Annotated in this window: 117 protein-coding genes, 1 riboswitch and 1 other annotated feature (2 of these 119 only partly in view); of the genes, 84 read left to right on the top strand and 33 right to left on the bottom strand. The window is 42.9% G+C overall.

Annotated elements, in window-relative coordinates:
• On the top strand, positions 1-261 hold the end of the coding sequence (gene helD / locus MHH49_RS28415) for an RNA polymerase recycling motor HelD (RefSeq protein WP_036686255.1). 2091 nt of this gene lie to the left of the window's left edge; 261 of the gene's 2352 nt are visible here — the last part of the coding sequence; its start codon lies off the left edge, out of view; the stop codon is at positions 259-261.
• 132 nt (positions 262-393) lie between these two features.
• Complete coding sequence (locus MHH49_RS28410) at positions 394-1707, top strand: MFS transporter (protein WP_081390134.1); 1314 nt, start codon at positions 394-396, stop codon at positions 1705-1707.
• Positions 1708-1763: 56 nt separating this feature from the next.
• Here MHH49_RS28410 and fsa read toward each other — a convergent pair whose 3' ends face one another.
• Complete coding sequence (gene fsa, locus MHH49_RS28405) at positions 1764-2411, bottom strand: fructose-6-phosphate aldolase (protein ID WP_036686257.1); 648 nt, start codon at positions 2409-2411, stop codon at positions 1764-1766.
• 231 nt (positions 2412-2642) lie between these two features.
• On the opposite strand from fsa, the gene MHH49_RS28400 reads away from it, so the two are divergent.
• On the top strand, positions 2643-3098 hold the full coding sequence (locus MHH49_RS28400) for a hypothetical protein (RefSeq protein ID WP_036686259.1): 456 nt from the start codon (positions 2643-2645) through the stop codon (positions 3096-3098).
• A 152-nt stretch (positions 3099-3250) separates the two neighbouring features.
• Here MHH49_RS28400 and MHH49_RS28395 read toward each other — a convergent pair whose 3' ends face one another.
• A complete protein-coding gene (locus MHH49_RS28395; RefSeq protein ID WP_036686261.1) occupies positions 3251-3448 on the bottom strand; it encodes a hypothetical protein in 198 nt (65 codons plus the stop codon).
• A gap of 81 nt (positions 3449-3529) precedes the next feature.
• Here MHH49_RS28395 and rpiA point away from each other — a divergent pair, with 81 nt between their 5' ends.
• From rpiA to MHH49_RS28370, 5 genes are all read left to right on the top strand, one after another.
• The gene (gene rpiA / locus MHH49_RS28390; protein WP_141118500.1) at positions 3530-4210 is read left to right on the top strand and encodes a ribose-5-phosphate isomerase RpiA; all 681 of its coding nucleotides are present in this window, start codon (positions 3530-3532) and stop codon (positions 4208-4210) included.
• A gap of 47 nt (positions 4211-4257) precedes the next feature.
• A complete protein-coding gene (locus MHH49_RS28385; protein WP_051491448.1) occupies positions 4258-4683 on the top strand; it encodes a VanZ family protein in 426 nt (141 codons plus the stop codon).
• A 3-nt stretch (positions 4684-4686) separates the two neighbouring features.
• Entirely contained in the window at positions 4687-5127 is a 441-nt protein-coding gene (locus tag MHH49_RS28380; protein ID WP_036686264.1) for a GNAT family N-acetyltransferase, read from the top strand.
• 171 nt (positions 5128-5298) lie between these two features.
• Positions 5299-5754, top strand: coding sequence for a MarR family winged helix-turn-helix transcriptional regulator (locus tag MHH49_RS28375; RefSeq protein WP_036686266.1), 456 nt, complete (start codon positions 5299-5301; stop codon positions 5752-5754).
• Positions 5751-8912 carry an MMPL family transporter gene (locus MHH49_RS28370; protein WP_036686268.1) on the top strand — a complete coding sequence of 1054 codons (3162 nt, stop codon included), beginning with the start codon at positions 5751-5753 and terminating at the stop codon, positions 8910-8912. Before MHH49_RS28375 ends, MHH49_RS28370 begins: the two co-directional genes overlap by 4 nt.
• A gap of 85 nt (positions 8913-8997) precedes the next feature.
• Here MHH49_RS28370 and MHH49_RS28365 read toward each other — a convergent pair whose 3' ends face one another.
• The gene (locus MHH49_RS28365) at positions 8998-9669 is read right to left on the bottom strand and encodes a tetratricopeptide repeat protein (RefSeq protein WP_036686269.1); all 672 of its coding nucleotides are present in this window, start codon (positions 9667-9669) and stop codon (positions 8998-9000) included.
• Positions 9670-9863: 194 nt separating this feature from the next.
• On the opposite strand from MHH49_RS28365, the gene MHH49_RS28360 reads away from it, so the two are divergent.
• The 3 genes from MHH49_RS28360 to MHH49_RS28350 all read left to right on the top strand — a co-directional run bounded on the left by MHH49_RS28360 (position 9864) and on the right by MHH49_RS28350 (position 12439).
• Entirely contained in the window at positions 9864-11423 is a 1560-nt protein-coding gene (locus MHH49_RS28360; RefSeq protein ID WP_341138702.1) for an RCC1 domain-containing protein, read from the top strand.
• An 89-nt stretch (positions 11424-11512) separates the two neighbouring features.
• Entirely contained in the window at positions 11513-12106 is a 594-nt protein-coding gene (locus MHH49_RS28355; RefSeq protein WP_036686273.1) for an LOG family protein, read from the top strand.
• 171 nt (positions 12107-12277) lie between these two features.
• Entirely contained in the window at positions 12278-12439 is a 162-nt protein-coding gene (locus tag MHH49_RS28350; protein WP_169744764.1) for a hypothetical protein, read from the top strand.
• 78 nt (positions 12440-12517) lie between these two features.
• On the opposite strand, the gene MHH49_RS28345 is transcribed toward MHH49_RS28350, so the two are convergent.
• Entirely contained in the window at positions 12518-12730 is a 213-nt protein-coding gene (locus tag MHH49_RS28345) for a hypothetical protein (protein WP_036686275.1), read from the bottom strand.
• A 292-nt stretch (positions 12731-13022) separates the two neighbouring features.
• Here MHH49_RS28345 and MHH49_RS28340 point away from each other — a divergent pair, with 292 nt between their 5' ends.
• From MHH49_RS28340 to MHH49_RS28275, 14 genes are all read left to right on the top strand, one after another.
• Positions 13023-14381, top strand: a complete 1359-nt coding sequence (locus MHH49_RS28340) for an ABC transporter substrate-binding protein (protein WP_036686277.1) — start codon at positions 13023-13025, stop codon at positions 14379-14381.
• A gap of 103 nt (positions 14382-14484) precedes the next feature.
• On the top strand, positions 14485-15438 hold the full coding sequence (locus MHH49_RS28335) for a carbohydrate ABC transporter permease (protein WP_036686279.1): 954 nt from the start codon (positions 14485-14487) through the stop codon (positions 15436-15438).
• Positions 15435-16298 (top strand): carbohydrate ABC transporter permease, encoded by an 864-nt coding sequence (locus MHH49_RS28330; protein WP_036686280.1) that lies wholly within the window; start codon positions 15435-15437, stop codon positions 16296-16298. The genes MHH49_RS28335 and MHH49_RS28330 overlap by 4 nt, the downstream gene beginning before the upstream one ends.
• A gap of 82 nt (positions 16299-16380) precedes the next feature.
• On the top strand, positions 16381-18105 hold the full coding sequence (locus MHH49_RS28325) for a cache domain-containing sensor histidine kinase (protein ID WP_036686283.1): 1725 nt from the start codon (positions 16381-16383) through the stop codon (positions 18103-18105).
• Between the two features lie 61 nt (positions 18106-18166).
• The gene (locus MHH49_RS28320) at positions 18167-19486 is read left to right on the top strand and encodes an ABC transporter substrate-binding protein (protein ID WP_036686593.1); all 1320 of its coding nucleotides are present in this window, start codon (positions 18167-18169) and stop codon (positions 19484-19486) included.
• A 17-nt stretch (positions 19487-19503) separates the two neighbouring features.
• Positions 19504-21102 carry a response regulator gene (locus tag MHH49_RS28315; protein WP_036686284.1) on the top strand — a complete coding sequence of 533 codons (1599 nt, stop codon included), beginning with the start codon at positions 19504-19506 and terminating at the stop codon, positions 21100-21102.
• A gap of 14 nt (positions 21103-21116) precedes the next feature.
• Positions 21117-22313, top strand: a complete 1197-nt coding sequence (locus tag MHH49_RS28310; RefSeq protein ID WP_036686286.1) for a hypothetical protein — start codon at positions 21117-21119, stop codon at positions 22311-22313.
• Positions 22314-22455: 142 nt separating this feature from the next.
• Positions 22456-23520, top strand: a complete 1065-nt coding sequence (locus MHH49_RS28305; protein ID WP_036686288.1) for a fatty acid desaturase — start codon at positions 22456-22458, stop codon at positions 23518-23520.
• 159 nt (positions 23521-23679) lie between these two features.
• On the top strand, positions 23680-24816 hold the full coding sequence (locus MHH49_RS28300; protein WP_036686290.1) for a sensor histidine kinase: 1137 nt from the start codon (positions 23680-23682) through the stop codon (positions 24814-24816).
• Positions 24816-25418, top strand: coding sequence for a response regulator transcription factor (locus MHH49_RS28295; protein WP_036686291.1), 603 nt, complete (start codon positions 24816-24818; stop codon positions 25416-25418). The genes MHH49_RS28300 and MHH49_RS28295 overlap by 1 nt, the downstream gene beginning before the upstream one ends.
• A gap of 556 nt (positions 25419-25974) precedes the next feature.
• Positions 25975-27060 carry an aspartate-semialdehyde dehydrogenase gene (asd, locus tag MHH49_RS28290; protein WP_036686293.1) on the top strand — a complete coding sequence of 362 codons (1086 nt, stop codon included), beginning with the start codon at positions 25975-25977 and terminating at the stop codon, positions 27058-27060.
• Positions 27061-27181: 121 nt separating this feature from the next.
• The gene (locus MHH49_RS28285) at positions 27182-27580 is read left to right on the top strand and encodes a hypothetical protein (RefSeq protein ID WP_036686294.1); all 399 of its coding nucleotides are present in this window, start codon (positions 27182-27184) and stop codon (positions 27578-27580) included.
• 116 nt (positions 27581-27696) lie between these two features.
• Entirely contained in the window at positions 27697-27879 is a 183-nt protein-coding gene (locus tag MHH49_RS28280) for a DUF3934 family protein (protein ID WP_036686296.1), read from the top strand.
• A 109-nt stretch (positions 27880-27988) separates the two neighbouring features.
• Positions 27989-28681 carry a pseudouridine synthase gene (locus MHH49_RS28275; RefSeq protein WP_036686298.1) on the top strand — a complete coding sequence of 231 codons (693 nt, stop codon included), beginning with the start codon at positions 27989-27991 and terminating at the stop codon, positions 28679-28681.
• Here MHH49_RS28275 and thiE read toward each other — a convergent pair.
• The 6 genes from thiE to MHH49_RS28245 are packed head-to-tail and all read right to left on the bottom strand — an operon-like array spanning position 28662 to position 33473.
• A complete protein-coding gene (thiE, locus tag MHH49_RS28270; protein ID WP_036686300.1) occupies positions 28662-29318 on the bottom strand; it encodes a thiamine phosphate synthase in 657 nt (218 codons plus the stop codon). The genes MHH49_RS28275 and thiE overlap by 20 nt on opposite strands.
• Positions 29308-30138: a bifunctional hydroxymethylpyrimidine kinase/phosphomethylpyrimidine kinase gene (gene thiD, locus MHH49_RS28265; RefSeq protein WP_179087077.1), complete on the bottom strand. Its 831-nt coding sequence runs from the start codon at positions 30136-30138 to the stop codon at positions 29308-29310. The genes thiE and thiD overlap by 11 nt, the downstream gene beginning before the upstream one ends.
• 23 nt (positions 30139-30161) lie before the next feature.
• Entirely contained in the window at positions 30162-30956 is a 795-nt protein-coding gene (thiM, locus tag MHH49_RS28260) for a hydroxyethylthiazole kinase (protein WP_036686302.1), read from the bottom strand.
• Positions 30957-30986: 30 nt separating this feature from the next.
• Positions 30987-32024 carry an ABC transporter substrate-binding protein gene (locus MHH49_RS28255; RefSeq protein WP_036686304.1) on the bottom strand — a complete coding sequence of 346 codons (1038 nt, stop codon included), beginning with the start codon at positions 32022-32024 and terminating at the stop codon, positions 30987-30989.
• The gene (locus tag MHH49_RS28250; protein ID WP_081382643.1) at positions 32021-32797 is read right to left on the bottom strand and encodes an ABC transporter permease; all 777 of its coding nucleotides are present in this window, start codon (positions 32795-32797) and stop codon (positions 32021-32023) included. The genes MHH49_RS28255 and MHH49_RS28250 overlap by 4 nt, the downstream gene beginning before the upstream one ends.
• Positions 32778-33473, bottom strand: coding sequence for an ABC transporter ATP-binding protein (locus MHH49_RS28245; RefSeq protein WP_169744765.1), 696 nt, complete (start codon positions 33471-33473; stop codon positions 32778-32780). The genes MHH49_RS28250 and MHH49_RS28245 overlap by 20 nt, the downstream gene beginning before the upstream one ends.
• A 198-nt stretch (positions 33474-33671) precedes the next feature.
• Positions 33672-33775, bottom strand: a riboswitch (TPP riboswitch).
• A 222-nt stretch (positions 33776-33997) separates the two neighbouring features.
• Here MHH49_RS28245 and MHH49_RS28240 point away from each other — a divergent pair.
• The 3 genes from MHH49_RS28240 to MHH49_RS28230 are packed head-to-tail and all read left to right on the top strand — an operon-like array spanning position 33998 to position 36322.
• A complete protein-coding gene (locus MHH49_RS28240) occupies positions 33998-34834 on the top strand; it encodes an amino acid ABC transporter substrate-binding protein (protein ID WP_076101692.1) in 837 nt (278 codons plus the stop codon).
• 53 nt (positions 34835-34887) lie between these two features.
• On the top strand, positions 34888-35556 hold the full coding sequence (locus MHH49_RS28235; protein ID WP_076101693.1) for an amino acid ABC transporter permease: 669 nt from the start codon (positions 34888-34890) through the stop codon (positions 35554-35556).
• 13 nt (positions 35557-35569) lie between these two features.
• Positions 35570-36322: an amino acid ABC transporter ATP-binding protein gene (locus MHH49_RS28230; protein ID WP_036686311.1), complete on the top strand. Its 753-nt coding sequence runs from the start codon at positions 35570-35572 to the stop codon at positions 36320-36322.
• 95 nt (positions 36323-36417) lie between these two features.
• On the opposite strand, the gene MHH49_RS28225 is transcribed toward MHH49_RS28230, so the two are convergent.
• Complete coding sequence (locus MHH49_RS28225; protein ID WP_038570438.1) at positions 36418-37074, bottom strand: S-layer homology domain-containing protein; 657 nt, start codon at positions 37072-37074, stop codon at positions 36418-36420.
• A 318-nt stretch (positions 37075-37392) separates the two neighbouring features.
• On the opposite strand from MHH49_RS28225, the gene MHH49_RS28220 reads away from it, so the two are divergent.
• Positions 37393-37872, top strand: coding sequence for a Fur family transcriptional regulator (locus tag MHH49_RS28220; protein WP_036686314.1), 480 nt, complete (start codon positions 37393-37395; stop codon positions 37870-37872).
• A gap of 69 nt (positions 37873-37941) precedes the next feature.
• Here the strand turns inward: MHH49_RS28220 and MHH49_RS28215 are convergent, their stop codons facing one another.
• Positions 37942-38622 (bottom strand): TIGR00266 family protein, encoded by a 681-nt coding sequence (locus MHH49_RS28215; RefSeq protein WP_036686316.1) that lies wholly within the window; start codon positions 38620-38622, stop codon positions 37942-37944.
• A 162-nt stretch (positions 38623-38784) separates the two neighbouring features.
• Here MHH49_RS28215 and MHH49_RS28210 point away from each other — a divergent pair, with 162 nt between their 5' ends.
• Entirely contained in the window at positions 38785-38991 is a 207-nt protein-coding gene (locus MHH49_RS28210; protein WP_036686317.1) for a hypothetical protein, read from the top strand.
• Positions 38992-39052: 61 nt separating this feature from the next.
• Positions 39053-39784 carry a class I SAM-dependent methyltransferase gene (locus MHH49_RS28205; protein WP_038570441.1) on the top strand — a complete coding sequence of 244 codons (732 nt, stop codon included), beginning with the start codon at positions 39053-39055 and terminating at the stop codon, positions 39782-39784.
• A 22-nt stretch (positions 39785-39806) separates the two neighbouring features.
• On the opposite strand, the gene MHH49_RS28200 is transcribed toward MHH49_RS28205, so the two are convergent.
• Positions 39807-40625 (bottom strand): AraC family transcriptional regulator, encoded by an 819-nt coding sequence (locus MHH49_RS28200; RefSeq protein ID WP_036686319.1) that lies wholly within the window; start codon positions 40623-40625, stop codon positions 39807-39809.
• A 277-nt stretch (positions 40626-40902) separates the two neighbouring features.
• On the opposite strand from MHH49_RS28200, the gene MHH49_RS28195 reads away from it, so the two are divergent.
• The 6 genes from MHH49_RS28195 (at position 40903) to MHH49_RS28170 (ending at position 46163) form a co-directional block, all read left to right on the top strand.
• Entirely contained in the window at positions 40903-41670 is a 768-nt protein-coding gene (locus MHH49_RS28195; protein WP_036686321.1) for a sugar phosphate isomerase/epimerase family protein, read from the top strand.
• On the top strand, positions 41663-42760 hold the full coding sequence (locus MHH49_RS28190) for a Gfo/Idh/MocA family protein (protein WP_036686323.1): 1098 nt from the start codon (positions 41663-41665) through the stop codon (positions 42758-42760). Before MHH49_RS28195 ends, MHH49_RS28190 begins: the two co-directional genes overlap by 8 nt.
• 22 nt (positions 42761-42782) lie before the next feature.
• Complete coding sequence (locus MHH49_RS28185) at positions 42783-43853, top strand: Gfo/Idh/MocA family protein (protein WP_038570443.1); 1071 nt, start codon at positions 42783-42785, stop codon at positions 43851-43853.
• A 34-nt stretch (positions 43854-43887) separates the two neighbouring features.
• Positions 43888-44856, top strand: coding sequence for a sugar phosphate isomerase/epimerase family protein (locus MHH49_RS28180; protein WP_076101695.1), 969 nt, complete (start codon positions 43888-43890; stop codon positions 44854-44856).
• The gene (locus MHH49_RS28175; RefSeq protein ID WP_249267716.1) at positions 44844-45833 is read left to right on the top strand and encodes a phosphotransferase family protein; all 990 of its coding nucleotides are present in this window, start codon (positions 44844-44846) and stop codon (positions 45831-45833) included. The genes MHH49_RS28180 and MHH49_RS28175 overlap by 13 nt, the downstream gene beginning before the upstream one ends.
• A gap of 72 nt (positions 45834-45905) precedes the next feature.
• Positions 45906-46163, top strand: a complete 258-nt coding sequence (locus tag MHH49_RS28170) for a DUF2164 domain-containing protein (RefSeq protein WP_076101696.1) — start codon at positions 45906-45908, stop codon at positions 46161-46163.
• 19 nt (positions 46164-46182) lie between these two features.
• Here MHH49_RS28170 and fabV read toward each other — a convergent pair whose 3' ends face one another.
• Positions 46183-47373 (bottom strand): enoyl-ACP reductase FabV, encoded by a 1191-nt coding sequence (gene fabV / locus MHH49_RS28165; protein WP_036686328.1) that lies wholly within the window; start codon positions 47371-47373, stop codon positions 46183-46185.
• Positions 47374-47551: 178 nt separating this feature from the next.
• Between fabV and MHH49_RS28160 the strand changes: the two genes are divergently transcribed.
• The 4 genes from MHH49_RS28160 to MHH49_RS28145 all read left to right on the top strand — a co-directional run bounded on the left by MHH49_RS28160 (position 47552) and on the right by MHH49_RS28145 (position 51984).
• Positions 47552-48514, top strand: coding sequence for a phosphotransferase family protein (locus tag MHH49_RS28160; RefSeq protein WP_052096993.1), 963 nt, complete (start codon positions 47552-47554; stop codon positions 48512-48514).
• Between the two features lie 67 nt (positions 48515-48581).
• A complete protein-coding gene (locus MHH49_RS28155; RefSeq protein WP_076101698.1) occupies positions 48582-49121 on the top strand; it encodes an HXXEE domain-containing protein in 540 nt (179 codons plus the stop codon).
• 139 nt (positions 49122-49260) lie between these two features.
• The gene (locus MHH49_RS28150; RefSeq protein WP_036686331.1) at positions 49261-50328 is read left to right on the top strand and encodes an ABC transporter ATP-binding protein; all 1068 of its coding nucleotides are present in this window, start codon (positions 49261-49263) and stop codon (positions 50326-50328) included.
• A 183-nt stretch (positions 50329-50511) separates the two neighbouring features.
• Entirely contained in the window at positions 50512-51984 is a 1473-nt protein-coding gene (locus MHH49_RS28145) for a family 43 glycosylhydrolase (RefSeq protein WP_370510598.1), read from the top strand.
• Between the two features lie 84 nt (positions 51985-52068).
• Here the strand turns inward: MHH49_RS28145 and fabF are convergent, their stop codons facing one another.
• Positions 52069-53307, bottom strand: a complete 1239-nt coding sequence (fabF, locus tag MHH49_RS28140; protein WP_036686335.1) for a beta-ketoacyl-ACP synthase II — start codon at positions 53305-53307, stop codon at positions 52069-52071.
• Positions 53308-53434: 127 nt separating this feature from the next.
• On the opposite strand from fabF, the gene MHH49_RS28135 reads away from it, so the two are divergent.
• Positions 53435-54295 (top strand): helix-turn-helix transcriptional regulator, encoded by an 861-nt coding sequence (locus MHH49_RS28135; protein ID WP_076125982.1) that lies wholly within the window; start codon positions 53435-53437, stop codon positions 54293-54295.
• Positions 54296-54355: 60 nt separating this feature from the next.
• Here the strand turns inward: MHH49_RS28135 and MHH49_RS28130 are convergent, their stop codons facing one another.
• The gene (locus tag MHH49_RS28130; protein ID WP_036686338.1) at positions 54356-54643 is read right to left on the bottom strand and encodes a hypothetical protein; all 288 of its coding nucleotides are present in this window, start codon (positions 54641-54643) and stop codon (positions 54356-54358) included.
• A gap of 162 nt (positions 54644-54805) precedes the next feature.
• Entirely contained in the window at positions 54806-55951 is a 1146-nt protein-coding gene (locus MHH49_RS28125) for an MFS transporter (RefSeq protein ID WP_076179028.1), read from the bottom strand.
• A 191-nt stretch (positions 55952-56142) separates the two neighbouring features.
• Here MHH49_RS28125 and MHH49_RS28120 point away from each other — a divergent pair, with 191 nt between their 5' ends.
• A complete protein-coding gene (locus tag MHH49_RS28120) occupies positions 56143-56907 on the top strand; it encodes an exodeoxyribonuclease III (protein ID WP_036686601.1) in 765 nt (254 codons plus the stop codon).
• A gap of 67 nt (positions 56908-56974) precedes the next feature.
• Here MHH49_RS28120 and MHH49_RS28115 read toward each other — a convergent pair whose 3' ends face one another.
• Positions 56975-58414, bottom strand: a complete 1440-nt coding sequence (locus MHH49_RS28115) for a serine hydrolase domain-containing protein (RefSeq protein ID WP_076101701.1) — start codon at positions 58412-58414, stop codon at positions 56975-56977.
• A gap of 87 nt (positions 58415-58501) precedes the next feature.
• Entirely contained in the window at positions 58502-59638 is a 1137-nt protein-coding gene (locus MHH49_RS28110) for a VanZ family protein (RefSeq protein ID WP_076101703.1), read from the bottom strand.
• 152 nt (positions 59639-59790) lie between these two features.
• Here MHH49_RS28110 and MHH49_RS28105 point away from each other — a divergent pair, with 152 nt between their 5' ends.
• The 3 genes from MHH49_RS28105 to MHH49_RS28095 all read left to right on the top strand — a co-directional run bounded on the left by MHH49_RS28105 (position 59791) and on the right by MHH49_RS28095 (position 62037).
• The gene (locus MHH49_RS28105) at positions 59791-60138 is read left to right on the top strand and encodes a hypothetical protein (RefSeq protein ID WP_038570468.1); all 348 of its coding nucleotides are present in this window, start codon (positions 59791-59793) and stop codon (positions 60136-60138) included.
• A gap of 103 nt (positions 60139-60241) precedes the next feature.
• Positions 60242-60700, top strand: coding sequence for a hypothetical protein (locus MHH49_RS28100; protein WP_076101705.1), 459 nt, complete (start codon positions 60242-60244; stop codon positions 60698-60700).
• 104 nt (positions 60701-60804) lie between these two features.
• A complete protein-coding gene (locus tag MHH49_RS28095; RefSeq protein ID WP_036686346.1) occupies positions 60805-62037 on the top strand; it encodes an aminopeptidase in 1233 nt (410 codons plus the stop codon).
• A 69-nt stretch (positions 62038-62106) separates the two neighbouring features.
• On the opposite strand, the gene trpS is transcribed toward MHH49_RS28095, so the two are convergent.
• On the bottom strand, positions 62107-63102 hold the full coding sequence (trpS, locus tag MHH49_RS28090) for a tryptophan--tRNA ligase (RefSeq protein ID WP_076275538.1): 996 nt from the start codon (positions 63100-63102) through the stop codon (positions 62107-62109).
• Positions 63103-63204: 102 nt separating this feature from the next.
• Positions 63205-63487: a binding site (T-box leader), on the bottom strand.
• A 197-nt stretch (positions 63488-63684) separates the two neighbouring features.
• On the opposite strand from trpS, the gene MHH49_RS28085 reads away from it, so the two are divergent.
• Complete coding sequence (locus tag MHH49_RS28085) at positions 63685-64110, top strand: hypothetical protein (protein WP_036686349.1); 426 nt, start codon at positions 63685-63687, stop codon at positions 64108-64110.
• Positions 64111-64260: 150 nt separating this feature from the next.
• Here the strand turns inward: MHH49_RS28085 and MHH49_RS28080 are convergent, their stop codons facing one another.
• A complete protein-coding gene (locus tag MHH49_RS28080) occupies positions 64261-64644 on the bottom strand; it encodes a winged helix-turn-helix transcriptional regulator (RefSeq protein ID WP_036686351.1) in 384 nt (127 codons plus the stop codon).
• Positions 64645-64867: 223 nt separating this feature from the next.
• Here MHH49_RS28080 and MHH49_RS28075 point away from each other — a divergent pair, with 223 nt between their 5' ends.
• Together MHH49_RS28075 and MHH49_RS28070 are read left to right on the top strand one after the other, a co-directional pair.
• Complete coding sequence (locus tag MHH49_RS28075; RefSeq protein ID WP_036686352.1) at positions 64868-65404, top strand: sigma-70 family RNA polymerase sigma factor; 537 nt, start codon at positions 64868-64870, stop codon at positions 65402-65404.
• Complete coding sequence (locus tag MHH49_RS28070) at positions 65397-66518, top strand: DUF4179 domain-containing protein (RefSeq protein ID WP_076101707.1); 1122 nt, start codon at positions 65397-65399, stop codon at positions 66516-66518. Before MHH49_RS28075 ends, MHH49_RS28070 begins: the two co-directional genes overlap by 8 nt.
• A gap of 828 nt (positions 66519-67346) precedes the next feature.
• Here MHH49_RS28070 and MHH49_RS28065 read toward each other — a convergent pair.
• Positions 67347-69560, bottom strand: a complete 2214-nt coding sequence (locus MHH49_RS28065) for a pectate lyase family protein (RefSeq protein WP_256715452.1) — start codon at positions 69558-69560, stop codon at positions 67347-67349.
• A gap of 167 nt (positions 69561-69727) precedes the next feature.
• On the opposite strand from MHH49_RS28065, the gene MHH49_RS28060 reads away from it, so the two are divergent.
• Positions 69728-71299, top strand: a complete 1572-nt coding sequence (locus MHH49_RS28060; protein WP_076104302.1) for an ABC-F family ATP-binding cassette domain-containing protein — start codon at positions 69728-69730, stop codon at positions 71297-71299.
• 2 nt (positions 71300-71301) lie between these two features.
• Here the strand turns inward: MHH49_RS28060 and MHH49_RS28055 are convergent, their stop codons facing one another.
• Positions 71302-73107 (bottom strand): cache domain-containing sensor histidine kinase, encoded by a 1806-nt coding sequence (locus MHH49_RS28055; RefSeq protein ID WP_339826014.1) that lies wholly within the window; start codon positions 73105-73107, stop codon positions 71302-71304.
• Between the two features lie 5 nt (positions 73108-73112).
• A complete protein-coding gene (locus MHH49_RS28050; protein WP_076104300.1) occupies positions 73113-74741 on the bottom strand; it encodes a response regulator transcription factor in 1629 nt (542 codons plus the stop codon).
• A gap of 262 nt (positions 74742-75003) precedes the next feature.
• On the opposite strand from MHH49_RS28050, the gene MHH49_RS28045 reads away from it, so the two are divergent.
• The 11 genes from MHH49_RS28045 to MHH49_RS27995 all read left to right on the top strand — a co-directional run bounded on the left by MHH49_RS28045 (position 75004) and on the right by MHH49_RS27995 (position 85405).
• Positions 75004-76395, top strand: coding sequence for an ABC transporter substrate-binding protein (locus tag MHH49_RS28045; protein WP_076104299.1), 1392 nt, complete (start codon positions 75004-75006; stop codon positions 76393-76395).
• 81 nt (positions 76396-76476) lie between these two features.
• Positions 76477-77373, top strand: coding sequence for a carbohydrate ABC transporter permease (locus tag MHH49_RS28040; RefSeq protein WP_428323518.1), 897 nt, complete (start codon positions 76477-76479; stop codon positions 77371-77373).
• Positions 77374-77385: 12 nt separating this feature from the next.
• On the top strand, positions 77386-78273 hold the full coding sequence (locus MHH49_RS28035) for a carbohydrate ABC transporter permease (RefSeq protein WP_076101717.1): 888 nt from the start codon (positions 77386-77388) through the stop codon (positions 78271-78273).
• 57 nt (positions 78274-78330) lie between these two features.
• Positions 78331-79248, top strand: coding sequence for a dihydrodipicolinate synthase family protein (locus tag MHH49_RS28030; protein ID WP_076144032.1), 918 nt, complete (start codon positions 78331-78333; stop codon positions 79246-79248).
• A gap of 8 nt (positions 79249-79256) precedes the next feature.
• Positions 79257-79943 (top strand): N-acetylmannosamine-6-phosphate 2-epimerase, encoded by a 687-nt coding sequence (locus MHH49_RS28025; protein WP_036686363.1) that lies wholly within the window; start codon positions 79257-79259, stop codon positions 79941-79943.
• Positions 79936-80943, top strand: a complete 1008-nt coding sequence (locus MHH49_RS28020; protein ID WP_076101721.1) for an ROK family protein — start codon at positions 79936-79938, stop codon at positions 80941-80943. The genes MHH49_RS28025 and MHH49_RS28020 overlap by 8 nt, the downstream gene beginning before the upstream one ends.
• Before the next feature lie 697 nt (positions 80944-81640).
• Positions 81641-81928 carry a hypothetical protein gene (locus tag MHH49_RS28015; RefSeq protein ID WP_076104298.1) on the top strand — a complete coding sequence of 96 codons (288 nt, stop codon included), beginning with the start codon at positions 81641-81643 and terminating at the stop codon, positions 81926-81928.
• Positions 81873-82331, top strand: coding sequence for an outer membrane protein assembly factor BamB family protein (locus MHH49_RS28010; protein ID WP_305953727.1), 459 nt, complete (start codon positions 81873-81875; stop codon positions 82329-82331). Before MHH49_RS28015 ends, MHH49_RS28010 begins: the two co-directional genes overlap by 56 nt.
• A 24-nt stretch (positions 82332-82355) precedes the next feature.
• Complete coding sequence (locus MHH49_RS28005) at positions 82356-82883, top strand: hypothetical protein (RefSeq protein ID WP_076144030.1); 528 nt, start codon at positions 82356-82358, stop codon at positions 82881-82883.
• 283 nt (positions 82884-83166) lie between these two features.
• On the top strand, positions 83167-83895 hold the full coding sequence (locus MHH49_RS28000; protein ID WP_076104294.1) for a DUF4163 domain-containing protein: 729 nt from the start codon (positions 83167-83169) through the stop codon (positions 83893-83895).
• 103 nt (positions 83896-83998) lie between these two features.
• Complete coding sequence (locus tag MHH49_RS27995; protein WP_341138701.1) at positions 83999-85405, top strand: GNAT family N-acetyltransferase; 1407 nt, start codon at positions 83999-84001, stop codon at positions 85403-85405.
• A 55-nt stretch (positions 85406-85460) separates the two neighbouring features.
• Here the strand turns inward: MHH49_RS27995 and thyX are convergent, their stop codons facing one another.
• Positions 85461-86177, bottom strand: coding sequence for an FAD-dependent thymidylate synthase (gene thyX / locus MHH49_RS27990; protein ID WP_038570515.1), 717 nt, complete (start codon positions 86175-86177; stop codon positions 85461-85463).
• A complete protein-coding gene (locus MHH49_RS27985; RefSeq protein ID WP_339173743.1) occupies positions 86174-86710 on the bottom strand; it encodes a GNAT family N-acetyltransferase in 537 nt (178 codons plus the stop codon). Before MHH49_RS27985 ends, thyX begins: the two co-directional genes overlap by 4 nt.
• A gap of 167 nt (positions 86711-86877) precedes the next feature.
• On the opposite strand from MHH49_RS27985, the gene MHH49_RS27980 reads away from it, so the two are divergent.
• The gene (locus MHH49_RS27980) at positions 86878-88119 is read left to right on the top strand and encodes a stalk domain-containing protein (protein WP_036686374.1); all 1242 of its coding nucleotides are present in this window, start codon (positions 86878-86880) and stop codon (positions 88117-88119) included.
• 119 nt (positions 88120-88238) lie between these two features.
• Positions 88239-88427 (top strand): hypothetical protein, encoded by a 189-nt coding sequence (locus MHH49_RS27975; protein WP_036686376.1) that lies wholly within the window; start codon positions 88239-88241, stop codon positions 88425-88427.
• Between the two features lie 143 nt (positions 88428-88570).
• Here MHH49_RS27975 and MHH49_RS27970 read toward each other — a convergent pair whose 3' ends face one another.
• The gene (locus MHH49_RS27970; protein WP_341138700.1) at positions 88571-89860 is read right to left on the bottom strand and encodes an adenylosuccinate synthase; all 1290 of its coding nucleotides are present in this window, start codon (positions 89858-89860) and stop codon (positions 88571-88573) included.
• Positions 89861-89975: 115 nt separating this feature from the next.
• Here MHH49_RS27970 and MHH49_RS27965 point away from each other — a divergent pair, with 115 nt between their 5' ends.
• The 7 genes from MHH49_RS27965 to MHH49_RS27935 all read left to right on the top strand — a co-directional run bounded on the left by MHH49_RS27965 (position 89976) and on the right by MHH49_RS27935 (position 99021).
• Positions 89976-90854, top strand: coding sequence for a LysR family transcriptional regulator (locus tag MHH49_RS27965; protein ID WP_036686616.1), 879 nt, complete (start codon positions 89976-89978; stop codon positions 90852-90854).
• A 51-nt stretch (positions 90855-90905) separates the two neighbouring features.
• Positions 90906-92147, top strand: coding sequence for a molybdopterin-dependent oxidoreductase (locus MHH49_RS27960; RefSeq protein WP_076104290.1), 1242 nt, complete (start codon positions 90906-90908; stop codon positions 92145-92147).
• 151 nt (positions 92148-92298) lie between these two features.
• Complete coding sequence (locus tag MHH49_RS27955; RefSeq protein ID WP_036686382.1) at positions 92299-93042, top strand: hypothetical protein; 744 nt, start codon at positions 92299-92301, stop codon at positions 93040-93042.
• A gap of 13 nt (positions 93043-93055) precedes the next feature.
• The gene (locus MHH49_RS27950) at positions 93056-94744 is read left to right on the top strand and encodes a VWA domain-containing protein (RefSeq protein ID WP_341138699.1); all 1689 of its coding nucleotides are present in this window, start codon (positions 93056-93058) and stop codon (positions 94742-94744) included.
• A 24-nt stretch (positions 94745-94768) separates the two neighbouring features.
• Complete coding sequence (locus MHH49_RS27945; RefSeq protein ID WP_036686385.1) at positions 94769-95908, top strand: toxic anion resistance protein; 1140 nt, start codon at positions 94769-94771, stop codon at positions 95906-95908.
• Between the two features lie 155 nt (positions 95909-96063).
• Positions 96064-96786 (top strand): sensor domain-containing protein, encoded by a 723-nt coding sequence (locus MHH49_RS27940; protein WP_051491455.1) that lies wholly within the window; start codon positions 96064-96066, stop codon positions 96784-96786.
• Between the two features lie 843 nt (positions 96787-97629).
• Positions 97630-99021, top strand: coding sequence for an alpha/beta hydrolase (locus MHH49_RS27935; protein WP_038570535.1), 1392 nt, complete (start codon positions 97630-97632; stop codon positions 99019-99021).
• Between the two features lie 172 nt (positions 99022-99193).
• Here the strand turns inward: MHH49_RS27935 and MHH49_RS27930 are convergent, their stop codons facing one another.
• Positions 99194-99922, bottom strand: a complete 729-nt coding sequence (locus MHH49_RS27930) for an SDR family oxidoreductase (RefSeq protein WP_076213054.1) — start codon at positions 99920-99922, stop codon at positions 99194-99196.
• A gap of 165 nt (positions 99923-100087) precedes the next feature.
• On the opposite strand from MHH49_RS27930, the gene MHH49_RS27925 reads away from it, so the two are divergent.
• The 7 genes from MHH49_RS27925 (at position 100088) to MHH49_RS27895 (ending at position 105784) form a co-directional block, all read left to right on the top strand.
• Positions 100088-100426, top strand: a complete 339-nt coding sequence (locus MHH49_RS27925; RefSeq protein ID WP_036686390.1) for a winged helix-turn-helix transcriptional regulator — start codon at positions 100088-100090, stop codon at positions 100424-100426.
• 75 nt (positions 100427-100501) lie between these two features.
• The gene (locus MHH49_RS27920; RefSeq protein WP_143763122.1) at positions 100502-100906 is read left to right on the top strand and encodes a hypothetical protein; all 405 of its coding nucleotides are present in this window, start codon (positions 100502-100504) and stop codon (positions 100904-100906) included.
• A gap of 217 nt (positions 100907-101123) precedes the next feature.
• On the top strand, positions 101124-102140 hold the full coding sequence (locus MHH49_RS27915) for an ABC transporter substrate-binding protein (RefSeq protein ID WP_076213058.1): 1017 nt from the start codon (positions 101124-101126) through the stop codon (positions 102138-102140).
• Positions 102141-102153: 13 nt separating this feature from the next.
• Positions 102154-103170 carry a FecCD family ABC transporter permease gene (locus MHH49_RS27910; RefSeq protein WP_036686394.1) on the top strand — a complete coding sequence of 339 codons (1017 nt, stop codon included), beginning with the start codon at positions 102154-102156 and terminating at the stop codon, positions 103168-103170.
• A 25-nt stretch (positions 103171-103195) separates the two neighbouring features.
• The gene (locus MHH49_RS27905; RefSeq protein ID WP_076104305.1) at positions 103196-104200 is read left to right on the top strand and encodes a FecCD family ABC transporter permease; all 1005 of its coding nucleotides are present in this window, start codon (positions 103196-103198) and stop codon (positions 104198-104200) included.
• A 19-nt stretch (positions 104201-104219) separates the two neighbouring features.
• Positions 104220-105020, top strand: coding sequence for an alpha/beta hydrolase (locus MHH49_RS27900; protein ID WP_076104284.1), 801 nt, complete (start codon positions 104220-104222; stop codon positions 105018-105020).
• 11 nt (positions 105021-105031) lie between these two features.
• On the top strand, positions 105032-105784 hold the full coding sequence (locus tag MHH49_RS27895; protein ID WP_076104283.1) for an alpha/beta hydrolase: 753 nt from the start codon (positions 105032-105034) through the stop codon (positions 105782-105784).
• Between the two features lie 82 nt (positions 105785-105866).
• On the opposite strand, the gene MHH49_RS27890 is transcribed toward MHH49_RS27895, so the two are convergent.
• Both MHH49_RS27890 and MHH49_RS27885 read right to left on the bottom strand, forming a co-directional pair.
• Positions 105867-106403, bottom strand: coding sequence for an SRPBCC domain-containing protein (locus MHH49_RS27890; RefSeq protein ID WP_036686397.1), 537 nt, complete (start codon positions 106401-106403; stop codon positions 105867-105869).
• A gap of 51 nt (positions 106404-106454) precedes the next feature.
• Positions 106455-106787 (bottom strand): ArsR/SmtB family transcription factor, encoded by a 333-nt coding sequence (locus MHH49_RS27885; protein WP_036686399.1) that lies wholly within the window; start codon positions 106785-106787, stop codon positions 106455-106457.
• A 349-nt stretch (positions 106788-107136) separates the two neighbouring features.
• Here MHH49_RS27885 and MHH49_RS27880 point away from each other — a divergent pair, with 349 nt between their 5' ends.
• The 7 genes from MHH49_RS27880 (at position 107137) to mnhG (ending at position 113721) form a co-directional block, all read left to right on the top strand.
• Positions 107137-107775: a universal stress protein gene (locus tag MHH49_RS27880; protein WP_232061321.1), complete on the top strand. Its 639-nt coding sequence runs from the start codon at positions 107137-107139 to the stop codon at positions 107773-107775.
• Between the two features lie 127 nt (positions 107776-107902).
• Positions 107903-110767: a Na+/H+ antiporter subunit A gene (locus MHH49_RS27875; protein ID WP_341138811.1), complete on the top strand. Its 2865-nt coding sequence runs from the start codon at positions 107903-107905 to the stop codon at positions 110765-110767.
• Entirely contained in the window at positions 110767-111102 is a 336-nt protein-coding gene (locus MHH49_RS27870; protein WP_036686402.1) for a Na(+)/H(+) antiporter subunit C, read from the top strand. Before MHH49_RS27875 ends, MHH49_RS27870 begins: the two co-directional genes overlap by 1 nt.
• Positions 111099-112577, top strand: a complete 1479-nt coding sequence (locus MHH49_RS27865; RefSeq protein ID WP_076189930.1) for a Na+/H+ antiporter subunit D — start codon at positions 111099-111101, stop codon at positions 112575-112577. Before MHH49_RS27870 ends, MHH49_RS27865 begins: the two co-directional genes overlap by 4 nt.
• Before the next feature lie 4 nt (positions 112578-112581).
• On the top strand, positions 112582-113055 hold the full coding sequence (locus MHH49_RS27860) for a Na+/H+ antiporter subunit E (protein ID WP_076126047.1): 474 nt from the start codon (positions 112582-112584) through the stop codon (positions 113053-113055).
• Positions 113055-113348 carry a Na(+)/H(+) antiporter subunit F1 gene (locus MHH49_RS27855; protein ID WP_076135632.1) on the top strand — a complete coding sequence of 98 codons (294 nt, stop codon included), beginning with the start codon at positions 113055-113057 and terminating at the stop codon, positions 113346-113348. Before MHH49_RS27860 ends, MHH49_RS27855 begins: the two co-directional genes overlap by 1 nt.
• On the top strand, positions 113323-113721 hold the full coding sequence (gene mnhG, locus MHH49_RS27850) for a monovalent cation/H(+) antiporter subunit G (protein WP_036686408.1): 399 nt from the start codon (positions 113323-113325) through the stop codon (positions 113719-113721). The genes MHH49_RS27855 and mnhG overlap by 26 nt, the downstream gene beginning before the upstream one ends.
• Positions 113722-113854: 133 nt before the next feature.
• Here the strand turns inward: mnhG and MHH49_RS27845 are convergent, their stop codons facing one another.
• The 3 genes from MHH49_RS27845 to MHH49_RS27835 all read right to left on the bottom strand — a co-directional run.
• Positions 113855-114232, bottom strand: a complete 378-nt coding sequence (locus MHH49_RS27845) for a PilZ domain-containing protein (protein ID WP_076126051.1) — start codon at positions 114230-114232, stop codon at positions 113855-113857.
• Between the two features lie 79 nt (positions 114233-114311).
• Positions 114312-115124: a hypothetical protein gene (locus MHH49_RS27840; RefSeq protein WP_341138698.1), complete on the bottom strand. Its 813-nt coding sequence runs from the start codon at positions 115122-115124 to the stop codon at positions 114312-114314.
• Between the two features lie 75 nt (positions 115125-115199).
• A protein-coding gene (locus MHH49_RS27835; RefSeq protein WP_341138697.1) for a sensor histidine kinase crosses the window boundary here: on the bottom strand, positions 115200-115343 show its 3' end. It continues 1215 nt past the right edge of the window; 144 of the gene's 1359 nt are visible here — the last part of the coding sequence; its start codon lies beyond the right edge, outside the window — the gene reads right to left on this strand; its stop codon occupies positions 115200-115202.

Below are 115343 nucleotides of genomic sequence, written 5' to 3'. Positions count from 1 at the left end.
GTAAGACTTGTTACAAAGGAAACGCCGAATTTTCAGAAGGGGACACTGGTTCTGCCTGCTTATTTAGCAAAAGGTGTGGAGTTTGATGCGGTCGTCATCTTTGATGGCTCGGCTGAACAATATGGCAGAGAAAGTGAACGCAAATTGTTTTATACGGCTTGCACTCGGGCTATGCACTTACTGCATATTTTTAGCCTGGGTGAACCTAGTCATTTTATTCCGTCCGCTAATGTGGCATCTTTAAGCGCCGGATCGCTGTAACCATAGATCTCTTCATTTTAAGATCGTCCTTTTCGCAGCAGCGGAGGGACGGTTTTTTTGTTTTCATGAATAAAGAAGGGCGAACAAACCACAATAAAGAATGTTGTACACAATGACAAAGGTGGTCAGTTCATGAAGGAAAGAAAATGGGATCTGCTTGCCTTAGCATCAATCCCACTAATAATGACCCTCGGTAACTCCATGCTGCTGCCTATTCTGCCGCAGATCTCCAAAGAACTAGGCATTAGTGCTTTTCAAGTCAGTATGCTGATTACCGTGTATGGATTGATGGCAATTGTAATGATCCCTATTGCAGGTTATCTGTCAGACCGTTTTGGGCGAAAGAAGGTTATTCTTCCTAGTTTAATCATTGCCGCAATTGGTGGTGCCGTCTGCGTGGTAGCTGCTTGGTTTATGAAGGGGGTTAGCGCTTATTGGGTGATCTTAGCGGGGCGTCTGTTGCAAGGAATTGGTGCAGCGGGTGCTTTTCCAATTGTAATACCCTTTGTAGGCGATTTGTTCAAGGAAGAAGAGGATGTGAGCAAAAGTCTGGGAATCATTGAGACCTCCAATACGTTTGGTAAAGTTCTCAGTCCAATTCTTGGTGCCTATCTTGGGATATGGCTCTGGTTTGCTCCTTTTATTGCAATTCCCATTCTATGTCTAATTTCATTTTTGTTAGTTTTATTTCTCGTCCGAAAGCCCGAAGCGAAGGATGAACCTGAGAAACAGGAAATCCGAGCGTTTTTATCTGGAATTGTGAGTGTTTTACGTAAAAAAGGGCGTTGGCTGTATGCTATTTTTGCCATAGGCGGCATTTGTATGTTTGTGACCTTTGGTGTCCAATTCTATTTATCAGAAATGCTGGAAACTAAATATAAAATGCACGGGGCGACGAAGGGGTTTGTGCTGGCGATACCGCTTGCCCTCTTATGTCTGTCCTCCTATGGCACAGGAAAGATCATTGGTCAGAATAAAACGCTAATGAAATGGCTGGGCTTTGGAGGCATGGTGTTACTGACTGCGGCGATGATTTGTGCGGGATTCAACAAAGGCATTTATTTTTTAGTAGGGTTTATGGGTTTAGGCTGTGTTGGAATCGGGATTGTACTTCCTTGTATGGACGCTTTAATCACGGAGGGGATTGAGAAGGAGAACAGCGGCACGATAACCGCTCTTTATAGTAGTATGAGGTTTATAGGGGTAGCGTTGGGACCGCCGGTGGTATCGCTGCTGTTAAGCAGTGGGCATTGGGTATTGTTCGCGTTGATGGCTACAGTAGGGGCAATTGGTGGATTGCTGACCTTATTTGCGGTAACTCCGAGTAAGGGGGAAAAGGGAGAACCAGGCGTTAAAGATACAGAGAAGATAATTCCTCCGATCTGGCCGAAACGTGTTCGCCAAACCTCTGCAATGTCTCTGGATGGAAAAAAGGGCTATCCCTAAGCTGCGTTGCCGCAGCTTGTGGGATAGCCCTCTTGATAAAAGAATAAAAGTTATTTCTATGCTTGTGGAACGGATTCCCAATCCTTCAAGAAACGTTCAATACCGTTATCTGTCAGCGGGTGCTTCCAGAGGGTTGGCAGAAGTGAGCCTGGGATTGTAGCGATGTGAGCACCAGCAATAGCTGCTTGCTCAACATGTGCAATGTTGCGGATACTTGCTGCAATGATCTCGGATTTCAAGTTGTAGTTAGTCAGGATAGTCTTCAGATCCTTGATCAGCTTCATTCCATCAACACCGATATCATCCAGACGACCTACGAAAGGAGAGATATAAGTTGCGCCTGCTTTAGCAGCCATCAAACCTTGAGCCGCGGAGAATACTAGTGTAACGTTAGTTTTGATGCCTTTTTTAGTAAGCTCATAACAAGCTTCCAAGCCATCTTCAGTCATAGGGAGTTTAATTACAACATTTGGAGCCCATTCAGCAATTTCGTATGCTTCTTTGAGCATTTCTTCTGCTGTAAGTCCGATTACTTCTGCGCTTACAGGTCCTGGAACGATTGCAACGATTTCTTTGATAACATCCTTGAACAATCTTCCTTCTTTAGCGATCAGCGAAGGGTTAGTCGTTACTCCATCCACTAGTCCCAGGCGAGTAATACGTTTGATTTCTTCAATGTTTCCGGTATCCAAGAAAAACTTCATTTTAAATTTCCTCCCTTGATTTCCATATGGATTGACAAGCAACATTCATATTTACATTATGAGACATGCAAATCAAAGTTTCAACTGTTATTTTGAATATTTCAAAATAACTTTATAGAACCAGTATTACCTGTATGCGCTGAATTTCAGATAATATAAGATTGGCTTAGGCCTCCCTCCATGATAATATATAACCGGAATTGTTATTTTGGAGTGGGGGGTGGGGATGGGATGATGTATGCGATATTGGTTATTTTACTTGTGCTTGTGCTGGCAGCAGCGGGATTCCTTGCCTACCAGAACAGCAAGTTGGTGTCTAATCAGAAGAAACTCGGTACTGCATCAAGTGATCCTTCCCTTATGTATTCTATCTTTGACCAATCTAGTGCAGCTAGTGTTGAAGAACCTGAGGCCATTCCGTTATTTCAATACACTGTATTTGCGCGGTCGAATGGAGCGGTTGTTGTGAACAAGCCTGTAGCTATGATTATTCTGTGCAGAGTTGCTGCGGGTAAAGGGGATTACTTACTGGCCGATGTCGAGCGTAATATGCTTGACAAGATTAGTAGGCCAATGCCTTTGAATGCGTATTCTGAGCATAAAGCCTACTTACACAGGACGGCTAATCACACAGAAAAAGAGATGGTTCTCAATCTAGAGGATGCAGTGAATTTACAATATACATAGAGTAGGGTGAAAGATATTGATTTTTTGCTCTGCGCAAAGCATAATACAAATTTGGATATAAAAAAGAATCAAACAGCCGGAAGCAATCGCGTTTTATGTTAAACACAGCTACCGGCACATTGATTGGTAAAATAATGGATGCCAGTCAGCACTTAGGCATGATATCTCCCTACGGGTGCATTAAGCACCCATTCCAGCATCATGATCATATCTTCTACTCTAGTGAGCTGAGTTTGTAGGTTATCTTGCTGTGGACTGTCTTCTGTTAATGAAGCTAATCTTGATTCCAGAGATCTGCGCTGCAGTGTCAATTCGTTGATTTTAGATTGAATTTGGTTTTCGGTTCTCATCCGGAATCCTCCTGAACAATAGGTGATTTCAACATCATCATAGATCATTATAACGGATAACATGGGGGTAATAAAATGAGTATCAATGTTAAACAATTAGCCGCGGAAAAAGCAGTGGAATTTGTAAAAGATGGCATGAAGATCGGCCTTGGCACTGGCTCTACTGCCTATTGGGCGATCAACAGACTTGGTGAGCGCGTCAGTGAAGGTCTAAAGATTACCGCTGTAGCAACCTCCCGTGCTTCCGAAGAACAGGCGCGTGAACTGGGAATTCCAATCGTAGCTTTTGGGGATATTGATAGTCTGGACCTGACCATTGACGGAGCGGACGAGCTGGACAGCAATCTGCAGCTTATTAAAGGCGGCGGCGGCGCGCTGCTTCGGGAGAAGATTGTTGCGAGTAACAGTACTCGTATGATCGTTATCGCCGATGAGAGTAAAGTGGTAAATACACTCGGCAAATTCCCGCTGCCTGTAGAAATTGTTCCTTTTGCATGGGAATGGACTGTGGCTGAACTTGCGAAGCTGGGTTGCAATCCTGAATTGCGTCGTAGCGGAGAAGAGCTGTACAAAACAGATAACGGCAATTACATCGCAGACTGCCGGTTCGAAGCGATTGAGTCCGCACCGAAGCTGGCACTGGCCATCCAAAGTATTCCGGGAGTTGTAGAACACGGCCTATTTATCGAAATTGCAGCTATGGCTATTGTGGGTAAAAAAGATGGAAGCATTGAAATTATAGAAGTTAAACCGGGCAATTGATCGTTCGTAGATCTAGAGAATCTAGCAGTTTACGGAAGCTGAGAGCATTGACACGGATAGGGCTGACTCTGTATAGTGCTACTGTTATCTATTGGATGTTCATCGGTTTTGGGCGTGAGATTCATACAGGTGGCCCGCTTCAGTACAATTTGATCCCATTACGTACGGTGTCACTTTATTTCGACATGAATAACGGGTTATCGCTGATCAGCCGGTTTGTGAATCTGCTTGGAAATGTTGTTGTGTTTATTCCATTTGGTATACTAATTCCACTTGCAAAGACACGGCCAATTTCTTGGATAAGAATCTCTTTATATGCTGTTCCTTGCATCCTGCTTTTGGAGTCTCTGCAAATGCTGCTGCATGTGGGAAGCTTTGATATTGATGATTTATTGTTAAACATGTTAGGGATATGGACAGGTTACGGTATGTTTCGAATCGGGTACAGAAGCAACAGAGAAGGAGGAATGTGAACAATGTTGGTAGAACTTAAATCCCTTATTGGTTCGCCTGAGGTGAACGAGCTGTTGACGTATGCGGTCATTGATGACCCCAACGCTTTGGAGCAGACTTCGTCTGAGTACAACGAACAAGCCGGGCTGCAGTTATATGGCTGGGAAGAAGAAGAACTCCTGCTTGGTCTTGTAGGCTTCGAAGAAACCGAAGACGGTTCTTTGGACATTCGGCATATTGCCGTCTTGCCAGAGAATAGAGGGAAAGGTTATGCACGGGGGATGATTCTGGAGCTGCTCGCTTCTCGTCAGCCGCGTTATCTGGTAGCTGAGACTGAGGATGAAATCGCCGCAGATTTTTATCGCAGTCTAGGTTTTATGGTGTACAGCTTAGGAGAGAATGCAGCCGGAATTGAAATGTTAAGATGTGTATACGAAGTTGAAGAGACCGAGGATGAGGACTAAAAAGTCTTTGGAGGTCATAAAATGGCAGGTCGAGAGAAATCTCGGCCTGTTTTTTTGTGCATTTCGCCTTTAAATGCCCGAAAAAACCCAATTGACTTTTATAAAGGCAGGTATTATAGTTTGACAATGAAACTGTTCGACAGTTGAACTATATTTTGGAGGTAGGAAGCTTTGGATAACGAAGTGCAACATTGGATCAATCGCTACATGGATGCTTATTTGATTGTGACCAGACAAGTAGCAGCAAGAATTAAAGATAGTATTGCTGCGGAGACAACAAATGATCAGTATCAAATTCTTCGGTTGATTAATGCTCAGGAACAATGTACGTCTACATATCTTGCTGAATCTTTTTGCGTGGGTAAAAGCTCCATTACAGCAATCATCAACAGATTGGTGCATGCGGGTATTATCGAGCGAACTCGTGACGAGAATGATCGCCGCCAGGTGTATTTATCGATGTCTGAGCACGGGAAAAGAGTTTTTGAAGCAGCGGAGACGCAGGTACATGAAGTGATTTCCCCGTATTTGTTTCATTTTGAAGAGAAGGATATTGAAATGTTCGTCATGATGTTCGAGAAACTGGCGAATTTAATTCAGAATGATGATGGAGGGAAGAATCCATGAAGACGATTCTAAAAGCAAGATGGGCGGTTATCGCAATCTGGCTCGCTGTGGCCGTAGTTTTGGTCATGACGGCCCCTTCGTTCTCTGATCTTGTACGTGAGAAGGGGCAGGTTACTGTACCTGATGGCTATTCCTCTTCTAGAGCGGCAGAGATCTTAAAGGAAGCGGCGAATGACAAGGGCGGAGAGACACTGCATCAGGTAGCTCTTGTATTCAATAATCCTGAGGGAACTGGAGCCGATGAAACAGCCAGTATCCAGCAGGGTGTTGAGAAATTGGCTGCGAATAAGGAGACGCTGCAGATTGATTCCATCACCGATCCTTTTTCACAAAGTGAACTTAAGGATACGTTGATTGCCAAGGATGGCAAGACGATTATGGTGGCTTTGTCTATCAAAGGCGGAAGAGAGTCTGTCACCGCACTTCCTGATAAAGTGGATGAATTACTCTCAGATGTTAAGGCGGATCATTATTTAACCAGTGAGGGTCTGATTACTGAGGATATGATTGCTAGCTCGGAAGCCGGGCTTAAGAAATCGGAATATATTACGGTAGTATTTATTTTACTTATCCTGTTCGTGGTGTTCCGTTCGTTCGTGGCACCGTTTGTTCCGCTACTGACCGTAGGACTCAGCTATATTGTTTCTCAGTCTGTTGTGGCTTTTTTAGTAGACCGTTATGATTTTCCATTATCTACGTTTACTCAAATCTTTATGGTTGCGGTCATGTTCGGGATTGGTACGGATTATTGTATCCTGTTGATCAGTCGTTTTAAAGAAGAAATGATGACAGCAGAAGATACCAAAAGTGCTATTATTGCAACCTATCGTAAGGCTGGTGGGACGGTGTTCTATTCCGGACTTGCGGTATTCGTAGGTTTTGTAGCGATTGGATTATCCAAATTCATTCTGTATCGCTCGGCGGTAGCCGTTGCCGTGGGGATTGCGGTTATGCTGCTGGCGCTTGTAACCATTGTTCCATTCTTTATGGCGGTACTTGGCAAAAAGCTCTTCTGGCCTTCACGCGGCAAGCTGGAGCACAGTGAGAGCCGTATTTGGGGAGCAGCAGGTTCTTTTTCCTTAAAAAGACCATGGGCCGCGCTGCTAATTGTTGCAGTAATCGTAGCTCCGTTCCTTGTTACCTATAGCGGAAAGCTGTCCTTCAACAGCTTGGAGGAAATTGGCTCAGAATATGCCTCGGTAAAAGGATTTAACATCATTTCGGATAGCTTCGGGCCGGGTGAATCCATGCCTGGCAAGATCGTAATCAAAAATGATGACCGGATGGATACTTCAGAATATCTTGGACTTGCAGAAAAAATCAGCCGCGAGCTGGAAAAAGTGGACAGCGTAAAATCGGTGCGCAGCATGTCTCGTCCAACGGGAGAGCTGATCAGTGATTTCTTAATCCCGAATCAGGTGGGGACTTTATCTGACGGTCTGGATCAGACCAGTGAGGGACTGACCAAGATTCAAACGGGATTGTCTGAAGCAAGTAAACAGCTGAGTGAAAATGCACCTAAGCTTACGGAGGCTGCTCAAGGCAGCGCTAAGCTGACGGAAGGCACAGCAGAGCTGAAAGATGGTATCGTCGCGTTAGGCGATGGGCTGGCACGTATTGAGAACGGAATAAAAACCGGCTCAGCAGGTGCAGGAGAGATCAAAGCAGGACTTCAACAGGCAGCTGCTAGTGCTAAGCAGCTTGCGGATGCCAATACGAAGCTGCTGGAGGGATATAAAAAAATCGGCAGCGGTTTAACTGCGTTGGATCAAGGGCTGGGGCAGCTTCCGCAGCAGCTGCAAGGTGTGGCAGAAGCATTGAAGGGACTGGATGGTTCTTTTACGGGTCTTGAGAGCAGTTATCCGGAAATTCTGCAGGATGTTAATTACCTGACGATTAAAGGCACCGTAACGCAGAGTGGTACTGGGGCAGCGCAGCTGGCGGCGGGTCTCGGGCAGATCTCAGAGCAGCTTAAAGGAGCAGCAGCAGGCTTAAACGAGGCGAATGCTGGCTATGCCAAAGCTTCGGCTGGGCAAACTGCACTCGCACAAGGTTTAGCTAAGCTCGTTGCGGGAATCGGTCAGCTGCAATCTGGGCTGGAGCAGGCCGCAGCAGGCCAAGGACAGATCGTAGATAAAATTCCATCCATTACTAGTGGCTTAGATCAATTGCAAGGCGGACAGCAGCAGCTTGCAGATGGTTTTGGTCAATTAACAGGGCAGATAGGAGCCTTAACTACTGGGTTAAGCGACAGTGCAAACGGCTTGAAACAAATTACCAGTGGGTTGGGTTCCGCACAAGATTATTTGAATCAGATTCAAGCGGCTAAGGATGATGAGCTGAGTGGATTCTTTGTACCGGCTGAGGCTCTTGAAGCTGAAGGCATAGAGCAGGTATTCGATACCTACTTGTCTGATGACCGTAAGGTGATGACGCTGGATGTGGTATTCACTGAGAATCCATATAGTTCAGAAGCTATCGACAGTGTTGATGATATTCAAGCAGCAGTAGATCGTGCAGTGAAAGGAACGAAGCTGGAAAATGCGGAGTCTGCAATCAGCGGGGTTACAAGCAGTCAGAACGATTTGCGTAATATTTCCAACGAAGACTACACACGTACAGTAATCTTAATGCTGGGTGGGATCTTCATCATCTTGGTGTTGCTGCTTCGTTCAATCGTAATGCCGATTTACCTTATTATTTCTCTTTTGATTACTTATTTTTCGGCATTGGGTGTTACAGAGGCTATATTCGTTCACCTTCTGCACTTTGAAGGGATTACCTGGACAACGCCATTCTTCAGCTTTGTTATGCTGATTGCACTTGGTGTAGATTATAGTATTTTCTTAATGGCCCGCTTTAACGAATATAAAACTTGGGATGTACGGGAAGCGATCCTGCATGCTATGCGCAATATGGGAACAGTCATTCTTTCAGCGGTAGTTATTTTGGGCGGCACCTTCGCATCGATGTATCCTTCAGGCGTATTGTCGATGATGCAGATTGCAACAGTGGTGCTCGTAGGGTTGGCCTTGTATGCGCTAATCTTCTTGCCATTTTTTGTCCCTGTTATGGTACGGATCTTCGGCCGTGGGAACTGGTGGCCATTTGCGGTCAAACAAAGTGGAGAACCCACTAAACAAGATTTAAACATGTAATCACTCTATACAGCAAAAAACCTCTAGTGTTCGCCTAAATAAATAGGCGGCTAGAGGTTTTTTGGTTGAAATATAAGTGCAAAGGTTATTTCATCTTGGCAAAAAAACTGCGTAACGCCCAGCCGCGTTCTTGCCGTTTTTTATATTTGGGTAGCGAACGGTAGATGGCGGCCGATTCGTCGAAAGCACGTTTAGCATCCTCAGTTCTGCCCAGTGCTTTGTACATGGAGCCGGCTAAATAATAGGCTTCACTAGAGGAAGACTGAATCTCTTGAAATTGAGTAACGTAATGCAACGCTTTATCGTGATCTGTATGGCGAAAGGTTTCCGCTAACCGAAGATATGGCTGACCATATTGGGCCTTTCGGTTGATTTCTAGACCACGAAGCATCTGATCTTCGCCTTCTTCCAAAGCGCCCAGCTTAAGATTCACATGACCCAGCTCTACCCAATATTCGGCAGACTGTTCGTAACGGTCTTCGATCTGTAGCAGAATATCTTTGGCTTCCTTATACTTTTTACGTTCTGACAGATTCCGGGCTAAATCAAATTTAGCAGAAACATCATTTGGATTCAAAGATACCGTTGTGCGCAGCTTGGAGATTTGCCGCACTCGTTTGAAGGGCTTCGTAATACTAGGGAAGATCCCCACGTATCGCCGATCTAAGAAATACAAGATAACAAGCAGGATGAATAAAGCCAGAAAAGGGTTGCCCACTAATCTGAAAAGCATCATAATACCTATAAATTTAAGCATGATTTCCCTCCATGATCATTTGGTTCCGGTATTGCGGTTGAATAAGAGCAGATCTAAGGCAGCGTAATTATATCATAATTCAAACCAATCTGAATCCCGGGATTTAAGATAAACTACAACTTTTGTCAGCTTTATAGCGTCTTAGTGTAATAGAAGTAATAATTACAATAATATCATAAGAAGGGAAAATCAAGATGCACTTATTTGCAAGGAAGCTAAGGCTGCTTAGTTTGTTGGTTTGTTCAACTCTGGTGACTGCATTGTCTGTCCCTCAAGTTATAAGTGCAGCTCCATCACCTGCGAAGTTGAGTGGGATTAAGGAGATTGTTGCTTCGCCTGGTTTCTGGGGTGGAAGCTCCTTCGCAGTGAGAACTGATGGAACTGTTTGGTCATGGGGGAGTAATGTTTTTGGTCAATTTGCTAATGGTACCGCCGGGCCTGAGGGTTGGACGATTACTCCCCATAAAATAGCTGGGCTTGAACATACGAAACAGCTGGCGATCGGCGAAGCGTACTATGTAGCGCTGAACGAAGACGGCACGGTTAAGGCTTGGGGAGATTATCGGGTTAAGGGTGTTGCAGAAGCTGGCAACGGGGCAAGTGCTAAACAACACAAGGTTCTGCTTCCTCAAGGGATCTCTGGAATGACAGATGTGGTTAGTATAACGTCAGGATTGTATAGTGCATTAGCTTTGAGAAACGATGGAAGCCTTCTCCAGTGGAATCCTCCAGAAGCTTCAGATGTGGGCTATACAGAGCTGCCTGCTGCCACTAAGGTACAGGGTTTAAGCGAAGTGAAGTGGATCGGAAGCAGTATTTATCATGCCGCCATTCGAACTAACGGTACCCTGTGGATTTGGAGTGCTATCCCGCAAACAGAGAACACGAACGTGATGAAGAAACCGACCCCAGTTAAGGATTTATACCATGTGAAGTCTGTTTCCATGAGCGATCGCAGTATACTGGCTTTAACCGAGAGCGGGAGCGTCTGGGGAACAATTGACAGCAATAATTATAACGAAGTCACGATGAGCAAGATGCCAGGTCTTACGGATATTGTATCTGTCCAGACGAAAAACGGGTTCAACCTTGTTGCCAATAAAAAAGGAGAATACTGGGTATGGAAAGCTGGTACCTCACTACAAGGTCTGCAAAAGATTACAGCCGTAAAATCGATCTCGAAACTTACGCTGGATTTAGGCAACTTTGTAGCTGTTAAAAAAGATGGCACCGTGTGGACTTGGAGTACCCAACCTACAACCGACAACCGTTTGGTTTTTACGCAGCCTAAGTTAATAAAAGGACTAAGTGATCCTGTTTCTTTTGCCAAGGGTGAGAATAGTAAGTATGCAGTCCTGAAGGATGGTACAGCTGTGGCTTGGGGAACGAATATGTTTGGTCAACTCGGAATTAGTGCTGTTGATTCACGTCCTTTTGCTATATCTCCTATTTTAAAACCTGTTACTGTAATTGTAGATGGTCAAAAAATTGACTCCGTACAGTCCGCTATTTTTAAGGATGGTAGTGTAAAAGTACCGATTAGGGATGTAACAGAAAGTCTGGGATATACCCTCTCTTTGGAGGGGGAACTGACGTTGACGAAAGCTGGAAAGAAAATTTCATTACCGTCAGCAGAATCCATTAAAGTAAGCTATACTTCGCTAGTTCCAGCAGCAGCTTTGGCTAAAGCTCTAGGTCTTTCTGCGGAGTGGAATAGTACGCTGTACCAATTAACATTACAGACAAAAAGATGATTTTCATTTAACACTTATATTAATATTCTGAGGTACAATAAGTGAATTAATCTCAATTGCACCATAATAACCAGTCTGGAGTGATAGGAATGGCTTTTACAATATGTGTGTTTGCCGGATCGAATCCAGGTCTTAACTCTGAATATACGGAAATGGCTAGGGAATTAGGTTATCATATAGCGGCACAAGGCTGTAGGTTGGTCTATGGAGGTTCGCGGAATGGCCTTATGGGACAGGTTGCGGACGGGGTACTTGCGAATGGCGGCGAAGCTGTAGGAATTATGCCAGTGGATCTTTTTCAAGATGAAATCAGACACTCCGGATTGACGAATTTGATTGAGGTCTCCAGTATGCATGAACGTAAGGCGGTAATGAGCGGTATGGCGGATGCTTTTATTGCTTTGCCGGGAGGTCTTGGAACCTTTGATGAGCTGTTTGAAATTCTGTGCTGGATGCAGATTGGTATTCATCAGAAGCCTATAGGGCTGCTGAATGTTCGAGGTTATTTTAATCCACTGCAAGCCTTGATTTCACATAGTGTGGCTGAAGGTTTTGCACCAAAAACTGCACTCCAAATGCTGCATACGAACTCAGATCCCGAATATTTGCTTGAACTGATGCGCGGTCGGATTGATCATAGTAATGAAACGAAGGGGAAAGCAAGGTTCCCGTCTCAGCGCTAAAACAATAAGGAATATGAACAACCTCCAGCTGTTTTATATGGCTTGGAGGTTTTTTTTGACATTAGGGGGAGATAAAACTGTTTGAATTTTGGCGAAGCTGGGTAAATAAGCCGTAAGTAATTAAGCAGAAATGCAAAATTCAGGAACATCACGGAAGGAGGTTGAAATCCAATGAATGTGATCGTACATAATCTTATGGCTTACAATCATCAGTTTTTTAGACCTCAACCCGTGGTCAATCCCAAGCAAGGGAAAGCAGACAAGAAGAGAATGAGTTTCCAGGAAGTTCTGAATGAGAAAATGAAAGTGTACAGCACCTACAACAAAAATTAAGTATGAAAGCTATAACCTATGTTTGTTAAAGAAAGCCGGAACGCGATGATCCTAGAGATCATTGCATTCCGGCTTTCTTTAGGGTCTGACCTCAAAAAATTCGCAGCTCTTGCGAGAGTAGTAAGTCAGATCACTAACTCTAGATTGAATAACAACATCGAAATCAGTGAAGCGGACAACGGTAGCTCCTGAATTTACTAAATGATCGTCCTGAAATACACGAACAGGTAATTTGCGGTCAACGGCTTCTTGGAAATCGCTGTCGGTTAGCAGCGGGCGATTAATTGGCATGGGGAATAACTCCTTTGATCATGTAATGAAGTAAGAAATAAAAATAGTATACCTGCGGAAGCACAAGAAATCCAATTTAAGATGAAGTACATGTATCCTGTGAGGAACATAATAGGACAAAATTCTATACTCCCTCCTTATCAGGTATAGGCCTGTACGAAATATTTGTTTGAGCTTTTCCGCGTTTCGTAATTATTTCCACCATAAATCGGAAGTTTACCTCCTCAAAAAAAGAATTTAAACCCTGTACACTAATTCTTGTAAGAGAAACCTTTGAAAGGGGTACAGGGGAATGAATAAAGTAAAACACTTGGCGCTATCGTTAGTCGCTATCATGCTCGTAGGTTCACTGGCAGCATGCGGAGGCAACAACGCCGAGAACAACAACACATCGAACAAAAATACAGGTAACAACGCAGCAAGCACTAGTGAACCCACTAAAGATGAGGGAACAGAACCGGCTGAGAAAATCGAACTTTCTTTCTGGACGCTGGGCAACGTGAACTACGAGGATTTAGCGAAGGAGTACACTAAGGAACATCCAAACATTACGATCAAAGTGCAAAATACCGGTGACCAAACCGCTCACCATAATAATTTGACCACTGCTTTGTCGGCAGGATCGGGTGCACCTGATATTTTCCAACTTGAAATCGGTTTCATGGAACGTTTCATCAACGCTCAGGACAAGTTCTATAACCTGAATGATCTGGGTGCCAAAGATATTCAAGCCAACTATCTGGATTGGAAATGGAAACAAGCATCTTCCGTAGATGGCAGCTTCCAGCTGGGTCTTCCAACAGATATCGGCCCAACGGTCGTATATTACCGCACAGATTTGGCTGAAGAGGCTGGACTGCCAAGTGATTCCGAAGGATTCGGCGCTGCTATTGATACTTGGGATAAGTTCGCAGCTGTTGCCAAAGCTTTCAAAGAAAAAACAGGCAAACCATTTGTAGACCTTACGGATCTTACCTTTAATGCTTTGCGTGACCAATCTGCTGATGAAATCTATTTCAGCAAAGCTGATGGCAGCTTTATTGGAGATACCAATCCGCAAGTCAAAAAAGCTTATGATTTCACGGTTAAAGGTATTCAAGAAGGCTGGATCAGCAATGTTATGCTCTGGTCTCCTGAATGGGGTCAAGGCATGAACGACGGTTCATTTGCAGTAGTTATGGGACCAGCTTGGATGGCAGGAAATGTTAAGAGTAATGCTCCAGACTCCTCTGGGAAATGGAAAATTGCTCAGCTCCCTGAAGGTGCTGGTAACTGGGGTGGTTCGTTCCTGACGCTGCCAAAAGAAGGCAAACACTCGAAAGAAGCTTATGACTTTATCGCATGGATGGATAACAAGGAAAACCAACTGGAATCGTTCAAAACTAAAGGACTTATGCCTTCCATTCCTGCACTGTATGAAGATCCTGCATTCGTAGATTTCAAAGATGATTTCTTCGGTGGACAACAAACCGCTGTAGAATTCGGTAAAGCAGCAAACCGGGTAAAACCTGTATACTACGGTCCGCTTCATGACCAAACCGATACTTTCTTCAAAAACGCATTGAAAAATGTGTTGGAGAAAAAAGCAGATCCGACCAAAGAATGGAACGAAGCAGTAAAACAAGCGAAAACATTGGCTGAACGCAGCTAAGATTTCAAGCTTTTGAAATTAAATTTCTAGAAGGTCCGGATTCATAGAGTGAAACATTCTCTGTGAATTCGGATTTACACGTTAGATTACCTGGAGGTGTGACATGGCACAACCTGTTATTTCAAGTCCGCATGCCGAGAGCAAGCGCCGCTTTTTAACTGAACAAAGAAGGAGCCGCATCACTGCGTACACATTTATTTCGCCCTTTTTTATTCTGTTCTCGATATTTGGACTATATCCGATCTTTTTCACGATCTATCTCTCGTTCTTTAAATGGGATGCCCTGAATCCTATGAAATTTGTAGGGTGGAAAAACTATGATCTGGTCACAAGTGATCCGACTTTCTGGATTTCTTTTAGCAACACTTTAATTATGGGCCTTATGGGTACTGTTCCACAGATATTACTAGCTCTATTGATTGCTGTTTTGCTGAATTCAGCGATGACTCGCTTTAAGAAGACTTTCCGGGTTTTATTTTTTATGCCTAATATTACGTCTATCGTTGCGGTTACGCTCGTGTTCAGTACACTGTTTGGCAACAACGGAATGATCAACTGGATTCTAAACGGCTTGGGATTAGATAGTATGGCCTTCAACTCTGGTTGGTGGGGCGTTAAAATCGCGATTTCTACGATGGTTATGTGGCGCTGGACGGGGTATAATGCCATTATTTTTCTATCAGGCTTGCAAAGTATCCCTACGGATCTATATGAAGCGGCACGTATTGACGGTGCGAACAGAAGACAACAGCTAACCTTTATAACGTTACCGCTATTGAAGCCATTCATTGTATTTGTTACCTTGCTTTCAACTATAGGTGCCTTGCAGCTGTTCACTGAGCCTTATGTATTTTTGGGCCAAGCGGGAACTGGATCTACACGTCAGGAAGGAATCACTATGGTTACTTATTTGTATAGCGAAGCATTCCGCAACGGATTTTTTGGTACGGCAGCAGCTACGGCAGTCTTGCTGTTCCTGGTCACGATTATTTTCTCTGTCCTCAATATGCTGGTCTCAAATCGCATGGGTGGAGATACGGGAGGGGGTAAAGCGTGAGTACGCTGCGTGTATTTAAAAAAGATCCGGATGATCTAGGGATCATCGGCAAGTTAGGATTTTATCTGCTGCTGATTGTTGGTGCGCTCGTGTCCATCTTTCCTTTTTATTGGATGTTTGTAGTTGGCACTAATGACAGAGGCGCAGTATTCCATGTGCCACCTTTACTTACGGTTGGAGACCAGTTTTTTGAGAATTTCCAGCGGGTACTGGACAAAACGGACTTCTTTCAAGCCTTGGGCAACTCTTTATTTGTCTCTTCTATGGTTACAATATCGGTCGTGTTTTTCTGTACACTGGCAGGTTATGCCTTTGCCAAATATGAATTTCCGTTTAAAAATGTTCTGTTCTACTTTGTAATTGCTACATTATTTGTGCCTCAGCAGCTTGGTGTATTACCTACTTACGTAATTATGGCCAAGCTCCACTGGATTGACTCTTTCAAGGCACTTATTGTCCCAGCGATGGTTAATGCCTTCGGGATCTTCTGGATGCGGCAGTATATCACTACAGCTGTACATACGGAATTGATTGAAGCAGGTCGGATCGATGGCGGCGGACATTTCCGGATCTTCTGGAACATCGCTATCCCGGTCATTACTCCAGCTATGGCTACACTAGGTATACTGAATTTTATGACCGTTTGGAATGACTTCTTCTGGCCTTTAGTGGTACTGAAGAATCAAGAGCATTTCACAATTCAAATTGCGCTCCAGCAGCTGTTCTCCAATCGCGATGGTCTAGACTACGGAATGATCATGTCAGCAACATTTACGGCAACCTTGCCACTGCTGATTGTATTCCTGTTATTTAGCCGCTGGGTGATTGCTGGACTTACTTCTGGAGCTATTAAGAGCTGATCTTACTTTTTGATCTTTACAGGGAATAGGCGGTTTTGTGAAGAATACTAGAGGACAGAGACAGCAGGGGAAGGGGAATATCATGAAACTCCGCCGTAAAATCTTGTTCGCTATTATTCTTCTCGTCTTTATTCCGGTTATCCTGATGGGGATCGTCACTTACGTTAATTTTTCTAATGCAATGGAGAAAAAATCAAGCAACTTCTACTGGATTTCACTGCTTGAAACGGATCGAAAGCTTAAATTCGCGCTTAGTGAAATCACCTCGATCACGAATTCAAAAATTACGCAGCCGGTTGTTCAGCAATCACTGAAGCAGAAGAACTTTGTAATCACTTATGATCGAAAGCAAGAGCTTAGCAGTTATCTTATTGATCATCCGATGATTACTTCATTTAGTTTTTATAGTAAAGATCGTTTAATTTATCAATACAATGCATCGATGTCCTTTGAGGACTTGAAAAGACAAAGCTGGTTTGACGCGATGGAAGGCGCCGAAGGGCGGCCCGTGTGGTCAGGACCGGGAGAAAATGGCTCGGAGATCTCCGGCAATCCGGTACTTGTACAAGCAAGAGTAATCAAAGATTCATATTCTCTCGAAGATATCGGATATCTGGTTGTTAATGTAAAACCTGATTTATTGGATCAGATTTTCTGGGAAGCAGCAACCCTCAAGAAGGGAGATATTTTGCTGGTCAACAAGCTAGGAAATATTGTTTTTAATAAATCCGGTGAACATATTGGACAACGCACAGATTTCCCCTTTTTACAAAATGATTATGCTAAAGAACATGACTATTACATCGACAACTATCAGGGGGAAAAATCACTTATAACCTTCCTACCTTCTCATAATGCAGCCTGGTATTTAGTAGCCATTACACCTATGAATCTAATCTCGTCAGAATCTGTATCCATCCGGAATATTGCGATTATTTTAAGTACTGTTTCGCTGTTGTCCGCCATTTTGTTCGACCGCTATTTCGTACGGAGGCTCGTTCATAGTATTAATAGTGCGGTTAACGGGATGAAGCGGGTGAAGCAGGGGATATTTACACCGATCACTACACCCTATCGTGCTGATGATGAAAGTGATTTGCTGATTGATGGCTTTAATCGGATGAGCACGCAGATCAATGAGCTGCTTGTGCAGGTGGAGACTGAGCAGGGACGCAAGAAGGAAGCAGAAATGCAAGCGCTAATGGCGCAGATTAACCCTCATTTTATTTATAATTCACTCGAATCGATTAATTCGATGGCAGTGCTGCAAGGCAATAAAGATATTAGCAAAATGGTCATCTCACTCGGCAAGCTGCTGCGAATCAGCATCAGTCAGAATCAGGAGCTGATTCCGCTGCATATGGAGTTCGAACATGTCCGTCATTATTTGGATATCCAGAAGTTTCGTTTTGAAGATAAATTCTCGTATATCATAGATCTTTCGGATGGTCTTAAGACGTTCATGACACAAAAGCTGATTGTTCAGCCGATTGTTGAGAATGCGCTGTATCATGCGATTGAGCAGATGGAGGACCCAGGGATCATTGAGATTACGGCCTATGAAATGGGCACGGATATGATCATTATCGTAAAAGATAACGGCCCCGGCTTTGACCTTGCCAAGATGATGAGTCTTTGGGATAACGAGGGAAGTGCTCAGAAGAAATACAGTGATAGCGGCGTGGGGCTTAAAAATGTGCATGAACGCTTGAATATTCGATTCGGCAGTCCATACGGCATACTAGTGTGTTCTTCCCCCGGCTTTGGTTCAACCATCCGAATCCGAATACCAAAAATACTGCCGTAATCGACCGTGCGGAAAGAAGGGGGAGATTGTTATCAAAAAATGGTTATTGAAATGGGGCTGGATGTGGTTATATCTAGTGCTGATTTCGGGTGCTGTTTTATTTATAACTTTAGGAAAGCAAGAACCCATTGAAGATGATTCACCAGAAAAAATCACATTAACTTTCCGTCATTTCTGGATTAAAGAGCATGATCGGCCATTGTTGACTATTTATGAAGATATCGTGGACAAATATCAGTCAGAACATCCAAATGTGAAAGTTAACTTTGAAGGTTTAGATCAGACGTTGCACCGTGATCAAAAGCTGAAGAACGAGATGGTTACTGGCACCCCGCCAGATATGTTTGTTTTGTTCGGTGGAGCGGAAATTGAGCCATATGTGCGCTCTAAGCGCCTGATTGATCTGACTGATTTCGTCAGGGAGAATGCGCTGACCAATCAATTCAAGGATCTGGATCTCTGGACCTTTGACAACCATATTTATGGCTTGCCTATTGAAGGGAATGCTGAACCCTTATATTTTAATAAAACCATATTCGAAAAGCTGGGTTTGAAGCCGCCAGAAACGCTGCAAGAGCTTGATGCTGCCATACTAAAGCTGAAGTCGGCAGGGTATATTCCATTTGCACTTGGCAACGAGGATCGTTGGCCCGCAGGAATTTTTGCACATTATTTAATGGATCGTTATGCCGGCGCCGAGTTGATCGAGAAGCTGATCACTGGTGAAGATCAAGCCAGCTTTCAGAATGAGGCCTATTTAAAGGCTTTTCAGCACTTGGAGCAATGGATTAAAGAAGGTGCCTTCAGCACGAAATCGAATGTGTTATCCACAGAAAATGCGGTGGGACTATTTACGAGCGGCAAGGCTGCGATGTATCTAAACGGAAACTGGGATATCAATTTATTTGCCGGCGCAGCTGCTCCTACGGATTTTCAAAATGAGGTAGGTGTTATTCCGTTTCCCACATTGAAGAAGGGGGAACAACCTTCGATAGCCGGCGGTTATACATTTGGCATCGGCCTTTCCTCCGAACTAAGCGGAGCGAAGCGGGAGGCTGCGCTCGATCTCATGAAAGCTTTTTACACCCAGGAGGTTCAGACACGGATTGTATATGAAGGGTTGAGAATTCCGTCCATGCGCATCGCCTTTGATCCTGAGAAGACAGGACCCGTATTCGCGCAAGTCATGAATATGATGGAAGTTAACCGCAAGAGCTTTGTCCCTTATGATAATGTATTGTCACCAGAAGTGAAAAAAACGTTCCTGAGTGTTATAGAACAGATGATTAACGGAGAAATGTCTGCTGAGCAAGCGTTAAAGCAAGTGCAGGCATCCTCCATTCAATATTGGAATTTGATCCAAAGCTCAAGTGTACAATGATCCTGGAGGTGCAGGAAATGGATGAGTTACAAGAGAAATATAAAGTAATAATCGTGGATGATGAGCCGATTATTCTTCGTAGCTTAAAAGCAGCCATTCCATGGAATGATCTTCAGATGGAGATTGTGGGAGAGGCACGAAATGGAGAATTAGCTCTTCGCTTAATAGAAGACACTTCACCACATATCGTGATTAGTGATATTCGCATGCCCGTAATTGACGGGATTACGTTGATGAAGGAAGTATTGTCTAAAAATCCGAAGCTGGTGTTTATTTTTATAAGCGGGTACGGAGAGTTCGAATATGCAAGAGAAGCATTACGTCAAGGCGCATTTGATTATTTATTGAAGCCGATCGATCATGATGAACTGGTTGAAATGTTAAACCGCGCGAGAACCAAGCTGGATGAACAGAAGCAAAATGATCAGCTGATTCATTCTGTGCAGATGCTGTCACTGCTTGCACGTGAACGTCTGTTTGCAGAAATCACTTTGGGAAATGCAAGGCCGCTTGAGCATCTGAAATGGCTGGAGAACAGTGAACTGGAGAGCGGATATTTCATGGCTGTTGTCCAGTTAGATGATTACTCCACACTGAGCAATCAATGGAGTGTAGAAGAAAAACGGCTATGGCTGTTTGCAATCCGCAATATTGTGGAAGAATGGTCACTGGAACATGGAGTGCTGACGGTTTTCCCGTTTCATAATGGAGAGTGGATACTACTGTTCCCTGGATCTTTAAGCGCCAGCAGGAGAGAACTTGGTGAACATTTGATAGCGGGGATCAAGAGATACTCCAAGCAGTCTTGTTCCGTAGGCATCAGCCGCACCACACAAGGCATTGATCAATTAAGTACGGTTTACCCTCTGGCTGCGAAGGCCTTATATCAACGGTTCTATTCGGGTCTTGCCGGGGTCTTTATTGATGAAGAGATATCGTTCCCTAGCAGTAAAGAGGTGAAATACCCCAAAGAGCTGGAAACCGCGCTGATTGAAAGTATACGTACCTTAAATAGAGACCGGATGTGGTCTTTATTTGATGAGCTTGCTTTATTTATTGAGTCACAAGCTGTTCCTAAGGATATGGCTGAACGTCTTCTTGTTGAAATGATCGTTGTGTTGTATAGAAATTATGAGTATTTGAATATAAATTCAGATTGGTCTTTACATGGATTGCTTAGCAAGATGCACAATCTTGGCACTTTAAATGAAGTGATCTCTGCTCTGAAAGAAGAGTTTGGTGTGCGATTGGAGCAAGGGAACAAGCCTGTGAATCGCGAGGATACGCGTAGCGCCATCGAGAAAGCGAAACGTTATATTGAGAGTAATTACCATAAAGATTTGAGTATTGAGGAAGTAGCGGAGCTGGCTGATCTCAGTATCAGTCATTTCTGTACTTTATATAAACAAATAACGGGCTATACCTTTTTGGAGTATGTTACACACTGCCGGATGGAGAGGGCGAAGTATATTTTGCAGAGCAGCAACGTAAAAGTGTATCAGATAGCTCCTCTCGTCGGTTATCAGGACCCGCGTTATTTTACACAGGTTTTTAAAAAGGCTAGTGGTCAAACACCAACAGAATACCGAGAAGAGCATACTAAGCAGATCCATTAACAAGGAGGTAAGGGATGGAATTTCATTTGGAGATGATTGTTAAGTGTTTAACGAACCATAAGCTGCAGAAATATTGGAAAGGATTCGAGGCTGTTTCTTTTGCATTTTATAATAAGGATAACGTGTATCTGTACAATCATCCCAAATTTAAAACGGTAGGATATCATCCACATTTGCTTCCTTGGAGTAATGAATTCTCAGGAGATACAATCATTTTATATGAGGATCACCCTACAGCCATCGTTAATCTGGAATTACATGAAGAATTCGAAGACTTGTACGCCATTTGTGTACACGAATTATTTCACGGTTATCAATTCCTGATGGGAGATGAACGTTATGCAGATGAATTATTGATGATTACCTACCCTTTATCCCTCGAAAATATGGAATTGCGGATTCAAGAAAGACATCATTTATATCTTAGTGTAATGGCAGCTACTATTGAAGAGCGTAATCAAGCAATGTACAGATTTATTGCCTTACGTCAACAAAGAGAACAGCTGCTCGGGGAGTACGTGCTAAATGAATATCTTATTGAAACGCTGGAAGGACCCGCTTGGTATGTTGAATTAAATGCCTATGCCGAGAAATCCACACTTCCTAATGAGGAGGTATTGCAGAAGTTCAGTTCGTATTTAATAGATGAACTTGAATCATCGGCAAATATTAGAAGAAGCTGCTATGGTTCTGGACTGTTTATATGTTTGCTGCTGGATGAGCTTCGCACCGATTGGAAAGAAGAGTTTATGAAGTCGGAGTTAAGTTTATATGCGTTTTTTAAGCAATTTGTGGATCAAGTCATCATTCCCTTCGAGGAGATATCCATCAGCAAAGAAACGGAAGATATTATGCAATCGGTCAAAACAATCAGGGAGAAGGAATTCATTGATTTTATCAGCCTTGAAGGGTACCACCTGTATATTGAAGGAGATATAAAATCTACGGGTTTTAATCCTATGGGTATTATTGGTGGAGATGAGAAATGTATTCATAAGAATAATTTACGAATCCAAATCAATGATGCGGAGTATTTTCTGGAAAAGCCAGTGATTAGCTACTATAAAGCTGACCTTCGAAATATTAATAAACTGCACTTAGTATTAGATGAACCTCCAACTTTTAATAAAGATTCGTTAATCCTTAATGGAATTGGTGAGATCAAAGGTCAATATGAAGTGAAGGAAGATGGATGTTGGCTGCAATGCTGACGGAAATTGATTAGAATGAGAGTATGACATTTGTCATACTCTCTACTTGATGTTTATGACTTATAGGATGATACTTCATCGCCTATACTTAGAGTAGATGAAAAGATCCTTAGCCGGACACATCAAGGAGGAAACGATATAGATGACTACAAAACAGACATCACAGCTCTCCAGCCTTAAAAAGAGTGTAGCCCCTTACGAGAAAAATGACCGCAACGCAAGTATAAGACAGCTCATCAATACTTTAGGACCACTTGTGCTGTTATGGGGCGGAGCTTATTTCTCTTTATCCGTTTCCTATTGGCTCACCCTTCTGTTAGCTATTCCTGCAGCAGGATTTGTAATTCGAACTTTTATTATTTTTCATGATTGCACACATGGATCGTTTTTTAAGAATCGTAAAGCGAATGATATTATCGGAACGATCACAGGTGTACTGACACTGGTTCCTTATCGGCAGTGGAAACATAGTCATTCCATTCACCACGCCAGCTCCAGTAATCTCGATAAAAGAGGGATCGGCGATATTTGGATTATGACGGTCGATGAATATGCAGCAGCTTCCTTCTGGAAACGTCTATATTACCGGATTTACCGCAATCCCATCGTGATGTTTGGTCTTGGACCGATTGCTGTTTTTATGATTCAGTATCGTTTTAATGTTAAAGGTGCTAGACGCAAAGAGCGGATGAATACCTATTTGACGAATATTTCAATCGCAGCCCTTTATGGCTTGTTGATATGGGCTATTGGCTGGCAGGCATTTCTTATGGTGCAGCTGCCTGTAGCATTTGTATCAGGGTTTCTCGGCATATGGTTGTTCTACGTCCAACATCAGTTTGAAGACTCTTATTTCGAGAATGAATCCGAATGGAGTTATGTGATGGCCGCGGTTGAAGGCAGCTCATATTATAAGCTGCCGAAGGTGCTGCAATGGATTACGGGCAACATCGGCTTCCACCATGTGCATCATTTAAGTCCAAAGGTGCCAAACTATAATTTGGAAAAAGCGCATAACGCGACTCCACCGCTACAAAAAGCAACAACGATTACGATTGGTACCAGCTTGAAGGCTCTTCACTTCCGTCTTTGGGATGAGGAAAATAAACGTTTCATCAGTTTCAAAGAGATGAAGTCCATATTAAATAAACCTAAAACAGCAGGCGAGGTCCTGCAAGTTCATAAGCCCAGACTCCAGGGAGAATAATGGTCCACATTGTAATCAAATAGCAGCAAAATGGAAGGTTAGAGCCGGAGAACTCATTCGCGCTCTAATCTTTTTTCTCTTTATCGTTGTGGTTCACCGGATTTTACCGGATTTATGCTAGAATAGGGTGAGTGGCATATGGCAAAAAGGAGAGCGAACATGCAGAAGTGGCATCATATTTTTCATAAAAGTACAGGTCTTAGCCCTTATGTATGGGTCGTATTTTATATTCTACCGTTTTATTTCATCTTTCGGTCCTCCTCTCCCTACCAGGTAGTTTCGGGAATCTTGATGATCGCTGTGTTTTTTGTTTGTTATGTGCTTTCTTTTGTCTCCAAGGGTTGGTTAGTTTATTTTTGGACGAGCGTGCAGATACTTGTCTCTATAACGATGACGTTGTTGTTTGGATATATGTATTTTGCGCTTTTTTTAGCCTTTTTTATTGGGAATATCCAGAATCGAGTAGGGTTTTTCACCCTATACTCCATTCATTTGCTGACTACGATTATTACGATCAACTATGAGCTGCTGTCGCGTAATCCCGTATTTATCAGCCAGCTTCCGTTTGTGCTTGTCAGTATGATTGCAGTGATCCTGCTGCCAATCAGTACCTATAACCGCAATAATCAAGGGAAGCTACAAGACCAATTGGAGGATGCTAATAAGCGAATCTCTGAATTGGTTAAGCTCGAGGAACGCCAGCGGATTTCACGTGATCTACACGATACATTAGGTCAGAAGCTTTCGTTAATTGGTCTGAAAAGTGATTTGGCAGGAAAGCTTATCGACAGTAATCCGACGCAAGCAAAAGCCGAGATCAATGATGTACGCCAGACGGCGAGAAGTGCACTGAAAGAGGTCCGGGAGATGATTACGCGAATGCGTGGCATTCGCCTTGAAGACGAGCTCGTTCATATTCAGCAGTTTCTTGCGGCTGCGGAGATCGATTATGTTTTGCAAGGCAATCCTAAACTTTCTAACACTTCATTGATTACGGAGAATGTGCTCAGCATGTGTATTAAGGAAGCTGTCACAAATGTTGTGAAGCATAGTAATGCACAATCCTGCTCAATTATCATCGAACCTACGCGTACAGATCTGATCATTAAAGTGAAAGATGATGGAACCGGCATCCCGGGCAATGATCTTTATTTTAAAGGACATGGGCTGCAAGGCATGCGGGAACGTCTTGAATTTGTGAATGGCTGTATGGATATCGTGCAAGATGGGGGAACTACGATCGTGATTAAGGTCCCTAATGCATTTAAGCATCCGGAACAGGAGGTAACCTTATAATGATTAAGATTGTAATCGCTGAGGATCAGCGGATGCTCCTTGGAGCGCTGGCATCTTTGTTGGATTTAGAAGAGGATATGAAGGTAGTGGGCCGGGCAAGCAACGGGGAAGAAGCTGTAGCGATGGTTCAGCAGCATAAGCCGGATATCTGTATTATGGATATTGAAATGCCAGCGATGAGTGGTCTCGACGCTGCGGAAGCGCTGAAGAATAGCGGCTGCAAAACGATGATATTAACCACCTTTGCCCGTGCGGGATATTTCGAACGTGCGCTCAAGGCGGGAGTTCACGCTTATTTGCTGAAAGACAGTCCTAGCGAAGAACTGGCACTTTCGATACGTAATGTGATGGCAGGCCGACGCATGTATGCACCGGAGCTAATGGATGAAGCCTACAGCGGTGAAGTTAATCCTCTGACTCAGCGCGAGAAGGAAGTACTTGGACTCATTGCCGACGGTAAAAATACAAAAGAGATCGCCAGCCAATTGTACATTACCACGGGAACAGTCCGGAATTACATCTCTGTTATACTAGATAAGCTGGATGTAGGTAACCGCATCGAGGCGATCACTCGATTTAAGGAAAAAGGTTGGTTTAAGTGAGCGGGGGTAAGAAACGATTAGTTGGCTGAAGCAGCTTGTAAACGTAAACGCTAATCACTGATTGCTGATCGCTGATCGCTGATCGCCGATTGCTAATCGCTGATCGCTGATCGCTGATCGCCGATTGCTGATTGCTAATCGCAGAGCGCTGATTGCTAATCGCTGATCGCAGAGCGCTGATTCCTAATTTATGCTCACCAATCGCAAATAGATGTATTTCCTACAACTATATGCTATAAAATGCTCGTCAGATGCGATTTAGTTGCATTTCTTACATCTAAAAGTTCGCTTAGAGGGCATTTCCATTATTTTGCGGGGAAATAGTTGTAGAGAATGCAGTTAAAGAGTTGTCTAAGCAGAAAATATACTTATAATTGTACTGAGTGCAGCTATTTCTTTTATTAGCATTAGTGAAATTCAATATAATCCGCTAAAAATAAAATTTTTAATGTTATTTTGATGTTAACACTCGCCAAATGTTCCCGCGCCGTATATCATTAATTATCGGCCTATTATCCACAATAGGACAGTTAATCAAAAGGAAGTGTATTTTCTGATGTCAAGAAAGCTAAGAGCCGGCATAGTTGGCGGCACAGGTATGGTAGGACAACGTTTTATTGCCCTTCTAGAGAATCATCCTTGGTTTGAAGTAACTGCGATTGCTGCCAGTGCTAGATCTGCTGGAAAAACGTATGAAGAATCGGCCAAGGGCAGATGGAAGTTATCTACTCCAATGCCTGAGAACGTAAAGAATATTATGGTCCAAGATGCTTCTAAGGTAGAAGAAGTTGCTGCGGACGTGGATTTGATTTTTTGTGCTGTAGACATGAAAAAAGATGAGATTAAAGCGCTCGAAGAAGCTTACGCGCGCACCGGAACGCCAGTAATCTCCAATAACTCAGCGCATCGCTGGACGCCTGACGTGCCTATGGTCATTCCTGAGATTAATCCGGAGCATCTTGAGGTTATTGCACAGCAAAGAAAACGTCTGGGAACAGAGACAGGTTTCATTGCGGTTAAACCTAACTGCTCCATTCAAAGTTATGTGCCTGCACTTCATGCGCTCAAAGACTTTAATCCTTCTAAAGTGGTGGTCACCACCTACCAAGCCATTTCTGGTGCAGGAAAGACTTTTGCAGATTGGCCAGAAATGCTGGACAACGTGATTCCTTATATCGGTGGCGAAGAAGAGAAAAGCGAGCAAGAGCCTTTGCGGATCTGGGGAAGCGTTCAAGAAGAGGGTATCGTAAAGAGTGAAGCGCCAACGATTACTTCGCAGTGTATCCGTGTGCCTGTAGCGGATGGACATATGGCTGCTGTATTTGTTTCTTTTGAGAAGAAACCGTCCAAAGAAGAGATTCTGAATCTCTGGAAGAGCTTTAAAGGACGTCCTCAGGAGCTTGAACTGCCTAGCGCACCTAAACAGTTCATTACCTATTTTGAAGAGGACAATCGTCCACAGACCAAGCTGGATCGTGATATTGAGAACGGAATGGGCGTATCGACGGGCAGACTTCGGGAAGATGCCCTCTATGATTACAAATTCGTAGGTCTCTCCCATAACACCCTGCGCGGAGCAGCTGGCGGTGCTGTGTTGATCGCTGAGCTTCTGAAAGCAGAAGGTTATATTCAACCGAAATAAGTCCATGCATGAGCTGCAAAGCTGATGTGAATAGACACCTCATCAAAGCTTAGTCTTTGGTGGGGTTTTTTTATTTTAATTTTAAATTTGGTAAAATAAGTTATGGAAGGAGAGGATACCTTTGAATAAATATTTATTAGCTTTTATATGGTTACCATTAATCCTGTTTACAAGCGGTTGTACATCGTCAGCTCAAGAGGAACAAGAGTATGGAGTGTCCTCTATAAATGCCGAAATTCCTATTCCGAAGAATGCCAAAGAAATCGAAGTGATAACAAATTCAAATAACCCTAATATAAAAATTGGAGCAAAGTACGAGTTGGATAATATAGGGGGAGAACAAGGTCTTTATCGGCCTGACGGCTATTTTAATAAATTAAACGATGCTGGATGGATAGAGCTGGAGGACAAGCGGTTAGGACATGTGCAATTTTTTGAAAAAGAGGACACCGTCATCGCCATCGAAATACATCAGGATATCTTTGATATTCATGAAATGAATAAAGATGCTAAATTCTAAACAGTGGCTAGTTAGATGAAGCATTTGTTATTACTTAAACAGAAAGGTTGAGAGTGTGGTAAGATAGGTAAAGTGTATAAACTATACGAATTCTGAATGACTGACGGAGTGATATGATGGGTGCAAAAAGTAAAGGTGGCGGCACAGGCAGAGGTACGGGGAGTAAAGGCTGGACACGCTGGAACAAAACAGCAAAACCAGTTAAACCTGCAAAAGGTGACCCAACGACGGGTCCAGGTGCTAAAGGTGCAGGTGGAAGCAAGGGCAGTAACGTGAAAAAAAGCGGAAGCACCAAATAGCTCCCTTAAACTGGATTATTCCTGAAGGTTAACATCTGATTTTGATCGTTAAAATCAGGTGTTTTTTTATGACCAGATGTAAGTATATAGAGAGAAAGTAGGATCAGCAGTGAGAATCGATAAATATATAAGCGAAACAGGCTTTTGTTCCAGAAGGGAAACCAAGCGATTAATTGCAGCAGGTCGAATCGCTGTGAACGGCATTGTCTGTGAGGCGAACATTCTTATAGAGCCAGAGGATATCGTATGGATCGATGGGGAGCCGATAACAAGCAGTAAAGGGGAGCCAGTGTATCTCGCTTTGAATAAGCCGATAGGCATTACCTGTACAGCAGCCCCACATGTGGCTGGGAACATTATTGATTTTGTGGGGTATCCTTCACGGATCTTTGCGATCGGCAGATTAGATAAAAACTCGGAAGGCCTCATTTTGTTAACCAACGATGGAGAGATCGTAAATAAAATGATGCGTTCCGAGAATGGGCATGAAAAAGAATATGTAGTTCATGTAGACAAACCGGTTACGTCAGAATTCTTACAAGCGATGTCTAGCGGCGTGAACATTCTTGGAGTCACAACGAAACCTTGTGAGGTCTATCGGATCACAGAATGTCAGTTTAGAATTATCCTAACTCAAGGTCTTAATCTGCAAATACGCAGAATGTGCAAGGAGTTAGGATATAGAGTACTAAAGCTGGAGCGCATAAGAATTATGAATATTACATTAGACGGCTTGGAGCTGGGACAATGGCGACATTTAAGCAGTGAAGAGCTGTATGAGCTTATGACCCGCTTAAACTGACTTTGTCAACAAAGCCTCTGGCAGTTGTTGTAATATCTTCAGCTCCGGCAATCGCTGAGATAACAGAGATCCCATCCGCACCAGCTGCTAATACTGGTGCAACATTTTGCAGTGTGATTCCCCCAATGCCAACCAAAGGGATGGTAATGCCTTTATTTCTTAGTTCTTCAATAATCGCAGTGCCTTGAACAGCTTTGGCATCCTCCTTGGATGACGTAGGATAAATGGGACCCACGCCCAGATAGTCGGCTCCATCGGCAATCGCCTGCTGAGCTTCAGCGAAGGAGTGAGCGGATACACCAATGATTTTATTCTCTCCAAGTAGCTGGCGGATTGCCAATGCAGGTGTATCCTCCTGTCCTACATGAATTCCGTCCGCATCAAGCGCGATCGCTAAATCAATGTCGTCATTCACGATAAAGGGCACGCCATTGGCATGACAAATCTTTTGAAGTCGTCTCCCAAGATTAAGTCGCGCCTTATCGCTTAAGGATCCGATACCCTTTTCACGGAATTGAAACATGGTTATGCCCCCAGCAACCGCTTCCTGCAGCACCTTAACTGGAGCTTTACGGCAATTTACGCTGCCCATAATGAAATAGACTTTTAATAGATCTCGCAGATGTTCACTGTTCATTCGTTGCACTGTTTATCCCTCGCAGTCTGTTCTGATAAGCAAAATGATTGGTTGGTCCATGCCCAGCCCCTATGCCCAGCTCGTCCTCGATCGCCGCTTGTATAAATGCTTTGGCAGTTTGAATGGCCTCTGCTACGGATTTGCCTTTGGCTAGCTGGGCGGTGACTGCTGCTGAATAGGTGCAGCCTGTACCATGCGTATGTCTGGTCTGAATCCGGTTACTCTCCAATAAGGTATATTCGTCACCATCATATAGAAGATCGGTTACGGCTGTGGTCGAGGTATCATGTCCCCCTTTTAGCACTACATATTTGGAGCCCATGCCATGAATGATTTTGGCCGCTTTTTTGCGTTCTTCGATGGTGGTGATCGTCATCTTTGTGATTATTTCGGCTTCGGGAATATTGGGTGTCGTCACCAATGCTAAGGGCAGCAGATGGCTGACTAAGGATTGAACTGCCTCCTGCAGCAGCAGTGTGGACCCTCCTTTAGCGACCATCACAGGATCAATTACAAGATTAGACCAGCCGTAATGCTTAATTTTATCTGCCACAATGCGGATGATGTCACTGTTAAATAACATCCCGGTCTTTACGGCATCTGGTTGCAGGTCAAATCCTATAGAATCAAGCTGCTGAATTATGGCGTCCAGAGTCACTGGATAAACCCCTTGGACACCCAGCGTATTCTGCGCTGTCACAGCTGTGAGGACGGACATGCCATAGACAGAAAGCTCCTGAAAGGTTTTTAGATCGGCCTGAATGCCAGCACCACCGCCGCTATCGGAGCCGGCAATGGTTAGAGCTTTGGATATAATCATCGAATTCACTCCTTCGAGGGTCATTAACTGAGCTGTTTGATGCTGGATCTTTCTAGGAAGACTTCTGGCGTGACCCATGTCAGTTGATTTAGAAACTCAACCTGAAAGCTTCCCGGCCCTTGACCAGTCGTTAGTTCAGCGGCGATTTCAGCTGCTACTCCATAGAAGGAGAGGGCTTCCACTGCGGCCTCCAACGAGGCACCTCCACTTACCGCGAGAAATGCACCCACAACAGCGCTGAGTAAACAGCCAGTTCCTGTAATCTTCGTGAGAATAGGGTGACCGTTGCTGGCAATAAAAGTGTTTTTTCCATTCGTGATCACATCGTCTTTTCCAGTTATGATGACCACACAGCTTAACTTCCTCGCAGCAGCTTCAGCCAAAAGGACTACATCGCCTTCACCTTCGCCAGCATCCACCCCTTTAATGGACCAACTCTCCCCAATGACATTAGCGACTTCAGCCACATTCCCCCGCAGTGCGGTGATTTGCATCTCATTCACTAGCTTTTGAGTGACAGCGGTCCGATAAGAAGTTGCGCCTGCACCTACCGGGTCAAGCACTAGGGGAACCCTGTGTTTATTAGCGGATTTACCAGCAAGCAACATAGATTGAATGGCGTAATCATTGAGTGTGCCGATATTTAGAACTACAGCAGACGACATAGCGGCGATGTCGATCACTTCTTCGTGGGCATCCGCCATAAAGGGAGAGGCGCCAAGCGCCAACAGACCGTTGGCTGAGAAATTGGCTACCACAATATTAGTGATGTTGTGGATCAACGGGTTGGATTCCCGTACTTTGGCTAAATAACTCATCATAATTCCTCCTCAAGCTTGTATGAACAATTACAGATTGATAAAAGCTTCCTGTGCTTTAATATCCTCTGGTAGAAGATTGTTGGTGGATAACCACTGCTGAACCTTTTCCCAAGATGTCGGGTCTTGATATCCAAAAGATTGATCGCCAGCATTCATCAGCGGCAGCAGAATCTCAAGACTTTTTTTCTCAATCTCCTTGTCGAGCGGTGAAGTTGCATCTTCATGTGCAACCAGTAAATCCAGGGCTTGTTCAGGATTCTGCTCCACAAATTCTTGTCCTTTTGTAATGGCATTTAGAAATCTTTTAAAGTAGGCTTCAGAATTTTGCAATCCTTGTTCGCTGGCCACCAGCACAAGCTCATAATAGTCAGGCACTCCGTAATCCGTTGGATTAAGCGAAGTGACCGGATGTCCCTCTTTTTCAAGGATTAGTTGTTCATGGTTGATGAACCCGCCCATTATTGCGTCTACTTGTCCAGTAGAGATCGCAGGGATGAGGTCAAAACCTACGTCAATCAGCTTGGCGGATGAAGGATCGCCTCCATCACTCTGGATCATTGTCCGAATCATCGCTTCATAGAGCGGAATGGAGGAATAGCCGATTTGTTTTCCCGCGAGCTCTTTTGGACTATGAATACTGCCAGCCTGAGGAACCATCAGATGATTCAGTGGATGCCGCACGATTGCTGCAATCGAACGTACAGGGATTTTCTCGCCGCGTGCCATAAGTACCTGAGGCTGATAACTGAGCGCTAGATCAATTTGATTCGCTGCAACAAGCTTTAGGGAATCATTGCTGTCCGCAGGCATTTTGATCTCGACATCCAAACCTTCCTCTTGGAAAAAACCTTGCTGTTGCGCAGCGTATAGAAAGGAATGAACGGCATTGGGATACCAATCAAGCATAATCGTCAGCTTGTGTGACTGCTTATTTTCGGTATTGGAGGGATCGGTTTGGGAGTTGTTATTTATCTTGTCTGCCTTCCCGCAGCTGCTTAAGAGCAAAAGTGTGCATACTAGAAATACAGAAATAAGTCCTCGTTGTGGGGATTTTAAATGATTCATTGGTTTGATCCTCTTTTCTTTAAAAATAATTGTTCGAGTAAAGCTATCGCCAGAAAAAGCACCACACCAAGCGCGGACAGCAGAAATACAGCCGCGAACATTTCATCGCTCTGCATATTTCCGGCCATTCTGCGGCTGAAGTAACCGAGTCCTTTACTGCCGCCGAGCCATTCCCCGATAGTAGCTCCGATGACGCAGTATACAATGGACAGCTTTAAGCCAGAGAAAAAAGCAGGCAACGCCAGTGGAATTTGGGTTTTGACAAGCAGCTGCCAGCGGTTTGCACCAAATGTTAATAATAAGTCCTTGTAAGTCTGGCCACTTGTACGAAGTCCATCATATGTACTCACTACGACTGGAAAAAAAGCCGTCAAAAACACCACAGCCACTTTGCTCCACAGCGAATATCCGAACCACATAATAAAAATGGGGGATAGCGCAATTAATGGGATCGTCTGGCTAATGATAAGAAAGGGATAGATGGCCTTTTCTATGGGGCGATACAGGAACATTCCAGTGCCCAGCAATACACCACAAATAACAGAAAGGACAAAACCCACCAGTATCTCCTGTAACGTTGCCAATAAATGCTGTCCGAATAATAATTGCCTGTGCTCGATCAATGCGATTCCCATAGAGGAAGGTGCAGGGAGAATAAAGGCTGGAATCATGTGAAGGCGAACAGCCGACTCCCAGATTACAAGAATGAGCAGTACCAGAAGAAGGAAGGGACCATAGTTGTCTAGATGTTTTTTAAAAGGTATAGGTTGCATGCAATCTTCGCTCCAACTCTTCCCGTAGTGCTATAAACCGGGGTTCATAGTTCATCTTATAATGTCTTGGCCTTGGTAGATCCACAACGATCTCCTGTAATTCGCTGTGCGCACCGCCAGATAATAAATAAATCCGGTCACTGAGCAATAGTGCTTCTTCCAGATCATGAGTGATGAGCATAATCGTCTGATTCAATTCACCCCATAACTCCAACAGCCAACGGTGTATCTCGCGTTTGGTCATGGCATCGAGAGCGCCAAAGGGCTCATCCAGCAGCATCAGACCAGTTCCGCCTCCAGCCACTAAGGTGCGCAGAAATGCGACTCGCTGTTTCATTCCACCCGAAAGTTCATGGGGATAAGCCTTCTCTACATCTGCTAAGCCGAAGCGGGTCAACATTTCCCGAATCTGAGTGATCGTTTCTTGTTTATTGAATCTGGGCTTGATCTCCCAAGGCAAAAGGCAGTTATCGAGCACTGTCCTCCAAGGCAGCAATAAATCCTGCTGAGGCATATAAGCGATCTGGCCTAAACGACTAGCGGTTGACGGGTGTGTAGAGAGTTTTATTTTTCCGTGAGTAGGTTCGAGTAAACCGGCAATCGTTTTGAAAAATGTACTTTTCCCGCATCCGCTAGCACCTACTACGGAGACGAATTCCCCTTGCCTGATATCCATGGATAGATCTGCGAATACAGGGGGTTGCTCAGATTCCGGAAAAGAGTAGGTTAGGCCTTGAATAGATAAAATGGTCGTGATGATCTAACCTCCTAAAATTTTTGTGGAGCGCCTAAACAAATAAAGACCCATCCATTTCCAGAGGAAATGAATGGGTCAAAAAGTTCATTCTGCATAATAACACTTAACATGCTTGATGAAAATTCTGCTCCACTTCCCTCCGCTGGTATGATCCAGATCAGGTTCCAAGGGTCCGGAGCTTGAAGCTCCGTCTCAGTCGGCCGACTCCCCTAGTGAAATAACAGGTCCATATTAATTTGTTTATAAATATACCATATCTTTCTGAGAAGTAAAGAGAGAAAGAAGTGAAGGATTAATCCAAGATTGGGTAAGATATAGGTAGGAATCTAGTTAATATTATAATTCCGATGTATATAATCGGAAAAAAGTATTGACGATCATGTGATGGCAGTGTACTATTCAATTTACCGGAAAAAAACCGGATAGAGAGAGGGGATTTAAGAATGAAAAAATGGAGTTTAACTATTATATTGGCGTTAACCGTGGTCCTTGTAGCGGCTTGCGCCAATAATTCGAATACCAATACGGCTGCTGAACCTACAGCTGGAACGAATGGTGGAGCAGCATCTTCAGCGCAAAACAGTTTGGAGGCTGTGAAAGCCAGCGGCAAATTGCGGATAGGTACAGAAGGGACTTATGCACCTTTTACTTATCATGACACTGCGGGGAAATTGACTGGTTTTGACGTGGAAATTGCTGAAGAAGTAGCAAAGCGTTTAGGTGTTAAAGCTGAATTTTTTGAAACTCAGTGGGATGGTATTTTTGCTGGAATGGATGCGAAACGGTTTGATGTAATCTTTAATGAAGTTTCCATTAACGAAGATCGCAAAGTGAAATATGATTTCTCTGAACCCTATATCGTATCCAAAGCAGTATTGATCGTGAGCGAAGACAATGAGGATATTAAGACCTTTGCCGATCTTAAGGGTAAAAAAGCCGGACAATCCCTGACAAGTAACTTATCCGACATCGCTCGTGAGAACGGTGCTGAAATCGTAGCTACAGATGGTTTCAATCAAGCGATGGACCTGCTGACTTCGGGACGTATTGATGCAACTGTGAATGATGGCTTGTCTTATCTGGATCTGAAAAAACAAAAACCAGATGCAAAAATTAAAGTGGTTGATGAGATTCCTGAAGGATCACAAAGTGCCGCGGTATTCCTGAAAGGTAATGATGAGCTGGTGAAAGCGGTCAGTGATGCGATTACAGAGATGAAGAGTGATGGAACGTACTTGAAAATTTCCGAGAAATACTTTGGAGCTGACGTTTCAAAATAATACAAGGCTAGCAAGGCTAATTAAGCCTGGAAGCTAAAAAGGATGTCTGAATAATGGATGACCGCAAAATACAAATTTTCTTAGACACACTGCTACCCCTGCTAAAAGCCGGGGTGGCTTTTACCATTCCGTTGGCGCTACTTTCCTTTGTGCTTGGATTGATTTTGGCGATCCTAACCGCGCTGGCACGTCTTTCACCGTGGGTAATTCCGAAGCTAATCGCCCGTTTTTATGTGTGGGTTATTCGAGGAACCCCATTGTTAGTGCAGCTATTTATTATATTTTATGGTTTGCCGGCTGTTGGCATTGTACTCGACCCCTTCATTGCCGCCACCATTGGATTTACCCTTAGCGTAGGGGCTTATTCATCGGAAATCGTACGCGCTGCTATCCTGTCGATACATAAAGGCCAATGGGAAGCTGCCTTCTCAGTCGGGATGACTCGTGGGCAGGCTCTGAGCCGCGTAATTCTGCCACAAGCTGCGCGCGTTTCTGTACCGCCGTTATCCAATTCCTTTATTAGCTTGGTTAAAGATACTTCGCTTGCAGCGATCATCACCTATACGGAGATGTTTAGAACCGCACAGCAGGTAGCCTCTACCACTTATGAGCCTCTGCTGGTATACTCCGAAGCAGGATTGTTTTATTTAGTGTTCTGTTCTGTGCTGTCGGCGCTGCAAAATTACTTGGAGAAACGACTCGATCGTTACTCTGCGACCTAAAGGAGAGATACTTGTGATTGAAATCATTAATTTGCATAAATCCTTCGGCGCACTCCAAGTGTTAAAGGGTATTGATCTGAAAATGGAGCATGGAAAGGTACTTGTCATTATTGGGCCATCCGGCTCCGGGAAGACTACACTGCTGCGCTGTTTTAATCTGTTGGAAATCCCGGATCAAGGCAGCCTGTCGCTCAGTGATATCACCATCAATTTTACAGATCATAAGAAAATTCCTCAGAATTCCGTATTGGCCCTTCGTCAGAAAACAGGGATGGTCTTTCAATCGTATAATTTATTTCCGCATATGACTGCGCTTGGCAATGTGATGGAGGGACAGGTAACTGTCCTGAAACGATCCAAGGAAGAAGCGCGCAAGCGGGGGCTTCAGCTGCTGGCTAAGGTGGGTTTGGCAGATAAAGCTGATAACTATCCACATCAGCTGTCAGGTGGACAGCAGCAGAGAGTGGCCATCGCCCGGGCTATGGCAGTAGATCCAGAAGTGTTATTGTTTGATGAGCCCACTTCGGCGCTCGATCCTGAGCTGGTAGGGGAAGTGCTTAAGGTTATCAAACAATTAGCGGCAGAAGGTATGACTATGGTGATTGTGACCCACGAGATGAAATTTGCCGCCGATGTAGCGGACCGGATCATTTTGATGGATGGTGGTCATATCTTAGAGCAAGGGACTCCGCAAGAAGTGCTGGAGCATCCGAAGAATCCCCGGGCTCTGCAATTTCTGAACAGACTGAATGGTGAAGAAGAGTAGAAAGACAATATACACGAAAAAGCGGCTCGGGAATCATCCGGAGCTGCTTTTTCATGTGTAGATTATTCAAATGAGAAGAGTATCTGAAATTTGGCTTATACTCCAGTTTTCAGAAATTCCAAAGCGTTGTAGAGCATAATCGCTGCTTCGGCGCGGGTGAGTTCGCTTTTTGGATTAAACTTTCCGTTAGCATCCAGGCTATTGATCTTGTATTTCAGGGAGCGCTGAATACTGCCTTGATACGCAGGAGTCAGAGAAGCTTCATCAGCGATATCTACTGGAACGATATTGATCATCGGCAGATTGCCAACGCCTTCGATCGCTTGCACTAGATAGTTAGTGAATTGCTCTTTGGTCATAATGAGGTTAGGATCAATGTCTTTAGGAAGCTTAACTTCATTGTAATAAGCATTGATAAAGGCTTCAGCGTACCAGGCTTTGTCTTTTACTTTTGTGAACAAGCCGCTGGCAACAGGAGCTTTGTTAAAATCAATGGCCGCGAGGCTAAGCTGGAGACCGCCGGAGATAAACTGAATCCCTTGGGCTGTAGTTACCTTAGAGCCAGGGAGAAATTGAGATTCGCTGACACCTTTAATTAACCCTTGATTTTTTAAAGAAATGATTTTTTCTTTGCCGTTTATGTTATCAATATCCTTAAAGGTGTTCCCAGCTGCAAACATCTGACCACCCAAAGAAAAGGAGAAAATGGCTACGGTTGTGATCGCTGCTAGTGTGCTTTTTTTCATGTTCATGTCTTTTCACCTCGTTGTATGGATAGGCTCCTTAGCCTTTGTCACTCCTTTAACGTTGTAAATTATGGAAAGGTTGCGGTCTAATCTGTATTATTTCACGAAAAAGTAGATTTTAATAGAAATATGGGCCAGATTGGGGTGTAGTACTTTGGATAAGTGGCATGAAATGATATAATGATGTCAGGCTCTTTTCATTCGTGGTTAATTTTGTTATGATTATATCGTAACGATTACTATTTATGGTTTGTCCAAACTGCATAAATAGGAGCGTCTCAGAGGGTACGGATGTTAAATCGTTCCGGGAAGGTAGGAGACCAAATGGATCAAATATCAAATATCAGTCAATTGTTTGCGGCGCAAAAATATAAATTAACGCCTCAGCGTGAAGCTATAGTGAACGTTCTGCTCGACAATGAGAAGGATCATCTAAGCGTAGAAGAAGTATATATGCTTGTTAAGAACAGCTATCCACATCTGGGCCTGGCAACGGTATACCGTACACTTGAGCTTTTATGTGAGCTACACATTGTAGAGAAGATGAACTTCGGAGACGGAGTTGCCCGTTACGATTTGCGCGGGAACGATCATTCGCATATGCATCATCATTTGATATGCAGCGTATGCGGTCGGTTGGAGGAAATTAAGGACGACTGGCTTGTGGAGCTGGAGAGAAGAGTGGAACGTGAATATGGCTTTAACGTCACGGATCATCGCCTTGATTTCAAGGGTACTTATGGAACATGTAAACGTACAGGCTGCAAAAAAGCAAAAGCAGAAGCAGATAAAGCAGTCTCGTAAGATCGCTTTCTAACCTAAAGACACAGGGTCCAAGCCTGTGTCTTTTTTGATTACTGCGTTTTAGGAAGTCTAGCTTCGAGTAGGTACAAAGGATTTGATCCACGTTCCGAAGCTGCCAGGGTTACGGCTCTGAACGAGAATTACACCTTCTCCACGAAAGCGGCACACAAGTGCTTCACCACTGGTTATGCTGTTTAGCCAGCCAGAGGCTGCCTTTTCTACCTTATAGTCCATATAATCTGGCCATGCTACGAGGTGTCCGTTATCGATAATCATTTCTTCACCAGGTCCTAAATTAATCGCATGGATAGCACCGAAGGAAGACAGGAACACCGTTCCTCTGCCACTGATTTCTACAATGAAGAAGCCTTCACCGGAGAAGAGCCCTCTGGTTAAATTCTGCATTTTGGTATTTACTTGAATGCCTTCAGTTCCGGCGAGAAATCCGTCTTTTTGAACTAACAGTTTATACGATCCGTCTAATTCTATCGCCTGAATATCGCCGAGTGAGCCAGGTGACAGCAATACCTCACTTTGACCACGGGTCGCTCTAAGTTCTTGAAAGAAGAATTTCTCACCGCTCAGCATTCTCCCGAGACCGCGCATTAAACCACCATCCACGGTTCCTTTTAATTCTACGTTAGGTGACATCGCGACCATTGCGCCCATTTCAGCCTTTACGCTTTCACCGGGATTTAGTTGGACCTTTAACATAGCAAAAGCACCTTCATACAAAACCTGGTAATTCATCCTTTAAACCTCCGCATCTATTTAGATAAGATAGAATACTAGCTTTGCTCTAAGTGTAACGGAATTCTTGCTTCGCTCATAGTCTGGAATATGTTAAAATGAAGTTGTCTTATAGATGTAAGATCAATAATCATTCACCCATGAATAGGAGAGTGGTGTCACATGGCACGAACCAAGACACAAAAAGCCTTGCGTAAGGCAGAGCGCTCCGGAGCCTGGTGCGCAGCACAGAGTCGTAGATCGAATAGTGATTATGGAGCCATTTCACAGCATGTACGGTTAACACCAAGCAAGCAGGAACAATTGAATAAGAATAGATATAAGGGGCAGATCTTCCAAGATGATGCTCCTTTTTTATTGGCTATTTGATAAGAGGACGTCGCTCAGCGTATAGTAATTGAAGAAATAATATATAGGAGATGTATCCCAGATGAAACAAAATAAATATGACGATTCGAATTTCTTCTCAGCTTACCAACAAATGCCTCGATCTATCGGAGGGCTTGCAGCAGCAGGAGAATGGCATGTATTAAAGGCACTTCTTCCAGACTTACATAATAAAAGTGTGCTTGATCTAGGCTGCGGCTTCGGCTGGCATTGCCTATATGCCCGTGAGCAGCAGGCGAGTTCAGTTATAGGTGTGGATATCTCTGAAAAAATGCTGCAACAGGCGCGTGAAAAAACGAACGATCCTGCTATAACTTATATCCAGCTGCCGATTGAGGACATTGATTTTACGAGCGAGCAATTTGATGTGGTCCTCAGTTCATTGGCTTTCCACTATATTGAATCTTTTACAGCCATCTGCCGCAAAGTCCATGCGTTTCTTAAGCCTGGTGGGAGTTTTATTTTTTCAGTGGAGCATCCTATCTTTACTTCACGGGAAGAGCAAGACTGGTATACCGATGAACAAGGTAACCACCTGCATTGGCCCGTAGATCATTATCAATCAGAAGGACTTCGTGAAACTAAATTCTTAACAGAAAATGTGATTAAATACCATCGCACGATTTCCACCTACTTTAATGACCTGATTGAAGCTGGCTTTACTATTAAAGCGGTTAAAGAACCAAAGCCTTTAGAAGAAATGAGTAATGATCCATGGATGAAGGATGAGGAGCGTAGACCGATGTTCCTGATCATTTCGGCTGTAAAAGAATAATTTCATTCTCATGTTTCTTCATTTACACCTGTTCTCTGCTGTGCACACGATATTCTCTTGGTGACATACCAAAACGGCTTCGGAAGACGCGGTGAAAATAGGTATAGTTCGCAAAACCACAAGTTTCTGCTACTTGCTCCAGCGGCATGGGACTGAAGGTTATCCGTTCTCTGGCCATTTCCAGTCGGACATCGTTTACATATTTAATAATACTGGTCCCAAAGGCTTCTTTAAATAAATGAACGGCTCGCGAGACGGATATACCCACAAAACCTGCTACATCCTCCAATAGAAAGGGTACGGTTGCGTGCTCCTCAACATATTGCTTCATTCGGTATGCCAAATAACCTTTTGGAGTAATTGCTGGCTGGTCTGTAATTAGCCGGTCGATTTCCATACATAGAATTTGCAGATAGCAGGCAGATATTTCTGGAGAGAAGTCGGAAAGTCGACGGTGCTCCAGAATTAACTGGCGAAACAAGCCAAGAAAATTCTCACTAAGCGGCACACTTAGGCGAGTGGGTCTTTGTGAACGTTGCCACCATTCATCAATCCATGTTCCCCCACAAAAAATATGATAATCTCCGCTTTCAATTCGTGGCTTGCCTACAGGGTACTCTTCTTTATCTATGATCAAATAGTAAGGATCATTTGGAGCGAATAACATAATATCCCCGCTTTCCACAGGTGACATCACACCATCGATCAATGCACGGCTTCTTCCTTCCGTTTGCAGACGTATAAGAAAGTTCTGGTTCCCTTGACTTTGAGACATATGAAAAGGCTTGCGATGAAAAGAAAATCCGGCTGATAATACGTGACAGGTAGCAGAATGAGTCATAGGTCCTCCTAGGTGTATTGAAATGATAAGCAGATTGTTCATGTTTTAATCATATTCTTCATTTTAATATATACGCTTTCATATTACTATGTAGCTAAGCAATAAAGAAAGAAATCGACCATCAACGCTAGAAACAGTCGGTATTAGCTGTGCTTACAAGAATGACAGTTTAAGGAAACTGATGAGAATCAGATTAGTCAATTCTGTTACAGCATTATTGTTCAAGTGATTATCACTACAGAAAGCTAACTTTAAATCCAATTGGAGTGATTCGAAAATGCTGAAGATAGGCCTGCAATTGTATACGCTCAGAGAAGAACTGGAACAGGATTTTGAAGGGACACTGCGTAAAGTGGCAGCCCTTGGTTATAAAGGCGTGGAGTTTTTCCATTACTTCGGCCGTAGCGCAGCAGAAGTCAAACAACTGCTTGATGAACTAGGATTAGTTGCGCTGGGCGCACACCGTCCCTATGACGCGTTGTTAAATGATACAGAGGCAGAGATTGCGTACAACCTAGAGATTGGAAATCATAATCTGATTGTGCCGTATCTGTCAGAAGAACAACGTAACTATGAAGAAGTTGCTGCGAATCTGAAGATCATTGGAGAAAAGTGCAAGGCGCGTGGAGCGGTTCTTTTGTACCATAATCATGACTTTGAGCTAACTGATCGATATGGTGACCGTACAGCGTTTGACGGTTTGTTTGAAGAAGTGCCAGCTGATTTGCTGCAAGTTGAAATGGATACATGCTGGGTACATCACGCAGGTTATGATGCCGTAGAATATATCAACAAATACGCTGGCCGGTTGCCGATCATCCATCTGAAAGATTTGAAGAAACATGAGGATGGTTCACCAGAAACGGTTGTTCTAGGCGAAGGAGAAGTAAACCTTACAGCAATTCTTGATGCGGCTGTACAGGCAAAGGTAGAGTGGGCGGTAGTGGAGCAGGATTATTGCAGCCGTTCACCATTAGAAAGTGTAGAAGATAGTTTGAAATGGGTAAAAGCATACGCTAATCAAGGGGGAAATGTTCATGTCTAAAAAGTTGAGAATTGCTATTGTCGGTTGCGGTGGAATTGCTAATGGAAAACATATGCCAAGTTTGTCACGTCAAGCAGATGCTGAAATGGTAGCCTTCTGTGATATCGTCGAAGAACGTGCACAGGAAGCAGCAAAAACCTATGGTGCTGAAGGCGCGGCTGTATATACAGATTATCAAGAGCTTTTGAAAGCCGGAGGATTCGATATCGTGCATGTATGTACACCGAATGACAGTCACTCCGTGATCACAATCGCAGCATTGGAAGCTGGCAATCATGTAATGTGTGAGAAGCCTATGGCGAAGACTACAGCTCAAGCACAGGAAATGTTAGAGGCTGCTAAACGTACAGGCATGAAATTGTCTGTAGCTTATCAAAACCGTTATCGTGCGGATAGTGAATACCTTAAAGACGTTTGCGAAAACGGTGAGCTTGGTGAAATCTATTATGCAAAAGCGATCGCAGTACGTCGTCGTGCGGTTCCTACATGGGGCGTATTCCTGGATGAAGAAAAGCAAGGTGGGGGTCCACTGATCGATATCGGTACGCATGCGCTTGATCTAACATTATGGATGATGGACAATTATAAACCGCGTAGTGTTATGGGCTCGACTTTTCATAAGCTAGGTAACCGTAAAAACGGCGGAAATGCCTTTGGTCCATGGGACCCTGAACAATTTAAAGTAGAAGATTCAGCATTTGGATTTATTACCATGGAAAATGGTGCTACAATTGTACTGGAATCAAGCTGGGCTCTTAATGTATCGGAATTTGGAGAAGCGAAGACGCTCCTCGCAGGTACAGAGGGTGGCGCAGATATGAAGGACGGGTTACGCTTAAATGGTGACCGTGGTGGCCGTCTATACGAGACTAAAATTGACTTGTCCGCAGGGGGAGTAGCTTTCTTTAACGGAGGACAAGAGAGTGAATCCGATCGTGAAGCTCGCTTGTGGCTTGAGGCAGTTAGGGAAGATAAAGAACCAGTAGTTAAACCTGAACAAGCCCTTGTCGTTACCCAAATTTTGGAGGCTATTTACGAATCTTCCCGTACAGGTCGTGCTGTGTATTTTGACGGAACATCAGATAACTAAACGAGAAGCAGGTGTGAAGTTCATGAGTTCAAACAGACATTCTGTAGTCATTGTTGGTTTTGGAGGAATGGGAAGTTATCACGCAGGATTGATAAAAGAGACCTCTACCTTAATCGTAGTTGGAACGTACGATGTGCTTGAAGCACGTCGTACCAATTCCAACGACGCTGGCTACAAGGCGTACCAAAGTTATGAAGAAGTATTGGCAGATTCTTCGGTCGAAATTATTCTAATTGCCACACCGAACGATGTGCACAAAGAAATTGCGATTCGTGCATTACAAGCTGGCAAACATGTCATTTGTGAGAAGCCAGTTACTCTATCGAAGGTTGAATTTCAAGAAATACTGGCAGCCGCTGATGAAGCTGGACGTGTGTTTATGGTGCATCAGAACAGACGTTGGGATGAAGATTTTTTAACCATCAAAAAAATGTACGATGAGGAGACGATTGGATCCCTATTCCAGATCGAATCCCGCGTGCATGGAGCGAACGGAATTCCTGGAGACTGGCGTCATGTTAAGGCACAAGGCGGAGGGATGCTGCTGGATTGGGGCGTTCACTTATTGGACCAGCTATTATTCATGATTGATAGCAAAATCACCAGTGTGAGCAGTAGTCTAAGCTTTATTTTAGGAAACGATGTCGATGACGGCTTTGAAGCTATTCTGCAATTTGAGAATGGAATTAAAGCGATCGTAGAGGTTGGGACGACTAACTTTATTACATTGCCAAGATGGTATGTGAAGGGTATCGAAGGCACTGGAATTATTGAAGACTGGTCATTAACCGGAAGATTGGTTACAAGAAATAACGCAGGTGAAAAAATCGAACCGAAGCCGATTCGTGCAGGTGTAGGACTAACTAAAACTATGGCACCTCCATCGGAGGGGGCAACGATCACTGAGGAATTACCTCAGCCGTCGGAGTTAAGCTCTAGCTTTTATGATAATTTCGCTGCTGTCATTGAGGGTACTGCAGAACCTATCGTTAAGAACGCTGAGGTTATGCGGGTACAGAATTTGATTGAAGTTATTTTTGAAGCTGCTGAGAGTAATCAAGTGGTGAAGAATTTTGATATCTACGGTAAATAATAAGTAAACTATTTCCAAGAGGAGGTGGCCTACAATGAAACTTGGAGTATTTATGGTCTTGTTTGGAGGTCGTAAGCTGGAGGATGCTCTTGATTATGTAGTATCCAAAGGGCTAAAGGCGGTAGAAATCGGTACGGGAGGCAATCCTGGCAACAGCCACTGCGACCCTAAAATGCTGCTGGAGAATGAAACAGCCTTACAAGAATTCAAACATGCTGTGGAATCTCGCGGACTTACAATCAGTGCTTTGAGCTGCCACGGTAACCCATTGCACCCGCAAAAAGAACTTGCTCAAAAGGATCATGAGGATTTCGTAAACTCGGTCAAATTGGCGCAGAAGCTAGGGGTTCCGGTTGTGAATACCTTCTCTGGATGTCCTGGAGATCATGAGGGTGCTAAATATCCGAACTGGCCTGTAGCTCCATGGCCAAATGATTATCAAGAAATTCTGGACTGGCAATGGGAGAACAAGGTTATTCCTTATTGGAAAGAATGGGGTGCCTTTGCCGCTCAGCACGATGTAAAGGTAGGTCTTGAGCTGCATGGCGGATTCTCTGTACACACACCAGGTACTTTGCTGCGGCTGAGAGAAGCAGCAGGTGAAGTGATCGGTGCGAACCTTGATCCGAGTCACATGTGGTGGCAAGGAATTGATCCTGTGCAAGCGATTCATATTTTGGGACGCCAAGGTGCAATCCATCACTTCCATGCGAAGGATACCGTTATTGATCCTGTGAATGTCAACATGCACGGATTAACTGATATGCAGTCGTATACCAAGATGCTTGACCGTGCTTGGCAGTTCCGTTCTGTCGGTTTTGGACATGATCTTAAGACTTGGGCTGACATTATTAGTGCACTTCGTTTGGTTGGGTATGACTATGTGGTTAGTATCGAGCATGAAGATGGGCTGATGTCTATTGAAGAAGGTTTCTCCAAAGCTGTAAGTAACCTTCAACAAGTATTGATTGAGGAGCCACTGACAGAAATGTGGTGGGTTTAAACGAAATGGAGAGCTTCACGAAAGTTAAATTAAATGATGAACAGCTGGATATTTTGGTGAAAGCGGTTTTCGGTTCAGAAACTGCAGTTAACCTTAGTTCAGAACTTACCGGAGGCTTTTTTAATACAGCCTATGATTTGGAACTTAGCACTGGGAAATCTGTCATTCTAAAGGTTGCCCCTGCTGTAGAGACAGATACGTTAAGTTACGAGAAGAACATTATGCGAACTGAAGTGGAAGCTCTCCGAATGGTTGCAGATAAGGGTGTCGTGCCCGTGCCTGCCGTCTACCATTATGATGAAAGTCTGCTGCTCATTCCTATTCCGTATTTCTTTATGGAGAAGGTGGAGGGCCAGCCCTACAGTGATGTGAAGGAGAGTCTTTCACTTCCGGAGAGAGAGGCTATCGAAACTGAGCTGGGGCGTTACAATTGCATAATCAATGAGATACGCGGAGAACGTTTTGGCATTTTTGGAACGGATTCAGAGGAGCCAAGAGCCTCGTGGAGAGAGACCTTTTCATGCCTGATGGAAAGTGTACTTGCTGATGCCAAGAGGCTGAATGCACAGCTCCCTGCGTCCTATGAAGAGATTATGCAGGAGGTTTCCAAGTATCTCCCTGCATTAGATGCTGTAACCGAGCCACGACTGGTGCATTGGGATTTATGGAATGGGAATGTATTTGTGAAGGATGGAGTCATCGTATCGCTGATTGACTGGGAGAGAGCCCTGTGGGGCGATGTGCTGATGGAGTATTATTTTAGGCATTTTGAGAATTCTGCCAGTTTCTATAAGGGGTACGGAACAACCTACGACAGTCCAAACGAGATTCAGCGGAAGAAGCTTTATGATCTTTATCTTGATCTTATTCTTGCTATTGAATGTTATTCACGCAAATATGCAGACGAAGGTTATGTCCGTTGGACGCACGATAACTTGACTGAGGGTTGGAACCGTTTCAAAGGCAGCAGTGAATGAAGGTTATAGGTGTAAAAAATGACGTGCGAAAGCACGTCATTTTCCTGTATCTAATTAGATTGGAGGATTACCATGCAGCCGTTAAAAATACCGAGAGAACATAAGCTTCAGATTACAGCCAGTATTCAAGAATATTTTGATACAGAGCTGTCTAACGAAATTGGTCAATTAGCCAGCGAGAACCTTCTCGATTTTATGCTCAAAGAACTTTCGCCTTATATTTACAATCAAGCGTTGGCAGATGCACGAAAAATGATTGAGCAAAAGATGATATCTCTGGAAGAGGAAATGTATGCTCTCGAACAACCCTTATCCTCAGGCAGAAGATAATCCAAAAACACGATAAATTTTAACGCAGATTTATAACAGTTACGTCTGGATCAGTATCAGCTTCGTAATCTACACCTTCAGTCTCGAAGCCAAATAGCTGGAAGAATTCCTGTTTATAGCTATGCAGATCCGTTAGGTCGTAGATATTGTCTGAAGTAAGCTGGTCCCAGATTTCGATAACTTCTTGCTGGACTGCCGGAGACAATTCCCAATCATCTATACGGATACGACCTTCTTCATCCACAGGAGTTCCTTTCGCTGCATAGAGATGTTCAGCAAACAACCGATAGGTCTGCTCAATACAACCTTCATGAAGACTGTGCTCTTTCATGACTTTGTAAAGGGCGGAAATATAGAGGGGCACTACAGGAATCGCCGAGCTGGACTGTGTGACAAGACCTTTTGTGACCGCTACATAAGCTCTACCGTGAGTAACAGATAACGCTTCGTTAAGTGTTCTCGCCGTAGCTTCAAGATGGTCTTTAGCAAGTCCAATGGTTCCCTGGCGATATACCGCTTGAGTAAGCTCTGATCCGATATACGAATAAGCAATAGTGGTTGCGTGATCTGCTAATACTCCGGCTTGCTGGAGTGCTTCTATCCATAGCTGCCAATCATCACCGCCCATCACCCGTACGGTATCATGAACTTCCTTATCGGTCGCGGGTTCAATGGAGATTTGACTTACCTCACCGGTGTGAAAATTTACAGTTTTGTTGGTAAAGGTGTCGCCAATAGGTTTGAGAACAGAGTTATATACTTCACCTGTCTCCGGATCTGTACGGCGCCCAGAAGCAACACTGTAGATGACCAAATCGACTTGTCCTAATTCGCTGCGGATCAGCTGGATAGTTTTTTCTTTGGTCTCTTTGGAGTATGCATCTCCGGTAACGCTGTAGGATTGCAGGCCAGCAGACTCCGCAAGTTGTTCGAAGGCTGCAGAATTGTACCACCCAGCAGAGGCTGTACGGGTTCCATTGCTGCTGCTCGGCCGATATACGCCTACTGTGCTGGCTCCAGCCCCAAAGGCGGCTGTAATCCGTGAGGCGAGGCCGTAGCCTGTGGATGCGCCAATGACTAGCACCTTCTGTGGTCCTTTGATCTCGGGTTGTGCCTTAATATACTCAATTTGCCGCTCGACTTGACGAGCGCAGCCTTGCGGATGTGCGGTTGTACATATAAAGCCACGTGTTCTAGGTTTTATGATCATAATAATAGTTTCCTCTCTTTCATGAAAAGCAGCTAATGATACGTGTTATTTCTAATTTTAACAATTTTCATTCCAATGGAGAAGGATTGTTTATATTTCTTGTATCTAATACAATAAATCCTGGGCTTTTAAAAGGTTGGATTTTTGCATTTACTTAACTCTGTATGGTGGTGAAGTCTTGGAAAGTCAGACTAAAACAAAATTGACGGTTGAGCAGCAGGACATCCTGGTGGGTGCTGCTTTTGGAAGCCATGTGAAAATCATTCAAAGTACGGAATTGACGGGAGGTTATTTCAACGCAGCTTATGACCTCCTATTGTCAGATGGCAGGGCTACGATTCTTAAGATATCGCCATCTGATGAGACAGACACGCTAAGTTACGAGCACGATATCATGGCTACAGAGGTTGCGGCAATGCAGCTAATGAAGTCTAAAGGAACGGTACCTGTGCCTGAGGTATACGCTTATGATAACAGCAGAAATTTAATATCGAGTGACTTTTTTTTCATGGAGAAAATAATCGGCCAGCCCTATAATGAAATTAAGGAAGAGCTTAGTCCGCAGCAAAGAAGTTGTATTGAGGAAGAATTAGGTCGTTATAGCCGGATTATTAATGAAATTCAAGGGGATCATTTTGGATTATTTAATGTATCCTCGAAGATAAAGGGGACTTCTTGGCGGGAAACCTTTCAAAATTTAATTGGCAACCTCCTTGATGATGCTCGGCGATTAGATGCAAAGATGCCCATTCCTTTAGAAACGATTGAGGCGGAGATCAACAGCCGTATACATGTGATGGATGTGGTGACTGAGCCACGTTTAGTTCACTGGGATCTATGGGATGGGAATGTGTTTGTACGAGAGGGAAGCATTGTTGCTTTAATCGATTGGGAACGGGCGTTATGGGGCGATCACCTTATGGAATATTATTTTCGCTATATTGAGAATTCTGAGTATTTCTGTAGAGGTTATGGGGACAGCTTTGATAGCCCTAATGAATGTGCACGCAAAAAGCTCTACGACTTATATATCGATTTAATTTATTTCATTGAGTGTTATTCGCGTAAATACGATAGCCAAGGCCATTTCCAGTGGGCACATGATAATCTGCTGGAAGGTTGGGACCGTTTCATGGGTTAGGACATTTTCAGCAAGATCACAACATAAGAAGGTAAGGAGGCTGAGTAGGAGAAGGGAGAGGATTCACATGCTTGAGTGGCTAAGTGTACATATAGATATCGTAAGTTTGCTGTGGCTGTTGCCGATCCTATTTATGTTTCATGATTTTGAAGAAATATTAACGATTGAAGCATGGGGTGCAAAGTATAGAACCAAGTTAGAGGCTGCAATTCCTTCGTTTATGCGCAAGACATATCATTCGATGTTACAAATGACTACACGTAATTTTGCAATGGACGTATTATTCGTGTATATTTTTATAGTGACGGTAACTTGTATTGCAGTTTTCTTTTCTAATTATTTATTGTACCTGGCAGTGCTTGCGGTATTTTTCTTACATGTATTTACTCATCTAGGACAGACGATATATTTAAAGGTATATGCACCAGGGGTAGTTACAGCAGTACTAGTAGTTCTTCCCTATTCTCTTTATGCGTATTATCGACTATTGAATGACAACTTGGTATCCCTTGGAGATATCGGATGGTCTCTACTGTTAGTTCTTTTGCTGCTTCCGCCAATATTGTGGTTGTTAGTGAAGAATAGAGCTCGCATTAATCAGAACTAGTACATAAGGCTGCTGCTGGCCATATCTTTTTCAGAAAAATCTTGACTAGAACCCTTAGAACTAGATAAAATAATACTTATTGCTTACAACTTGGTGAGAATCATTATCATAATTGACGAGGAAATGAGAGGGTGACAAGATGGAGCGCCTTTTAGAGGTAAAAGATCTAGCGATATCATTCAAAACACACGGTGGAGAAGTACAAGCGATCCGTGGTGTTAGCTTCCATGTAGATAAAGGTGAAACTCTAGCGATTGTTGGGGAATCCGGTTCCGGTAAAAGTGTAACTTCACAAGCGGTAATGAAGCTAGTTCCAACGCCGCCAGGAGAATATAAACGTGGACAAATTTTATTTGATGGACAAGATTTGATCGGTAAGACTGAAAAGCAAATGCAGAAGATTCGTGGTAAAGAGATCGGTATGATTTTTCAGGATCCGATGACTTCCTTGAACCCGATGATGAAGGTCGGCAGACAAATAACTGAAGTACTGCACAAACATGAGAAAATCTCCAAAGAAGCTGCAAATAAACGTGGGATTGAGCTGCTTACGCTAGTAGGTATTCCTTCACCAGAGCGCCGCTTCAATCAATATCCACATGAGTTCAGTGGCGGTATGCGTCAACGTGTCGTTATCGCAATGGCACTTGCAGCAAACCCAAAGCTTCTGATTGCGGATGAGCCAACTACAGCGCTCGACGTAACCATTCAGGCACAGATTCTTGACCTGATGAAGGAATTACAGAAGAAGATTGATACGGCGATTATTTTTATCACCCATGATCTTGGTGTTGTAGCAAGAATGGCGGATCGTGTAGCGGTAATGTATGCCGGACAAATTGTTGAAATGGGAACTGCAGAAGAGATCTTCTACGATCCAAGACATCCTTACACTTGGGGATTACTTGCATCCATGCCAAGTCTTGAGAGCAAAGGTTCTTTGCTTACCGCGATTCCTGGTACACCTCCAGATTTGATCAAACCGCCTAAGGGTGATGCCTTCGCACTTCGCAGCACCTATGCTATGCAAATCGATATGGAGAAAGAGCCTCCAATGTATAAGGTTTCGGATACCCATATGGTGAAATCTTGGCTAATGCATCCGATGGCTCCTAAGGTGGAACCACCAACAGTTGTTAAGAATAGACAACGTGTGCTTAAGAACGCTTATCCAGAGCCTGTTTTAGTGCAAGAAGGCGCTAAGTAAGCAACTTGTTTTAACTAAATAATAAGAGGAAACGTTAGGCCATTTAGTTGGCTTAGCGTTTTTTTTATTTTCTAAAATGTTCACTATTATTTAAATAAGTATGAATTAATACGAACTTAATTAAATAAAAGGGTTGACTATTTATCGTTTTCATCTCAAAATGAAAAGGCATACATAGGGGGTATAACGATGAAGAAGATAATTATTACTACTTTACTTAGTGTTTCATTATTAGCTGTAACCGCATGCAACAACGACACGGCTAACTCTGGCAACACAAACAGCGGACCTGAGCCTGTTCAGCCTGTCTTTAAAAATGTTTCTGTACATGATCCATCCATTATTTTGGCTGATAATAAGTACTATGTGTTTGGCTCTCATTTGGCTTCTGCTAAATCCGACGACCTGATGTCCTGGACTCAATTGTCCTCTGGAGTTGTTGATGGAAACGTACTCATCCCGAATGTCAAAGAGGAATTAAAAGAGGCCTTAACCTGGGGAAAGACGGACACCTTATGGGCTCCGGATGTCATTCAATTGGCGGATGGCAAATATTATATGTATTACAACGCTTGTAAAGGCGATTCCCCATTATCAGCACTCGGTATAGCCGTGTCAGACCATATTGAAGGACCTTATAAGAACAAAGGGATCTTTCTGAAGTCCGGTATGGTGGGCGCAGGGGATGACGGAGAAACTTATGATGCCACACAAAAGCCGAATGTTGTAGATCCGGATGTGTTCTTTGATAAAGAAGGCAGATTGTGGATGGTGTATGGTTCTTATTCTGGTGGTATTTTTATTATGGAACTGGATACAAGCACAGGATTCCCACTGCCAGACCAAGGTTATGGCAAAAAGCTTCTAGGCGCAAATCATGCGCGGATAGAAGCTCCCTATATGCTGTACAGTCCTGAGACGGATTACTACTATCTGTTCTTATCCTACGGAGGTCTGGCTGCAGATGGTGGATATAACATCCGTGTAGCTCGCTCGAAGACACCTGATGGACCTTTTGAAGATTCTGAGGGCCAGGATATGATCCATTCACAGGGCACAGCTGGCGTATTGTTTGATGATCCTGCTTATGCTCCTTACGGAGTTAAACTCATGGGGAATTTCGAATTCCTGAATAATGACGATGAGCTCCCAGTAAGTGGGGAAGGATATGTATCACCAGGACATAACTCCGCATTTTACGATGAAGAGACTGGCAAGTATTATTTGATCTTCCATACACGGTTCCCGAATCGTGGTGAAAAGCATGAGGTTAGAGTACATCAAATGTTCATGAACGCTGATGGCTGGCCGGTGGTCGCACCACACCGTTATGGCGGCGAGACCATTGATAAATATACGAAAGAGCAAATCGCAGGCGAATACAAATATGTAAATCATAATAAAGAGATTACGGCTGATATCGTGCAATCAGAGCTAATTCAATTGACGAAGAGTGGTAAAATCAAAGGCGCGGTTAAGGGCAAGTGGAAGCTTATCGACGATCATACTGCAGAGTTAACGATAGGTGGTTCTAATTATAAGGGTGTGTTCCTGAAAGAGTGGAATGAAGCTACAGCCAGTAATGTTATGACGTTCACCGCGGTTTCTAATGAAGGGATCTCTATCTGGGGAAGTCATGTATCACCTTCGGAATAAGATAGTTTAAAAGGATTAACAGCAGAAGGGGTTTCAACTAGTCATGTGTAATGGCTAAGTTGAAACCCCTTTTATAATGTAAGATTAGTCTACGAACTTTCGGATCACAATAACAGCATTATGGCCGCCGAAGCCAAATGAATTGGAGATGCCTATTTCGAGATTAGCTTTTCGTGCATTGTTAGGTACGTAATCCAAATCACAGATGGAATCAGGCGTGTCCTGATTGATGGTAGGAGGAATGATTCCTTCTTGGATACTCTTAACTAACGCAATGGCTTCTAAGCCGCCAGCGGCCCCCAAAGCATGTCCAGTCATGGACTTATTAGCGGTTACGGGGATGTGGTACGCATGCTCGCCAAATAATTTTTTAATCGCTAGTGTTTCAGAGTGGTCTCCTACTACTGTACTTGTCGCGTGCGCGCTGATTACATCTACATTGTGGGGTTGGAGATTAGCTTCATTTAGCGCTAACTTCATAGCTTGATAGGCACCAATTCCTTCTGGATGAGTGGCAACCATATGATAAGCATCAGAGCTAGCACCATACCCGATCACTTCGCCGTGAATCTTGGCGTTTCTACGCTGAGCATGGGAGAGTGACTCTAGAATGACTATGCCGCCGCCTTCACCGATTACAAAGCCATCCCGTTCTCCATCGAAAGGACGACTCGCTTTCGTAGGCTCCTCATTTCGTGTAGATAAAGAGGTGGCATTCCCAAAGCTGGCCAGCGAGATGCCAGTAATAGCAGCTTCAGAACCCCCGGCTATAACGATGTCCGCACCGCCATAACGAATTAAACGGAAAGCCTCGCCAATCGCAGTATTGCCAATAGAACAAGCTGTTACTGGAGACATGGTCGGGCCGAGAGCTCCAAATTTAATGCTGATCATTGCCGCAGCCATATTGGAGATCATCATGGGAATTAAGGTAGGGCTAACTCGATCAGGACCACGATCCTTCAGGACCGTACCTTGATCCATCAAGGTCTGAATTCCTCCAACGCCAGATCCTACATAAACGCCAAGTCTCTCCTTGTCAATCTTATCAAGCTGGAGACCAGAATGTTTCCAAGCCTCTTCAGTAGCTGCGAGGGCAAACTGACTGAATCTGTCCATTCGGCGTGCCTCTTTACGGCCAAATCTGCCCTCGGCATCGAAATCACGTACTTCGCCAGCAATCCTCGTCTTAAAACCTGTTGTATCAAATGAAGTGATCGGGGATATACCCGACTCACCAGAAATTAGCCGATCCCAAAATTGCCCGATTGTATTCCCAAGTGGTGAGATTAAGCCCATGCCTGTAATCACTACGCGTTCCATAATGAACCTCCTCAGCTAGTGTATACTAGTATTTTTTCATTTTATTTATCCTATTACAAGTTATCGTTTATCCTAGTATAATTTGTACTATACTAAAGGAACAGGAATCCCAAAGTGGAGGTAGCTTATGGCTAATCAAACAAGATTACAAGCATTATCCGATTTTTTGAAAGCACGTCGTGCGGCAATTTCACCAAGCTCTGTAGGCTTGCCGGAAGGCACACGCAGAAGAACGCCAGGACTCCGCAGGGAAGAGGTTGCACAGCTTGCAGGGGTAAGCAGCACCTGGTATACGTGGCTTGAACAAGGCAGAGATATAAAAGTCTCGTCATCTGTTTTGGACTGTATTGCCACTGCACTTAGGCTGACTAAAGATGAGCGGAAGTATCTTTTTGCACTGGCTTTAGAAACTGGAACTGGAACCACACCCTACCCGCAAGATGAATCTTCTGTAATTAGTCCTTCGCTGCAGAAAATTTTACAGGAACTCAAATATTGTCCTACGATAATTTCTGATAGACGTTGCGGGATCGTCGGTTGGAATGAAGCTGCCGCGCATGTTTTTCTTGATTTCTCAAAGCTGCCCATCGAAGAGCGGAATATGATCCGATTGTTATTTGTTCGTAAGGAGTTCAGACGCTTAGCGGTGAATTGGGAACAGTTCGTCAGCGGTTATCTTTCTATCTTCAGAGCGTATTACGGACAGTATGTAGAGGATCATTGGTATGATGAATTTATAGAGGAATTGAAAGAATTGCATCCGGCTTTTAATGAGATGTGGGAGCAAAGTCGGGTTAGTTCGGCCCCGGATGTGTTACTAGAATTCAGACATGCCAAGGCGGGGAAAATGTTATTTCATCTTACCTCTTTGCAGGTTCATGGCAGTGCCGATTTACGATGCAGCATCTATACTCCTGCGGGAGATTCGAATACTGAAACCAAGCTAAAGCAGCTTATGGAGCAGCATACAATAGAAGGATTAAGCTAGATTCACATAGAGAAGCATCCCTAGCTGAACTTCCAGCTAGAGATGCTTAATACTACACTATTAGAAATCTGATGTTGAAATTTCAATAGTTCCGAATGTGGTGCCAGCAGGAGTGCTTAAGAGTGCAGCTACCAAAAGGGCATGAACTGCAAGCGTAAGGCTATTGAACGCTGGAATCGTGTATGTGATAACTGGAGCATTCACACGAGTGATTACTAAATCTACTGGGAAGTTGGAGTTATTGTTCACAGTAACAGCAGCGTTAATACCACCTGCAAGGTTTTCATAATAAGATTTACCAATGACAGGGGCTAAATTGAAATATTGAATCGGTAATACGATGGCCATAGTAACGACCTCCTTTTCGTTTGATAGGATATTCTATGTTGAAAATCTATTAATGCTAGAGCGAATGCCATGGTGAATTAGCACTTTTTGATAGAAAAAACCGGGGATGTCCTATAGCCATTTAGAAAGTGGCTGGGACAACCCCGGTTTATTTTGGTACACTTAATTCGTTTTTTTTCGATAAATCAGATACAGTATCAATCCGAACAGCATGCCGACAAACGACATCGCGGAGATCGTTAAGTAAAGAGCTTTACCCCCAAAGGCATCATATAATGCCCCGCCAGCATAAGAAGCCAGGATACCTGATACACCGAAGAACAACAGTGCAAGTACGGTCTGGCCTGTAGCACGCCATTCCTCGGGTACAATACTGTACAGGTATTGAATAGCAGCCGAGTAGAACACAGGGAAGGTAAGAATTTGTAGAATCTGCAAATAGGCTAATAAGTGTGGATCAGTGATCCAAGCTGAAATAAAGAAACGAAGGAAATAGAAGCCTCCGGAAATCGATATGATAATCAGTTCTTTTCCTTTACGCAACCACCAGAAGCTTAATGCAAAGACAATGATTTCACTTATTGCCGCGAGGAAAAACGATTGGCCTACCAATTGAGGACTGCCACCAAGCTCACGAATATAAACTCCAATAAATGTATCGTTCATTCGTGCGGGTACAGAGCTAATAAATATGAGCACCAGAAACATCAATGTCTTTTTGTTGCCAAAAAAGTGCTTGAGACTATCCAGCGTGACCGGTTTACCTGTGACGGGGGCATCTGGCATGTTCCAGCTTACTATAAAGCTTATAAGGCAAATGGCAACAAACAGAAGAGCTATACCATGAGAGCCGAAAAAGCCGAGCACATAGCCAGTAATCAAAGCCATTACACCATAACCTAGCGCACCATATGTACGGATAGAACCATAGCTAATTCCAGCCGCCTCAGAGACTCGGAAATTCAAGCTTTCTGTCAGCGGATCAATGGGCATCAAGAAGAAATACAGCAGCATAGCAAAAAGAATGAGAACAGCATAACTGCTGGAATCGAACAAAAAGTATCCGGTCACCGCTGAGCATAACAGCAGAGCTAACAGCACTTTGCGGATGGTTTTTGTTTTATCACTAATCATCCCCCATAAAGGTTGAGCAATGATGGTAACAAAACCACCAGTTCCAATAATGAAGCCGATTTGCGATGGGCTTAGACCTTGTTCACTTAGATAGACTGGCAGAAAGGGAATAAACATGGCCAGCAGAGCAAAATACAAAAAGTTAAACCCTCGTAAAAGATTTGGTGCATTCATAAGTTTTTTTACCTCACGTGTTAGAAAATTTGTATAGAGTCAATTTTGCTATTGTATCATGGATAGTAAATGATTAGGATATAAATCTATTCGCGGAATTGCTCAAGATGACCCTAATCCTCTATAAATTTCTGGTCGTTATATGATAAACTGGTTACTATCAAAGCAAAATGCAAGGAGAAACGTTAATGATAAAGTTGGTATCATGGAATGTGAATGGCCTTCGGGCCTGTGTGAAAAAAGGGTTTGATGAATATTTTAAGGAAGTAGAAGCAGATATTTTCTGTGTTCAGGAGACAAAGCTGCAAGAAGGGCAGATTGTTCTGGAACAGGGTGAAGAATACAATCAATATTGGAATTATGCAGTGAAAAAAGGGTATTCAGGCACAGCTATATTCACCAAAATCAAGCCGATCTCTGCGAGATACGGAATGGAAGAGGATGAAGAAGCGGAAGGCCGGATTATTACGCTGGAGTTCGAACATTTTTATCTAGTGAATGTGTATACACCAAATGCCAAACGAGATCTGGCTAGATTGGATTACAGAATGGAATGGGAGGACCGCTTCCGCAATTACCTTCTGGAACTGGACAAGCTAAAACCAGTCGTTGTATGCGGCGATATGAACGTAGCCCATCAGGATATTGATATCAAAAATGCTAAAGCTAACCGCGGAAACTCTGGCTTTACCGATGAAGAAAGAGGAAAAATGAGTACGCTGCTGGAGTCCGGCTTCATAGATACCTTTAGATATTTTCATCCAGAGCTTGAAGGCGTTTATTCATGGTGGTCTTATATGCCGAAGGTGAGAGAACGGAATGTAGGCTGGCGGATTGATTATTTCCTAGCTTCTTCTAGACTTGCACCTAATCTGCTGGATGCCCAAATTGATTGTCACATTATGGGGAGCGATCATTGCCCGGTCATCCTCAAGCTTGCTGATTTCACAGACTAGGATCGAATATTTAAAAGGCCGCTAAGTCTCTTTAAAGGACGAAGCGGCCTTTTTTATTCATTAAGAATTATAGTCTGCCAATGATCTCAGGGAATTCAGTCGGTCCCATATTCACATTAAACTTTTGTTTAAGAATTAGCTGCTTCTCTAGTAAGATTATTTCAAGAGTTATGCAAAAAGGCATTTCAATAAACAATAAAGTGAGCTGTAGCTGATCATCAGCAACCCAAGTAAAGCTGGACATGATTCGGTTCAAGGAAGCATCAATGACCTGTGCGAAGCTTTCGAGCCATTCCCCTCGACCAAGACAGATCGCAGAATCCTCTCCAGTCTTAAATTGTAAAGTAACTGCAGCTTCGTTGTTATTGAAAGAGATAGAGAAGGTGTCCAAGGCAAATTGGTTGTCATCGAGCTTATAGGTTAAGCTGTTTATTCGATCTTCTTGTGATGAAGATGGCTGCAGTTGTGGCGGTTGGATAGATAAATATTTTAATTGTTCAACCAAGTGGGCAGAAGCAGCAGGCTCTAATGGCAAGGGTGCTTGCTCCATCGCGGGAAGCAGATGTTCCCACACAGCATTCAACATTCCTTGTATACTGTCTGATGCAGCAGTAGTAATAATTACGGCATCTTGCTCCGGAAGCACGACACAGAGTTGACCGAAGGCGCCATCTGCCCGGTAGGCACCGTGCTGGCATTGCCAGAACTGATACCCATATCCCATTGCCCAGTCATGATCGCCTTCGCCATTGGAAATATGTTTGGAAGTAGCCTCATTAATCCACTTTTCAGGCAGAACCCGTTGATTATTCCAGATTCCTTTTTGTAAGTATAGCTGGCCGAATTTAGCGATATCCTCGGTTGTAATGTTTAAGCCAAATCCCCCTGTGTTAATTCCGCGTGGACAAGACTCCCACGTTGCGCCGTGAATGCCCAGAGGAACGAAGAGGCGTGGTTCTAAATATTCTAGCAGTGTTTGGCCAGTAACCCGTTGAAGGATCGCGGCCAGCATGTAAGTAGCACCGGTATTATATAGGAAATGTGTACCTGGTTGTTTCTCGACCGGGACGGAGAAGAAAGCCTTCACCCAATTCCCGTCTGCACTTTTGCGAAGTGTGTCCATAGTATCCACGACATGTCCGGTACCCATCATCAATAGATGTCTGATTGTCATATTGGTTAGATTGTCTGTGATTGGATCAGGAGCATCTTCAGGGAAAAAGGATAGGACAGAATCATCGAGGGTGACGAGTTTCTCTGTAACAGCAAACCCGATTGCGGTTGAGGTGAAACTTTTGCTAAGTGAAAATAACATATGCGGAAGATCGGACCTGTAAGGGGCCCACCAGCCTTCAGAGACCACATAACCATGTCGAAGTAGCATAAAGCTGTGCAGGCCTAAATTTTGTTCCTCTACTGCACTAATAAAGCTGGATATTGCGGTTGATGAAATGCCCTGTTCTTCTGGAAGACTTCTAGATAACCGCAAGCTGCTTGTAGTTTCCATACGCTCATCTCCTAAATTTTGAGAATGCTCACCTCCTAATTCTATAATAATTTCCAATGTTAAAATACCCTTTAAAAAATAACTAGTTTAGCTTTCTACAGGGCTGTTGCGGGATACATCAGATTGGAGCCGTTTCTCTGGCCAAGAAATAACATGAGAAGTTTGACTTAGTTTCTCATATATTAGCTGAGTTTCTTTTTTGAATATACTAATGACTAAATGAATAAAGAAAGCCAAGTCTATCAATAGAACAAACAGATGAATAAGCATATTCCATACGGAGGAAAGATGCCCTAGAAGGGCGGAATCAAGCAAAAGAGAGTGAATCCCAAGCAGCAACCAATATAGCAGGCCATATCTGAGCATCAGAGCCCAGAAAAAAGCATGATTCCCGCTGCTCTTCACCCGAATCCGCACCATCCATTTCCCTAAGGTCCGTCCGCCCGTGAGAGCCGGAACAAGCATGAAGTAAATACCAGTTACAATCCAGAAGGCAGCTTTTATATCGAATCCGAAGAGTACCCCAAACCCGATGCTCCACACCATACTATCGATTAGAAAAGCTATTCCTCTGCGGGTATAGGAGACTCTTTTGGCAGAGCGGTCAATGTTTGTATCCAGTTGTTCTATACGTGGCAATAGCCCGGAGATCCAAATGGAAATTCGAAATCCAAAAATCCCTCCGATTGTGTTGGTAATGAGATCATCGACATCAAAAAGACGGTAAGGATGATCGAAGAAACCGTAAATCCCTGTAATCTGCGTGATCTCAAAGGACAGGGAAAAGGCAAAGGATAGTAGAATGCACACGACCCAGCGTGTACGAAAATAATAGCCCAGAAACATTCCAAACGGTACGGTTAATGCAACGTTAAAAATGACCTGTAAAAATGCAGGCTCACGCAGTAATGACCAGTAGGTCGAGATTTGATCAGGGATGATCGTCGATCCATCCACAATATCCTGAATAAATTGAAGGGGAATGAATTGGACGATACTCCCAGAAGGTGCAGCATTGTGCCGGGAGGATGGAAAAGGAAGCAAGACTAGAAAATAAGCGTTCATCAGATAGAGCAGCAGCAGATATAGGATTAAAGCTCTAAGCTTATGTATATAGCCATGTCTGCGGTATTGTACGATAAGAAAAGGAAGTGTGAAGAACAGCGCTGCTATTGGAAACATCATGAACGCATACGAAATTGGAAAAAAGTACGAATGAAACATAAGTCACCTGCCGTGGAATTGTTTTTATAAGAAATTTGACTCTACTTGGAAATTAGCTATCCCCGGCTCATTATAAGTTTTTATGATAGGGAACTCAACTAATTTATCGAACGTTTTCGGCATACATATGTCTATGAAGGAGCGTGAAGTGGATGGAGAAAAAGGTTCAGCAGTATTATCGGCTCAAGCAAAAGCAAAAAGATATTGAAAAAGAATTGGCCGAGCTTCGTCAGGATATTTTAAATTATTGTAGTGAGCAGGAAACCACCGAGACTGAAATTGGCAGCTATAAAGTGAAGCTGGTCGTGCAAAACCGCAAAGAATATGATGATGCAAAGTTATATGAGACCTTATCGGACCCTGAAGTGTGGCGTTTGCTCTCCAAATCAGATCCGGCAAAGGTGGCAAGCTTGACCAAGTTGAATGTAATTTCAGAGGATAAAATCATGCATACTTATGCTTTGAAGACCGTAACACTGCTACAGGTGGATAAAAAATAGTGATTCAAGTGAGCGGTTCCTTGTGGGAGCCGCTTTATTTGGCTGATAACTGTCCAGATTAAGGAAATATGTTACAGTATTAGGGTAGAAGGGAGGCTGAATAGTGAAAAAAATAATCATCGGAGGCGTCATGGGCTTAACGATTTTACTTTTTTTCTTCTTTATTTTGCAGCATAATAATCAATCACTTGAGGTGAAACCGGAAGTTCTGTTCCCAACAGCGGAATACAGGGTGACTGATAGTAGTGCTCCAGGATTACCTATGCTTATAACTGCTGAAGGGGCGAATGTTATTAAGATACAGGTTACGTCCGGCAATTTATTGTTATGGAACCCCCCTGACTACAAGGTGCATAACAAAGGTCTTGAGCTGAAAATCAAATCTGGAGATCAAATTTATTGGAGTCCAATGGATGGAAATAATAAACAAATAGATGAGCCTCAGGATACCAAGATCATAGTGATTGCTTACCATAATGATAAGCAGATCGGAATGTCCAACGTAGAGATTCATAAGAATGATCTAGGTGTCTATACAGGGGAAATACCTGAAGTGAAGTAACTGAGAATCTAAATCGAATCGCAACTATCCTCGTTTTGCGTTAAAATAAGAAGTGAAGCTGACCGAGTGCTTATAGCAACCCTAGAGATGGAGGAAGAGAATTCATGAAAGATTTTGAAGTAATGCTGGAGAAATACGCGAACCTAGTTGTAAAAGTAGGAGTAAATGTACAGCCTGGACAAGTCCTTATGGTACATGCACCGATAGAAACCGCAGAACTTACTCGCTTGATTGTAGCGAAAGCCTATGAAGCGGGAGCTAAATATGTAATTGTTGACTGGGACGATGAAGCAACTACACGGATCCGTTATGAAAAAGCCCCAGAGGATTCTTTCGATTACTATCCACAGTGGCAGGCTGAGATGATGGAGAAATTCGCGGAAGAAAATGGTGCCATCTTACATATTAAAGTACCTGATCCGGAACTGTTTAATGGCATTGATTCTTCTAAGGTATCTAGAGCAGTCAAAGCAGCAGCTATTGCTCGCAAGAACTACTCCAAATATACTCGGAACAGCAAAATCAGCTGGTCTCTGGTCAAAGCGCCAACACGTGCTTGGGCGAACAAGGTTTTTGCCGATCTTCCTGAAGAAGAGCGGGTAGAGGCGATGTGGGAAGCTGTATTCCAGATGAATCGTGTGGGCAGCGATGATCCGGTAGCTGCTTGGAGAGAGCATATTGGTCAGTTGAAAGAAAGTCAGGATAGAATGAACGCTAAACGTTATAAAAGCCTGCATTACCGTGCTCCGGGAACGGATCTGCATGTAGAGCTTCCGGAAGGCCATTTATGGCGCGGGGGTGGCGGTGAGAATGATAAAGGTGTTTATTTTGTTGCTAATATGCCAACGGAAGAGATTTATTCCATGCCCCATCGTACTGGAGTGAATGGCACAGTTAGAAGCACGCTCCCTCTTAATTTGAATGGACGTTTAGTTGAAGGACTTTCATTCACTTTTGAAAAGGGGAAAGTCGTAGCTTATGAAGCTGAATCCGGACGCGAGCATTTAACCTCACTGCTGGCAACGGATGAAGGTGCATCTTATCTAGGAGAAGTAGCCTTAGTGCAGCATGATTCTCCAATCTCTCGCTTGAACCGCATTTTTTACAATACAGGGATTGATGAGAATGCCTCCTGCCATTTCGCGCTAGGAAGTGCTTATCCTGTAAATATTGAAGGCGGCACAAAGCTTACGAACGAAGAGCTTGTGGCTAGAGGAGCTAATGTCAGCTTAACTCATGTCGATTTTATGATCGGTTCAGCAGAGCTGGATATTGACGGAGAGCTGGCGGACGGCACGATTGAACCCGTATTCCGTAAGGGAAATTGGGTGTTGTAAGGAGAAGAAAAAAGCCGGATCTCTTCCAATGAGCTTCCGGCTTTTTTTGAGTACCTATAAATATCATTTTTAGATTGAAAAATAGTTAAGACTCATAGCCTCACGTACTTCGGCCATTGTTTCCTGAGCAATGCTGCGGGCATGCTGTGTTCCAGAGATTAAGATTTCCTGCACAAGCTTGGGCTTAGTAGCATAATAGGAACGTCGCTCTCGCATCGGTTCTATAAGCTGATCTAGAGCTGTCGAAATCAACTGTTTGCAAGCAGAACAACCCATGGTACCCCGCTCACAGCCTTCACGAATTTCGGTTACCCCCGCTGAGCGAAAAGCACCATGATAAGCAAAAATAGGACAGATATCTGGATGTCCAGGATCATTTTTATGCACACGCGCAGGATCGGTTGTGGCTTTTCTTATCTTGAAGGTGATTTCTTCCTTAGTGGAGTCCAGCTCGATGGCATTGCCAAGGCTTTTACTCATTTTAGCGTTGCCATCCGTACCCACAAGTCTCGGCGTCTCACTGATCAGCGCTTTGGGTTCCACCAGTATCGGGCTGTACAGCTCGTTGAATCTGCGGACGATTTTGCGGGTTAATTCCAGATGGGGGAGCTGGTCTTCTCCTACAGGAATGATCGTTGCTTTACAAAAAGTTATGTCAGCAGTCTGACTAACTGGATAACCTAGAAAACCGTAATACAATTCATCTAAGCTGGAATTTTTTGATTCGGCTTTAATCGTGGGATTATGCCGTAAAGAATTCACAGTAACAAACATAGAGAACAAGAGGGTCAGCTCTGCGATTTCAGGGATCATCGATTGAATAAATATAGTTGTTTTCTCCGGATTTATACCCGCAGATAAATAGTCCAGTGTGATCTCATGCAGATGTTGACCCAGCAGCTGCGGACGATCAAAATGGGTCGTTAGGGCTTGAATATCCGCTAAAAACACAAAAGTTTCATATTGCTCCTGAAGGGCTACTCGGGTCTGCAAGCTGCCGGCGTAATGGCCAAGGTGAAGCTTTCCAGTCACTCGATCTCCAGTTAAGACACGTTCGTTCATCATATAAATTCCTCCTGATATTTAGCATTTGGTTACACTCGAGTCGCCACCACCAGCCATCATCCATGGCCATCACCTCCTTTAAATGACAAAAAAACCTCATCCAATAAGGACGAAGTTGTCGTGGTACCACCTTAAATGATCGTGTCACCTTACGATTCTTGGCTTTCGATCTTCTCTTACCTGTACGGAGAGGTTGAATTAATTCTCGATACAGGTCCCTTGATAACGGCGGGAACCCCGGTTTTCCCTACTGCATCCATTAAGATAGTTCGGAAAAACAACTATAAAGGCCATTCGAGCATACGCTGGTCACCGGTTCGCACCTACCACCGGCTCTCTGAAGACCATGTTCGTCTGTCTACTTACCCTTTGTCATCGTTGTTCATGATATGTGAATTATTGTAATTCTGAACAGGGGTGTTGTCAATGAGTGGAAATCGTATGGTGATTGATGAGGTATCTAGGTTTATATGATATAGCAAAGTATACCTTAAATGTATATAATCATCAGGAATTTAGTCCAATCTATCATTGCGGATTCACAATATACTACTCTATAACCTTGAAATGGAGTGATGATAAATGGCGACAATAATAAGTTATGGGTCACAGGCAAAAATCCCGTTAGATCCGTTTACTACAGCTATAACGGTTGCAGGGATTCCTGGAGCTGGAGCGGGTCTAGCCACAGCGCAAGTAAATATTAGTCCGGCTAATCCGGCTTCTTTCTCCAGTAGAGTCGAGTTAAATGGTAGTTTTAGTCTTACTGCACTTGCTAATAGCCAATTTCTTGTTATCATCCGACGAGCTGGAGTCGATATTTATAGATCCTTTTATCGTTTTACTACAATTACTGATATTCAATTAAGTGCTCAGTGGGTTGATGGTGCTTATATTGGAGTCCACAACTATGAATTGGTAATTCAGAATGATAGCAACTTGCCTATAAATCTATTTGGACCCATATCATTCACAGCAACTGCAATTGGAGGAGAGGGCGTAATTTAAGTTATGTTCCTGTGCGCCATTCAAGGGACGGGTGAATCAAAGCTTTGGACAGTTGAATCGATCTGATTCAGCTGTCCTTTTTTCATGAACGTATAATTGAAGTACAACTCTAGCAGCATAAATATCCAACCATACCCTTGATAGAGCGGTTTATTTATTTAAAATGTTATCCTCTAAAACAGCGTATTTATCGCCGAATTGCTTAATGATATGTTGTTCTCCCCAATTACATAATGCAGTCAAAATATCGCTTAAACTATCACCATATTCACTAAGCTCGTATTCTACTTTTGGTGGAACCTGATTATAAACAATTCGGTTGATGATTCCATCTGCCTCAAGCTCGCGTAGCTGCTGGGTTAACATTTTTTGAGTAATGCCGGGCATCAACTGTTTTAACTCGGAGGTGCGTTTTTTGCCATGAGTTAAATGACATAGAATTACGCATTTCCATTTCCCTCCGATGACCTCTAGTGTGGCTTCAACAGAAATATTGTATTTTTTCTTGACAGTTGTTGTTGGTGTTGTTGTCATGATAACCTCCAAGGTATGGGTACTTTTTAGTACCTATGGCACTTTTAAGTGCGTACTATTGATTATGTCCAATTTAACCTATCATAACATTTTTCGTTCAATTTTTATAGAATGCTATAATTTAGAGAGCTTTGGGCAAAAAAGTTAAACGAAACAAAAACCGTTTCTATACCTCCCCCGTCTTAATCTATGAAAGGTTGAAGAGGGGAGGCTAAGGAAGGACATGACGATGACTAATGCAGAAATGAAAAAAGTAACGATTCTTGATACTCGGAGCGAGACGGATTTTTACGATTCGATATTGGTACATAGAGAACAACTGTACAGTATTGCTTATAGTTACTTGCGGAACCGAAACGATGCGCTGGAAGCGATGCAGGAAATGACTTGCCGGGCCTGGATTAAAAGAAAAACATTAAAGGACCCCAAAGCATTCAAATCATGGATTATTCGAATTCTAATTTATGTCTGTATAGATGAACAAAGACGAAGAAAACGTTCCATGCCGCTGGTAGATGAAAGAATAGGAGAACAGGTCACACATATTGGCCATCATCGGATGGAAATGTTGTGGGCACTTGAGCAGGTTAAGCCCAAGTATCGCCATGTGCTGCTGCTAAAATACTACAACGATATGACCTTGACTGAGATCGCTAACATTATGAATAAACCCGAGGGAACGGTTAAGACTTGGCAACATAAAGGGCTCAAGCAGTTGCGAACCATCATAAAGAATCGGGGTGAATGGAACAATGAGTAGTCAAGAGGAGCTTGCCATGTTAAGCGATGCCGAACGTATCCCACAAGAACAAAAAATAGAGAATGCAGCCGCTCAAATCTATGCGATCCAAGCAGGCTTGGAATTAGGCAAGAAACGTGGCAGAAGGTTAATGTTCACAAAAAGCGCGATGTCTGTGCTGGCGGCTGCAGTGATGATAGCGGGCCTGCTGTTCTTCAATCCAACCCAGCTGATGCCACAGCAAGGGACTTCGAGTGCTGAAACATTCGATCGGGGCGTGTTGGAGCCTTTTAAAACATTGGCTGCAGCTGATATTGATGCTCTTACTTTAGAGTCTGCAATCCGGAATGATTATGTACAAATCGTTAATAAGAGTGCTGAATCAAATGGATATAAAATTACTCTGAATGCTGTGCTTGCTGATGAAAACAAAATCATGCTGCTGTATACAGGAACAACAAGTGATGGTCAGGAAGTGTACAGTGTAAATAGTGTGAAGCTGACAGATGCTGAAACTGGACGAGATGTAATGGAGGAGAATGGGAATAGAGGCGGAATGGGAGCACACGCAGAGGGAACCCTATATACTTGGCTCGGCAAAACTGTATTTTCACTGGACCGAAATAAACCAAGGCCAACAGACGTAGTGGCGGATTTTCAGATTGCCTCTGTAGATCCGGGAATGTTAAGTAAACCGAAAACAGGAACGGTTTTATCCGACATGCGGTATTCTGATCGTTTAAAAGTGAACTTCTCTATTGATCCTAAGTTTTGGGAGCTGAAGACGGAGACATTAGTTGTTGACCACCCTTTCATAATTGACGGACAGGAAGTAAAACTAGCCGAAGTCGAGCTTTCTCCGTTAAGCATAGCGCTCAAATTTACGATAAATGAGGAATTGAAAACGGATTGGATCGTCCGAAATGAACTGTTTCAAAAGCTCCCCTATGAATTAACTGCGCAGGTTGGGAAGCACGACATTAAAATTAATCCGAATTCTGGTAGTGGAGCTGATGATGGATTTATAAGTTACTTCAGCAGTAATGTGTTGGATCACCCGAAGTCACTGCGTTTGAAGCTTAGTGCGGGGGCAGATCGAGAGAAAGAAGAGTATATTGATATTCTGAAAAAATGAGCGGTAAGCGATATTAGTGAATATGCGTTGGAAGTCGTAATATAGAAAAAGGCCGCTGGTTGCGGCCTTTTTGTTATTGTTGGGACATTATACTAACTTTGTGAGTTACCATTAACACCAAACGCATCACTTGTTAATGAGAACAAACTCCTAATGCTCCTATTTGGACTGTATGTGCATAATGCTCCTCACGGGCTACAGGCTCTTAATGTTCCTCAGGCTTCTCACGTTTCACAGGCTCCACATGTTTCACAGGCTCTTCATGTTCACAGGCTCCACATGTTTCACAGGCTCTTCATGTTTCACAGGCTCCTCACGTTTCACAGGCTCCTCATGTTTCACAGGCTCCTCACGTTTCTCAGGTTTCTCATGTTCCTCATGTTCCTCACGCGCGTAACACTCCTAACGGACTGTATTGCAACTATTTTGGCTTTTTTGACCATTTTGCTGAGTTTTCGGACTGCATAGCTCTTATTGGTCTAAATCCACACCAAAATTAAGCATATTGGGTTGAATAGCTGCATCTGAGTCCGATAGCACTGCGAAATGCCCGGATTCTTCGAAATAAGGGCTCCTGAGTCCGAACCGTCTGACCTCGTAAATACTGCACAGTAAACAGTAAATCACCGTCTGAGCGTCTTAGCTATTTCGGCAGAACAAAAGTGGCGTTAGTGCGGCGTTAGTGCGGTACAAAAGTTTGCTAATCTGGCGCTAATATGGCGCTAATATGGTGCAAAGGTGGCGCTAATGTGGCAACTAAGTTAGTAACTTTTCTCGTTGTAGTTATGGGAGTATGTGTTCAGTGATTAGTTAGTCGCATTAGTCGAATTAGTTACTGTAACTTGTTTTCAACCATTCCTCGTTTGACCAGGACAATTTGCCAGCCCCTGAACCGTCAACAGCGGTAAGTCTAGATTTTAGACTAACTGGGTCATCTGAAGTGTAGCTATAAGGTAGTGTTGTGAATCCGTTCCATGCAAATGCTTTAACGGCAGCGGGTGCAGGGGAGAGAGGGCTGTTCTTAGATGTACTGTCTCCTCTGAATGTTGCTCCATCTAGTGAATAGATCGTATCTAAAGCTGCGATTGCACCCGTATATTTGCTATTACTCGCATCCGCTTGATTGTTGCGAAGTGGATTCACTACATCAATGATTACAGAACTTTCAAGTAATACAGCTCCTCCTTCTGTCGAGATTGCTCCGTTACTTGTAACCCCGAAATGATACCCCTTGCTTGAGATCGCTTTTTCCATAGCGGAGGTTAGACGTTTTTTAGCCAATCTGGTATCTTCGTTGTCCATTACAATGTTATAGGCATGCGCATTACCACTACGAAGGCGGGGCATGCGGTCTTGTATATCTTTATAGTAGTTGTGATGGAGCGTCACAGAAAGAAGCGCATTATCAGCTGCAAATTCTGTTGCGCCTATTAAATGGCCCTTTTTTTGACTAGCGGCAATCGCAATGATGTCGTCTTTACTTAGGCCAACTGAGCTGCTTCTTAAATAAGCGTACATGGGATAAGCAGCCTTGTTGGCTTCCATAGCATTAATTTGCTGAGTAACCCAGCTGTTTGCGTTTCTATCATCCCCTAAGAAGGAAGACCATGAAATGGTGACGCCGTTGCTGCCTTTTTTAACATCGACAACTCCGTCATAAGATTTATTGAAGGTGCAGTGGTCGATCCATACGTTGTTGCTATTCTCAATGGTGATGTAGTCCCAGTCGTTTTTATCGTAATTTCCTTTGGTTGCTTCATCCCATTCCCACAGCTCATCAAATTCAAGGTTGCGGATGATGACGTTAGAGCTTCTTTTAAAAGTAAAAGCGGCATGTTTAAGGGTTGCACCCTTAGCAGAGAAAATGGTCAAACCGTCGAAGTTGTCTATAGACACTTTGCTGACACCAGTCTCTATTAATACGGGATGTGTTAAAGCACTGTTATGAGCGCTAAATGGGGAGATCTTTGCCGCATCAGAAATTTCATTCCATCCCAGATCCAAGTCGTTCATAATTTCAATAACCTTTATTTTGGATCCTTTTCTCAGTGCAGTGGCAAGATCTTCTGCGCTATATACCTTTTTATAGAGTGGACTGGTTTCTTGGATATTTCCACCACCTGTTGTTCCTGTGGCAAACCCAGCCAAATCATATTCACTAACCTGTACCGGTGTAGGCGTTGGTGAAACAGTTGGTATCGGCGTAGCAGTAGGTGTTGGTGTAGCAGTCGGAGTCGGTATTGCAGTCGGTATCGGCGTAGCAGTAGGTGTTGGTGTAGCAGTCGGAGTCGGTATTGCAGTCGGTATCGGCGTAGCAGTTGGTGTTGGTATAGCAGTCGGAGTCGGTATTGTAGTTGGTGTTGGTATAGCAGTCGGAGTCGGTATAGCAGTTGGTGACGGCGTGACAGTCGGAGTCGGTGTAGTGCCATTGGTGTCAGAAACGGTCACGTTGTCGAACATCGTAATTGTCTTAAAGGTAACGAGCCCTACTGTACCTTTTTTTAATTTGGAATCGGAAGCTGAGAGCTCCAGCGTATCATTTACATACATGTTGATGGTATTTCCGCTCATTTCAAGTTTTACATTATACCAAACTCCTGTTTGCAGAGTGTAGGGTTTGCTGGTCAAAGTTGTAGTAGATCCAGAAACCTTTTTTCTGATTTCCAGCATGCCATCATTATTATTATACAAAGAAGCTGCATAAAAATTATTTCCATCTATGTATCTGCCTGCAACATAAGTTCTGTTTGAGCCATTAAAATCAACTACTTTTACATCCGCTTCCACAGTGTAATCGCTCCAGGCTGAATCACCTGCAGAAGTACGTCCTTCTTTTGTGGCAGACTGGTAATATACGCTGTTGCCTTCGTCCTCAACAATAGTCCAATTCCCACTAGTGGATGTCCATAGATTATCGCCCTCTTCAAAGCGGTCTTGGAAGAAGGTAGAAGCACTTGCCGGATACACAATAAAAAGAGAAAATAGCAGGGTAATGCACATAATAACACTCACATTTTTCTTGAATGATTTTAGCAAACTCATTGTAATCCTCCTTATGTATTTATAAATTTATATTAATATAAATACATATATCGGAAATAAATATAAGTAATAATATGATTATAAAGTCCTTTTTTTAATTAGTGCTATAATAGCTTTTTGGGTATTCAACGATGAATTCTGATCTATACGAACTAGGAGTGATAGACTTGAGCGTAATCCGAATGGAGAACGTAACTAAGAAATATGAGAATACATTGATCTTTCGAGATATTTATTTTCGTGTGAGCAAGGGTGAACGTATTGGCTTAATCGGACGAAATGGAGCAGGTAAATCTACTGTTTTTAAGCTAATAATGGGAAAAGAGGAGCCAACGGCAGGAAAAGTAGAATTAGATCCCAATGTGAAGATCAGCTACTTCTCTCAATTTTCGGAGCTTTCCGGGTCTTTGTCTGTACAACAAGAGTTAGAACTTTGCTTCGAAGAGGTAGCACGCATTGAACAGGAGCTTAACCAAATAGGAGAACAGCTTGGGCAGGTGTCGGATGATGTCCAGATGAATGTACTTTTAGAGCGCCAAGCTGAGCTTTTTGGACAAATGGAGCATTTGGATGGCTGGAATGTATCTGTGGAAATCAATACGGTGCTGACTAAATTAGGATTCGATGAGAGATCGCGGCATCAACCTGTAGAGGAGTTATCCGGAGGCTGGAGGAACCGCGCGGCACTGGCTAAAGTCTTAATTGAAGGACCTGATGTTGTATTGCTCGATGAGCCTACTAACTTTTTGGATATGGAAGGGATCGTATGGTTGGAGCAGTGGCTGCACCGTTTCAATGGGGCGATGCTTCTGGTCTCTCATGATCGGCAATTTATTGACAGAGTGGTCACGCGGACGATAGAAATCGAGAACTATCATTTCCAGGAATATGAAGGGAATTATACCGATTACGTTCGTAAAAAGAAGATGCGCAAAAAAGTGCTCGATCGGCAATTTGAGTGGGAAGAAGAACTTCTCCTTATGGAGTCTGAGGCCATAGAAAACCGCGGTAGTAAGAAGTCCTCTAAGGATCGTCTTTCGCGTAAGCTAACGGATATGAAAAAACGAGTGGAACCTCATCCAGTTAACGTATTAATCACTGATATCTATAGCAATTTACGTTTTCCTGACAAGCTGGGGGAAGTGAAGCGGGTTGGACAAAGTTATGATGGCCGCTCCATCTTCCAGAACATTAGCTTCGATATTCAAAAGGAAGACCGGATAGCAATCGTGGGTCCGAACGGCAGCGGAAAGTCGACACTCATCAAAGTACTGACTGGACAAGAAGCACCGGAATCGGGGGAAGTGACTTGGGAACGCGGGGTCAGCTATGCGTACTTTAATCAGATGTGGGATGAGCTGGATCATAAAGATACTGTCAGCCATGCCGTAAATGTTTATGGACTGGGACTGGACGCACCGCGGAAAAAGGTGAATAAATTTCTATCGATGCTGCAATTCTCGGAAATGGATCTGAGTAAAACGATTGGCAGCCTTTCAGGTGGACAGCAGGCCAGAGTGGCTTTAGCGAAATGCCTTCTCTCCGGAGCTGCTGTCATTATTTTAGATGAGCCCACTAACCATTTGGATTTAACTAGTATTCAGGTGATGGAGCAGGCGTTGATTCATTTTCCTGGCGCTGTAGTAACAGTTAGTCATGATCGGTTTTTTATTGATAAAATAGCGACGAAAATGCTCACCTTTGATCCTGAATTAGGCATTACTGAGCAAAATGTCTAGGATTACGCGGGAAGACGGATGATCACTGTCGTTCCTTCCCCTACGTGACTGGAAATTTCAATTCCATATTTTTCGCCAAAATGAAATTGAATACGATCATGAACATTTTTAATGCCAATATGTTCCTCATCTAAGGTATCTGAGGGTTGAGAGAGACGGAAACGAAGCTGTTTAAGTTTCTCTTCCTCGATGCCAATGCCGTTATCTTTAACGATAATCAGCATATCATCCCCCGATATCACCGAGGATACCTCAAGCAGACCTGGTTCACTGCGACTTTCTAGGCCGTGTACGATAGCATTCTCTACGATGGGCTGCAAGGAGAAGTGCATGACCTTAACGATCTCGCATTGCGGATCTAGCTGTTCCATATACTGTAATTTATCCCCAAAACGTAACTGCTGAATTTTCACATATAGCCGGACATGCTCAAGTTCTTCGCGCAGGGTAACGGTGATTTTCCCAGTCTGAATATGAATCCGAAACAATCTGCCCACGATTCCCACCATCTCGCCAATCTCTCTTTGCCCATTGATGATGGCTTTCATTTGAATTGATTCAAGGACATTTGCCAGAAAATGAGGATTGATTTGGCTTTTTAGCGCACCATACTGGGCTACCTTTTGTTGTGCCTTGGCCATCGATGATCGCTCAATATAGTTTTGCAAATCTTTTACCATTTTACGAATTCCATTATATAGAACCCCAAATTCATCTTGGCGGTTACTGTACAAATCCACATCGAAATTACCCATCCCCACCAGCTTCACCTTCCGGCTTAACAGAATAATAGGTTTGGTTACGCGTTCCGAGAGGATATACATAAATAAGAGTGCAGTGACAAGCGATAAGAGCGCTAAGGTTAAAATGATTTTGCCAAGAAAAGAAGCCTGCTTAGTCATCTCTTTTTCATCAATATATTGAATGACCTTCCAGTTGGAGTAAGGAGAAGTAACAAAATTAATATACGAATTCTTGTCATCAAAAGTACCATATAAGCTTCCGGCGTCGTTTTTCATAAAAGTATTAAGCGCCTGTTTGTCGATGGGGATAGGCTCTAAAGGACTCGTCTCCAATGAATCTGAGCTATAAACGTTGCCTCCTTTATCGTCTAAAATAATGAATTTCCGCTTGCTATTCTCGGACAGCTTTAAGATTTCACGTAATGAATCCAGCCGGATATCAATTAACATGACACCTAAGGGCTGCTTGCTTCCTTTTTTATTAATGACTCTGGCGATGGAGATGACGGATTGTTTAGAATTGGTGCGATAGAATGGGAGATGACTTCCAAATAGGATTACACCACCCTTTTTTTGTTGCGTCTGTAAATACCAATCCTCTTGGGTGTAGTCCTTCACATCATAATCCGCACGATTGAAATTGGCGGAGTAGAATACACGTGACCCCGCGAAAATCTGCACACTGTCGACATTTTTAATCGTCATTTCAATCCCGCTGATGAACTGTTCAATCGTGTTTCCATACTGAATACTTAGATCATTCCCGATATTATCTTTGTTGATAGTCCAATGCTCGAGGGCGGTTTGTAATTGACTATCTACTTGGGCATTAAGGGTCCCTTTTTCAATGCTTTGCAGATACTGGTCGATGTTGAAAGAAAGATTATTAAGGATGAGATTAGAGCTGCTTTGATATTCATTTTTGACGGCTTGATTTGAAAAAATATAGATAATCGCGGATATAATCAGCAAAGGAATGGTAATGGTCAGGATCATCAGCACAAAAATCTGCCGATTGACATGCCGCATCCGATAACGTTTTTTTGGCTGGTTAATTTGCATCATTTTGCTTACCACCCCGATTGTTTTCTATAGTCTGATGGGGTCATGTTGGTAAAAATCCGGAACGTTTTAACGAAATGCTTATAGCTTTTGTAACCACACATTGTGCAGACATCGGTCACCAGAATCTCCGGTTTTTTTAAGCATTCCTGCGCGTATTCCATACGGATTTCGGTTACAAATCGCATATAGTTCTTATCGAGTTTTCTTTTGAACAGACGACTTAAATAAGAAGGGTTATAGAAGAATCGATCCGCTACCATTTGTAGAGTAATATCTTGATCAATATTAGCTCTAATGAAGGATTTAATATGTTCAAAGATAATCACATCCTGCTGATGGTTATCCGTCAGACCTTCGGTATAAATGTTTCCCAAATGAACCATCCAATTCCCCAGCCACTCGAACATGACCTCAAGGGAGTGGAAATCCTCTACAAAAGTGAGGTTTAAGAGTTTATCGCTGTACACACCATCCATATGAATCTGATTTTTATTAGCGAAGCGGATAATGACACTTATAATTTCTTGTAAATACGCAAGCCATAGATCAGTAGAAGAGCCATCTGTTTTATGCAAAATATCTTGTGCCAATCGTTGCGTTAATTGCAATATCTCTTGTTTATTGGCGTTTTCGATGCAGGAGATTATTCGTTTCTTATCGTTGTCATCTAGTTGAATAAGTGTTGGTTTAGTAGCTGTGGCGCCAGCCTTTATGGATGAGATATGGAATATATTGCGCTCTTTCTGATAGAAGCGCTGATATAACAGCTTTTCAGACTCGTGAAGTAATGAAGTGATTTGAGATAGTTCGTTCGTTACTGTGCCTATAGCAAGATAAAGGGCAAAATGATGTTCTAGTGTAAGCTTGTTCAAATGCTGATCGAGTTCAGTAAGTACTTGTGTCTCAAAAGGGATAGTGCTCGTTGCAGTCTGTGATCCCATGACTATTAGCCCGTATAGTTTGGATTTAGCAGAATATGTAAAAATAGATCTTGGCAGATCTGCCGGGAGATAGGCCTCCGTAGCAAGATGTATAAACTTAGTAGCCTGTTCTCTCATCCACAAGGTGGATTGTGAAGGAGTTTCTCTGATAAGGAAACCTGCCAAAACAAAAGGGAGATACAAATAATGTTTACTTTTGAAACTACATAATTCAGCGATTAAATTAGTGTCCATTGCAGGTTGTTCTTCTTCCAGTAGTAGCTTTATAAGTTGTGAGCCTTCCAGAGTAGAACGTTTTCTTTGTTCTTGTTGTTTAAGTTGCAGCTTGTTCATGCATTCTTGAATCACGGTTAGACTTTCTTCATATTCCAAAGGTTTGAGCAAAAAAGCATGTACACTCCCAAGTTTGATGGCTCGTTGAGCGTATTCGAAATCATTAAATCCCGTCAAAATGATAAACAAAGTATCAGGAAGGAATTGGCGAAGCTCTTCGATCATCTGAAGACCATCCATTTCGGGCATGCGAATATCAGTGATCACTAAATCTGGCTGCTCACGCAGTGCGGTAACGAAGCCTTCTTTTCCATTCTCCGCTTCAACAATACTCTGAACACCAAGCTCCTGCCACGAAAAGTAATGTTTTAATCCCGTCCGTATTAACGGTTCATCCTCTACAATCATAAGCTTGTACATGAAATCCCTCCGGAAGACTAGATTTATAGTGGATTATTCAACATCGATACCATCAAATGTAAGTTATAAGCTAAAAATTAAAATAATTATAGGTGAAATATGTAATGTATTATAACATTGAAGAGGGACTGAAAGAAGGTATAGGTCAGAATACGACCCTAAATGTAAAAGGAGTGGGATTCTCCTAAATTTATAATTGATTTATGATTAGCGCAAGGAATGATAAAGCATTTTATTCCACAAAAATAATAGGGGGTAGCACATGAGAGCAATGAAAAAAGGGCTAATGAGCATTGTTGGTGTCGCACTTTTAGGTACACAGTTAGTTGCATGCGGAAATACGAATACAGCGAATTCCGCCAATGAACCAAGTAAAAATACTGATAAGAGTGAGCCCGCGGCCACTGAGACTGCTGCTAAACCAGTAGAAATAACATGGTGGAATTTTCCGAGCTTTCAAGCTTTAGATGGTGAAGTTGGCAAATATGAGAAGGAAATCATTGCAGCTTTTAATGAGAAGAATCCGGAAATTAAAGTCAACCTTGAGATGATCACCTTTGAAGGCGGCCCTGAAAAACTGAATGTGGCGATTGCTTCGAATACCGCACCTGATGTAATTTATGATGCTCCTGGACGGATTATTGACTGGGGTAAAAAGGACTTATTAGCACCTCTTAATGATATGGTGACCGATGAAGTGAAAAATGATATTTCGGAAGCCTTTTGGAAGCAGTCTAGTGTTGGCGATGAGATCTTTATGTACCCGATCAATACAGCTCCTTTTATGATGGCGGTAAACAAGACCGTTTTTGAGAAGATTGGCGCGTTAGATTTGCTTCCTCTGGATAAGGAAGATCGAACTTGGACGTTTGAAGAATATAAGAAAGCGCTGGAAGCTGTTAAAGAAAAAGCACCTGATGTTATCCCTACCGGATTCTTCGCGAAGAGCCAAGCTGGAGATCAAGGAACTCGCGCATATCTTGCTAACTTAGGTGTATCCAGATTTCTAAATGAAGATAATTCCGCAGTCGCGATCAATACTGATAATGCTGCGAAAGCGTTGGATTGGATCGTTCAAGCTACAAAAGATAAACTTAGCGTTTCTGGTGCGGCTTCCCTTGCGGCTGCTGACGTGAACGACTTATTTTTGCAAGGAAAATTAGCCTTTACACTTAACTATTCTGCAGTACTTAAAGCTCAGAACGTATCTAAAAAAATGGTTGAATTCGAAGATGTTCTGCTTCCTTTCCCTACTTTAGATGGATCGGAACCTAAGCTTGAACCTTACCTCGGTGGTATGGCTGTATTCAATAATGGTGATGATGCCAAGATTGCAGCTTCTAAGAAGCTGATTGATTTTATCGCTAATGACCCTGTATGGGGTAAGAAAAACTTGATTCAAACAGGTGGTCTGTCTGTTCGTAATTCGATTACAGGCCTCTATGATGATGCAGAGTACAAATACGCTGAGTATGCTCGTAAATTCACAACAGATGCACCTACCATTGCCGATGGATATGCTGATATTCGTACTTTCTGGTTCCCTGAATTACAACGTGCTTTAACTGGAGGAGCAACCGGTAAAGAAGCTTTGGACAGCTTTGCTGCAAAAGCAAACGAAGCGATTACGAAAGCAAAGGCTGCAATGAAATAAAAAAAGTGAATGGTGTCCAAAAGAATAGAGTGCGGGAAGCACTCTTTTCTTTTTAAATCATCGAAGAAATGGGGAAGGACTGTGGGGACAACGGTTCGCAAAATAAAAGGTTATGTGATTCGCGACTGGATGATGAGTTATCTCTTTTTAGTGCCGGCATTTGGGTTTTTCCTGCTTTTTGTAGCTTATCCGATGGTGAAAGGGGTCTATATTAGTTTCTTCGATTATTCGTTGAGAGATTTCAGCTTTATTGGCCTCGATAATTATATCTCCTTAATAAAAGATGATAACTTCAGGAAGTCGATGGGAAATACATTATTGCTTGTACTCATCACCGTACCCATCGTTATTATTTTCTCGTTATTTATCTCTATGAATATTTATAAGAAAAAAGAGTTTGCCAGATCGTTTTTCCGCGGAGTGTTCTATTTGCCGGCTGTATCCTCGGTCGTAAGTATCACAGTCGTTTGGGGCTGGATCTATCATCCGAACTATGGGATTCTAAATTATTTAACCAGCTTTTTGGGAATGGAGCCTATATCCTGGTTAGGAGATACGAGGACTGCACTGCTTGCAATTATCGTGGTTCTGATAACGACCTCTGTAGGGCAGCCGATCATTTTATATGTGGCATCTATTGGGAACATTCCTACTTCTTACATAGAAGCAGCTGAGATTGATCGAGCGACGCCTTGGCAGATTTTCCGAAAAATATTATGGCCAATGCTAATGCCAACGAACTTATATATTATCGTGATTACCACGATCAACACCTTTCAATGTTTTGCGCTAATTCAGCTGCTCACCTCGGGTGGACCTGTGTATAGCACATCGACTGTAATGTATGGCGTTTACGAACAAGCCTTTATGCTCGGTCATTTTGGATATGCCTCGGCGATGGGTGTCATCCTTGCGATTGTGATCGGGATCATTTCTATCATTCAATTCAAATACTTTGGCAGTGATGTTGAGTATTAAGGAGGGGACATCATGAATTCTACGAATCCGTTAGAACTGAGAGCACCTATTGGCCAATCTAAGAAAGTAAGCAGATGGAAAAAAGAATTGACGATTCCAAAAATATTAGCCACCATCCTGTTGATTCTGGCAACGTTGTTTTTTATCTTCCCTTTTTATTGGGTGGTTTCAGGGGCATTTAAGCTTCAGACTGTAGCAACAACGATCCCCCCGGAATGGTTTCCGGCTAAGCCGACTCTGCAAAACTGGACCGAGTTATTTAAGAATCCTGTTGAGCGCTGGATGTTTAATAGTTTCATCATTGCTTTTTGTGAAATGGCAGCGATTTGTATCGTTTCTTCCTGTGCTGGATATGTGCTTGCCAAAAAGTCTTTTCCTGGCCGAGGGATTATTTTTACGATGTTTGTTGCCGCAATGGCATTGCCTAAGCAAGTTATTCTTGTCCCGCTGTTTACGATGCTTGCAGATTTTGGTTGGGTCAATACGTATAAAGGGCTTATTTTACCGGCGATTGGCTGGCCATTTGGAGTCTTCCTAATGAAGCAGTTCGCGCAGACCATTCCAGGAGAATTGATTGAAGCAGCCAAAATAGATGGCAGCTCTGAGATTCGTTTGTTCGGAACCATCATTTTACCTTTGTTAAAACCTGCAATAGGGGCACTGGCCATCTTTACCTTCATCACTTCTTGGAATGATTATTTCAGTCAGCTGATCATGACCAGATCGACTTCAATGATGACATTGCCACTTGGGGTAGCGACTCTTCGGGGTGAATTCACAACAAACTATGGACTGCTTATGGCGGGTGCTGCGTTAGCCTCTATTCCTATGATTGCAATTTTTCTAATGTTCCAAAAAGCCTTTACCCAAGGGATTACTATGGGGGCTGTAAAAGGTTAATTATTCTTATAACAACGAAAATTAGTAGTATGAATTAAACGACGGAGGCTGTAATTTATGAAATCATATGAGCTTGAATCCTTTAAAGGCATTATTATCGCTATGTACTCCAGTTATGATGCTGAGGGGGGAATCGATAAAGAAGCAGCCCGGAAATTAGCTCGTCATTATGCTACTACCGGAGTAAAAGGTCTTTATGTTGGCGGAAGCTCTGGCGAAGGTATGCTGCAATCTGTAGAAGAACGCAAACAAATGCTCGAGGCAGTTATAGCAGAGGTTGGAAAAGAGCTTACAATCATTGCTCACGTGGGTGCTCCATCTACAAGAGACAGTGTTGAACTAGCTATCCATGCTGAGAAAGTTGGCGCACATGCCGTATCGGCTGTTCCTGCGATTTATTATCGTCTGTCTCCGGACAGTGTTGAAAGTCATTGGCAGGCGATTATTGATAGTACGGCGCTTCCATTTATTATCTATCACATCCCGCAAACTACAGGCTTTCAATTATCGAAAAGCTTGCTGATTAAGATGGCAGCTCAGGATAAAGTAATCGGGGTGAAAATTTCGGCGGAGAGCACGTTTGAGCTTCAGCAATTTAAAGCCGTAGGCGGGAAGGATTTTCTAGTCTTAAATGGACCTGATGAGCAGTATTTGGCGGGCCGCAGTATTGGGGCAGATGGCGGGATTGGTGGAACTTATGGGGTGATGCCCGAGTTATTCCTAAAAGTGGAACAATGTTATGTGCAAGGAGAGATGGCTGAGGCGCAGAAATGGCAGTTCATAATCAATGAGCTCATTGTTGAATTGCTATCCTTTCCTTCATTATATGGTGCGTGTAAAGCGATCCTTAGTGTGCGCGGATTTGAAACAGGTCAGCCAAGAATGCCACTTTTACCGATTAAGGATTCCGATCAGGAGCGGGTGGAAGCTCTGAACAATAGAATATTAGACTATATTCTTGAAGCGAAGGGATAGGGTTAATAATGACTCGAATAAGTGATATCTTTCCGGTGAAAGGTCTGATTGTTTCCTGTCAGGCACTTGAGCATGAGCCGCTTCATGGTGGGGATACAATGGCTAAAATGGCAAGAGCAGCGGTTCAATCAGGAGCTATAGGAATCCGGACAAATGGTGTTCCAGATATTGTAGCTATCAAAAAAGAAGTAAATGTACCGGTCATTGGACTTATTAAACGGGAGATTCCCGGATCAGCCATATTTATAACACCAACCTTAGATGAAGTGAAGGCGATTGTTTCTGCAAAAGCAGAGATTATTGCGCTTGATGTAACGAATCGGGAAGAACGCTTAGAGTCAGTAAAGCCATTAATAGAATATGCACATCTGAGAGGTGTGCTTGTTATGGCGGATATTTCTACATTTGAGGAAGGGCTTGCCGCTGAGAAATTAGGTGTGGATTTTATCGGTACCACGCTTTCAGGCTACACCCCATACAGTACACAGCAGGAAGGACCGGACCTTGTCTTAATTCAACAATTAAGCGGATCTGTGAACATTCCTGTTGTTGCGGAAGGACGTATATGGACACCGGAAGACGCAGCAAAAGCTAAGAATGCAGGGGCATCATATGTTGTTGTAGGAAGTGCAATTACTAGGCCACAATTAATCACTTCGAGATATGTTAAGGCCGTGAGCAATGTCGATGACTGACGGAGGTGAGTCCGCGGTGGAAGGATATGATCCTCATATAGAATATGCGATCGGAGTAGATATTGGCGGCACGAAAATTAATGCCGGACTCGTCTCTTCACAAGGGGGCGTTTTACATACTGTAAGCCTAAGCACATTGGCTGGACAGACGAAAACAATGGATCGCATTATACTAGCAATTCAGACATTAATGGATGAAATAACAGCACAACAAGCGGGAATTCAGCTCCAAGGAATTGGCGTAGGATCAGCAGGGCAAATGGATTGGGAGGCGGGGCGTGTCCGCTCCGCTTCGGAGCTTATCCCTGGCTATGCTGGCACAGCTTTGAAGGATTTGCTTCAGACACAGTTTCAACTTCCAGTAATCGTTGATAATGACGTGAATGTATTAGCATTAACAGAGAAATATTTAGGCTCAGGCAAAGAGGTAAAAGACTTTATCTGTCTTGCCCTTGGTACGGGCGTGGGTGGAGCGATAGTCGTAGACGGCCATCTTGTTCATGGTTCTTGGGGTGGGGCTGGAGAGTTAGGCCATATGTCCGTAGATTTCAAAGGTCCTGCATGCGTTTGTGGTGGAAAAGGCTGCTTGGAGCAGTATGCTTCAGGCACAAGTATCGCACGTCGCATGCGCGACAAGCTTTTATTACATAACCAGTCCCCAGAGAACGTAGACTCACGGGAAGTGTTAGCGAGATGGAGGGCGGGTGACTCTCTGGCTACAGAGTTAATGGTAGACACGATTGCTGCGCTCGGATCCGCGATCGCTTCATTAATCCATATTTTTAACCCTAAAGTCATCGTCATTGGCGGTGGAGTGGCTGAAGCAGGCGAACTTTTATTTGAAGGCATTAGAAGAGAAGTAAAGAGCAGAGTAATGCCATCGATGCTGGAAAATGTTCGTATTGAAGCGGCCTATCATGGTAATTTATGTGGAATGATCGGAGCGGGGCTGCAGGTGTGGGAGTATAGCCCCAATAAAGTAAAGAGAGCAGAGCTATAAGGATCTATGCACAATCTATCTGTATAGAAAGTCACCGGGAGCAATACGTAGAAGCATTTAATTGTAATTCGTACAACTATATTTCTCGAATCCCTCAAGCCGATGGATATAAGTGTATTTTGTACAGCTATTTTCTTGATTTACAGCCTTAGTGGTGGCTTCTCGTGTTTTTAGTTGTATAAAATGCAACTAAAGTCAAAATGATTGCATTTGCCTACGAAATAACTGTATAGAATACATTTATTCCATTCCTCAGATTCCCCTGAGATCCGGTGTAATTGAGCCATTGAAGATTGATTAGTGTTTTGGGATTGATTAATTTTTTAAATAATTAAGTTAGAACCACATGTGAATAATACTCCATGTGGTTTCTTTTATTAGTTATAGCCCACCCCAGTACCCAATGCCGAATGAACCCTTCGTTCAACCATCAACACAACTAACCTATGTTATAGAGAGCAGTTTTTCGCTTTTTACGTTGAATTTATGATGGTGATTCATTAATGTGAGTATATCACACGATATCGCTACGACGAATTCAATGTGTCCAAAGACTCGGGGAAATTCGACCTTAACTGGTCCGGCTCGGATAAACTTGTTTGACCAAACCAGCCTAGCTAAGATTTTAATTAGGCTTAAGAAATACAAGATATCCAATTTGTATCCCTTAACTTATATAACAAAGGATGGGCAAACTATGGTCGATTATAATAACAACGAAGGAATAGGCGGTTTTCAACAAGGTAGCTATCGTCCATTAGCCATTAATCCCATTGATGCGAATTGGACCAGACAATCCCGATTCAGAGCTCCAACATCGCTTTCAGTTTTGAAGCGAGTTGTTGACTCGGGGCGGCCGGATTTTTCATATGGATTAAGCCCGTTTACAGTGGATGAACAAGGGAGAGCCATTTTAGCTGTGGGGCAGGGTGATTTCGAGCTTAATCATCAATACGGCAAACCATATTTACCTGTGTACATATGAAGATGAGTCACAAATTATTGGGAGACTCTATGCTTTTGACGCGGATGGAACCATAAGATGGGTTTACAAGTGCTCGTCCATATTTTGGTGCGATCCGGTTATTTCCCGTGAAGGAATCATATATGTTGGTCAAAATGTGAATTCCAAACTTTATGCTTTTAGTCCTGATGGAGAGTTGTTGTGGGAGAAACGGATGGGTCAAGGAGAAGGGCACCGTCCCCCTGTCATAGATCAGGATGGGGTTATGTATTGGTGTCTTTCTAGCCAGTTATATGCCATTGCTCCGGATGGCGAAGTGAAATGGATATACCAACCGGAGGAAAGTTACGTTGACACCAGCCCTTCCCTGGGCGCAGAGGGTAATTTATACGTAAATTTGACCGGCGGGGAATTCATTTGTTAGGTGGTTGAATAATGGGAACTTCATTTGCTAATCTCCACGTGTTTACCCATCGATAAGGAAGCCGTGCTGAAGAGCTTGAAACGGCTAAGACCTAAAGGAAGCTACTACATCGGGCAGTCCCAAGGCTGGACAACAGTACTGGGGGAGAAATTCAACTGGGAAACGATTGGTGAAAGCGCCAGATCTTTGTCTAACTTGATCTCTTCCCTTGTACTTGCTATAGGATACTTTGATGATGAAGTGTTGGAAATATTCATTTATCAGAATGGGGAAATACTGGACAGATATGCTGGAGGTGATGTTCTAGAAGAATATGAAATGGAGCCGGAGACTTTTGACTACGCTGCAGTCGTCGAACGTTTGGGGTTGACCGTTTCGCCCGATTCTTTGGGTGTCATGTTCCAGAATGATGATGTCCGGGAGATTGTAGAGCAACTGGAGACTGTTGTGCCTGCTCCGCTTATTCTGAAATATGACTGGGTAGAGGACGATGAGTCGCTTGGTGGGGAATTTGTTCACGTCCGCAGAGACCTTCAAACTATCAAAGCCTAAGAGGATTTGCTCCGGCACAGTGAATTATATAGTCCTAATTAGAAAAGGTTTTTTTATAAAATGCTATAGATATGATAGGGAAAGCCAAATGAAAGGAAGTTTTTCTTTTATAGTTCGTGATGAAAATATAGATTTTGAGGAAATAAGTAAAAGGTTAGATCTATCACCACCTTCAATTATTAAAAAGGGGCAATACATTAGAGATGGTGGGAGAACAAAAGCGCTGTAGCTCAAATCATAATTCAATTTTGATGGAAGGAGCTTTAATATTAAGAAAACCACCATGTTATCCATAATTCTTGCTGTAGTAATGTGTGCTGTAACAGCTTGTACTAACAAGGAGCCGACACTTGAAAACCACATAAACGAAACTAAGCTAATCGAAAATCAACACAGCATTTCTTATGAATTATCTCCGGAGTTATATACTTACAATGAACAAATTAATATTAACTATCCGCAAATATCTATTTTTGGAAAACCGAATGAACAAGAGAAGTTAAATGAAATGATCAAGGAACGTGCTTATAGTTATTTGGATAATTACTCTCCGGAGGAAAAAGAGACCTTTAGTTTAGATATGGATTATTCTGTATCTTTAGAAAATGAGGGCTTACTAAGTATTCAGTTTTCAGGATACAGTTATGTTGAAGGTGCTGCTCATCCTGTAGATATTTTTGATACTATAAATATTGATATGAAGAAATTTGAACCCCTACAATTAACTGATATCGTGACCATCGATGCGGAATTTTTGAAGGAGCTGAAGGAAAGTGAACTTCAATCCGATATTATTGAGCAAAAGAATATTCTTACTGAAAGATCAGATGAGGAATGGCTGACTTCACTTCAGCACGCAGATACTAGTGGAGCGGATATAAGATGGTACTTGACGGAGAATACGCTGGGGATAAGTGTGCAGATTTCTCATGCTATCGGAGATCATGCTGAGTTTGAAATCAAGTATGACAAACTGAAGCCTAAGCTGAATACTTTTTTCTTCCAGAAATAATAGAGCCTATTAAATTCCCTTGATTTAATAGAATAATTTACCGATAATGTTAATGGGGAACCCAGAATCAAATCCGTCATGAAGCAGGAGGCACTATCGGACAATGATGACTTTAATGAACATGGTGCGGGGAACGGAGAACGATCTTCCTGCTAAAGAAATGATTAAGTATTGGAATCATGAGCCTGGAACTTTAAAGATGGTAAGGGCCAGTAGCAATTTTATTTATACCTTTCAGTGGAATGGTAAACGCTTTTATTTAAGGTTTACTCATGAAGAGGATAATTCTGCAGACAATATCCAGGCAGAGCTGGATTTTATGATGTATTTATTAGAGCAAGGTTATGAGACCGTCGCTCCTGTGCGTTCTAAGTCTGGCAATTGGATTGAAACGTTGTTAACGAATCACGGGCGATACCACGGGGTAGTTTTTGAACAGGCCCAGGGTGAATATGTTTCACTTGATGAGATGAAGGAACCTCATTTTTATCAATGGGGCCAATCGCTTGCACGTCTGCATAATTTTTCTGAAACCTATGCACCGAGCACGCCTTATCGCAAAAGCTGGGTCGATTCATTGAATTTTATTTATTCCGTATTGAGCAGGCATCCTGAGGAGCATAAGGCGCTTAAGGAATATGAGCGGATTGAAGCTTGGTTATCAGAGCTCCCTTTTGGAGTGGGGCATACTGGGCTCGTACATTATGATTTTGAGATGGATAATATCTTTTATATGCAAGAAGAATCCCGCTACAGTGCCATCGACTTTGATGACTCTATGTATCACTGGTTTGCGATGGATATTACATCGGCGTTAAGAGACCTGACGGAATCGGATGATGATAAAAGTAGAAGAAACATTGACCATTTTATTAGTGGATATAGATCGGTTAAGCAGCTAGATGATGAGTATATTAAGTTGATACCTGAATTTCAAAGATTTGCAGACTTATACAGTTTTGCTAGATTACTTCGGTGTATGGAGAATTCGGATGATTCTATTTTCCCGGATTGGGCGCAACAGCTTAAACTGAAATTAGAAAGAATTTGTGACCGATTACGAACCGGCTTTCAACCACATATAGTGCTGAAGGATATCACTGAAAAAAACTGGTACGCTTGTACTCAATTAGAAGTATCGGATGAGCAAAAGGCTATTTTTCCTGTACCGGTGGTCTATTGGTTAGCAGAAGCAGCTTATTGTGGTATGACCCCGCTCGCTTTATACGCAGATGAAGAATTGGTAGGTTTCTCTGTGTATAGCGTAGATCCTGAGGACGGAAGTTATTGGATTATGGCTTTTATGATTGACCAGAAATACCAGAACAGGGGTTTAGGCAGAACGGGTATGGATACCTTAATTCGTTATATTAAAGCAGAACACCATTGCGACAAAATCGTTATTGGCCATCGGATCGAGAACGAACGTGCTTCGAATTTATATACATCACTCGGGTTCGTTGAAGTCAGTAGGGACGAGTTTGAAGTTATACGAGGGTTGGTAGTGTGAAAAGGGAGAAGCCGCCAAGGGTTTGGCGGCTCTTTTTTTATATAAGGAAATTAAATTAATCTACAGAGCCGGTAGTCAGCAGCTGATCAAAAGAGACAGGGAATAGTGGCTCAATTAGCGATAAAATTGCTTTTGCATACTCCTGAATTTCTTTCTGAGCGTCATGCTCCAGTCTTTGATTTAAAAAATGAGCTACAGATTGAACTGAAGCTGTCCAGTACCAACGAACGAATAATCCATAAGCAGGTAGAAACAGTCTTGCTTGTTCAGCACATATGCCATCTGCTAAAGCGGCTTCATACTTAGATAATCCTAACTCGGTGTATTCTTGAAGCTCGCGGGTGTATTTTTCACCAAGCTCCCATGCAATGATGTCACCACTGCCTTGTTTGGAATTCTCTGGTTTGGATCTCCATTCTCCCGCAGCAGGTTGATAAAAAACGGGTTCTTCTGTTATGTATCTGCGGCTGGATTCGTTCCAGGCTTCCAAGCTATCTCCAGTACCTTCGTAATGAGCAGAACCGACTACGTATTTCCACCACTGTCTCGCAACCATTAATGGGGCATAAACCTCAAATTGAGTGATGGCATGGCGGAAAGGAGAGGTATGTCCTTCACGGGCAAGGAATTTTATTAGTTTAATATCCCGATCACTAAGCTCAAAAGATTGTTTTGCATAAGAAACACGCGCAGCGTTAGCAACCGTTAAATCTGAGCCCATATGATCTACTAATCTTACATAACCTTCATTTAAAACTTTGATTGTTGTCAATTTAATGTAGCCTCCTTTTCCAAAGCAGAGTAAATGAGTTCGTCACACCATTGTTGATTGCAAAATCTAGTCTCTCTTAGGATTCCATCCCTAATCATTCCTGCTCTAATCATAACTTTTTCAGATTGAAGATTCTCTGCATTGGCATAGGCAACGACTCTATGGGCATTAAGAGAGCTAAAGGCGTAGCCTATCAGTGTTTTGACGGCTTCTGTCGCATAGCCCATTTTCCAGTATTCCGGCAGTAAGACCCAGCCAATCTCCCACTCTCTGATCTCTTCCCAATTTAACTTTATACTTACGTTGCCTATGGGGGTTCTATTTTGCTTTGTACATACTGCTAGATCATAATGCTCACGCGGATCGCAGGTAGTCTGAGTCAGAATCGAAAGGAAGTTCTCTTTAATTTGTTTTGCATCTGGTGCGGTGTTTTCATATTTGTGAGACAAAGGATTAAGTTCCAGTTCTTCATAAAAAGAAAAATCATCGCTTGTATAATCTCTTAATATCAATCTGTCGGCTATTATCTCCACGGGCTAACACCTCCTAATCAATGATTATAATGGAAGACTCTGTAATTATCACGGAGTAAATTCACTAGAAATACAAAAAAATATTTCTGTAAATTTTTCTCTAGTAAAATTGTGGAATTGTGATACAGTAATTAAGGTTTATATATTTAGAGGGGGATGTAAGGAAAATGAAAGCTATTAAATGGAGCATCACTGCAGCGTTAGCAGTATCTATGTTGGGTCCAATACATACAGTGAAGGCGGCAGATACGCGTAACGTCGATTACGATCAAGGTAGTATTTTACGGAGTGCCAGTTCAGTTTCGTCATCATACAATGAAGGCAATCAGCAGGTTGAAGATTTGATATTTCAGATGGATGCTACGGAAATCACTGTTGGGGATAATGTTCCGGTACAAATCTATGCTAAAGATGCCGATGGCATATCCGAACGCGTCCCGTTAGCTCAAGCAAATGTCGTAATTGAAAAGCCTTATTTGCTGCAAAAGCAAGCCGATGGCACAATGAAAGCCTTAGCGGTAGGAGAAACGAACGTAACGGTCATTTCAGGATCAGATACCAAAACAATAAAAGTTTCGATCAGTGCGGACCATGATATTGATCAAGGTGCATTTGTTAATGGAACAATGTATTTGCCGGTTCAATCGGTTTTTCAAACGTTGGGAGCAACAGTCCAAGTTAATACAGCAACTAAAACCTTTAGCATTCGTCTAGGTGATTTGCCAATACAGCTTCAACTCGGAAGCGATATTGCAATGGTGAATGGTGCGAAGGTCAAAATGAGTGGTAAAGTGCAAAAGATCGACGGATCTACAGTTTTTCCTGCCACGCTTTTAAAGACTGCACTGTCAGCAGAGTTAATTTGGGATGGAAATTATCAGACGATGGAGATCTACTTCGGCAAAGCAGAGTTGTTCGCCTATACGAAACAAACCGCGCAGATTTTTAAGAAGGAAGAACAAGGAAACCTCGTTAAGTTCATTGGAAAAACATATTGGCTCAATCAATTCGACTCCGATTATAAGTTCCAAAAAGTCACTATTGTAGATATTCTACCTGATTATGAAGGTGAATTCGCCATTTCATTTAAGGTTTTATCGACGGGGCAAATTCTTAACTCTTATAAAATGTCGGGAGATGAGTTGATCCGTACATTAGGAAATAAAGAATATTTCTTAACAACGGATCCATTTAAGACCTATAAGTGGTCGGATGCGATTTGGACTAAGATTAAAAAGAGCATAGTTGCTACTGGGATGACCAAGCAGCAAGTGGAGTTTAGTTGGGGTAAGCCAATAAGTAAATCTACACTATCAGGTAGTGGCATTCAAGTGGAGACCTGGCAGTATGGTAATTATAACTATGTTACCTTTACGAACGGTGTTGTCTCCATGATCTATACGAATTAATTCTTCCTTATTTCTGCGTTACTTTAGTCATAGAGCCTGTCTTTGCGACATATCATTTTGGAGAAGCACTTTCAGAATTAAAGTGTTGACTATTGTTGTTCGAAATGAGGGGTTTATTCATGGCAAAGTCAAAACGTGGACATGCACTTTGGAATTTACCATCAAGGGGCAGAGGGACTTGTCCAATCTGTCAGAACACCCGTATTAAGCTGCTTTATCCCAAGAAAAAAACGGATGGAGCAGTCGTTAAGGTCTGTAAACGCTGTGACAAGGCTCCGCAGACAAAAGTAGATGCCGTGTTGATTTAAAAAGAGTACACAAAAAAGAGGCTGTCTTAAAAGTGGATTTTTCTACGTATGAGGCAGCCCTTCTCATGAATAAAACAAAGAAGCGCTTCTCTAATAAGAGAGGCGCTTCTTTTAAATTCTACAGAGATTTAGTACGTATATGATTATTTCGTTATCCGATTAATGACCTGTTCGCGTCTAGGACCCACGGAAATCGTAGTAATACGCGTGCCAATAGAGGTTTCAATAAAATCAATGTAAAGCTTAGCTTGTTCTGGCAGATCTTCGAAGTCGGTGATCTGAGAGATATCGCTGTTCCAGCCAGATAAATGCGTGAATATCGGTTTTGCAGAGTTCAGTTTATTCGTAGCCGGGAACTTGTCGGTGATCTCTCCATTTTCAAGCTCATAAGCCACACAAACCGGAATCTCATCCAAATAACCAAGCACGTCAAGATTAGTCAACACGACTTCAGTGGCACCCTGCATTTGGCAACCGTAACGAGTAGCTACAGCATCAAACCAGCCCATACGTCTAGGACGGCCAGTCGTAGCCCCGAATTCCCCGGCGTCGCCACCTCTTGTACGAAGTTCATCCGCTACGGGTCCTTCTAATTCCGTAACAAAAGGTCCAGCGCCGACACAACTGGAATAGGCCTTGGTTACAGCGATGACATTCGTGATAGCTGCTGCAGGAAGACCAGCACCGACAGGTGCAAACCCGGCAAGTGTTGAAGAGGAGGTGGAGTAAGGATAAATACCGTGATCAGGATCACGCAGAGCCCCAAGCTGACCTTCAAGTAAAATAGTCTCTCCCTTGGCATAAGCCTCTTGCAGTAAGTCTGTTGTATTGGCTACATAAGGCGCTAGCTGTGCAGCTTCTTCTTGCAGCTGAACCATTAATTCCGAGATTTGGATAGGCGTTTTCTTATATAAATGCTCAAGTAATATATTTTTGGAAGCGAGTAATTGTTCAAGACGTTTCTCAAGTCGAGCAGGATCAAATAAATCCGCTACCTGTATGCCTAGCTTTGCATATTTATCTGCGTAAAATGGTGCGATTCCTCGTTTTGTTGAACCGAATCCTTGAGATCCCAGACGTTCCTCTTCTAGTTCATCAAACAAACGATGGATTGGAAGCACGATTTGCGCCCGTTCGGATACGAATAACCTAGGTTTTGGCACGCCTCTATCCGTTAAAGCTTTCAGTTCTTTTATTAATACTTCTGTATCAAGTGCTGTTCCTGGTCCAATAATGTTTGTAACGGAAGGATAAAATACCCCAGATGGCAGCATATGCAATGAAAATTTTCCATATTGGTTTATGATGGTATGCCCAGCATTACTACCACCTTGAAAACGAACGACAAAGGAAGATTGTGCAGCTAGCACATCCGTCATTTTTCCTTTTCCTTCGTCGCCCCAGTTTGCTCCTACAATTGCAATTACGGTCACGCGTTTTCGCCTCCCAAGCTTGTTTTTGGCTACAGGACTAAGTATAATGCTAGTTAAATCATTAGAAAAATTGATATAAGTTATATCTATTATAAGGTGGAGTAATGACGTGGGGATGGACATTAATTTGGAGTGGTATCGCTCTTTTTATTGGGTAGCAAATACAGGGAGCTTAACTGCTGCGGCAGAACGACTCAATATTACACAACCGGCAGTAAGTCACACGATTAAACAATTGGAAGAGAAAATGGGCGGCCCGTTATTTTTTCGCACTTCTCGCGGGGTTGATCTAACAACAGAAGGAAAAGTACTGCTTAGCTTTATTGAGCAAGCCTTTCATCATGTAGACATGGGCGAAAGAGCGATCGCAGATATGAACAATCTGAACAGCGGCGAGATTCATATCGGAGCAAGTGACACCTTATGCAAATATTATCTGTTGCCTTTTTTGGAGCAATTTCACGAACAATTTCCCAATATCCGCATTCATATTACGAATCGTACGACACCAGAAACACTTACGCTTTTAAAAGAAGGGAAAATTGATTTTGGTATCGTCAGCTTGCCGACATCTGATAAACAGATTGATTTTCGCAAAAGTACTCAGCTTCAAGATTGCCTTGTAGGAGGCAAAGGTTTTCGTCATTTGGCGGACAAGACCATGCCGCTTGCAGACATTCAGCAGTATCCGTTGTTATGCTTAGAAGCGGGTGGGAGCACCAGAAAGTATATGGATCAGTTTTTAGCTTCTAATCATCTGACGATTACACCTGAATTTGAACTGGGCAGTGTGGATTTGCTTGTTCAGTTTGCGAAACGTGGTTTTGGCCTTGCTTTTGTTATTCGTGATTACGTAACCGAAGAATTGAAGAAAGGTGAGCTTGTCGAGATTCCTCTGGACCCACCTTTGCCAGAACGTAACATAGGAATTGCTACCCTGCGTGGAGTTCCTCTTACAGCTGCTTCAAAGTCTTTTCTAACATTATTAGAGTAGAATCAGGATAAAGAGCAATTTGAGCATACCTAGTGAAGAGGAGGAAAGGTAATGAATTCTTTACTGGCTCGGCTGCGCAAGGGATACGGGAAAAAGCTTCGGGCGCTTCATACCTGGAATGGCTGGCTGGTTGTGTTGCTCACGCTCACAGGACTTGTACTTGTAGGTGGCTTCTGGCGTGGCTTCTTAGGGGAAGGCAGAGTATGGATCAAAGGGCTTCATATCGTGGTCGGTGTTGTTTCGATTATTCCGGTTATTTATTATTTGCTGCTGGCAGGGAAACATTGGAAACAATTGAAGGAGCGGCCTTGGCAACGTTTTAATGTAATCGTTGTACTTTCATTGCTGCTAGGCTGGTTCGTTTCAGGAGTGCTACTTTGGCAATTCCGCGTGGTGGGTCCACATGTATCGAACGTTGCTCTGGTCGTCCATGACTTATTGACCTGGATAGGCCTTCCTTATATTATTTATCATTCTTTGACTCGGGTAAAATGGCTTAAAGAACCGAGCCGCCGGGTAGTGAAAAGCGGCATTGAGACAGGTAGCCCTTCGAATCATCGGGAAACCCCGCAGCCGGTTTATACACGTAGAGCTTTCATACGCGGATCGATTGGTGTTGGGCTTGCGGTAACTATAGGCCCATCGTTTATAAAATGGCTCGGCAGTTCAATTGGAAATATCGGGGGCAGCGAAACGATTGAAAAGCTGATCGAAAGTGATCGCAATCAGTTGTTGCCTGCACCCCAGCCACTGGCGGCATCCTCACCCCCTCTCGGAGGAGGGGCGCAAGGACAATTCCGTGTTTACACAGTCACTCCGATTCCGGAGTTTACGAACAACAATTGGTCTTTTACGATAGATGGGCTTGTGGAGCAGAATTTCAAGTGGAACTGGGAACAGTTCGTAAAGCTGAAGCGGACCGTTCAGGTGAGTGATTTTCACTGTGTGACAGGCTGGTCAGTCTATAAGAATACCTGGGAAGGCATCAAGCTAAAAGATCTTTTGAGTCAGGCCGGTGTGAAGCCCACAGCTAAGACTGTGAAATTCTATTCTGGTGATGGTGTATACACGGATACGCTCACATTGGAACAAGCTGACATGGATGATGTGCTGGTCGCAGTAATGCATGATGGAAAGCCGATTCCTAGCGATCTCGGCGGTCCTGTACGGTTAATCGTTCCGAAGATGTTCGCATACAAGTCTGTGAAGTGGCTGAACCGGATTGAGCTGATCGAAGGCGATCATACGGGATATTGGGAGCAACGCGGGTATTCAAATGATGCGTGGGTATAAAATAGTGATCGTTAACCTTAATGGGCTTGTTGCCTGTTAAGGTTTTTTTGTTGATTAATTCCTTATTTTTTTAACATATAGCAAATGAAGAGACGTAATAACAGAAATTGCTCCATACAATAGAAGTGACTGGATGCAGGAGGTGGTTGTGATGAACGGGGTTAGAGCCATAAAGCTGTTGGGACTTATTCTCGGTGTGGTACTACTGAACATTATCGTGTTGTCACCAGGTTTATTAGGGGTGGAAATCGGAGGAACCAGTGTATTTGAAACCGCTTTGGGTGTGACATTGTTGTTTGTTAGTCTACTTGTTATTCTTTATGGAAGTTATATTTTATTGTTTAAACCTTCATCTATCCCTGCTGTGAAAACACTGAAATCTTATGAGGATTATATAGCCGCGCTTACTCAATACAAAAATGTCAAAGTACTGAAAAAAGACATTGCGCTTGCTCTAGATCAGATATCCCGGATGGAAAAGAAGAGAAGTACCTTGTTAGATGTTTTAGGTCAGAGATTCGAATCCACTGAACTTAGCTTCAAAAAATTTAATGCAGTCAGTTATGAAGTAGCGAAGCTTTTTTACCTGAACATTCGAGGGATTCTGAATAAACTCAGTGTATTTGATGCCTCAGAGTTCACCCTTTTCTCCAGCCGGCATAGACCCTCGCAGTTCTCAGAAAAATTGGTGCAGAAAAAGACAGCTTTGTACAATGAATATTTGGCCTACGTAACAGGGTATCTTGGGGCAAATGAAGAGATTCTGCTGAAGCTGGATAAGCTGCTGCTGGAAATATCGCTACTCGACAGTACAGATTATACAGATGTTGAAGAGATGCCTTGTATGAAGGAAATCGATGAGCTGATCAAGCAGACGAAATTTTATAAGCAATGAAGGGGAGATGTGTATGGCTAATAAAGGAAAAACAGTAGCAGTTTTAGGGACCATTACTGTGGTAGTTTTTGCTCTCGTGTATTTTGGAATCACCTTAACCTCTAATATAGGAAAAACCAAAACCCAGATTTCTTCCGAAGATGCGGGGAAGCAGCTAGAGAAGCTATACAAGAACATAAACGTGACTACGGCTGAGCAAATCAAAGGCCAGATTGACCTGGATCCTGTTGCGATTGGGGATTCATTACCAGATATCTCAAAGTTTCCTGTATCCGTAGACAATACAACAGATAGCTTTGTAGAGATATTCTCTTCTACTGAAAAATCAGGAACAGGTAATGACGGGTGGCTGAATGAAGTTGCTACAGATTTTAACAACTCTAATATTGAGGTGAACGGGAGTCACGTTTCTGTGAAAATCCGTAATATTGCTTCAGGTACAGCGACAGATTACATAAGATCTGGGAAGTATGTGCCAGATGCCTTTACCCCTTCAAATGAGTTGTGGGGCGAAATGGTAAAAGCAAACGGGATGAACACGCAGCTAATCACTAAACGCCTTATAGGTAATGTAGCTGGTATTGTTACCAGTAAGGCGAAATATGATGAACTAATAGAGAAATACGGTTCTTTAAACGTAAAGACGGTTACAGACGCCATAGCAAATAATGAATTATCAATGGGTTATACCGATCCTTTTGCCAGTTCTACGGGTTTGAATTTTCTGGTAACAGCGCTTGGGACGTTTGGCGGTGCAGATTTACTTGGTGAGCAAGCAGTGCAGGGCTTTGAGAAATTCCAAGCAAATGTTCCCTTTATTGCCTCAACCACTTTACAGATGCGAGAGGCTGCAAAAACCGGTAAGCTTGATGCTTTTGTCTTAGAATACCAGATCTTTGTGAATGCAACAGATTTGAAAGGGGGGTATGTATTCACTCCTTTTGGTGTAAGACATGACAGCCCGCTTTATGCTTTGGGTGATCTTCCTCAGGAAAAACTCGATATTATTAAGAAGTTTGCTGAGTTTGTTGAACTGGATAAATACCAGGAGCTGGGTGAGAAAAAAGGCTTCAATGGTCTTAATGATTACCAATCAGAGCTTAGTACAGTGGATGGCAGTCTCATATCCTCAGCTCAGAAGCTGTGGAAAGAGAAGAAAAATGGCAATAAACCTATCGCCGCAGTATTTGTAGCAGATGTCTCAGGAAGTATGAACGGGGAACCCTTGAACCGTTTAAAGCAATCTTTATTAACAGGCCAGAAGTACTTGGGCAAGGATAACAGCATTGGTTTTGTCTCTTACTCTGATAACGTTACAATCAATCTTCCGATTGGAAAATATGACACGAACCAGCAGTCCATGTTTGTTGGTGCGATTGACAGCCTCCAAGCAAATGGGGGGACGGCTACTTTTGACGGAATCGCGGTAGCCATTCATATGCTTCAAACAGAATTACAGTTAAATCCGGATCTGAAGCCGTTGATCTTTGTATTAAGTGATGGGGAGACCAATGAAGGGCATTCCTTGAATGATATCAGAGGTCTGATTGAGACCTACAAAATCCCGATTTACACGATTGGCTACAATGCGAATATCAAGGCGCTTGAGAGTATTTCGAGTATAAATGAAGCGGCCAACATCAATGCAGATACAGAGGATGTAGTCTATAAAATCGGCAACCTGCTCAATGTTCAAATGTAAGCTATATTTTTTAGGAGGGGTTCTATGTCGTTTACTATGGAAGTCGTAAGTCAGGAAAAGCTGAAATCAGTAATTGAGGAGCAGGTCAAACCTGAGCCCGAGGAAGTATCACAACTCAAAGCACTGGCAGTAAACAATGTCTCCGCCATTCTGGATCTGAATTTAGAGTCACTGGATAAGCGAAAAGGGGTGCTGCAATCCATTGATAGCTTCGGTATGGAAACGATGAGATCCTCTTCGGACAAAAACTCCCTGTTGCAGATTTCTGTGGGGAATTTATCAAAAACAGGAGATGAAGGCGGCCAAGTAGCAAAAGGTTTGACGGAGCTTAATCTCCAGCTGAAGGATTTGGATCCCAGTGCAGTAGATTTTGCCAAGACGGGTTTTCTAGGTAAGTTCTTTAATCCATTACGTAGTTATTTTGCTAAATATCAAAAGGCGGATGCTGTGATTTCAGATATTATAATTTCTTTAGATAAGGGTAAGACCGTTTTGAAGAACGACAATACTACGCTGGAATTCGAGCAACAGGCCCTTCGGGAACTCACAAAAAAGCTACAAAAAGAGATTCAGCTCGGCATGTTGATGGATCAGGAGATAGAGACGCAACTGGAAGCGGCTAAGCTGCGTGATGAGGATGAGGAGAAAGTTCGGTTCATTACAGAAGAAGTGCTGTTTCCGTTGAGGCAGCGTGTTATGGATTTGCAACAGATGCTTGTAGTGAATCAACAAGGAATTATGGCCATAGAAGTAGTTATTCGAAATAATAAAGAGCTGATCAGAGGGGTGGACAGAGCTAGAAATGTTACCGTGTCTGCCTTGAAAATATCGGTTACGGTAGCTAGTGCGCTGTATAATCAAAGAATTGTTTTGAAAAAGATCGAACTTCTAAATCAAACCACCGATAGCCTGATCAGCGGTACCTCAAAAATGTTGAAAAACCAAGGGGCGGAAATCCATAAACAGTCGTTAGAATCAAGTATTTCAGTGGATACATTAAAGCAAGCTTTTACAGATGTGCTATCCGCTCTCGATTCCATCAGTACTTATAAGCAGGAAGCTCTCCCCAAAATGCGTGAAACTATTAATCAGTTCAGAGAGCTGGCGGATAATGGCGAACAGCAGATTGTACGGCTGGAAAAGGGAAATAACTTGGGATTGTAGCCTAGCAAAATCATAAAACCGATCAATTATGCGCCTTGAAGGAATAAATCCTAGCCTTTAGTCTGGTATGACTCCAGCCCCAAGACTGTTTTGAGCCTTCTCTTTCCCACGTATAATGAGATTAATTGAAAAACGTGAGAGGAAGGACAATAGAAATGAATGATAAGTTATACTCTATGCCGATGGGAGCTCTTGATTCCATGCATATTCCAGCAGAATCCCAACCCCAATCTAAAACGCGCAAACGTGGAGCAAGTCCAAAGACATATCGGAGTATTTTATACTTCTTAATCTCTTTGCCGCTTACGATTGTATATTTCGTGTTTATGGTGACAGGGCTGACGTTATCCATTGCGTTAACCCCAATATTCATCGGAATTCCTTTGTTTTTTGCAGTAGCTAAGGGATTGGATTACATCGTACAATTTGAGCAAGAGCTGGTCAGATCATTGTTAGATATTCCTAGACCTAGTGAAGAGGCCAGATCGGAAATGCAGCTGGAGGGAGCGGGCTTTCTGCAACGAATGAAGTTAGGTTTTCATGGAGCGAAGTTTGCCCGTAACGTTATGCTGATTATGGGTCGATTCGTATCCAGCATTATATTCTTTTCAATAACAGTAACTGTAGTAGCGGCTGCACTGGGCCTGATTACACTACCTGTGCTGCACCAGATTTTCTTGCAAACCATGGATTTGAACATTTTAGAGAATAGTGTGTTTGCTTTGTTCCAGATCGACTGGACATTATCTCAACAATATATCTCCTATGTAGTAGCTGGATTTGTTGTTGCCTTGTTAGCAAGTTGGGTGATTCGTATGCTTATGGATGTGCAACGTAGAATGCTGTTTGTATCCTACGAGGAAAGACAACAGTACTAATTGGAAAGAAGAGATTATCTCAAAACAACAACCCTTTCTGAATCTGAATAAAACACCAGACAGTGATCCTTCAGTTCGTGGAGAATCACTGTCTGGTGTTTTTGGTCTGCGGGGAGGTTTGCTTTTGCAAATGATGAGCTAGTGGAGGTTGTCTGATTGCTTCTTTGATTTTTTTGCGTCGGAAGTTGAAGGAATCTGCGAAATACCTGTACTTTGTGCAGTTATTTCGAGTGCCAAAAGGATAATCCTGAGTTTAACTGTACTTTATACAACTAAAAACTAGAGAATCCACTTATAAGGGAGTAATTTCAGAAAATAGCTGCACGAAATACACTTATATCCAGTGATCGAGTGTTCTGTTTGATTATAGTTGTATGAAATACAATTAAACTCGAACGCTTTTACACATTGCCCCCCCGTCAACTCAACTCTCCATGCATCACTTGTCGCTGGAGTGTAATCGCACAAATTATATAGATTTATATGTTCATTCATAGGCGCGTGTATCAGGTTAGAGATCAGTTAGTCTTCAACAATCATCTCTTTGGGAACTCCAAGCAGGCTTTTCCTATTCCTTTATGCCTTTGAATGATGTTATAAAAATAAGCCCTATTCCTGCCTGCTATGGCAATGCTACAAATTGTAGCCCTCACGGAGCGATCCGTAAACCGTTCTTTCGGGTTGTTTGGACGTTGTCGGAGTTGGTTTGTATGTCCCAGGATGTACTTGGTTTAGAGCTTACTATAATGCTCCTCCAACATGTGAAAAAATGTTCATAATCCCATATAAATCCTGTATAATAAGAGTTGTGAAAACGTTTGAACAAAAATCAGGAGGGGTTCTATGCATTCAAATGGATTATTTAGATGGAGGTTTTGGGGATTTGCAGTATTAGTTTTGTTAGCGCTTTCGGGATGTTCTAGTAATGGAAATGTAACTGAAAAAAATGCGGCATCATCAACTCCCAATCCAACTAAAAGTAATACTTCAAAAGCTTCGGAGAATCCAACCAATAAGGAGATAGCAAAAGGTACTGTGCACATAGAGAATCTAGGTGAGCGGAGAATATTTGTTTATTTACCTGCAGGGTATGAAGCTGACAGTGAGCGTTATCCTGTTGTGTATATGCACGATGGGCAGAATATTTTTAACACAAATACCAGCTCTTTAGGCAAAGAATGGAGAGTTGAGGAGATCATTGATCAGCTTGTTGCTGATGGAACCATGGAGAAGGTTATCGTGATAGGAGTCGCTTCAAGTGATGGATCAGAACGGGGAATGGAGTATGTTCCATTTCCGGATCAGTCTATTCCTTCGGATGGAGCGAGTGCAGCCGAATTTACCCAATATTTTATCAATACAGTTATTCCCTATGTGGATGGCGCTTACCGGACCATTCCCGATCGGGATCACCGGATGATCATGGGATCGTCATTCGGTGCTGTTCAGGCATTATGGATGGGGTATCAGCACCCGGAGACCTTCTCAGCGATAGGGGCTTTATCCCCTGCCACTTGGGTAAGCAATGGGCGTATATTGGATGAGTTGGCGAAAGAGTCCGGGAAGCCTGCATTGAAGATTTGGCTCGACATGGGTGTAACCGAAGGAATGCCAATTGATCCGCTTGTGACGGTACTAAAGTCGAAGGGATTTGTATTAGGGAAGGACCTATTCTTTCAGATGGACCCTTTGGGTACACATGAAGAGAAGTCATGGAATAGACGTGTACATAGTCCATTGATTATGTTCGCCGGGAAAGAGGCTGGACAAACGATCAAGCATGAAGTTAGCGACTATCTGACATTAATCGGACCAGAAGCTATCGATGTGCGTCTTAATTTACTAGTTACTATGGATAATGGGATGGATTTTACAATCCTTGACGGAGTTGAATATCAAGTGTTGAATCCTGAAGTAGGGCAGTTAGACAAGGCAGGTAAGGTGAGCTTCCTGAAGCCGGAATCCTTGAAAGTAAATGTTTCATTTCAAGGTGTTACTGAAGAACATTTAGTTAACTATGAGCATTATGTAAAGGTATTTAAAGTTTATGTGAAATCTCTTGATGTTGACGAGCATGGGGAGGAGTTCTCCATTAATCTGAAGCCCTCTGCTCGGAAATTAAATTCAACTCCTGAGTATATCTCAGCGCTAGTGAGCGCTGCTGAAAAAATCGGTATATATACAATTAAGGAGATTCAGGAGGATTCCATAAGTATAACCTTTAATACGAAGTAGTCATTGGAGTTCATAATCAAATGAGGTTATGCTCCTTATTTGAATTTACTATGATCTTAACTAAGGGAAACGGATCCCCTGGCTGATAATCAAGGAATTCTTCCCTAATTCTTTAAACTAAAAGAAGCTGACTCAATAAGTAGAAATTCTTACTTATTGAGTCAGCTGTTTTTTATCGCAAAATATATCCCCCATCCGGAAATAAAGTACTTCCTGTTGTATAGCCATTGGTCATCAAATAAATCGTTGTATGTGCTGCTTCGTCGGCATGGCCAACCCTGCCAAGGAGATTGATATTCGTATATTCGTCGTAAGCCTTGTCTCTAGTTTCCTGTTCTGCGCCTTCCCAATTAAAGTTGGTATGGATGGTTCCAGGGGAAATAACATTTACCCGAATCGGAGCCAATTCTACTGCTAATGCTTTTCCCAGACTTTCAATTGCGCCGTTACAAGCTGCATAGGAGGCACCGTCTGCAAGTGGACGTTGGCTGAATGCGCCGGACATAAGAACAATGGAGCCTGTAGGGTTGATAAAAGGGATAGCATGCTTTACAGCATTATATTGCGGCCAGAACTTTGCATTAAAGCAATTGTGAGCAACCTCTAAGCTCGAAGTTATCGGTCCTCTAACATAGGAGGCTCCCGGAGTGAACAAATGGTCAAATGCGCCGATTTTTTCAAAGAAAGCTTTCAAGTCCTGTTCATTTTGATTATCTAGTGAATATATTTCAACAGAATCGAAATCTAAAAACTGTTGAGCTTTCTCTAATTTATCTTGTGAACGCCCAGCGATTATGACAGCTGCGCCTTGTTCAACCGCTTGTTTGGCAGTCGCAAGCCCTATTCCGGAGCTTCCTCCGATAATGACGATACGCTGGTTTTTTAATGAAATAGTGGACATATTTATCTTCTCCGTTCATAGTTAATTGGACTTATTAAGTTCTGTTTTTTATTATTGGCTATAAAATATAACCTGCACAGTACGCACTTTTTTCGTACTAGGTACGATTTTTCGTACTAGCTGGTTCGAACATATAGTTATATAACTATCGAAAGAGGGGATCACATGGATTTGCTGGAGCCGAGATTGACTGGGGTTCTTACAACACTTGAAAAGATCGGTGGAAAGTGGAAGCCGCTCATTTTATTTATTTTATTGATAGATGGCACAAAAAGATTTGGGGAACTTAGACGGATCATCCCTGATGTTTCCCAAGGTACGTTAGCTAAACAATTACGTGAGCTTGAAGAGGATCAGCTTATCGACCGGGTGAGTTATCATGAGCTTCCTTTGAGGGTAGAATATAGTATTTCAGAACATGGAAAATCGCTAATTACAGTGTTGGATAGCATGTGTGGCTGGGGTAGGATGCATAAAGAATATTTGAATAATACAAATAAGTAGAGGGGGGACATTATTATTCATACTATTTTGCAGGAACCAACGGGTCAGACCTACAAGACGCTGGTACAGGTAGCTATGGAAGTATGTGATGAATTTATTCTAGTAAAACGTGATCAGATGGAGTTGGAGCCAGAAGGAGTTGAACTGCTTGAACAGCTGCAACCTTTTCTCAAAAAGGTCATAAAAGATGACTATTGGCCGGGGACTCGGCTTATGGGGCATTATGCAGATGTTTATTTTTTTCATTGTTCACCTGAAGCGGTCGATATTCTTTTATCCTATTCCACCAGCTTGTACTCGTGGGTACAGACCAGGCTGCCTGATGATCTTTGTTTTCTAAAACAAGGACAACCGTGGCTAATCAATACAGCCCATGAGAGAGAAAGCAATTTGATCACTGATGTGAATGAGGAACTTAATAGACTAGAGGAGTGCGGATTGTTGTTCCGTGACTTATCTGAGTTTTATAACGTTGATTAAAAATTTAACTCATATTTAGTGCAGAAGAACCCGCATTTGGTGCGGGTTCTTCTGCATGCTCATTAATATTTCTACGCATCTGTTAAACTACAAGATTTCATATATTCAAAGAAAAGTATTGATAATTATTCTCATATGATTTAATATGATAACGATTCTCATTATCATCACTTTGGTTTGAAGAATGATAAATAAAATATAGATGAGGAGATTGAATATGAATCAGAAAAAATATTTATTAGCTGGGGTATCAGCAGTTTTAGCTTTGAGTTTGGCAGCTTGCGGTAACAATGAGAAGGATAAGACAGCTTCAGAAAAAAGCACAAATAATGCTGCAGTAGCAGCAGAAGGAACAGCAAATAACAAAGGAAATGCGGCTCAGGAGGCAGTTGCCACTGAACAAACCGTTACATATTTGGGCAAGGATTATGTCGTGCCTGCAGAGATTAATAATATTGTAGCAGCAAGTCTCGAATCTATGGAGGATGCCGCCATACTGGGAGTGAAACCTGTAGGTGTACTTGCGATAGCTGATGCTATTCCAGGTTATCTGTCAACAGAGCTAGCGGGTGCATCCTTAGTGGGGGATAAATTTGCTCCAAGTAATGAAGCGATCCTGCAGCTGGATCCAGATGTTATCTTAGGGTCTTCCAAGTTTGGAGAAGATGTGGCCGGCGCACTTAATAAAATTCAAACGATGATTCCTTATTCACATATTTCAACGAACTGGAAAGATAACTTGCTCTTATTAGGTCAATTATCCGGTAAGACGGCAGATGCGGAAAAGATTATTAGCGATTATGAATCTAAAGCCGCTGATGCTAAGGCTGAAATCGGAGAAAAGCTGAAAGATCAATCCATTCTAGTCATTCGTATTCGTCAAGGCAGTATGTGTGTATATCCTGCTGGCGTTTATTTGAATCCGGTTATTTATGAAGATCTGGGCGCTGCCATTCCTGAGGTGATCTCCTCTACAGAGGCACAAGCAGAGCTTTCATTAGAAGCTTTGGCGGATATTAATCCGGACTATATTTTCTTGCAGTTTGAGACTAGTGAGAATACTGATAATGCAACAGCACTTGATGATTTGCTCAAGAATCCGATCTTCAAAAGCGTTACTGCTGTCAAAAATAATCATGTGTTTGTAAATGCAATTGATCCGTTGGCACAAGGTGGAACGGCTTGGTCTAAAGTAAGATTCCTGGATGCAGCAATTGAAAACCTGTTGAAGTAAAACCAAAGGTGCGATGAATAAAATGAATACAAAAAATTGGAAAGTTATATTGATCCTATCAACTTCTCCATTATTCATCGTATTAGCAATTGTTGTATCCGTCTTATATGGTGTTAAAGATATTGGAATATTGACAATATGGCAGGCGATTACACACTTCGATGCTAATAATGTGGACCACAACATTATTATGACATCTAGATTTCCGCGTGTAATCGCCGCTTTATTAGTTGGAGCGGCTCTGGCTGTTTCAGGGGCGTTAATGCAGGGGGTTACACGTAACTATCTTGCATCACCATCGATTATGGGAGTAAATGACGGATCGGCATTTGTTATTACGTTGGCTATGGTGTTTTATCCGGGATTATCGAATGTTCAGATGATTATTTTATCCATGGTGGGTTCAGCCATCGGAGCGGGTTTGGTTTTCGGATTTGGTTCCTTGGTCAAAAACGGTTTATCACCAGTCAGGTTAGCTATTATTGGGACTGTAATTGGTACTTTTTTAAGTAGTATCGCCTCAGCAGTAGCGATGTTTTTTCAAGTCTCACAAAATGTTAGCGTTTGGTATAGCTCGAAAATACATACCGTTAATCCAGATATGCTAATATTATCGATTCCTTTTATAATCGTTGGACTGCTCTTGGCGGTTAGTATTTCTAAATCAGTAATGGTTGCTTCCCTGGGGGATGAAACGGCGATTAGCTTGGGTCAACGAACAAAATGGGTGAAAATTGTCAGTATTATATCTGTTATATGTCTGACCGGGACAGCAGTAGCTTTAGTTGGCAAGATAGCCTTTGTGGGCCTAATCATTCCTCATATTACACGTTTTATCGTAGGTATAGACTATCGCTTTATCATTCCTTGCTCAGCGGTGATTGGAGCTGTTTTTTTAGCGTTATGCGATGTCTTAAGCCGTTATATTAACTTTCCGTTTGAGACGCCAATCGGTGTTGTAACAGCCTTTATTGGAATCCCGTTCTTCCTTTATTTAATTCGGGTTAAAGGGGGAGAGCAGCGTGGATAGAAGTAAAATACAGTTTAGCCGCTATATGCTGACACTATTAGTTTTTATCCTGTTAACCCTTGTGGCGGGGTATTTTCATCTTACGAATGGCGTGTTTGATATGTCTGTAATGGATGTGATAAAAACGCTGCTGCGAATAGATCCTAACCCTAAATTTGACCTGGTTATTTTTCAGTTTCGGTTACCACGGATCATTATTGCCTCATTAGTAGGAATAGGTCTGGGGATGGCGGGAACTGTCATTCAAGGAATTACCCGTAACGGGCTGGCTGATCCAGGGATCCTTGGGATTAATGCAGGCGCTGGAGCTGCCATTGTCGCGTTTATGTTTTTCTTTCAGATGTCGGGAGTTACTTTTTTCAAAGAAAGCTGGTTCTCGATACTAGCCATGCCGCTGTTTGGTTTTGTAGGTGGGCTTGCCGCAGTTGTGATTATCTTTATTTTCTCTTGGCGGAATGGTGCACTCGATATGCAACGCTTGATTTTGACAGGGATCGCGATTAGTAGTGGTTTTGGTGCGTTGTCGTTGTATATTTCTCTGAAAATGAATGCAAGTGATTATGAAATGGCCGCGGTTTGGAGTGTCGGAAGTATTTATAGCGCGAACTGGACTTATATCATTATGATCGCACCTTGGGTGCTTATTTTAGGATTTGTAATGTATCGAAAAAGCTATTTACTCAATTATTTTCAATTGGAGGATTCCAGTACAAAAAGCTTGGGGATCTCGGTAGAAAAAGAAAAGCTGATCTTTCTGTTATGCAGTGTGGGGATTGTAAGTGTTTGTGTATCTGTATCCGGTTCTATAAGTTTTATAGGCTTGATGGCTCCTCATATCGCCAGACGATTAGTAGGAATTAATCACCGCTATATTATGTTATCCAGTGCAGTGGTTGGGATGTTTTTGCTGGTGATCTCAGATTATTTTGCCAAAACAATATTTCAGCCGGCAGAGTTACCCGTGGGTATAGTCGTTTCGATTATTGGTATTCCATATTTCTTATATTTATTAGCCAAGTCAAGAGTGTAGGGGAGAGAGTACAGAAAAAATGACAACACAAGTAGAGCTCGAACACACAGAATCATGGAAACTTGAATCTCAGTATATGGGTTACACGTACGATATAAAGGTTTCTCTTCCCAGAGAAGCAGCACCAGAAAAGGGCTTTCCAGTATATTACATGCTCGATGGTAATTCATATTTTCAATTAGGTCGGGATGTCGTAAAACTGCAGTCAAGAAATGCCCCAAAAACTTTTATTGCACCAGCAATTGTGATTGGAATTGGACATTATGGTACAGATGAAGAGGTCTCTAAAAGAAGATTTTATGATTTCACACCTCCTGCGAGGCAGTATGTATATCCGGATCGATTGAAAAATGCTGACATAGGACCACATGGTGGGGCTGAGAAGTTTTTAGCTTTTTTAGAATTAGAGTTAATGCCAGCAATCAACAAGAAATATAATGTGGATCAGCATAAACAAGCCTTGTTTGGTCACTCTCTCAGCGGTTTATTTGTCCTCTGGACGTTATTCACTCGTGCGAAGCTATTCCAGTATTATTTGGCCTCTAGTCCATCCATTTGGTGGAATGATCATGAAATCCTGACGTATGCGGAGCGGTTTAATAACAATGGTCAAGTGAAGATGACCGATAAACAAAAGTTATTGATTACCGTAGGGAGTGAAGAGTCGTTTATGGTCGATGACGCAGCATTATTATTTTCAAAAATGAATGAATATGCTCTGCCTAATTTAGAGGTTGAGCACTATGTCGCACCCAATGAAAATCACGCTTCTGTAGTGCCAACGATTATGAGTAGAGCGTTTCGAGTGCTGAACTGTTAAGGAGTGGGGATATGACGCAAATTAGGGCAGGCGAGCTTGTGCTTTTTGAACATATAGATCGTCAGATTACCGTGTATTTACCGAAAGAATATCATCTATTTCCGGAGCGGATATTTCCAGCGGTTTTCTTACAGGATGGAGATTTTTTGTTCAAAGAGGCGATTATAGCTATAGAGAAAGATGTGGAAGAGGGAGTAACAGAGCCGGTTATTTTTATCGGGATTGATTCTCAACTGCGGAATGATGAATATACACCTTGGGAAATGCCTGCTCTTTTTAAGGATTGGTCCTTTGGGGGCAAGGGCGATGATTATTTGAATTACGTCTATCAGGATCTTGTACCCTATATCAAAAGCTCCTATCGCATCTCTAACGAGCCGAAGAAATTGGCTTTGGGTGGTGTTTCACTAGGTGGATTAATAAGTCTGTACGCAATGTACAAGACTGAAGCTATTTTTGGAAATTTTATATTCATATCTGCGTCTGTATGGTTTAAAGATTTCATTCATTACATGGAAGCTTCAAGACTAGATAGGGAATGCAGAATTTATATGTATGTTGGTGAACAGGAAGGTATCCACAAGACAAATGTCCAGAAGGACATGGTGCCTAACAGCAAACGTGCTTATGATATTTTAAAAGAGAAGATTGATGAAGCTGATCAGCGTGTGAAGTTTGAGACGGATCCGCTGGGCACGCATAATGACATGTTTTTCCTGCAATATTTTCCGAATAGTATCAGGTTCTTATTTCCTGCAAAATAAACATAATAGGACGAGCGGGAGAGAGTAGCCTTGCTTCGTCCTATTTATCGATGAAAAGGGTCATGGCTAGCACATAGCTGCTCTAGTTATTCTTCTGTAAATTCTCGAGATGGGCATCCAAATTGTCGAAGGTTTGGGAAATCCCCTCTAACATCCCCATATCAATAACTTGTTGCAAGGCTTCCGGAGAAGAGTATTTACCGGTATTCACCAGCTTCGTTTGACCATCCAGGACGATAAAATCTAGTTGGACAAGCGTCTCAGGCAAATCTTTTGAAATATTACCCTCTGCATCTGAGAACCCATCTGTATAAATGACTTGTTCTGGGACTGTAATTTCCTTATACAATGCCTTGCCCCAAGACTCCATACCGTAGAAATCACCTTGATTCTTATCCTCGCACTTCATGCAATAATGCCAAGTACCCCCTGGACGGAAATCGACATTACATACGGGAAGCGTCCAACCTTTTGGACCCCACCAGTGCTTCAAATGCTCAGCCTCAGAAAAAGCTTTGAATACAAGTTCACGTGGAGCTTGGAATACGCGCTCTAATACTAACGTGTTGCCATCAACAATTTTGGATACCACTTGGTTGGACGGGTTAGAATTTGTCATGGGATAGATCCTCCTCAAATTTGTTTGCTTCCTGCCAATTTCAGCCTGAGACTATGATTTTTTATTGTTTTCATTGCTCTGTAGCTTTTGCAAATAATCATCCAGTCGATCATATCGTTCTTCCCATATATGGCGGTAGGAGTCTAACCAATCGTCTATTTCCTTAAATGGATCAGGACGGAGCTTGCAAATGCGCTTGTTAGCAACAGCTTGAACTTCAATTAAGCCTGCTTCACTAAGGACACGCAAATGCTTGGACGCTTGAGGCTGCCGTAGCTGAAGACTTTCTGCAATCTCCCCAACGGTTAAGGGATTAACCCGTAATAGTTCAACGATCTGCATGCGGTGTGGCTCAGCTAAGGCACTCATAACGTTAGTATTCATAAACGAGGATCACTTCGATTCATTAAATTCATTCGCTCTATTAATGACGCACCATGGTTAAACGGCTCTATAGCGCCTCCTTTTTGTTATTTCCTGTTTGTAATATTAATTTTAATATACCATGACAGGAATATTCCTGTAAAGGAATGTATAAAATGCATTGAATGACACCTGCAAAAGAAGGGCATGATACAAGCATTAAAAAGAAATATGTTCCATGATAACCATCAAACTTTACAAAAAACATAGGAATAGATATAATTAAGTATAACTTATCGGGTTTTAGAAATACGCAAGGGGCCTAACGCCAGTGGGCTCCTTTTGTATTTCTTGGCCATGTTACAGGAGGGTGAAGGTCATACACAATGAAAAGATTATGGTTTGTGTTCATTATGGTCCGCATGGGGAGCGTTTAATCCGGCGTGGTGTCCAACTATCTGAAATTATAGGGGCGCCATTGTTTGTATTAAATGTCGATAGTTCGGATATTGATGAATATAATCAGAGCAAAGAAATGTATATGACGGTCTGGAAACGTCTTGCCGATGAAGCTGGCGCAGAGTTTATCATTCGGAAACGTGAAGGCCGAAAAACAACAGATATTATTGTAGAAGTTGCTGAAGAGAATGAGGTTACACAGATCGTCATTGGACAATCTGCTCAAACTCGGTGGCAGGAGCTTACCAAACGTAATTTCATCAATGAACTCATTGGTAAAATGAAAATGATGGATCTGCATGTCGTGGCTGTGCAGCGGATGCGCGCCGGGTTGGAAGAAACCCATGAGGAAGGCGTTATCGCCTACCTGGTCAAAAACGGGGCTGAATATCAGCTCAGTGATGAACCTCAGGGAGAGTATTCGCTTAAGGGAAAGTTCTTTCACGAACTACACACAGAATTTGAGAACGGTTTATTCAGAATTGAGCAGGAAGATGGAAAGGCTAGATATCTGCATATTTGTGATGGCACATTGACCGATTCTTTATAATCGGGCTTGCCCTTATCAACATTGGGGCCTTGTATATAAGGCCCTACCAATCATATGATCTTTGGCTTTTGGTGAAAAAGTAAGTACTAAAGTTCACAACTTGATAAGCTCAAGTGGAAAAGGAGGACTGCCTTTGCTGCATGTAATCATACTTGTTCCGTTTCTAATGGCCTTAGTAATCGCACTTTTGTCCAAGAGAGCACCCAACCTTCATAGAGGATGGCTTGTTTTCCCTGGTTCACTCGTTTTGTTTGTTTATTTCTTAACCCGGATTCCCGTTATTAAGGGTGGGGATTTGGGATATGAAACCATTTCATGGATTCCTTCACTAGGAATTGATTTAGTTTTCCATCTGGATGGATTAAGTTTGTTGTTTGCTTTGCTAATCACTGGGATGGGTAGTCTTGTAATTATCTATTCAATTTATTATCTTGACCGGCGAAAAGAAGCGTTAACCCCTTTTTATATTTATCTGATGTTGTTTATGGGGGCGATGCTTGGCGTTGTGCTCTCAGATAACTTGATGGTGTTATACGGCTTTTGGGAATTAACAAGTGTTTCGTCATTTCTGTTAATTGCCTTTTGGCATCGGCGGCAAAAATCGCGGTATGGTGCTCTCAAATCTATGTTGATTACCGTATTTGGTGGTTTAGCGATGTTTGCCGGCTTTTTAATGCTTTATGTAATGACAGGCACCTTTAGTATCCGGGAAATTTGGAGTGAGGTTGGCGATATTAGCGGGCATGCTTTATTTATTCCGGCGATGCTACTAATTCTTTTAGGCGCCTTCACCAAATCAGCGCAGTTCCCGTTTCATATCTGGCTGCCAGATGCCATGGAGGCACCTACACCCGTTAGCGCCTATCTTCACTCGGCAACGATGGTTAAAGCTGGATTGTATCTTGTCGCCCGTTTCAGCCCTGTTTTTGCGGGGCAATATGAGTGGTTCTGGGTTGTGTCAGGCGTCGGTTTGATCACCTTGATTTATGGCTCTATCCAGGCGATGAAGCAGACGGACCTGAAGGCTCTATTAGCCTATTCAACGATTAGTCAACTTGGACTGATTATGGGATTGCTGGGAATGGGATCGGCAGCGGCATTTTATGTAGGGGGAGATTCAGTCTTTTACACTGCTGCAACAACAGCGGCTATCTTTCACCTTATTAACCATGCCATCTTTAAAGGCTCTTTGTTTATGATGGTCGGTATAGTTGACCATGAGACGGGTACCCGCGACCTGCGAAAGCTGGGCGGACTGATTTCCATTATGCCGGTTACCTTTACGGTAGCGATGATCGGCAGTTTCTCGATGGCTGGTTTGCCGCCATTTTCCGGGTTTTTAAGTAAAGAAATGTTTTTTACGGCTGTTCTGAATATCCGAAACCTGGATATATTGTCTGTTCCCTCGTTGTTTACGCTCTTCCCGGTTTTGGCCTGGATTGCCAGCGTGTTTACTTTTGCATACAGTATGATTTTGGTTTTTCACACCTTTTTCGGAAAATATCAGCCTGAGAAGCTGGACAAAAAACCGCATGAAGCCCCATTTGGACTTCTGCTTGCCCCGTGCCTGCTAGCAGTGCTGTCTATATTTATCGGTTTTTTCCCGAATATATTATCCAAAACACTTATTATCCCTGCAATGAATGCTATTCACCCTATCTTGCAGACCGGAGAACCCTTTGTTGTGAATATTCATTTCTGGCACGGCTTTACACCAGAAATATGGATGACACTTGGTGTTGTGATTCTTGGTATTATTGTATACCGAATCTATGGCCGCTGGAGTCTGGTCGATAAAGAATGGGGCAGTGGCTACACTTTAAATCAAGTCTATGACGGAGTAATCCGGCTGGTCGAGAAATCGTCTAGGGCGTTGACTGGCACCTATATGACAGGTTCCATGCGCCATTACTTGATGTATATCTTCGCTTTCCTGATCGTAGCCATTGGTGGAGCCGTGTGGTATACCGATGGAATAACGCTTGGGACAACTGAATATGCTCCGTTTTCTTTGTTTGAAGTTATTGTTGTTATGGTTATGCTTGTGGGCGCTTTGGCTATCCCCTTTGTTCGTTCCAGAATCACAGCCATTTTGTTAACAGGAATGGTTGGTTATATGGTTACTTTACTCTTTGTTCTGTTCCGGGCACCTGATCTGGCGCTTACCCAGATGATTGTCGAAGTAGTATCCGTTACATTGTTCCTGCTATGTTTTCGGCATTTGCCTAAGCTGGAGAAAGAGCCGCTCAAACTTCGGTCCCGCTTGCCTAAGCTAATTATTTCCATCGGGATGGGAATAACTATGACATTGGTTGCACTTGCTGCTTTAGGCAGTAGTCCGTTCGAATCCATCTCGAAATATTATGTGGAGAATAGCTATACCTTGGGTGGCGGTAAAAATATTGTTAATGTTCTGCTCGTTGATTTCCGCGGCTTTGATACCATGTTTGAAATTACAGTGCTTGGCCTTGCCTCACTTGCTATTTATTCCATGATCAAACTGCAGCTGGATACGGATGGAACTATTGCCCCACTGAAGCGGGCTGTGAAGGATAATAAACCACGTTCTTCTGTAAGTGATGATGTGTTACTACAAGCGGTAGCTAAAGTAGCCTTCGTTATGATACTAATATTTTCGCTTTATCTGTTTTTCGCCGGACATAATAATCCGGGAGGCGGATTTATTGGAGCATTGATGGCATCAGCCGCATTGGTACTGCTCGCCATTACTTTTGGGATTGATATGGTTGAGAAGGTATTGCCTATCGACTATCGTAAGTTAATCGCGGTTGGGGTATCTGTAGCTTTTCTTACAGGAATAGGTTCGTTTTTATTCGATGTACCTTTTCTGAGCCAAGCGTTTGGCTATTTCCAACTGCCACTTATGGGCAAAACAGAACTGACCACAGCAATGTTCTTTGATCTCGGTGTTTTCTTAGCTGTTATTGGTGTCACTATGAATATCATATTTACGATCGGGAGGGATAGCTAATGGAGCTTATTATTGCCCTGGCGATCGGTGTACTGTTTTCCGTAGGTGTTTATCTAGTTCTTTCCAAAAGCTTGCTGCGCATCCTTCTGGGAACCACTTTAATAACGCACGGCGTTCATTTGTTGTTACTGACAATGTCTGGCCTCAAGACAGGTGCTGCACCATTGCTGGGTGAGGAAGCGGAAGCTTATGTCGATCCTTTGCCGCAGGCGCTCATTTTGACCTCTATTGTAATTAGCTTTGGAGTAACAGCATTTTTTATTGTTTTGGCATACCGGACTTACCGCTCGACGGGTACCGATGATGTGGAAGGAACCAAGGAGGAGAGACGATGAACAACTTGTTAGTGCTGCCTCTGCTGATTCCGGCCATTACGGCAGTTATACTCATTTTTTTGAAAGAACGAGTACGTCTGCAACGAATCATAAGTGCCGTCAGTGTGTTTGTAAATATCTTTGTTGCAGGATTCATTGTGTATCAGGTAAATACAAACGGTATCCAGACCTTATATATGGGGGGATGGCGTCCACCTTATGGCATTGTGTTTGTTGCCGATATGTTTTCGGCATTGCTCGTTTTGACTGCGGCCATTGTTGGCGCGGCTTGTCTGTTTTTTTCCTTCGCTAGCATTGGGGAAGACAGGGAACGGTTTTATTACTATCCGTTTTTCCATTTTTTATTAACCGGGGTATTTGGCTCTTTCCTCACCGGGGACCTGTTTAACTTGTTTGTCTGCTTTGAGGTGCTGTTAGTTGCCTCTTACGCTTTGATCGTACTTGGTGGGTCCAAGGGTCAACTGCGAGAGACATTAAAGTATGTATTAATTAATGTGATTTCCTCTTCCTTGTTTGTGGCGACGATTGCTTATTTATATGCCGCGACAGGAACACTGAATATGGCGCATCTATCTATGCGTGTAGCAGAGGCGGGACAAGGCGGTGTAATGAACGTCATTGCGGTCCTGCTGCTAATTGTATTTTCGATTAAGGCAGGTTTACTGCTCTTTTTCTGGCTTCCCGATTCTTATAGTGCACCACCATTGGCTGTTAGAGCCCTGTTTGGGGCTTTGCTAACCAAGGTCGGATTGTATGCAATTACTCGTACCTTTACTTTGATTTTTATTCAAGAACCGGGACTCACCCATACATTGATTGCCTGGATGGCGGGGGCGACGATGATACTTGGGGCAATCGGGGCATTGGCATACAACGATTTGGGCCGAATATTTAATTATAATATCATCATCAGTGTAGGATTTATTGCTTTTGGGATCTCTGTCGCGACTCAGGATTCGTTAAATGGTGTAGTGTTTTATTTAATGCATGACATGGTTGCCAAAGCATTATTATTCTTTCTGGGTGGGATGATTATCTCAGCTTCAGGCACTGACCGCTTAAAAGAAATGGGTGGTTTAATCCGACGTTATCCGTGGACCGGCTGGATGTTTTTTGTACTGACTTTGGCATTGGTTGGTGTTCCACCCCTTAGTGGTTTCGCTGGAAAAGTGATGATGGTGCGGAGTGGATTTGGCGAGAATCACGTGGCTCTGGCGCTGATTGCACTTGCATCCAGCTTCGTAGTGTTATATTCCTTGATCAAGGTATTCCAGCAAGTGTTCTGGGGTGGCGAGAAAAGGGAAGAACAAGTCAAACCGCTTCATTATAAAGCTATGATGGCACCGGCAGCTGTTCTGTTCGCGATTGTAATTCTGATGGGTGTGGGTGCGGAGACGGTAAACGGACTTGTCAGCCAAGCCGGAGCTGTACTGGCTGATCCAGCACTATACATCAACGCTGTCATGAAGGAGTGATACTATGGCTTTTCAACTATTATTGAATTTCATGATAGCATTCCTGTGGATGTTCCTGCACAATGACTGGACTGGGCCACGTTTCGTCATTGGTTTCTTGATCGGTATCCTCATTCTGCTCGGAATGCGACGTTTTTGGCCCAGATTATATCTAGGAAAAGTGTGGGCAATTATTAAGCTAATCCTGTTGCTGCTGCGGGAGCTGGTCGTTTCAAGTTATGTAGTAGTAAAAGCTGTTCTGAGACCGGAGCTTAATATACGTCCAGCAATCTTAAAATATACTACAGAGCTGAAATCGGATTGGGAAGTGGCTACGTTGATCACATTGCTCTGCCTTACTCCCGGATCTGTGGTACTTGAAGTTTCGGATGATAACCGGACTTTGTATATTCATGCCATGGATGTTGAGGATCCCGCACAGTTCAGAGCGAATATCCGTGACACCTTTGAGCGTGCGATATTGGAGGTGACCCGTTAATGATCCAATTTATTCTTATGCTCTCGCTTACGATTATGGCGCTGGCGATTGGTGTATGTGCCTGGCGGTTGTTGAAGGGACCTTCTTTGCCCGACCGGGTAGCGGCACTGGATACGATTGGAATTAATCTGTTAGCCATGGTAGCCGTTCTTTCTGTTTTACTCCGAACGCAGGCTTTTATCGAAATTATTTTGTTAATAGGCATTCTTTCCTTTATCGGCACGACGGCATTTGCCAGATACATCGAAAGGGGAGTGGTGCTAGAACATGGAAACGATCAAGACAGTCGGTGAATTGCTGTTTGCCTTATTAATACTGATGGGGGCATTGCTTAGTGCTGTAAGTGCTTATGGTCTGATTCGGCTGCCTGATGTTTATCTGAGATCACATGCCGCTGCCAAAAGTGCCACCCTTGGTGTTTTATGTGTTCTGAGCGGGGCCTTTCTATATTTTGCATTTTTTCTAGATCATATAAGTGCTAAGCTGCTACTGGGGATTGTCTTTGTATTTATGACCTCACCTTTATCTGCACATTTGACGGGCAGAGCTGCTTATCGCTCAGGGGTTCCCTTATGGAATCGCAGAATTCAAGATGATTTAAGAGAGGTACTGGAGAAAGAAAAAGCTGTAGCAGCATCCCCTGAACGGGATGTGCCTCAAGAATAAAATCCATGGAATGGTGATCTGCGATTTCGGATTACAACAATAAGTTTGGATCGCAATAGCTAAAAAGCAACAACCCTGCATGAAAACGCGGGGTTGTTGCTTTTTTAGATTAAAACTACTCTTTTTTGTTATCTTAACGAACTAATATTTTGCCTTCTCCAGCAAGTATGCGAAGTACTCTTGGGAGTCGATCACCATCATTCTCAGGGATGTCCAATTGAATGCCGTAGTGGAAACTGCCTTGTTGTTCTTTGTTCCATTTCAATATTCCTTCTATGTACATAGATTCATCCGTAAGATTCATTTCCATGCCAATGCGTACTAAGTTATTTTCTGGGTTGATATTGAGGGGTAACGATAAGTGGCAACCCGATCGACTGATATCGAACAATACAGCCCTTACAGGCTTGGAAGGAACCTGGATTCCGTTAATAGTAAGAATATGAAGATCAAATGTTACAGGTTCTTTAAGGGTATATCGAAAAGGTTCGGTTCTGCGATTAGTGTTCATATGCTCCTCCATACTTTTCCATGTAATATAAATTATCGACATAAAAGTAGGATTAGTGAAGAGCTGATTCTATTTTTGATTATTTCAGTACTTGAGCAGTCTCGTAGGTAAGGCAGCGCAGACTTTGATCAGGATAACGCATTTCTGCCGTGTAGCTGCTGCCATCTTCCAGCATCATCTGAACAGCGACCATGCCGCGTTTATCATTGGTTTCAGTGTTGATCAGTGTTGCTGTAGCAATTTTCCGGCTTTCTTTTTGTTTATCTGTAAGGATAGTTATGGCCGCATTGATCCAACGGGCATCTTTATAGATAGTGCTGGCAGCAGAAGCGCTAATTGGTGTTCTTTTCAGAGCATTATTAATCGCGGTCGTATTCACTACCATACCGTTTATGGGATCAATTAGTACATCATATTCCCAGAATTCCTTACCTTGCCCTTCTAGCGTCTTGGCGTTATATGGACTGAAATGTACAGCCCATGTCCACGGCAGCGAGGTTCGGGTATCACTCAGAATAACCCGCATCTGCAGCTTGGCAATGTCCACATCGAATAATTTGCGAACGCTTGAAGCAGCCAGAATAACGGCATCAGTTTGACTCAGATCCCCTGCAGCAGGTGGTGTGACAATGGTCCGTTTGGATTCAGAAGTCTCATGACCAGCCATGTCTATGAAATTGTTAATGGGTTGTATTTCTTTAGGACTTATCTGCGGTTGTAGATCGTCATTCACTGTGGAGGACACCGGCGTTGGTGCTTCCAACTTCATCCCTTGGGTTTTGGTGCTGGTTAAAGCTAAATGGGTGGTGTTTTGAATGACTGCACTGACGATTAGCAGACTCCCCGAGAACAGGAGTACAGCTAAAGTAGTGGGGAATTTTTTGTTATTCACTTGAATAACCTCCATTTGCTTCGGATGATGCTGAATCTTCCTAACCTTAAACTATAGATGTTATAGAGTAGGTGATCAGATGTTATGGAGTTGTAAAAAGATGCGGATACTTGTTCCTTGACCTAAAGTAGAATTGAGTGAGATTCTAGTTTGATGCGCATCTGCGATTTGCTTGCATAAAGATAAACCAAGACCCGCACCCCCGTATTCGCGTGTGCG

Source organism: Paenibacillus sp. FSL F4-0122 (assembly GCF_038002845.1).
Taxonomy (GTDB): Bacteria; Bacillota; Bacilli; order Paenibacillales; family Paenibacillaceae; genus Paenibacillus_AQ; species Paenibacillus_AQ odorifer.
The sequence above is the reverse complement of the archived record's forward strand: the minus strand, read 5'-3'. Positions and strand labels throughout refer to the sequence as shown.

Coding starts and splice junctions, on each gene's coding strand:
- MHH49_RS28310 (WP_036686286.1), top strand. CDS start 21,117: ATGGAATTTCATTTGGAGATGATTGTTAAGTGTTTAACGAACCATAAG.
- MHH49_RS28025 (WP_036686363.1), top strand. CDS start 79,257: ATGACTCGAATAAGTGATATCTTTCCGGTGAAAGGTCTGATTGTTTCC.
- MHH49_RS28255 (WP_036686304.1), bottom strand. CDS start 32,024: ATGAATCATTTAAAATCCCCACAACGAGGACTTATTTCTGTATTTCTA.
- MHH49_RS28225 (WP_038570438.1), bottom strand. CDS start 37,074: ATGAACATGAAAAAAAGCACACTAGCAGCGATCACAACCGTAGCCATT.
- MHH49_RS28075 (WP_036686352.1), top strand. CDS start 64,868: ATGACGATGACTAATGCAGAAATGAAAAAAGTAACGATTCTTGATACT.
- asd (WP_036686293.1), top strand. CDS start 25,975: ATGTCAAGAAAGCTAAGAGCCGGCATAGTTGGCGGCACAGGTATGGTA.
- MHH49_RS28110 (WP_076101703.1), bottom strand. CDS start 59,638: ATGTTTCATTCGTACTTTTTTCCAATTTCGTATGCGTTCATGATGTTT.
- MHH49_RS28410 (WP_081390134.1), top strand. CDS start 394: ATGAAGGAAAGAAAATGGGATCTGCTTGCCTTAGCATCAATCCCACTA.
- MHH49_RS28240 (WP_076101692.1), top strand. CDS start 33,998: ATGAAAAAATGGAGTTTAACTATTATATTGGCGTTAACCGTGGTCCTT.
- MHH49_RS28295 (WP_036686291.1), top strand. CDS start 24,816: ATGATTAAGATTGTAATCGCTGAGGATCAGCGGATGCTCCTTGGAGCG.
- MHH49_RS28350 (WP_169744764.1), top strand. CDS start 12,278: ATGAATGTGATCGTACATAATCTTATGGCTTACAATCATCAGTTTTTT.
- MHH49_RS27960 (WP_076104290.1), top strand. CDS start 90,906: ATGAATTCTTTACTGGCTCGGCTGCGCAAGGGATACGGGAAAAAGCTT.
- MHH49_RS27955 (WP_036686382.1), top strand. CDS start 92,299: ATGAACGGGGTTAGAGCCATAAAGCTGTTGGGACTTATTCTCGGTGTG.
- MHH49_RS27910 (WP_036686394.1), top strand. CDS start 102,154: ATGAATAAAATGAATACAAAAAATTGGAAAGTTATATTGATCCTATCA.
- MHH49_RS27965 (WP_036686616.1), top strand. CDS start 89,976: ATGGACATTAATTTGGAGTGGTATCGCTCTTTTTATTGGGTAGCAAAT.
- MHH49_RS28195 (WP_036686321.1), top strand. CDS start 40,903: ATGCTGAAGATAGGCCTGCAATTGTATACGCTCAGAGAAGAACTGGAA.
- MHH49_RS28045 (WP_076104299.1), top strand. CDS start 75,004: ATGAGAGCAATGAAAAAAGGGCTAATGAGCATTGTTGGTGTCGCACTT.
- MHH49_RS28135 (WP_076125982.1), top strand. CDS start 53,435: ATGGCTAATCAAACAAGATTACAAGCATTATCCGATTTTTTGAAAGCA.
- MHH49_RS27915 (WP_076213058.1), top strand. CDS start 101,124: ATGAATCAGAAAAAATATTTATTAGCTGGGGTATCAGCAGTTTTAGCT.
- MHH49_RS27920 (WP_143763122.1), top strand. CDS start 100,502: ATGGAAGTATGTGATGAATTTATTCTAGTAAAACGTGATCAGATGGAG.
- MHH49_RS28020 (WP_076101721.1), top strand. CDS start 79,936: ATGACTGACGGAGGTGAGTCCGCGGTGGAAGGATATGATCCTCATATA.
- mnhG (WP_036686408.1), top strand. CDS start 113,323: ATGGAAACGATCAAGACAGTCGGTGAATTGCTGTTTGCCTTATTAATA.
- MHH49_RS27945 (WP_036686385.1), top strand. CDS start 94,769: ATGTCGTTTACTATGGAAGTCGTAAGTCAGGAAAAGCTGAAATCAGTA.
- MHH49_RS28335 (WP_036686279.1), top strand. CDS start 14,485: ATGGCACAACCTGTTATTTCAAGTCCGCATGCCGAGAGCAAGCGCCGC.
- fabF (WP_036686335.1), bottom strand. CDS start 53,307: ATGGAACGCGTAGTGATTACAGGCATGGGCTTAATCTCACCACTTGGG.
- MHH49_RS28380 (WP_036686264.1), top strand. CDS start 4,687: ATGTTGGTAGAACTTAAATCCCTTATTGGTTCGCCTGAGGTGAACGAG.
- MHH49_RS28105 (WP_038570468.1), top strand. CDS start 59,791: ATGGAGAAAAAGGTTCAGCAGTATTATCGGCTCAAGCAAAAGCAAAAA.
- thiM (WP_036686302.1), bottom strand. CDS start 30,956: ATGAGTTATTTAGCCAAAGTACGGGAATCCAACCCGTTGATCCACAAC.
- MHH49_RS28325 (WP_036686283.1), top strand. CDS start 16,381: ATGAAACTCCGCCGTAAAATCTTGTTCGCTATTATTCTTCTCGTCTTT.
- MHH49_RS28190 (WP_036686323.1), top strand. CDS start 41,663: ATGTCTAAAAAGTTGAGAATTGCTATTGTCGGTTGCGGTGGAATTGCT.
- MHH49_RS28320 (WP_036686593.1), top strand. CDS start 18,167: ATGTGGTTATATCTAGTGCTGATTTCGGGTGCTGTTTTATTTATAACT.
- MHH49_RS28345 (WP_036686275.1), bottom strand. CDS start 12,730: ATGCCAATTAATCGCCCGCTGCTAACCGACAGCGATTTCCAAGAAGCC.
- MHH49_RS28185 (WP_038570443.1), top strand. CDS start 42,783: ATGAGTTCAAACAGACATTCTGTAGTCATTGTTGGTTTTGGAGGAATG.
- MHH49_RS28095 (WP_036686346.1), top strand. CDS start 60,805: ATGAAAGATTTTGAAGTAATGCTGGAGAAATACGCGAACCTAGTTGTA.
- MHH49_RS27995 (WP_341138701.1), top strand. CDS start 83,999: ATGATGACTTTAATGAACATGGTGCGGGGAACGGAGAACGATCTTCCT.
- MHH49_RS28015 (WP_076104298.1), top strand. CDS start 81,641: ATGGTCGATTATAATAACAACGAAGGAATAGGCGGTTTTCAACAAGGT.
- MHH49_RS27890 (WP_036686397.1), bottom strand. CDS start 106,403: ATGACAAATTCTAACCCGTCCAACCAAGTGGTATCCAAAATTGTTGAT.
- MHH49_RS27935 (WP_038570535.1), top strand. CDS start 97,630: ATGCATTCAAATGGATTATTTAGATGGAGGTTTTGGGGATTTGCAGTA.
- MHH49_RS28000 (WP_076104294.1), top strand. CDS start 83,167: ATGTTATCCATAATTCTTGCTGTAGTAATGTGTGCTGTAACAGCTTGT.
- MHH49_RS27980 (WP_036686374.1), top strand. CDS start 86,878: ATGAAAGCTATTAAATGGAGCATCACTGCAGCGTTAGCAGTATCTATG.
- MHH49_RS28315 (WP_036686284.1), top strand. CDS start 19,504: ATGGATGAGTTACAAGAGAAATATAAAGTAATAATCGTGGATGATGAG.
- fsa (WP_036686257.1), bottom strand. CDS start 2,411: ATGAAGTTTTTCTTGGATACCGGAAACATTGAAGAAATCAAACGTATT.
- MHH49_RS28030 (WP_076144032.1), top strand. CDS start 78,331: ATGAAATCATATGAGCTTGAATCCTTTAAAGGCATTATTATCGCTATG.
- MHH49_RS27975 (WP_036686376.1), top strand. CDS start 88,239: ATGGCAAAGTCAAAACGTGGACATGCACTTTGGAATTTACCATCAAGG.
- MHH49_RS27905 (WP_076104305.1), top strand. CDS start 103,196: ATGCTGACACTATTAGTTTTTATCCTGTTAACCCTTGTGGCGGGGTAT.
- MHH49_RS28395 (WP_036686261.1), bottom strand. CDS start 3,448: ATGAGAACCGAAAACCAAATTCAATCTAAAATCAACGAATTGACACTG.
- MHH49_RS28065 (WP_256715452.1), bottom strand. CDS start 69,560: ATGAGTTTGCTAAAATCATTCAAGAAAAATGTGAGTGTTATTATGTGC.
- MHH49_RS28355 (WP_036686273.1), top strand. CDS start 11,513: ATGGCTTTTACAATATGTGTGTTTGCCGGATCGAATCCAGGTCTTAAC.
- MHH49_RS28115 (WP_076101701.1), bottom strand. CDS start 58,414: ATGGAAACTACAAGCAGCTTGCGGTTATCTAGAAGTCTTCCAGAAGAA.
- MHH49_RS27940 (WP_051491455.1), top strand. CDS start 96,064: ATGAATGATAAGTTATACTCTATGCCGATGGGAGCTCTTGATTCCATG.
- MHH49_RS28125 (WP_076179028.1), bottom strand. CDS start 55,951: ATGAATGCACCAAATCTTTTACGAGGGTTTAACTTTTTGTATTTTGCT.
- MHH49_RS28215 (WP_036686316.1), bottom strand. CDS start 38,622: ATGAATTACCAGGTTTTGTATGAAGGTGCTTTTGCTATGTTAAAGGTC.
- MHH49_RS27950 (WP_341138699.1), top strand. CDS start 93,056: ATGGCTAATAAAGGAAAAACAGTAGCAGTTTTAGGGACCATTACTGTG.
- MHH49_RS28360 (WP_341138702.1), top strand. CDS start 9,864: ATGCACTTATTTGCAAGGAAGCTAAGGCTGCTTAGTTTGTTGGTTTGT.
- MHH49_RS28245 (WP_169744765.1), bottom strand. CDS start 33,473: ATGGATATCAGGCAAGGGGAATTCGTCTCCGTAGTAGGTGCTAGCGGA.
- MHH49_RS28130 (WP_036686338.1), bottom strand. CDS start 54,643: ATGGCCATCGTATTACCGATTCAATATTTCAATTTAGCCCCTGTCATT.
- MHH49_RS28370 (WP_036686268.1), top strand. CDS start 5,751: ATGAAGACGATTCTAAAAGCAAGATGGGCGGTTATCGCAATCTGGCTC.
- MHH49_RS28080 (WP_036686351.1), bottom strand. CDS start 64,644: ATGACAACAACACCAACAACAACTGTCAAGAAAAAATACAATATTTCT.
- MHH49_RS28235 (WP_076101693.1), top strand. CDS start 34,888: ATGGATGACCGCAAAATACAAATTTTCTTAGACACACTGCTACCCCTG.
- MHH49_RS28365 (WP_036686269.1), bottom strand. CDS start 9,669: ATGCTTAAATTTATAGGTATTATGATGCTTTTCAGATTAGTGGGCAAC.
- MHH49_RS28305 (WP_036686288.1), top strand. CDS start 22,456: ATGACTACAAAACAGACATCACAGCTCTCCAGCCTTAAAAAGAGTGTA.
- MHH49_RS27865 (WP_076189930.1), top strand. CDS start 111,099: ATGAACAACTTGTTAGTGCTGCCTCTGCTGATTCCGGCCATTACGGCA.
- MHH49_RS28340 (WP_036686277.1), top strand. CDS start 13,023: ATGAATAAAGTAAAACACTTGGCGCTATCGTTAGTCGCTATCATGCTC.
- MHH49_RS28085 (WP_036686349.1), top strand. CDS start 63,685: ATGGCGACAATAATAAGTTATGGGTCACAGGCAAAAATCCCGTTAGAT.
- MHH49_RS28170 (WP_076101696.1), top strand. CDS start 45,906: ATGCAGCCGTTAAAAATACCGAGAGAACATAAGCTTCAGATTACAGCC.
- MHH49_RS27930 (WP_076213054.1), bottom strand. CDS start 99,922: ATGTCCACTATTTCATTAAAAAACCAGCGTATCGTCATTATCGGAGGA.
- MHH49_RS27870 (WP_036686402.1), top strand. CDS start 110,767: ATGGAGCTTATTATTGCCCTGGCGATCGGTGTACTGTTTTCCGTAGGT.
- MHH49_RS28205 (WP_038570441.1), top strand. CDS start 39,053: ATGAAACAAAATAAATATGACGATTCGAATTTCTTCTCAGCTTACCAA.
- MHH49_RS28400 (WP_036686259.1), top strand. CDS start 2,643: ATGATGTATGCGATATTGGTTATTTTACTTGTGCTTGTGCTGGCAGCA.
- MHH49_RS27885 (WP_036686399.1), bottom strand. CDS start 106,787: ATGAATACTAACGTTATGAGTGCCTTAGCTGAGCCACACCGCATGCAG.
- MHH49_RS27925 (WP_036686390.1), top strand. CDS start 100,088: ATGGATTTGCTGGAGCCGAGATTGACTGGGGTTCTTACAACACTTGAA.
- trpS (WP_076275538.1), bottom strand. CDS start 63,102: ATGATGAACGAACGTGTCTTAACTGGAGATCGAGTGACTGGAAAGCTT.
- MHH49_RS28155 (WP_076101698.1), top strand. CDS start 48,582: ATGCTTGAGTGGCTAAGTGTACATATAGATATCGTAAGTTTGCTGTGG.
- thiE (WP_036686300.1), bottom strand. CDS start 29,318: ATGAACAGTGAACATCTGCGAGATCTATTAAAAGTCTATTTCATTATG.
- MHH49_RS28055 (WP_339826014.1), bottom strand. CDS start 73,107: ATGATGCAAATTAACCAGCCAAAAAAACGTTATCGGATGCGGCATGTC.
- MHH49_RS28300 (WP_036686290.1), top strand. CDS start 23,680: ATGCAGAAGTGGCATCATATTTTTCATAAAAGTACAGGTCTTAGCCCT.
- MHH49_RS28250 (WP_081382643.1), bottom strand. CDS start 32,797: ATGCAACCTATACCTTTTAAAAAACATCTAGACAACTATGGTCCCTTC.
- MHH49_RS28050 (WP_076104300.1), bottom strand. CDS start 74,741: ATGTACAAGCTTATGATTGTAGAGGATGAACCGTTAATACGGACGGGA.
- MHH49_RS27860 (WP_076126047.1), top strand. CDS start 112,582: ATGGCTTTTCAACTATTATTGAATTTCATGATAGCATTCCTGTGGATG.
- MHH49_RS27895 (WP_076104283.1), top strand. CDS start 105,032: ATGACGCAAATTAGGGCAGGCGAGCTTGTGCTTTTTGAACATATAGAT.
- MHH49_RS28035 (WP_076101717.1), top strand. CDS start 77,386: ATGAATTCTACGAATCCGTTAGAACTGAGAGCACCTATTGGCCAATCT.
- MHH49_RS28070 (WP_076101707.1), top strand. CDS start 65,397: ATGAGTAGTCAAGAGGAGCTTGCCATGTTAAGCGATGCCGAACGTATC.
- MHH49_RS28210 (WP_036686317.1), top strand. CDS start 38,785: ATGGCACGAACCAAGACACAAAAAGCCTTGCGTAAGGCAGAGCGCTCC.
- MHH49_RS28150 (WP_036686331.1), top strand. CDS start 49,261: ATGGAGCGCCTTTTAGAGGTAAAAGATCTAGCGATATCATTCAAAACA.
- MHH49_RS28200 (WP_036686319.1), bottom strand. CDS start 40,625: ATGACTCATTCTGCTACCTGTCACGTATTATCAGCCGGATTTTCTTTT.
- MHH49_RS27900 (WP_076104284.1), top strand. CDS start 104,220: ATGACAACACAAGTAGAGCTCGAACACACAGAATCATGGAAACTTGAA.
- MHH49_RS28280 (WP_036686296.1), top strand. CDS start 27,697: ATGGGTGCAAAAAGTAAAGGTGGCGGCACAGGCAGAGGTACGGGGAGT.
- fabV (WP_036686328.1), bottom strand. CDS start 47,373: ATGATCATAAAACCTAGAACACGTGGCTTTATATGTACAACCGCACAT.
- MHH49_RS27845 (WP_076126051.1), bottom strand. CDS start 114,232: ATGAACACTAATCGCAGAACCGAACCTTTTCGATATACCCTTAAAGAA.
- MHH49_RS27855 (WP_076135632.1), top strand. CDS start 113,055: ATGATCCAATTTATTCTTATGCTCTCGCTTACGATTATGGCGCTGGCG.
- thiD (WP_179087077.1), bottom strand. CDS start 30,138: ATGATTATATCCAAAGCTCTAACCATTGCCGGCTCCGATAGCGGCGGT.
- MHH49_RS28220 (WP_036686314.1), top strand. CDS start 37,393: ATGGATCAAATATCAAATATCAGTCAATTGTTTGCGGCGCAAAAATAT.
- MHH49_RS28180 (WP_076101695.1), top strand. CDS start 43,888: ATGAAACTTGGAGTATTTATGGTCTTGTTTGGAGGTCGTAAGCTGGAG.